107 protein-coding genes, 1 other RNA gene, 4 pseudogenes and 1 riboswitch (2 of these 113 running past the window's edge) are annotated in these 115,343 nt (G+C 38.8%); of the genes and pseudogenes, 33 read left to right on the forward strand and 79 right to left on the reverse strand.

The genetic code is table 11. From position 1 onward, the window contains the following. A protein-coding gene (locus N4627_RS04820) for an HAD-IIB family hydrolase (RefSeq protein ID WP_040531202.1) crosses the window boundary here: on the forward strand, positions 1-397 show its end. Its footprint begins 416 nt before the window's first position; the window shows 397 of its 813 coding nt (coding positions 417-813); its start codon lies beyond the left edge, outside the window; the stop codon is at positions 395-397. A gap of 97 nt (positions 398-494) precedes the next feature. Here N4627_RS04820 and N4627_RS04825 read toward each other — a convergent pair whose 3' ends face one another. Continuing rightward, positions 495-1,019: a nucleoside 2-deoxyribosyltransferase gene (locus N4627_RS04825; RefSeq protein ID WP_260963945.1), complete on the reverse strand. Its 525-nt coding sequence runs from the start codon at positions 1,017-1,019 to the stop codon at positions 495-497. 80 nt (positions 1,020-1,099) lie between these two features. Here N4627_RS04825 and N4627_RS04830 point away from each other — a divergent pair, with 80 nt between their 5' ends. Continuing rightward, positions 1,100-2,521 (forward strand): DHA2 family efflux MFS transporter permease subunit, encoded by a 1,422-nt coding sequence (locus N4627_RS04830; RefSeq protein WP_098045092.1) that lies wholly within the window; start codon positions 1,100-1,102, stop codon positions 2,519-2,521. A gap of 273 nt (positions 2,522-2,794) precedes the next feature. Here N4627_RS04830 and N4627_RS04835 read toward each other — a convergent pair whose 3' ends face one another. The 4 genes from N4627_RS04835 to N4627_RS04850 form a co-directional block, all read right to left on the reverse strand. Continuing rightward, on the reverse strand, positions 2,795-2,959 hold the full coding sequence (locus N4627_RS04835) for a hypothetical protein (RefSeq protein WP_003717120.1): 165 nt from the start codon (positions 2,957-2,959) through the stop codon (positions 2,795-2,797). 17 nt (positions 2,960-2,976) lie between these two features. Next, on the reverse strand, positions 2,977-3,822 hold the full coding sequence (locus tag N4627_RS04840) for an alpha/beta hydrolase (RefSeq protein WP_124031331.1): 846 nt from the start codon (positions 3,820-3,822) through the stop codon (positions 2,977-2,979). A 21-nt stretch (positions 3,823-3,843) separates the two neighbouring features. Continuing rightward, the gene (locus N4627_RS04845) at positions 3,844-6,159 is read right to left on the reverse strand and encodes an ATP-binding protein (RefSeq protein ID WP_390893924.1); all 2,316 of its coding nucleotides are present in this window, start codon (positions 6,157-6,159) and stop codon (positions 3,844-3,846) included. A gap of 119 nt (positions 6,160-6,278) precedes the next feature. Beyond that, positions 6,279-8,054, reverse strand: a complete 1,776-nt coding sequence (locus tag N4627_RS04850) for an oleate hydratase (RefSeq protein ID WP_124031333.1) — start codon at positions 8,052-8,054, stop codon at positions 6,279-6,281. Between the two features lie 181 nt (positions 8,055-8,235). Between N4627_RS04850 and N4627_RS04855 the strand changes: the two genes are divergently transcribed. Further along, positions 8,236-9,066: a DNA/RNA non-specific endonuclease gene (locus N4627_RS04855; RefSeq protein WP_098045088.1), complete on the forward strand. Its 831-nt coding sequence runs from the start codon at positions 8,236-8,238 to the stop codon at positions 9,064-9,066. Positions 9,067-9,125: 59 nt separating this feature from the next. Here N4627_RS04855 and N4627_RS04860 read toward each other — a convergent pair whose 3' ends face one another. From N4627_RS04860 to N4627_RS04870, 3 genes are all read right to left on the reverse strand, one after another. Further along, positions 9,126-10,505: an amino acid permease gene (locus tag N4627_RS04860; protein ID WP_040531214.1), complete on the reverse strand. Its 1,380-nt coding sequence runs from the start codon at positions 10,503-10,505 to the stop codon at positions 9,126-9,128. Positions 10,506-10,795: 290 nt separating this feature from the next. Then, on the reverse strand, positions 10,796-12,310 hold the full coding sequence (locus N4627_RS04865) for a hypothetical protein (protein ID WP_124031334.1): 1,515 nt from the start codon (positions 12,308-12,310) through the stop codon (positions 10,796-10,798). 76 nt (positions 12,311-12,386) lie between these two features. Next, positions 12,387-14,162 (reverse strand): 1-deoxy-D-xylulose-5-phosphate synthase, encoded by a 1,776-nt coding sequence (locus tag N4627_RS04870; RefSeq protein WP_260963955.1) that lies wholly within the window; start codon positions 14,160-14,162, stop codon positions 12,387-12,389. Positions 14,163-14,325: 163 nt separating this feature from the next. On the opposite strand from N4627_RS04870, the gene N4627_RS04875 reads away from it, so the two are divergent. Beyond that, positions 14,326-15,591 carry a DUF2075 domain-containing protein gene (locus tag N4627_RS04875; RefSeq protein WP_390893925.1) on the forward strand — a complete coding sequence of 422 codons (1,266 nt, stop codon included), beginning with the start codon at positions 14,326-14,328 and terminating at the stop codon, positions 15,589-15,591. Positions 15,592-15,607: 16 nt separating this feature from the next. After that, positions 15,608-16,300 (forward strand): TVP38/TMEM64 family protein, encoded by a 693-nt coding sequence (locus tag N4627_RS04880; protein ID WP_098045085.1) that lies wholly within the window; start codon positions 15,608-15,610, stop codon positions 16,298-16,300. 45 nt (positions 16,301-16,345) lie between these two features. Here the strand turns inward: N4627_RS04880 and N4627_RS04885 are convergent, their stop codons facing one another. Genes N4627_RS04885 through N4627_RS04895 form a run of 3 tightly spaced genes read right to left on the reverse strand, consistent with a single transcriptional unit; the run spans position 16,346 to position 19,609 of the window. Beyond that, positions 16,346-18,871, reverse strand: coding sequence for an excinuclease ABC subunit UvrA (locus tag N4627_RS04885; RefSeq protein WP_260963958.1), 2,526 nt, complete (start codon positions 18,869-18,871; stop codon positions 16,346-16,348). A gap of 25 nt (positions 18,872-18,896) precedes the next feature. After that, positions 18,897-19,235: a CrcB family protein gene (locus tag N4627_RS04890; RefSeq protein ID WP_003717131.1), complete on the reverse strand. Its 339-nt coding sequence runs from the start codon at positions 19,233-19,235 to the stop codon at positions 18,897-18,899. Next, on the reverse strand, positions 19,232-19,609 hold the full coding sequence (locus N4627_RS04895; protein WP_098045083.1) for a fluoride efflux transporter FluC: 378 nt from the start codon (positions 19,607-19,609) through the stop codon (positions 19,232-19,234). Before N4627_RS04895 ends, N4627_RS04890 begins: the two co-directional genes overlap by 4 nt. A gap of 103 nt (positions 19,610-19,712) precedes the next feature. On the opposite strand from N4627_RS04895, the gene N4627_RS04900 reads away from it, so the two are divergent. Next, positions 19,713-20,105 (forward strand): VOC family protein, encoded by a 393-nt coding sequence (locus tag N4627_RS04900; RefSeq protein WP_098045082.1) that lies wholly within the window; start codon positions 19,713-19,715, stop codon positions 20,103-20,105. A 101-nt stretch (positions 20,106-20,206) separates the two neighbouring features. On the opposite strand, the gene N4627_RS04905 is transcribed toward N4627_RS04900, so the two are convergent. The 3 genes from N4627_RS04905 to N4627_RS04915 are packed head-to-tail and all read right to left on the reverse strand — an operon-like array spanning position 20,207 to position 23,363. Next, the gene (locus N4627_RS04905) at positions 20,207-21,154 is read right to left on the reverse strand and encodes a YdcF family protein (RefSeq protein WP_003717134.1); all 948 of its coding nucleotides are present in this window, start codon (positions 21,152-21,154) and stop codon (positions 20,207-20,209) included. After that, positions 21,151-22,917: an ABC1 kinase family protein gene (locus tag N4627_RS04910; protein ID WP_098045079.1), complete on the reverse strand. Its 1,767-nt coding sequence runs from the start codon at positions 22,915-22,917 to the stop codon at positions 21,151-21,153. Before N4627_RS04910 ends, N4627_RS04905 begins: the two co-directional genes overlap by 4 nt. 14 nt (positions 22,918-22,931) lie before the next feature. Continuing rightward, positions 22,932-23,363, reverse strand: a complete 432-nt coding sequence (locus N4627_RS04915; protein ID WP_003717136.1) for a CopY/TcrY family copper transport repressor — start codon at positions 23,361-23,363, stop codon at positions 22,932-22,934. Positions 23,364-23,511: 148 nt separating this feature from the next. On the opposite strand from N4627_RS04915, the gene N4627_RS04920 reads away from it, so the two are divergent. Then, complete coding sequence (locus N4627_RS04920; protein ID WP_191336958.1) at positions 23,512-24,879, forward strand: DHA2 family efflux MFS transporter permease subunit; 1,368 nt, start codon at positions 23,512-23,514, stop codon at positions 24,877-24,879. A gap of 75 nt (positions 24,880-24,954) precedes the next feature. Here the strand turns inward: N4627_RS04920 and N4627_RS04925 are convergent, their stop codons facing one another. The 3 genes from N4627_RS04925 to N4627_RS04935 form a co-directional block, all read right to left on the reverse strand. Then, positions 24,955-25,293, reverse strand: a complete 339-nt coding sequence (locus tag N4627_RS04925; protein ID WP_098045077.1) for a branched-chain amino acid transporter permease — start codon at positions 25,291-25,293, stop codon at positions 24,955-24,957. Between the two features lie 3 nt (positions 25,294-25,296). Further along, positions 25,297-25,992: an AzlC family ABC transporter permease gene (locus tag N4627_RS04930; RefSeq protein ID WP_003717139.1), complete on the reverse strand. Its 696-nt coding sequence runs from the start codon at positions 25,990-25,992 to the stop codon at positions 25,297-25,299. Positions 25,993-26,148: 156 nt separating this feature from the next. Next, positions 26,149-26,676, reverse strand: a complete 528-nt coding sequence (locus N4627_RS04935; RefSeq protein WP_003717140.1) for a GNAT family N-acetyltransferase — start codon at positions 26,674-26,676, stop codon at positions 26,149-26,151. Between the two features lie 176 nt (positions 26,677-26,852). Here N4627_RS04935 and N4627_RS04940 point away from each other — a divergent pair, with 176 nt between their 5' ends. Beyond that, complete coding sequence (locus N4627_RS04940) at positions 26,853-27,494, forward strand: endonuclease III domain-containing protein (protein WP_098045076.1); 642 nt, start codon at positions 26,853-26,855, stop codon at positions 27,492-27,494. On the opposite strand, the gene N4627_RS04945 is transcribed toward N4627_RS04940, so the two are convergent. Then, a complete protein-coding gene (locus tag N4627_RS04945) occupies positions 27,483-28,310 on the reverse strand; it encodes a glycosyltransferase family 8 protein (protein ID WP_003717142.1) in 828 nt (275 codons plus the stop codon). The genes N4627_RS04940 and N4627_RS04945 overlap by 12 nt on opposite strands. A 70-nt stretch (positions 28,311-28,380) precedes the next feature. Here N4627_RS04945 and N4627_RS04950 point away from each other — a divergent pair, with 70 nt between their 5' ends. Continuing rightward, on the forward strand, positions 28,381-29,037 hold the full coding sequence (locus N4627_RS04950; RefSeq protein WP_003717143.1) for an HD domain-containing protein: 657 nt from the start codon (positions 28,381-28,383) through the stop codon (positions 29,035-29,037). Positions 29,038-29,081: 44 nt separating this feature from the next. On the opposite strand, the gene N4627_RS04955 is transcribed toward N4627_RS04950, so the two are convergent. Together N4627_RS04955 and N4627_RS04960 are read right to left on the reverse strand one after the other, a co-directional pair. Next, entirely contained in the window at positions 29,082-29,711 is a 630-nt protein-coding gene (locus N4627_RS04955) for a hypothetical protein (RefSeq protein WP_003717144.1), read from the reverse strand. After that, a complete protein-coding gene (locus tag N4627_RS04960) occupies positions 29,708-30,586 on the reverse strand; it encodes a DegV family protein (RefSeq protein ID WP_098045075.1) in 879 nt (292 codons plus the stop codon). The genes N4627_RS04955 and N4627_RS04960 overlap by 4 nt, the downstream gene beginning before the upstream one ends. A 213-nt stretch (positions 30,587-30,799) precedes the next feature. On the opposite strand from N4627_RS04960, the gene N4627_RS04965 reads away from it, so the two are divergent. Further along, a complete protein-coding gene (locus N4627_RS04965) occupies positions 30,800-32,488 on the forward strand; it encodes an Rqc2 family fibronectin-binding protein (protein ID WP_098045074.1) in 1,689 nt (562 codons plus the stop codon). A 65-nt stretch (positions 32,489-32,553) separates the two neighbouring features. Here the strand turns inward: N4627_RS04965 and N4627_RS04970 are convergent, their stop codons facing one another. From N4627_RS04970 to N4627_RS04990, 5 genes are all read right to left on the reverse strand, one after another. Continuing rightward, the gene (locus N4627_RS04970) at positions 32,554-35,043 is read right to left on the reverse strand and encodes an ATP-binding protein (protein WP_003717147.1); all 2,490 of its coding nucleotides are present in this window, start codon (positions 35,041-35,043) and stop codon (positions 32,554-32,556) included. Further along, positions 35,043-36,125, reverse strand: coding sequence for a carbamoyl phosphate synthase small subunit (locus N4627_RS04975; RefSeq protein ID WP_003717148.1), 1,083 nt, complete (start codon positions 36,123-36,125; stop codon positions 35,043-35,045). The genes N4627_RS04970 and N4627_RS04975 overlap by 1 nt, the downstream gene beginning before the upstream one ends. A 131-nt stretch (positions 36,126-36,256) precedes the next feature. Then, the gene (locus N4627_RS04980) at positions 36,257-37,174 is read right to left on the reverse strand and encodes an RluA family pseudouridine synthase (protein ID WP_260963974.1); all 918 of its coding nucleotides are present in this window, start codon (positions 37,172-37,174) and stop codon (positions 36,257-36,259) included. Continuing rightward, positions 37,171-37,623 carry a signal peptidase II gene (gene lspA, locus N4627_RS04985; RefSeq protein ID WP_124031343.1) on the reverse strand — a complete coding sequence of 151 codons (453 nt, stop codon included), beginning with the start codon at positions 37,621-37,623 and terminating at the stop codon, positions 37,171-37,173. The genes N4627_RS04980 and lspA overlap by 4 nt, the downstream gene beginning before the upstream one ends. Then, positions 37,620-38,021 (reverse strand): EbsA family protein, encoded by a 402-nt coding sequence (locus N4627_RS04990; protein WP_040531235.1) that lies wholly within the window; start codon positions 38,019-38,021, stop codon positions 37,620-37,622. The genes lspA and N4627_RS04990 overlap by 4 nt, the downstream gene beginning before the upstream one ends. 39 nt (positions 38,022-38,060) lie before the next feature. Between N4627_RS04990 and N4627_RS04995 the strand changes: the two genes are divergently transcribed. Beyond that, positions 38,061-38,450, forward strand: a complete 390-nt coding sequence (locus N4627_RS04995) for a ribonuclease HI family protein (protein ID WP_124031344.1) — start codon at positions 38,061-38,063, stop codon at positions 38,448-38,450. A gap of 120 nt (positions 38,451-38,570) precedes the next feature. Further along, positions 38,571-41,105 (forward strand): M1 family metallopeptidase, encoded by a 2,535-nt coding sequence (locus N4627_RS05000; protein WP_260963978.1) that lies wholly within the window; start codon positions 38,571-38,573, stop codon positions 41,103-41,105. A 67-nt stretch (positions 41,106-41,172) separates the two neighbouring features. Here the strand turns inward: N4627_RS05000 and asd are convergent, their stop codons facing one another. From asd to lysA, 7 genes are read right to left on the reverse strand one after another with little or no spacing between them, the layout of a single operon-like run. Then, on the reverse strand, positions 41,173-42,270 hold the full coding sequence (gene asd / locus N4627_RS05005) for an aspartate-semialdehyde dehydrogenase (RefSeq protein ID WP_040531239.1): 1,098 nt from the start codon (positions 42,268-42,270) through the stop codon (positions 41,173-41,175). An 18-nt stretch (positions 42,271-42,288) separates the two neighbouring features. Then, positions 42,289-43,473 carry an aminotransferase class I/II-fold pyridoxal phosphate-dependent enzyme gene (locus tag N4627_RS05010; RefSeq protein ID WP_260963979.1) on the reverse strand — a complete coding sequence of 395 codons (1,185 nt, stop codon included), beginning with the start codon at positions 43,471-43,473 and terminating at the stop codon, positions 42,289-42,291. A 12-nt stretch (positions 43,474-43,485) separates the two neighbouring features. Continuing rightward, positions 43,486-44,265: a 4-hydroxy-tetrahydrodipicolinate reductase gene (gene dapB, locus N4627_RS05015; protein WP_003717156.1), complete on the reverse strand. Its 780-nt coding sequence runs from the start codon at positions 44,263-44,265 to the stop codon at positions 43,486-43,488. Between the two features lie 19 nt (positions 44,266-44,284). Then, positions 44,285-45,202 (reverse strand): 4-hydroxy-tetrahydrodipicolinate synthase, encoded by a 918-nt coding sequence (gene dapA, locus N4627_RS05020; RefSeq protein ID WP_260963983.1) that lies wholly within the window; start codon positions 45,200-45,202, stop codon positions 44,285-44,287. 15 nt (positions 45,203-45,217) lie between these two features. Continuing rightward, positions 45,218-46,363 (reverse strand): N-acetyldiaminopimelate deacetylase, encoded by a 1,146-nt coding sequence (locus N4627_RS05025; RefSeq protein ID WP_124031349.1) that lies wholly within the window; start codon positions 46,361-46,363, stop codon positions 45,218-45,220. A 9-nt stretch (positions 46,364-46,372) separates the two neighbouring features. Next, positions 46,373-47,083 carry a 2,3,4,5-tetrahydropyridine-2,6-dicarboxylate N-acetyltransferase gene (dapD, locus tag N4627_RS05030; RefSeq protein WP_260963985.1) on the reverse strand — a complete coding sequence of 237 codons (711 nt, stop codon included), beginning with the start codon at positions 47,081-47,083 and terminating at the stop codon, positions 46,373-46,375. A 36-nt stretch (positions 47,084-47,119) separates the two neighbouring features. Next, positions 47,120-48,430 (reverse strand): diaminopimelate decarboxylase, encoded by a 1,311-nt coding sequence (gene lysA / locus N4627_RS05035; protein ID WP_260963987.1) that lies wholly within the window; start codon positions 48,428-48,430, stop codon positions 47,120-47,122. Between the two features lie 90 nt (positions 48,431-48,520). Beyond that, a riboswitch (Lysine riboswitch) is annotated at positions 48,521-48,700 on the reverse strand. Between the two features lie 199 nt (positions 48,701-48,899). Here lysA and N4627_RS05040 point away from each other — a divergent pair. From N4627_RS05040 to N4627_RS05075, 8 genes and pseudogenes are all read left to right on the forward strand, one after another. Next, complete coding sequence (locus N4627_RS05040) at positions 48,900-50,207, forward strand: NCS2 family permease (RefSeq protein ID WP_390893926.1); 1,308 nt, start codon at positions 48,900-48,902, stop codon at positions 50,205-50,207. Positions 50,208-50,634: 427 nt separating this feature from the next. Then, positions 50,635-51,999, forward strand: a complete 1,365-nt coding sequence (locus N4627_RS05045) for an aspartate kinase (RefSeq protein ID WP_040531245.1) — start codon at positions 50,635-50,637, stop codon at positions 51,997-51,999. Positions 52,000-52,009: 10 nt separating this feature from the next. Continuing rightward, complete coding sequence (gene dapF / locus N4627_RS05050) at positions 52,010-52,999, forward strand: diaminopimelate epimerase (RefSeq protein ID WP_098045060.1); 990 nt, start codon at positions 52,010-52,012, stop codon at positions 52,997-52,999. A 197-nt stretch (positions 53,000-53,196) separates the two neighbouring features. Continuing rightward, the gene (locus tag N4627_RS05055; protein WP_260963993.1) at positions 53,197-54,312 is read left to right on the forward strand and encodes a tyrosine-type recombinase/integrase; all 1,116 of its coding nucleotides are present in this window, start codon (positions 53,197-53,199) and stop codon (positions 54,310-54,312) included. 99 nt (positions 54,313-54,411) lie between these two features. After that, the gene (locus N4627_RS05060) at positions 54,412-55,779 is read left to right on the forward strand and encodes a KxYKxGKxW signal peptide domain-containing protein (protein ID WP_260963994.1); all 1,368 of its coding nucleotides are present in this window, start codon (positions 54,412-54,414) and stop codon (positions 55,777-55,779) included. Positions 55,780-55,896: 117 nt separating this feature from the next. Then, positions 55,897-56,163, forward strand: a complete 267-nt coding sequence (locus N4627_RS05065; protein WP_260963997.1) for a hypothetical protein — start codon at positions 55,897-55,899, stop codon at positions 56,161-56,163. Beyond that, on the forward strand, positions 56,147-56,419 hold the full coding sequence (locus N4627_RS05070) for an LPXTG cell wall anchor domain-containing protein (RefSeq protein WP_260963999.1): 273 nt from the start codon (positions 56,147-56,149) through the stop codon (positions 56,417-56,419). Before N4627_RS05065 ends, N4627_RS05070 begins: the two co-directional genes overlap by 17 nt. A 229-nt stretch (positions 56,420-56,648) precedes the next feature. After that, positions 56,649-57,917: pseudogene (locus N4627_RS05075) on the forward strand (glycosyltransferase). A 60-nt stretch (positions 57,918-57,977) separates the two neighbouring features. Here the strand turns inward: N4627_RS05075 and N4627_RS05080 are convergent. The 16 genes from N4627_RS05080 to N4627_RS05155 form a co-directional block, all read right to left on the reverse strand. Beyond that, on the reverse strand, positions 57,978-58,325 hold the full coding sequence (locus tag N4627_RS05080; protein ID WP_098045284.1) for a hypothetical protein: 348 nt from the start codon (positions 58,323-58,325) through the stop codon (positions 57,978-57,980). Between the two features lie 164 nt (positions 58,326-58,489). After that, positions 58,490-60,289 (reverse strand): KxYKxGKxW signal peptide domain-containing protein, encoded by a 1,800-nt coding sequence (locus tag N4627_RS05085; protein ID WP_260964002.1) that lies wholly within the window; start codon positions 60,287-60,289, stop codon positions 58,490-58,492. 187 nt (positions 60,290-60,476) lie between these two features. Further along, positions 60,477-61,610 (reverse strand): THUMP domain-containing class I SAM-dependent RNA methyltransferase, encoded by a 1,134-nt coding sequence (locus N4627_RS05090; protein ID WP_260964003.1) that lies wholly within the window; start codon positions 61,608-61,610, stop codon positions 60,477-60,479. A 117-nt stretch (positions 61,611-61,727) separates the two neighbouring features. Beyond that, on the reverse strand, positions 61,728-63,122 hold the full coding sequence (locus N4627_RS05095) for a lipopolysaccharide biosynthesis protein (RefSeq protein ID WP_158227471.1): 1,395 nt from the start codon (positions 63,120-63,122) through the stop codon (positions 61,728-61,730). Continuing rightward, positions 63,115-64,203, reverse strand: coding sequence for a polysaccharide pyruvyl transferase family protein (locus tag N4627_RS05100; protein ID WP_260964006.1), 1,089 nt, complete (start codon positions 64,201-64,203; stop codon positions 63,115-63,117). The genes N4627_RS05095 and N4627_RS05100 overlap by 8 nt, the downstream gene beginning before the upstream one ends. Before the next feature lie 10 nt (positions 64,204-64,213). After that, positions 64,214-65,203 carry a glycosyltransferase family 2 protein gene (locus N4627_RS05105; RefSeq protein ID WP_098045280.1) on the reverse strand — a complete coding sequence of 330 codons (990 nt, stop codon included), beginning with the start codon at positions 65,201-65,203 and terminating at the stop codon, positions 64,214-64,216. Continuing rightward, positions 65,176-65,904 (reverse strand): glycosyltransferase family 32 protein, encoded by a 729-nt coding sequence (locus N4627_RS05110; RefSeq protein ID WP_098045279.1) that lies wholly within the window; start codon positions 65,902-65,904, stop codon positions 65,176-65,178. Before N4627_RS05110 ends, N4627_RS05105 begins: the two co-directional genes overlap by 28 nt. Then, a complete protein-coding gene (locus tag N4627_RS05115; RefSeq protein WP_098045278.1) occupies positions 65,901-66,779 on the reverse strand; it encodes a glycosyltransferase family 2 protein in 879 nt (292 codons plus the stop codon). The genes N4627_RS05110 and N4627_RS05115 overlap by 4 nt, the downstream gene beginning before the upstream one ends. Further along, the gene (locus tag N4627_RS05120; RefSeq protein WP_098045277.1) at positions 66,772-68,016 is read right to left on the reverse strand and encodes an O-antigen polymerase; all 1,245 of its coding nucleotides are present in this window, start codon (positions 68,014-68,016) and stop codon (positions 66,772-66,774) included. Before N4627_RS05120 ends, N4627_RS05115 begins: the two co-directional genes overlap by 8 nt. A gap of 15 nt (positions 68,017-68,031) precedes the next feature. Continuing rightward, positions 68,032-68,838, reverse strand: coding sequence for a glycosyltransferase (locus N4627_RS05125; RefSeq protein ID WP_098045291.1), 807 nt, complete (start codon positions 68,836-68,838; stop codon positions 68,032-68,034). A gap of 66 nt (positions 68,839-68,904) precedes the next feature. Beyond that, the gene (locus tag N4627_RS05130) at positions 68,905-69,588 is read right to left on the reverse strand and encodes a YveK family protein (protein ID WP_260964009.1); all 684 of its coding nucleotides are present in this window, start codon (positions 69,586-69,588) and stop codon (positions 68,905-68,907) included. Positions 69,589-69,759: 171 nt separating this feature from the next. Beyond that, entirely contained in the window at positions 69,760-71,853 is a 2,094-nt protein-coding gene (locus N4627_RS05135) for a KxYKxGKxW signal peptide domain-containing protein (RefSeq protein WP_260964011.1), read from the reverse strand. Positions 71,854-72,194: 341 nt separating this feature from the next. Then, positions 72,195-73,013, reverse strand: coding sequence for an aldo/keto reductase (locus N4627_RS05140; RefSeq protein ID WP_260964013.1), 819 nt, complete (start codon positions 73,011-73,013; stop codon positions 72,195-72,197). 145 nt (positions 73,014-73,158) lie between these two features. Beyond that, positions 73,159-73,533, reverse strand: an RNA gene (gene rnpB / locus N4627_RS05145) — RNase P RNA component class B. A gap of 14 nt (positions 73,534-73,547) precedes the next feature. Then, a complete protein-coding gene (gene gpsB, locus N4627_RS05150) occupies positions 73,548-73,910 on the reverse strand; it encodes a cell division regulator GpsB (RefSeq protein WP_191336754.1) in 363 nt (120 codons plus the stop codon). A gap of 97 nt (positions 73,911-74,007) precedes the next feature. Then, entirely contained in the window at positions 74,008-74,589 is a 582-nt protein-coding gene (locus N4627_RS05155; protein ID WP_098045273.1) for a DUF1273 domain-containing protein, read from the reverse strand. 344 nt (positions 74,590-74,933) lie between these two features. Here N4627_RS05155 and recU point away from each other — a divergent pair, with 344 nt between their 5' ends. Together recU and N4627_RS05165 are read left to right on the forward strand one after the other, a co-directional pair. Next, positions 74,934-75,545, forward strand: a complete 612-nt coding sequence (recU, locus tag N4627_RS05160; RefSeq protein WP_040531299.1) for a Holliday junction resolvase RecU — start codon at positions 74,934-74,936, stop codon at positions 75,543-75,545. A 12-nt stretch (positions 75,546-75,557) separates the two neighbouring features. After that, a complete protein-coding gene (locus N4627_RS05165) occupies positions 75,558-77,813 on the forward strand; it encodes a penicillin-binding protein (RefSeq protein ID WP_260964017.1) in 2,256 nt (751 codons plus the stop codon). Between the two features lie 63 nt (positions 77,814-77,876). Here the strand turns inward: N4627_RS05165 and N4627_RS05170 are convergent, their stop codons facing one another. The 3 genes and pseudogenes from N4627_RS05170 to N4627_RS05180 all read right to left on the reverse strand — a co-directional run bounded on the left by N4627_RS05170 (position 77,877) and on the right by N4627_RS05180 (position 81,240). Beyond that, a complete protein-coding gene (locus N4627_RS05170; protein WP_260964019.1) occupies positions 77,877-78,620 on the reverse strand; it encodes an SDR family NAD(P)-dependent oxidoreductase in 744 nt (247 codons plus the stop codon). A gap of 173 nt (positions 78,621-78,793) precedes the next feature. Next, positions 78,794-79,710 (reverse strand): annotated as a pseudogene (locus N4627_RS05175) (GH25 family lysozyme). Between the two features lie 42 nt (positions 79,711-79,752). Next, positions 79,753-81,240 (reverse strand): amidase, encoded by a 1,488-nt coding sequence (locus N4627_RS05180; RefSeq protein ID WP_098045269.1) that lies wholly within the window; start codon positions 81,238-81,240, stop codon positions 79,753-79,755. Between the two features lie 129 nt (positions 81,241-81,369). On the opposite strand from N4627_RS05180, the gene N4627_RS05185 reads away from it, so the two are divergent. The 3 genes from N4627_RS05185 (at position 81,370) to N4627_RS05195 (ending at position 83,939) form a co-directional block, all read left to right on the forward strand. Further along, positions 81,370-82,047, forward strand: a complete 678-nt coding sequence (locus N4627_RS05185; RefSeq protein WP_260964021.1) for an amino acid ABC transporter permease — start codon at positions 81,370-81,372, stop codon at positions 82,045-82,047. A gap of 128 nt (positions 82,048-82,175) precedes the next feature. After that, entirely contained in the window at positions 82,176-83,024 is an 849-nt protein-coding gene (locus tag N4627_RS05190) for a transporter substrate-binding domain-containing protein (RefSeq protein WP_003717175.1), read from the forward strand. A 12-nt stretch (positions 83,025-83,036) separates the two neighbouring features. Beyond that, positions 83,037-83,939 carry a LysR family transcriptional regulator gene (locus N4627_RS05195; RefSeq protein ID WP_260964024.1) on the forward strand — a complete coding sequence of 301 codons (903 nt, stop codon included), beginning with the start codon at positions 83,037-83,039 and terminating at the stop codon, positions 83,937-83,939. 48 nt (positions 83,940-83,987) lie between these two features. On the opposite strand, the gene N4627_RS05200 is transcribed toward N4627_RS05195, so the two are convergent. Further along, positions 83,988-85,205, reverse strand: a complete 1,218-nt coding sequence (locus N4627_RS05200) for an oxidoreductase (protein ID WP_225415989.1) — start codon at positions 85,203-85,205, stop codon at positions 83,988-83,990. A 187-nt stretch (positions 85,206-85,392) separates the two neighbouring features. On the opposite strand from N4627_RS05200, the gene N4627_RS05205 reads away from it, so the two are divergent. Beyond that, on the forward strand, positions 85,393-86,040 hold the full coding sequence (locus N4627_RS05205; protein WP_240411235.1) for a sunset domain-containing protein: 648 nt from the start codon (positions 85,393-85,395) through the stop codon (positions 86,038-86,040). Between the two features lie 46 nt (positions 86,041-86,086). Here N4627_RS05205 and N4627_RS05210 read toward each other — a convergent pair whose 3' ends face one another. Genes N4627_RS05210 through N4627_RS05225 form a run of 4 tightly spaced genes read right to left on the reverse strand, consistent with a single transcriptional unit; the run spans position 86,087 to position 88,671 of the window. Continuing rightward, positions 86,087-86,482, reverse strand: coding sequence for a type II toxin-antitoxin system HicB family antitoxin (locus N4627_RS05210; RefSeq protein WP_240411236.1), 396 nt, complete (start codon positions 86,480-86,482; stop codon positions 86,087-86,089). Positions 86,483-86,515: 33 nt separating this feature from the next. Continuing rightward, entirely contained in the window at positions 86,516-87,367 is an 852-nt protein-coding gene (rfbD, locus tag N4627_RS05215; RefSeq protein WP_003717181.1) for a dTDP-4-dehydrorhamnose reductase, read from the reverse strand. Between the two features lie 27 nt (positions 87,368-87,394). Then, entirely contained in the window at positions 87,395-88,186 is a 792-nt protein-coding gene (locus tag N4627_RS05220; RefSeq protein ID WP_260964034.1) for a DUF1828 domain-containing protein, read from the reverse strand. A gap of 5 nt (positions 88,187-88,191) precedes the next feature. Beyond that, the gene (locus N4627_RS05225) at positions 88,192-88,671 is read right to left on the reverse strand and encodes a DUF6978 family protein (RefSeq protein WP_233186041.1); all 480 of its coding nucleotides are present in this window, start codon (positions 88,669-88,671) and stop codon (positions 88,192-88,194) included. 128 nt (positions 88,672-88,799) lie between these two features. Between N4627_RS05225 and N4627_RS05230 the strand changes: the two genes are divergently transcribed. Further along, positions 88,800-89,237 (forward strand): OsmC family protein, encoded by a 438-nt coding sequence (locus N4627_RS05230; RefSeq protein ID WP_260964038.1) that lies wholly within the window; start codon positions 88,800-88,802, stop codon positions 89,235-89,237. A 2-nt stretch (positions 89,238-89,239) separates the two neighbouring features. Further along, on the forward strand, positions 89,240-90,253 hold the full coding sequence (locus tag N4627_RS05235) for a lipoate--protein ligase (protein WP_260964040.1): 1,014 nt from the start codon (positions 89,240-89,242) through the stop codon (positions 90,251-90,253). A 165-nt stretch (positions 90,254-90,418) separates the two neighbouring features. Here the strand turns inward: N4627_RS05235 and N4627_RS05240 are convergent, their stop codons facing one another. The 3 genes and pseudogenes from N4627_RS05240 to N4627_RS05250 all read right to left on the reverse strand — a co-directional run bounded on the left by N4627_RS05240 (position 90,419) and on the right by N4627_RS05250 (position 93,071). Further along, on the reverse strand, positions 90,419-91,399 hold the full coding sequence (locus N4627_RS05240) for an Abi family protein (protein ID WP_260964042.1): 981 nt from the start codon (positions 91,397-91,399) through the stop codon (positions 90,419-90,421). Between the two features lie 229 nt (positions 91,400-91,628). Further along, positions 91,629-91,904 (reverse strand): annotated as a pseudogene (locus N4627_RS05245) (SDR family oxidoreductase); the annotation flags it as partial. 48 nt (positions 91,905-91,952) lie between these two features. After that, positions 91,953-93,071: an NAD(P)-dependent alcohol dehydrogenase gene (locus tag N4627_RS05250; protein ID WP_260965077.1), complete on the reverse strand. Its 1,119-nt coding sequence runs from the start codon at positions 93,069-93,071 to the stop codon at positions 91,953-91,955. 259 nt (positions 93,072-93,330) lie between these two features. Between N4627_RS05250 and N4627_RS05255 the strand changes: the two genes are divergently transcribed. From N4627_RS05255 to istB, 3 genes are read left to right on the forward strand one after another with little or no spacing between them, the layout of a single operon-like run. Beyond that, a complete protein-coding gene (locus N4627_RS05255) occupies positions 93,331-93,765 on the forward strand; it encodes a hypothetical protein (RefSeq protein WP_260964044.1) in 435 nt (144 codons plus the stop codon). 4 nt (positions 93,766-93,769) lie between these two features. After that, a complete protein-coding gene (locus N4627_RS05260; protein WP_260964046.1) occupies positions 93,770-94,585 on the forward strand; it encodes a hypothetical protein in 816 nt (271 codons plus the stop codon). Between the two features lie 9 nt (positions 94,586-94,594). Further along, positions 94,595-95,326: an IS21-like element helper ATPase IstB gene (gene istB / locus N4627_RS05265; protein WP_260964048.1), complete on the forward strand. Its 732-nt coding sequence runs from the start codon at positions 94,595-94,597 to the stop codon at positions 95,324-95,326. Here istB and N4627_RS05270 read toward each other — a convergent pair. From N4627_RS05270 to N4627_RS05360, 19 genes are all read right to left on the reverse strand, one after another. Continuing rightward, positions 95,315-95,704 (reverse strand): hypothetical protein, encoded by a 390-nt coding sequence (locus tag N4627_RS05270; protein WP_260964050.1) that lies wholly within the window; start codon positions 95,702-95,704, stop codon positions 95,315-95,317. The two genes, istB and N4627_RS05270, sit on opposite strands and share 12 nt — an antisense overlap. 346 nt (positions 95,705-96,050) lie before the next feature. After that, entirely contained in the window at positions 96,051-96,995 is a 945-nt protein-coding gene (locus tag N4627_RS05275) for a DUF3644 domain-containing protein (RefSeq protein WP_260964052.1), read from the reverse strand. Between the two features lie 146 nt (positions 96,996-97,141). Beyond that, positions 97,142-98,185, reverse strand: a complete 1,044-nt coding sequence (gene rfbB, locus N4627_RS05280) for a dTDP-glucose 4,6-dehydratase (protein WP_260964054.1) — start codon at positions 98,183-98,185, stop codon at positions 97,142-97,144. 14 nt (positions 98,186-98,199) lie between these two features. Beyond that, the gene (rfbC, locus tag N4627_RS05285) at positions 98,200-98,781 is read right to left on the reverse strand and encodes a dTDP-4-dehydrorhamnose 3,5-epimerase (protein ID WP_260964056.1); all 582 of its coding nucleotides are present in this window, start codon (positions 98,779-98,781) and stop codon (positions 98,200-98,202) included. 17 nt (positions 98,782-98,798) lie between these two features. Then, positions 98,799-99,668, reverse strand: coding sequence for a glucose-1-phosphate thymidylyltransferase RfbA (gene rfbA / locus N4627_RS05290; protein ID WP_260964057.1), 870 nt, complete (start codon positions 99,666-99,668; stop codon positions 98,799-98,801). Positions 99,669-99,727: 59 nt separating this feature from the next. Further along, on the reverse strand, positions 99,728-101,179 hold the full coding sequence (locus tag N4627_RS05295; protein WP_260965078.1) for a flippase: 1,452 nt from the start codon (positions 101,177-101,179) through the stop codon (positions 99,728-99,730). Positions 101,180-101,220: 41 nt separating this feature from the next. Further along, positions 101,221-102,189, reverse strand: coding sequence for a glycosyltransferase family 92 protein (locus N4627_RS05300; protein WP_260964059.1), 969 nt, complete (start codon positions 102,187-102,189; stop codon positions 101,221-101,223). A gap of 1 nt (position 102,190) precedes the next feature. Beyond that, positions 102,191-103,489: a capsular biosynthesis protein CpsS gene (locus N4627_RS05305; protein ID WP_260964062.1), complete on the reverse strand. Its 1,299-nt coding sequence runs from the start codon at positions 103,487-103,489 to the stop codon at positions 102,191-102,193. A 10-nt stretch (positions 103,490-103,499) separates the two neighbouring features. Then, entirely contained in the window at positions 103,500-104,690 is a 1,191-nt protein-coding gene (locus N4627_RS05310; RefSeq protein WP_260964064.1) for a glycosyltransferase family 4 protein, read from the reverse strand. 7 nt (positions 104,691-104,697) lie between these two features. Continuing rightward, a complete protein-coding gene (locus tag N4627_RS05315) occupies positions 104,698-105,552 on the reverse strand; it encodes a glycosyltransferase family 2 protein (RefSeq protein WP_260964066.1) in 855 nt (284 codons plus the stop codon). Between the two features lie 27 nt (positions 105,553-105,579). After that, positions 105,580-106,497 carry a glycosyltransferase gene (locus N4627_RS05320; protein WP_260964067.1) on the reverse strand — a complete coding sequence of 306 codons (918 nt, stop codon included), beginning with the start codon at positions 106,495-106,497 and terminating at the stop codon, positions 105,580-105,582. A gap of 5 nt (positions 106,498-106,502) precedes the next feature. Then, the gene (locus N4627_RS05325) at positions 106,503-107,660 is read right to left on the reverse strand and encodes a glycosyltransferase (RefSeq protein WP_260964068.1); all 1,158 of its coding nucleotides are present in this window, start codon (positions 107,658-107,660) and stop codon (positions 106,503-106,505) included. Between the two features lie 22 nt (positions 107,661-107,682). Beyond that, complete coding sequence (locus N4627_RS05330) at positions 107,683-108,342, reverse strand: sugar transferase (RefSeq protein ID WP_260964070.1); 660 nt, start codon at positions 108,340-108,342, stop codon at positions 107,683-107,685. A gap of 47 nt (positions 108,343-108,389) precedes the next feature. Beyond that, positions 108,390-109,163: a tyrosine-protein phosphatase gene (locus N4627_RS05335; RefSeq protein ID WP_260964072.1), complete on the reverse strand. Its 774-nt coding sequence runs from the start codon at positions 109,161-109,163 to the stop codon at positions 108,390-108,392. 13 nt (positions 109,164-109,176) lie between these two features. Then, positions 109,177-109,938, reverse strand: a complete 762-nt coding sequence (locus tag N4627_RS05340; RefSeq protein WP_260964073.1) for a CpsD/CapB family tyrosine-protein kinase — start codon at positions 109,936-109,938, stop codon at positions 109,177-109,179. A gap of 13 nt (positions 109,939-109,951) precedes the next feature. Then, positions 109,952-110,833: a YveK family protein gene (locus N4627_RS05345; protein ID WP_260964075.1), complete on the reverse strand. Its 882-nt coding sequence runs from the start codon at positions 110,831-110,833 to the stop codon at positions 109,952-109,954. Positions 110,834-110,908: 75 nt separating this feature from the next. Beyond that, a complete protein-coding gene (locus N4627_RS05350; RefSeq protein WP_260964078.1) occupies positions 110,909-111,904 on the reverse strand; it encodes an LCP family protein in 996 nt (331 codons plus the stop codon). A gap of 385 nt (positions 111,905-112,289) precedes the next feature. Then, positions 112,290-112,694, reverse strand: a complete 405-nt coding sequence (locus N4627_RS05355; RefSeq protein ID WP_260964080.1) for a transcriptional regulator — start codon at positions 112,692-112,694, stop codon at positions 112,290-112,292. A 100-nt stretch (positions 112,695-112,794) separates the two neighbouring features. Further along, complete coding sequence (locus tag N4627_RS05360; protein ID WP_260964082.1) at positions 112,795-113,514, reverse strand: hypothetical protein; 720 nt, start codon at positions 113,512-113,514, stop codon at positions 112,795-112,797. Positions 113,515-113,730: 216 nt separating this feature from the next. Here N4627_RS05360 and N4627_RS05365 point away from each other — a divergent pair, with 216 nt between their 5' ends. Together N4627_RS05365 and N4627_RS05370 are read left to right on the forward strand one after the other, a co-directional pair. After that, a complete protein-coding gene (locus N4627_RS05365; protein WP_260964084.1) occupies positions 113,731-114,303 on the forward strand; it encodes a sigma-70 family RNA polymerase sigma factor in 573 nt (190 codons plus the stop codon). 18 nt (positions 114,304-114,321) lie between these two features. Beyond that, positions 114,322-114,564: a hypothetical protein gene (locus N4627_RS05370; RefSeq protein ID WP_003717473.1), complete on the forward strand. Its 243-nt coding sequence runs from the start codon at positions 114,322-114,324 to the stop codon at positions 114,562-114,564. Between the two features lie 242 nt (positions 114,565-114,806). Here N4627_RS05370 and tnpC read toward each other — a convergent pair. After that, positions 114,807-115,343 (reverse strand): annotated as a pseudogene (gene tnpC, locus N4627_RS05375) (IS66 family transposase); its annotated part runs 888 nt beyond the window's last position; the annotation flags it as partial.

Genomic DNA, 115,343 nt, shown 5'->3' on the forward strand with positions numbered 1-115,343 from the left:
GGTTAACGAACCGATATATAACGTTAACCTGAATTGGTTTAAAAGTCATCCACAATTATCAGCAATTGAAAGAGTAATTCAATCCATCAACAACGCTTTCCCTAAAATGGTCCAGGCTACTTATAGCGGTGCCTGTGGAATCGATATTTTACCATATGGGGTGAACAAGGCAGCTGGACTAAAAGAACTGATTAGTCATTTTCCTGGTAGAAGTCTTGCTGACGTGATTGCATTTGGCGATACTAGCAATGATCTTGAAATGATCCAAGAAAGTGGTACCGGCTTCGCAATGAAAAACGCTACCCCTGACTTAAAGCGAGTTGCTGACCAGATTACTCAACGTGATAACAATCATGATGGTTTACTTTATGAAATTGAGAATCAATTCTTACGTTAACAATTGAAAATATATTATGTAAACTTAAAAAATAAAAAACAGTGTCTCACCAATTCTTATATCGTGGACACTGTTTTTTTAGTCTTGGCTCGTTAAATTAGTAAACAGCCCCATCATAGAAGTTAAAGGCTGGTTTGTTAAAATCAAAAGACGCTAATTCAGACATTTTAATGAATCGGTCAGCAATTCCCCAACTCATCAGGTTAATCGGCTTTCCCCAATCTTCATCTGGAATAACAACCAGGATGTGCTTACCAAGTGCGGAAGCCATCCCCAGTTCAACACCCATTCCGACATCTTCTTCTTTAGGAATATAAACAGCTAATAATAAATCACTGGTTGAAACACCAACTCGGTCACCATTATAGGTGGCTGTTGCCCATTCACGGTCCTCTAACAACTCAGGATGTTCATCAACCCTAAGCCCCTTATATTGATGCTCTAATGGAACATATGAATTTTCTACATCAACCGTTGGATTTTCCTTAATTGCTTCCATTGCATCCTTATAAGCCTTATTTTGATTATCTGTAAACCAACCGGCGCAGAAGTAAACAGTCTTTGTCTTTTGACCCACGAAATTTCCTCCTCTAATTAAAACAATCAGATCATATTTTAGCATATGAATGAAAAAAGTGCTTACGAAAAAATTTTAAATCTGGTAGACTAATCAATCGTTGAGTAAAGGAGTGAAGATATATAATGGATAATACTCAAAATAATACTGCACGAAAGCAGCTTTCGCATCCTAAACTAGCAATGGTAGCGATGCTATTAGGGGCTTTTGTGGGGATGCTAAGTGAAACCTCACTTAATATTGCACTCCCCAAGTTAATGTTGTCCTTACGTGTAAATATGGCAACAATTCAGTGGTTAGTTACTGGATATATGCTTGTTATTGGAATTATTCTTCCCTTATCAAGCCTAATTTCAAAATGGTTTACAACTCGTCAGATCATTATCTTTGGTTTAGCGAGCTTTATTATCGGAGCGGTTATCTCTGCTTGTGCAAATAATTTCCCGGGAGTGCTAATTGGCCGAATGGTACAGGGGATTGGAACTGGTTTGATTCTCCCGTTAATGTTTGCCGTAGCAATGCAAATCTTTCCGCCCCAAAAACTTGGTGCTGTTCTAGGAATTTGTGCATTAGTGATTATGTTTGCACCAGCAATTGGTCCAACACTTACCGGACTAATTCTTGCTAAACTCTCCTGGCGTTGGATCTTCTGGTTATTTATTCCTTTCTTAGCCTTAGCGTTAATTTTCGCGATGACTTCATTAGAGAACGTCAATAACATTACAAAGCCACACGTTGATTGGCTTTCCATTATTGAATCCGCAATTGGCTTCTCCGGTTTAGTTATTGGCGCTAGTCTTTCTAGTCGTGATGGCTGGTTATCAGTCCCTGTTCTCTCAGCACTAATAGTCGGGGTAGTTGTTCTAGGATTCTATGTTCACCGCCAACTCCACTTAACGGAACCGATTCTTAATTTAAGGTTATTTAAGATTCCTGCCTTTAGAACAGGAGCTTTATTAGTGATGCTCGATTTCGGGATCATCCTTTCTGCAATGTACTTATTACCAAATTACCTGCAAAATGGTTTGTTAATTCCGGTCGCTCTTACTGGTATGATTATGCTTCCTGGGGGAGTGATTAATGCCGTTACATCTGCCCTTGCCGGACGACTTTACGATAATATCGGTGCTAGGAAACCAGTAATGTTTGGCTTAGTTATTGCGTTAATCGGAGCCATTATGTTCGCTTGCACCTCGGAACATTCATCAGTTGGCTATATCATTGCGGCTCATGTCATTCTAATGATTGGTTGTCCCCTTGCAATGTCTCCTGCACAAACTAGTTCGCTAAATTCCCTAAATGGCCTCGAATCTGCAGACGGAAGTACAATTCTCAATACTCTCCAGCAAATTGTTGGCGCATTGGCAACCGCATTTGCGACTAGTTTCCTCGAACTTGGTCAAAAAAATATTAATGGTACTGCAGCCGTTAAATTTACTAATGGGTTCCATTATGGAATTTACTTTACACTTGTCTTGGTCATAATTGCCCTAATCCTTTCTTTTAGGCTTCAAGATCGGGCTAAGGAAACGCAAGATATTAACTAGTAGCTATCAGTTGCAATTTCTTAGCAAAATGCTGATAATAATACCAACCACCTATTAACTATAAGGAGTTGGTATTATTGTTACCTTCATTGCCTGTTGGTATCGGTGAAGTCCATGCAATGCATGAGCTGTTCAAATTAAACCCGCGTTTGGCAATTATTGTCTTACTACTATTAATATGCTTGGCATTTTACCTAAAAAATAAGTAAAAATAAAAACAGAGCTTTGCTATTCTGTCCCCTAACTAAGAGAAAGAAGTAGCAATGCTCTGTTTTATTTTGTCATTACGTCTTTAAGGCCAATTTTTACCAATTCTTTAGCCGCTGCAGAAACCGTTAATGATTGCTTTTCTGCATATTGTTTAACTAGTTGATAAACCGCTAAATCTTCTGGACCGCACCAAATGATTCCGGTCACTTGACCATGCTCTTTTTGCATTAAATCACGTCCTTATATTAATCTTTCCCCCATAGCATCTGGCCAACTCGTTGTAAAATTATTTTTCGGTCATGAAGCTGAAAATGGTTAGTTTTCGGAACAACTACTTGCTGATAACGGATCTCTGGATGAATTTTAACAAGTGATTGAAGCATTTCAGATTGGATCCATGGGACTTCCTCGTCGTTCCCACCCATTATATTAAGAATCTTAACGGTAGAATTAGGACGCCACTTCCTCATTTGGCACCCTAACTGCCGGAAATTACGATCCTTTGATTTACGGTTTAAATTAGGAACAAATTTAACTTTAACCCCAAAGCTTTCCTCAACCGGTACGCCGAGAAAAACAACTTTGCGGAGTTGAATATCTTTTTGCAGTTGTTTTGAACCCATATAGGCATGAATAAATTCAGTTCCCCCATAGGAGTGAGCAATCACATTCATTCGTTTAATGTGGTAACGATCATGAAGAAGTTGGAGTACTCTAGTTAGTTGGTGAACCTGAGGATGGTAGGAAGCATTATAATTCCAATTATATAGCACTTGAATAAGGGAATTTTTCTGCTGATGGAAATCGCCACCAGTCTTAACAGTTCCAGTTGGCGAAACCCAAACTGTCATTACCTTTTGCGCATAATTATGTTTTTCAAAGTATCGGGTCATTCGACGATAAGTGGTTGTATTGCCTCCCCAGCCGGGAATCATTACTGTTGGCGTTTCACTATAACGAATAGTTGATCGCTCGTTGCTAGTTCGTAATGAATGATTAGGTAACGGCAAAAGTACGATAAATTGAATAACTAATACTAGTATTAATAAAATACTAATAATTGCAGCAAAGCTCTTTACTAGCCGTCGCATTCATTATCATCTCGGTTCGTTTTAACCAAACAAACGGGCCCAGAACCCTTTCTTCTTTGGCTTTTCTTCTTCAACAGTAGCAGTTGACTGCTCATCATTATTCACAACCGTGGTTTCTTTCTCGTAAGGATTATGTTCACCAATCCAACGGAAGAATTCCGGAGCCTTGATTTCAACAAACTTCCCCCGTTTACCATTAATTCCGTCTACGCATAGTTCGATCGGCAAAGCATTCCGGTATTTTTCAATACTATCAGCCGTAAACCCGTTAAACGTGTTCAGCTTTGAAATATCGAATAGTAAACTATCATCCCCCTGACGATACTGGAAATCATCTTGCTGGGTCAGGTAAAGTTTAGCCCACCGATTTCGCGAACTTTCCTTAAAGTCATCACAGATTGTCTCGGAGAAGTAATCGGGCAATGGAAGATTAGCCATTTCATAATAGTTCTTAAATAACTGCCTAGTTATAGCAAGAAAATCGAGTCTTCCCGTAGCTGAATTGAAGTCTCGCCATGGTGTTTCATCATCTTCAAGAAGGTTAGCCATCCGCATTACAAAATCCTTAAAAAGCGTGTTATTCAACGTCTTTCGAACATTAAAGATATACTGGTTAGCTGCTCCTTTTTGTGATTCATCAATGACCTTATCAATTTGCAGGTAATAAGTACGCCGAGCGGTTTCCCGAAGCATGGTAAAGCCTGAGTCATAATTAGTTGTTCCAATTAATGGAGCAATTGGGTGGGGATGGTTTACAAGTTCATTCATAATGTCAACAATCAAGTGCCGACTATATTGATCTTGTTGGAAGAAGTATGGTTCAATTTCATCTAACAAAACCGGGTATGAACTACCGAGTTTCACATAATGTTCCATCGCTTCAACAGTCTTTGCCTTCTTTTGCGGGGTTTGGGACGGGTAAATTGTTCCAAAGTCAATTAATGAGCGATCGGTATTCCACGTAAGCTGATTAATAATCCGGAGAAGGGTTGACTTCCCTGAACCAGCTGTTGCCCCTAAAATTAAGAAATTAGGAACGTCATTTCCATCTTCTGGATTCAAACTAGTTTTAGAACGAATTTCCCATAAAAATGGTGCAGTAAAGCTATACAAAATTGCTTCAAAGAACCGTTTCCCATAATCAGCATCATAATCAACGACAAACTGCTGGTAACCTTTCATAACAGCATCAATACTCTTTAAACCGTCACGAATTTCAGAAATAGTCGCGATTTTGCCGAACGGAATTGGGTGTGTTCCTGTATCGTTAGGAACATAAAGGCCACTATTGTTATTTGCAATGTTCCGTTCCATTGGCCGATCATACAGGAAAGTTGTGTATTTTTTCTCGGCATCCCGTTGTTGTGGTGACATTCCACTGATCAAAGCATCCTGAACCTGCTTGGTAATTTTTTCTCGAGTCTTTAGTTTTGGCTTAGCAGCCCGAGGAGAGACCGCTTCTTTTTGTAAAGTATAGATCGTATCATGCTGCTTAACCTGCTTGGCAATTTTTTCCTTTGCTTGAGATCGATCCATGGTAATATCACGCATTGACTTTGTGATCATTTCAGGAACAAGATTATGGTCAATGTCATGCTGAAGATCATGCTTCAATAGATCCACCATGTCTGTTTCGGCGATCTTATCTGTCGTCTCATTATCAAGGATAACCGGTCCCTTGACTGACTTCTTACCGCTATCCTGATCCTTTTTTCCCTCTTCAACCTGCTTTTGAGCTGCTTTTACCAAATTTGAAGTAAAGAAAGGCTTCAAGACTGGCCTTAAATCCTTCTTAAAATGGTCAGCAAGGTTTTGGTATAAGCGGACATCATTATCAAATACCAATACTTCTTCAAATTGATTTCGGTGAGCATCAAATGAAGCCTCATCTAAATCCACACTTCCAAGAATCACACGGGTATCATGAGTGGTTGAATTGCTTAACAAGTAAAACTTAGAATGAATAACCTGAGTTGGCGCGATTGATACGCGAAAAAGATTATTGAGGACATTGGTTTGATTATCACTTGTTAGCGCTGAAAAGAGTTTGGCAGCTTCTTTATTAGCTGAACTAAGGAGAGCGTTGGTAAGTGCAACCTTCGTTACCATCTCATCAGCACTTAATTCACTTGTTGAATGAGAGCTTAACGCCACATCAATACTGATAAACTTACTAAGGTACTTATTAATAAAGTCAGCAGTAATCTCCCCAGTTACCGCAATTAATTGATCGTATTTTTGTGAATCAAATAATTGGTGGATCTTTAACGGTGGTGTTTCTTGACCATCAAAAACAATATGAATTTTTCTTATATCAGCAGTTTCTGTCATGACCATAATCCTTTACTATCAATAAATATATTAGTTTTATTTTCGACTATTTAATCCCTTTTTGCAAGTGGTTCCCCGATAAGCTATATAAAAAAGGAGCCGGAAATTTCCAGCTTCTTTCATCTTTATAGTAAGTGCTGTTGCTCCATTAATTCACCAATCCACGTTCCCTGGAGCTTCTTTAATAGCGGCTTTTCAACAATCTTTGGAATTGGCAAATCCATGTCCTTTAACGGTTTCTTATCGTTCATGTAATACATTGCCCGCATTAGTTCCCGAAGATCATAAATGGAGTTGAAGACTTCTGGGACACCACGGTCAACATCTAATAGAGTGTAAACAGCTTCCATTGCAGTCCGTACGGAGTATTCCGTGGTAAATACGGTATCACGACTAGGTGACTCGGCAAAGTTACCAATGAATGCCAGGTTAGCAGAACCCTCCGGAACAACATCTGGACGGTCGCCCTTAACCCGTGGCATGAAGTAACTAGTGACGAATGGCATATATACCGGAACAGTATTAATTGAACTTTCCTTAGCCAAATCATCAATTAATGCTTCAGGAACCCCAAGATGGTATAGCCATTCCTTGGTAATCTCCTCACCGGTACAATCAACGATCCGTTTCTTAATATAGTTACCCTTTGTATTAGAGTACAGGCCATAAATCCAAACAATGGTTTCGTTTTCCTTTTGTTTCTTGAAGTGTGGTTGACGGTGAATCGTCCAGGAAAGCATCCAATTAGAGTCCGTAACCGTAATGATCCCACCAGTATTAACTTTGCCATCATGGAGATCCCGTTTAGTTAACCGTTCAATATACGGTTCAACTTGCGGATTCTTAACGGTTGCGGTAGCGGAAATGAACCAACTTCTTCCCGGAAGATTCTTACAAAAGACGTCAGGATGACCAAAATCAGCTGACTGTCGAGCTAGATTTTCCCATAATTTCCAACTGCCACCAAGTGCTTGTGTTGGTCGAGCTGCCTGATGGTGACTTCCGTAGGTAGAACTTTCCGTAATTGAACCATTTGTGACGAAGACTAGATCATCATCCGTTAATTCAATGACTTTATCTTTACCCGCTTGAGTTAATAAGATCCGCTTAGCGTGCTTTTGATGACCCTGAGTATCAACAATAACGTTCTTTACCTGGGTATCATATTCAATCTTGACATGATGATCTTTCAGGTAGGCTAATAGCGGCTTGGTCATTGATTCATATTGGTTATACTTATTAAATTTCAGTGCAGTGAAGTCCGGTAAACCATCAATATGGTGAATAAACCGCATCATGTAACGACGCATTTCGGCTAAGGAGTGCCACCGTTCAAACGCAAACATTGTTGACCAATAAACCCAGAAGTTGCTTTCAAAGAAATCATCAGAGAAGTATTCGCCAATGGTCTCCCTTCCCAGCTTTTCCTCAGGAGTCATAATAAGCTTAGTCAACTCTTTAATTGCCTTCTTACTTAGGCCATATTTACCGTCCGACGGAACTTCATTCCCCCGGTTATAGGTTAAACGACAGTTAGAGCTGTTTGGATCTTCCTTATCCAACCAGTAATATTCATCAAGGTAGGAAGCACCTGGAATTTCAAGTGATGGGATTGAACGGTACATGTCCCACATACACTCGAAGTGGTTCTCCATTTCCCGTCCCCCACGAGTAACAAAACCAATTCCAGGACGATCTTCACCATCAAGTGAACCACCGGCAACTGGTAATTCCTCTAAAATATGAATATTCTCACCCGGCATTTGAGCATCACGAATTAAAAACACGGCTGCTGATAAGCCAGCTAACCCACCACCAATAATGTAGGCGTGTTTCTTATCGACGCCAGCAGGCTTCTTTGGCCGAGCAAAGGCCTCATAATTCCCGTTTGAATAATACATTTTGACGACTCCCTTCTCAGTAAACAAGTGCATCATAACTACCTTAATTTTAGTGAAAGCGGTTGAAAGTGTCAATTTTATTAAGCAAAATGAACTTATAAATTAATTCTAAATAATCATTCCAAACGTATGTTCAAACTAGTAAAATAGATATTGAAATCATGAGAAATGGAGTAAATTTATGAAATTTAGAAAACGACTCTATCACCTTTTATTTGCTCTTGTTGGTTTATTAATAGTTACTGGAGTTATCCAGCAGCCTAAGCTAACGAGTGCTTCATTAAACCATATTAGTAAAATTGCATACTGGAAGAAAACTAGTCACAGCTATCAAAAAACATTGCCACCAACTCAGGAACAGGCTAGTTCAGTTTTGACTCCGGCTGTTCGCCAACAACTTGGTACTGCAATTACTTGGAATAAAGCTGGTGCATTTATTATTAATAATAACCAAACTAATCTTAACGCTAAGATTGCAAGTGCTCCCTATGCTGTAAATCATCTTGACCGCCAAGGAAGAGCCTGGCAAGGTGATGCCTGGTTAAACAGAACAACTCGTCAATATAAAAATCGAACTGCTACTGGGAATGGTGCTACGAATTGGCGACCAGCTGGTTTTCTTCAGGCTCATAATCTTAAGGGTGGGTACAATCACGCATACGATCGGGGACACCTTCTTGGTTATGCGCTAGTTGGCGGTATTCATGGATTTGATGCATCCGAATCAAATCCATCTAATATTGCCACGCAAACTGCCTGGGCAAATGAAGCACGAAATAAAAATTCAACAGGACAAAACTACTATGAAGGTCTGGTCCGAAAAGCACTAGATCAAAATAAACAAGTTCGCTACCGGGTCACAAATATTTATGACGGTAATAATATTGTTCCGGCTGGTGCTCACATCGAAGCTAAATCTAGCGATGGCTCTTTAGAATATAATGTTTTCGTGCCAAATGTCCAAAGAAATATTACGATTAACTATTCAACTGGCGCAGTAAAGCAAAATTAAAAGGCAGCTTTGTAAATCCTGTTTAAGGGGACTTACAAAAGCTGCCTTAATTAATCTTTTTACTTTTCTTTTCCTTCGTGCACTCGAACACGGTAGATAATACTCATGATGATCAGGAAGATAACACCAACTGATACTGAAACCCGAGTGTCGGGGTTAAAGAACATGAAGAGGAGAATAACCGTTAGAGCGATCAGACTAAAGTAGTTGTAAGCCGGATAAAGCGGCATCTTAAATGGGTGATCCTTAAGTTGTTCAGGATGTTCTTTTCTGAAGTGAAGCTCAGACAAGAGAATGATAAACCATGGTACCATACCCGGAAGAACACTAGAACTATATACAATAACGAAAATATTTTGAGCAGCAGAACTAAAGATTGACATTAATTCATTAACAACAAAGCCAAGGAAGATCCAGAAAGAAATCGTGAGGATTGCGACATTAGGAACAACCCGTTTAGAAAGCTTACTAAAGAACTTTGGTACTTCCCCATCAACAGAAAGCTTGAACAGCATCCGACTAGCACTGTAAATACCAGAGTTAGCACCAGAAAGAGCTGCCGTTAAAACAACAAAGTTAATGATTCCGGCTGCCCCAGTGATCCCAACTTTCGTAAAGGTTTCAACGAATGGTGAACCAACTGACTTCAATTGATTCCATGGGTAAATAGAAACAATTACGAAAATTGCACCGATATAGAAGATTAAAATCCGCCAGATAACAGACTTAACTGATTTTACAATCGCATGCCGCGGTGATTCAGCTTCACCAGCAGTGATCCCTAATAACTCAATTCCCTGGTAAGAACCTGCAATTACTGATAGTGAGAACATAAAGCCCATAAAGCCACCAGTGAAGAAACCACCGTGGGACCACAGATTAGAGATTCCAACTGGATGCCAGTTATTACCCAACCCAAGAACGATAACCAATAAGCCTAGGATGATCATGGCAATAATCGTGACAACCTTAATCATCGCAAACCAGAATTCCAGTCGGCCATATGCTTTTGCTGATGCTAGGTTTGCTAACGTCAAAATAATAATCATTATTAATCCAGAAATCCAGTCTGGAAGGTTTGGCCACCAATAATTTAGGTATTGACTCATTGCGATAATGTCAGAGATCCCAACAATAATAAATTGGAAGACGTTACTCCACTTCGTTAAATATCCAGCAACTGGATGAATATACTTTGAACCGTAATCCGCAAAGGAACCAGTTCCTGGACTAATATAAATTAATTCTCCAAGAGCCCGCATAACACCATAAAGAACTAAGCCAACAAAGGCATATGCCAGCAGAACGGAAGGACCAGTCCACTTAATAGTGGAAGTAGCACCCATGAAAAGACCACTACCGATTGTTCCACCAATCGCAATCATTTCCATCTGTCCAGGCGTCATCGTCCGATTTAGTTTTGCTTTATTTTCACTCATGTCTAACTCCTCATTTCCTTCAACTAAAAAAGCTACCCAAAAAGTTCCTCTCAACCAGGTTCAAATCATTTGATAGGCGGTTGAGTAACTTCTGGATAGCTGTTAACTTACAGAATTTATTAAATATTAAAGGTACTCAACCACGGTAGTTGTTGTTGTGGTTGAGGTGGAGGTTAGACGTTGAATAATTGCTTTTTGACTTGACATAATTAATTCCTCCAATTCATTTCTTTCAATGCCATTAGAATACTATTAGAAAATTAAAAATGCAAGTCTTTTTTAATATTTTTTTATTCTTTCCTTCGTTGCTTCCAGAAAAGCATTGTAATAATGGTAACTAGTCCAGTGATTACTAACCCAACAAATGTTGTTCGATTATCTGTCTGGTTCCCGGTTTGTGGCAGACTTGTTTTTTGTCGTTTATCCTTATTCTTGCTACTGCCTAATTCTCTTAAAGAAGCTGAATCTTGATCAAGAATTTTTTGAATATCCGCATCTCTCATTGACGTTTCTTCATTGTCAGATTGCTGGTTGCGAGGTGTTTGGACATCATGTTGCGTCGATTCTGCCACTTGCTGGTTATCAGTTTCCGGTTTGGCTTCTGTTGTTTGGGTTTCTTGTTCTTTCTGGGATTCTGAATTAGGACGCAGAACTGCTTCTGTCTGGGTTTCTTTGGCTACCTTATTAGCATTATTTTTACTTTCATGTTTAGCATGATTAGGGCGATGGTCATCCCCCATTAAGGCAACTTGTGACACCGGATCAACCTTTTCCTCAATTCTACTCTGGTTCGGTTGTTTTTCATCCACTAACTCTGTTTGGGTAGCATGATCATTTTTTTGCACTTCATTAGTTTGACTTTCTTGCTGTTCAACGTTAACTTCCTCAGTTTGAGTATCACTGGTACTAATTTCATGGTTATCCGTTTGGCTTTCAGTATCTTTTCCCAACTGCTTACTTTGAGTCTCTTCATCCTTACTGCTTGGAGGAGCTGTCTGCTGTCCCTGATCTTGTTGTTGAGCTACGGTTGTTTGCGTTTCACTATCATTACTAGTTAGTAATTCCGTTTGGCTTCCAGTGGTTACCAACTTCTTTTCTTCTGGATGAGTGATTAGTTGTTCATTGTTTGTTGCTTCCTGATCGTCCTTTTTTCCTCCTGGTTGTTCGTTAAGCTTTTGAAGCGGCCGAATTACAAGTTTAAATGGTTCTTGTCTACTTTGGTATAGCTTAAGGCGCTTTGGCACTGACTCAGGAAAACAATATTCAAATCCCTTTGGTGCAGGAGGAACATCATACCATTGACCAACCTTAAGTGTCGTAGTATTCAAAACCTTTCCCGTAAATTTAAAGTTTTCATCATAGCCATAAAATGATGGTCGAGCTTCAACTAGCCGTTCCCGATCTGTAATCTTATATTGATGATATGTTACTGAAATGGTTTGATCAGAATCATCTGCTGATACTGGCTGTGCTTGCACCTGCAGAATACTTGGTTCAAAATCGTCATAATTTGGTGTAAAAAATGACGGCCAAATACTAGGTGCCTGTGGTTGCCAATTATTAGCAATCCTTTTAAAAGTGACCGTCTGCTTAACCGTCTGCATCCCCTTATAAGGATCATCAATTTTAATGATCCTCGTAATTTGACGAATCTCATTCTGATTGTCTAGCTGCTGGCTACTGGTGATTTGACTTGGTTTCTGACTTGCACCGTGACCAGTGCCAACCGAAACTGCCATTGTCATTAGAACTGTTGCGGAAGTAATCCCAACACATTGCTTAATAATTGATTTTTTATTACTCATTAAAAAATTCCTCCCAAATTGGCTTACATAATACCAATACGGAAGGAATCTCTTTTTGCACGAAAAAAATTTTATTTTAAAGGGCGTGAATAACCTTTTCAATGTCATCAACAATTTGATCTGGTGTTAAATGATACCACTCATAAAGGACTTCTAGTGGAACGTTATCAGCAAATTCACGAGGAGCACCGAAGTTCAAGACTTTCATTGCTTTAGGTCCATAATAACGAGAAATAGTCTCACCAAAGCCCCCGCTAACGTTACCATCTTCCAAGGTAACAACAACATCATGATTTTCTGAAAGGTGGTGCAGATAACTTTGATCAATTCCGGTTAAGGACTTCGGGTTAATCAAAGTTGCGTTAATATTTAACTTCTTTTGCAGTTGATCACAGACATCAAGTCCTAATTGCCAAAAGTCACCAACAGCCATAATAGCAACTTCACTACCTTCACGCGCTACGTCATAATGAATAACACTGTAATCATCCTGACTAACTTTTCCGTGAAGGAGTTTCTTTTCAGGTTCTCGAATTATCACTGGTTGTTCGGTTTGGCTAAGGGCCCACTTTAACATTGAAATCAATTCTTCAACGTTCGTTGGGGCAAGATATTCAATGTTTGGTAAGTTGGAAATCATTGAAATATCAAACGTTCCCTGGTGAGTAGCAGAATTCGTCGCAATTGTCCCACCTCTGACAATCATTACTACTGGTGCATCATTAAGAGCCATATCATGGATCAATTGATCGTATGCCCGTTGAAGGAACGTACTATTTTGAAAGACAACTGGGCGTGCACCAGCAGTTGCCATGGCGACTGCTGTGGTAATGGAGTCCTGTTCAGCAATGCCTACATCAAAATAGTGATCAGGATATTTAGCTTGGAACTTCTTGAGGTTAAAGACACCAGGAATAGCCGCATTTAGAGCAACTACCGGTACTCCGGCATCAATTTGATGACCTAACTCAGTCAAGATTGCGTCACTATAGTTTTCAGAGCTTTCCTGCTTCTTAACCTCACCAGTTTTAATATCAAATGGTGGCTGCCAGTGCCAATCCATCTTATCTTCAACGGCTGGCTTATATCCCTTACCCTTTAAGGTATTAACATGAAGGACAATTGGGTGATCAATATTCTTAACTTCCTTAAAGGCATCGATCATTGTTTGAAGGTCATTACCATCAGCAACATACTTATAGTCTAAGCCCATAAATTTGAAAATGTTATTCTCTGCCTTACCATTAGTATCACGTAATTCCTTCAACCCTTGATAAAGACCGCCCTGATCCTTATCGATTGCCATTTGATTATCGTTAACAACAATAATCAAATTAGAATGGAGCTTAGCCGCATTATTCAATCCTTCAAAGGCTAACCCACCGCTTAGCGAGCCATCACCAATTACGGCAACGATATTATCAGTGGAGTCAGGATGCATTAAATCACGTGCTTGTGCCAGGCCAACTGCCAAAGAAACGGATGTCGAAGTGTGTCCAATTTCAAAAAAGTCATGGACACTTTCTTCAGGAGAAGTATATCCAGAAATGTCCTCATAATGATCTGGATCCATAAAGCCAATCTTTCTACCGGTTAACATTTTATGCGGATAACATTGGTGAGAAACATCCCAAACAACCTTGTCGTGAGGAGAATCAAAAACATAATGATATGCAATCGTTGTTTCCATAATTCCAAGGTTTGGGCCAACGTGTCCCCCAATTGCTGCATCCCGCTCAAGAACCAGCTGACGCATTTCAGTTGCTAACTGCTTTAGCTGTTCAAGAGACATTGATTTAATATCAGCCGGTTCATTAACCCGGTTTAGAAGGTAATCTGGATGTCGATTCATCTGTGCCACCCTTTCTAATCGTTTGTTGCTTATTTAGATATTTAATATTTTTTTGTAAAGATAATTTAAAACATTTATTTTATTTTAACACTTTTTAAAGTTCACTACAGAAATTCGTCATTACTAAAATTGACGAATACCGCTTCCTCATTTAAAATTAAGCATGATTATTAAAAGAGGGATGAGTGTGTTGAACCAGCTTACCAATAAAGCTACCGAAAAACTATCGCCATTTAAAACCTTAACAACTGAGCAGGAAAAATTAGTTAATTCCATTACTGAATTTGCGGCAAAGCATTTAAAAAACGACTTTCCTGCAATCTATACGATTTATGGTGATGCCGGAACGGGAAAAAGTGTTGTTTTATCAAACCTCTTCGAACGATTCCAACTAGCAGCTCGTCAGGATCCAACTTCGCCATTTTTTAAAACTAAAAATTACTTTCTGGTTAATCATCCAGAAATTCTAAAAGTTTATCGCGAAATTGCCGGCCCAATTAAGGGACTTTATAAAAAAGACTTCACCCGCCCCACTTCGCTAATTAATCAGTTAGATAAGAAACAGCAAAATATTGATATTGCCGTAATTGACGAAGCTCATCTTCTATTATCGAAAGCTGATCACTACAATAATTTTTATCACGATAATCAGTTAGTCGAGATTATAAAACGGGCTAAAGTCGTTGTTTTGGTTTTCGATCAATATCAAGTTCTAAGAATGAAGAGTTTATGGACTTCTGAACGGCTTGAAAAAATCACTCACCAATACCCTCATAAAGAGTACCATCTCCATCATCAATTCAGGATGACCGCTAGTGATCAGCTGATCGACTGGTTTAATCACTTTACAGATCAATATGAACTTGCAGCAATTCCAAAGAATAGTCGTCAAAATTATGACTTTCGGATTTATGACGATGCGGAAAAAATGCGTCAGGCAATTGTTAAGCGAAATGATGAGGTTGGCCTTTCACGAATCTTATCGACTTCCGGATACCCTTCAACCCTTGACGGCGGTAAGCACTATATTAAAGAGGGACAATTCAGGTTACCCTGGGATCAATATAACTATACGGTCACTCCTTGGGCTGAACTCCCCCAAACAATTAATGAGGTTGGCTCGATTTATACCTGTCAAGGCTTTGATTTAAACTATACGGGAATTATCATTGGTCCGCCAATTAGTCAACTTCCCGGAACCAAGAAGCTGCAAATTAATCTCGATAAATATACCGATTCAGAAGCATTTAAAAAGCGCGATGATCTAACGGATCCGCAAGAAATTAAAGCTCTTGAAGAACGAATGATTATGAATTCTCTTAATGTTCTTTTTAAGCGGGGCGTGTATGGCACATACATTTACGCTCATGATCCGCTTTTGCGTAATTCGCTCGTTCAGCTCTTCAAAGATGCTGGCCTTAATTATTAAGAAAGTAGAGTACACAATGAAAAAAAAGACTCTTAACAAAAAATTGCTAATTGCCCTAGGAGTTCTCTTAGCAATTATTATTGTGATTTTTGTTTATCAAAACTATAAACCAGAAATTGATGTCCTAATCCACCCCGTACCACACGAAAAAGAAATTCTCCTTCACATGATTAGAGCCCACGGGATCGCTAATTCTCTACTTCTCCTTGGCTTAATCGCTGTCTTAAACTCTATTCCCGGCCTTTCAAATTCAGTTATTTGTATCCTTTCGGGACTTTGTTACGGCCCCTTCTTTGGCTTTATTATTAACTGGATGGGAAATGTTCTTGGAAACTGTATTGTAATGAGCTTGATCAGAAAAATTAATTTTTCAAAAAGGGTTAAACAACACAAACTAATTAAATCATTAATGCACCAAAAACATCCCCTTATTGGTCTGACAATTGGTTTTATGATCCCAGTTATTCCCAGTATCCTTGTTAATTACGCTGGTGCTCAGTTAAACGTCAACCGCCGACAATATATGGCAATGGTTCTGGTAGGAATGGCACCAACATCATTTCTCTATGCCTTTGGTGGGGATGCGATCTTCCGGGGTAGTCTCAAACGAATTATTAGTGCCGTCATTTGCATCCTAATCCTTATTGGTATCTACCTGATTGTAAAAAAGATCGATGACGAACATAAAAAACGGTTAGAAACTGAATAACTAAAACAACTCTCCAAGTCAGGGAATCCTCCTTGGAGAGTTGTTTTAATTTTGGAAATGGCTAACGAATTCTGCAAGATACTGAGTGGTTAAGCTCTTCGGGTTATGAATGAGGCTAGTTGGATGACCTTGGGCAACAATCCGTCCACCATTTCTACCCCCACGTGGTCCCAAATCAATTAAATAATCAGCGTTTACCATTAAGTTGACATCATGAGTAATGATAATAATCGTTGCTCCCCGATCAATTAACCGTTGCATTACCTGAAGCAAGACTTGGACGTCAAGGGGATGGAGACCAACCGATGGCTCATCGAAGACAAAAAGAGTTGTTTTTTGTTGACGATTCAAATGCTTAACGAGTTTCAACCGCTGAGCTTCTCCACCAGATAATGTTGGCGTACTTTCACCAAGATGAAGATAGCCAAGGCCGACCTCGTCAAGAAGCTTTAATTCACGCTGAATTTTCGGTATATCCTTAAAGATCGGAATTGCATGGCGAACATCGAGGTTTAACAAATCAACGATTGAATAATCATGCCACTTAATTTGTTGAATTTTCTTATTATACCGATCACCGTTACAAACGGGACAAACCTGCTGCATGTCCGGTAAGTATTGTATATCAAGGGTTACGATCCCTGTCCCACCACAGTTTGGACAAGCGCCCTGTTTATTATTGTAAGAGAAGTAACTTGCAGTCCAGTGCTTCTCCTTTGCAGCTGGTTGAGCCGCAAAAAGCCGCCGGAGATTATCCATGATACTTGTATACGTCGCAACTGTTGAACGGGTACTCTTTCCCACCGGAACAGCATCAACACTGACAACACTTTTGAGTGGAGTATCTAAGTTGTCGACCTGTTTGGGAAGTGGTTCCCCTTTCTCTTGAGCTTTTAAAGCCGGAACTAAGCTATCAAGAATTAGACTAGTTTTCCCCGCACCCGAAAATCCAGTGACTGCGGTAATTTGATTTGTTTGAATCGTGGCAGTAACATTTTTTAGGTTAAAGTAGTCACTAACTGTAAAATTAGTTTCAGAAGCTGCCCGTTTACTTGATGTTTTGCGAACTTTGATCCGGGCTTTACCGTTCAAAAATGGACCAATTAGTGAACTTTTCTTCCGCTTTAATTCAGCAGGAGTCCCCTGATCAATTACCTTTCCTCCTTCGGCACCAGAACCAGGACCAATCTCAATCACCCAATCTGCAGCACTAATAATATCAATATTATGGTCAACCACCACCAGTGAATTACCTTGTTCAACCAGTTCATGAAATACATGAAGGAGACCGTTAATGTTATCGGGATGGAGACCAATCGACGGTTCATCCAGAACATACAAAACGCCTGTTGTCTGTGTCCGTAATGTCCGGGATAATTGAATTCGCTGTAACTCACCAGTTGATAAGGTATTACCGTTCCGTGAAAGGGAAAGGTAATCTAAACCAAGCTCTAACAATGGGCGAAGATTGTCATCAAATTGCTTAAAGATTGCAGTTGCCATTTTACCCATGTTCGTTGGCAATTCGCTTAGAACCTTTTGCTTCCATTGTTCAAGTTCGCCAAGAGTTAAATCAGTGACTTCTGCAATGTTTTTTCCGCCAGCTAGTTGAGTTAGAAGTTCCGGTCGTAAGCGGGTCCCATGACAAACAGGACAAACAGATGAATGAAAGAATTCGTTAATTCGTTGCTGTGCACGAGCACTCTTGCTTGTCTTTGCCGACTCAAGAACTGCTTCATGAGCATTTTCATACAAGGCATTAAAATCATGAAAGACTCGACCAGTTCCCGAGACAAAATCCATCTTGTATTTCTTGCTTGGTCCATTCAAGACAAAGTTCTTTTCCTTAGGTGAAAGATCCTTATAGGGGACGTTAATTCGGACGCCAGCCTGCTCAGCAACTTGAGGCATAAAATTCCGACCAGGAAGGTGCCATGAAGCCACTGCACCTTCATCCAGCGTCAGATTCTCATCGCCAATTAGTTTTTCTTCGTCTAGTTCACGAACTCGGCCAGTTCCTTGGCATCGTTTGCAGGCCCCATCAGAATTAAAGGCAAAGTCTTCAGCGGAAAAGGCATTAAACTTCACGCCGCATTCAGTGCAGGTTAAAACGCCCATTTCGTCTCCAGACTTGCTCATCGCCTGTGCTATCTCAAGACTTGGCTTTAATCGGTGGCCATTTGGACAGACAGGTGAACCTAAGCGAGAAAAAATTAGTCGAATTACATTAAAGATCTCACTCATTGTTCCAACAGTTGCTCGCTCAGACGGAACTGCTGGACGTTGATGAAGTGCTAGTGCTGACGGGATGTGTTTAACGCTATCAACCTGTGCCTGGGCACCCAATTTGATCCGCCGTCGCGTATACGTAGATAAAGCTTCCAAGTACCGCCGGGAACCTTCTTCATACAGGATTCCCATTGCTAACGAGCTTTTCCCAGAACCAGATAAACCAGAAATTGCGACAAATTTATGTAGCGGAATATTAACGTTAATATTTTTCAAATTATGAACCCGACCACCCCGCACTTCAATTTCTGCAGGAATCGTTGATTGCACTGCCTTATTCAAAAGCTCTTCCCCTTTTCTTTAAAGCTTAAAGCTGCATTCCAAGCCAAGCAAGGCTAAGTCCACCAAGATATGATAAAGTGCCATAGATTATTAAACTGCGCCACTGATGCTCATTATACATTGCAATTAATTCAGTGTTTAACGTTGAAAAAGTTGTGTAGCCGCCTAAAAATCCGGTTTCCCAAAAAAGGATCGTAAACTGACTAGTGGGAAAGCGGTGAATTAATATTCCTAAACAAAACGCACCAGTAAGGTTAATGAGTAATGTTGCTCCTGGCCAGTCGACTTGCAATTGCTTCCACAAATAAGTAAATAGGTAACGAAGGAGGGCACCGCATGATGCACCAAAACCAACTAAAATCATTTATCTTCCTCCATTCTTACCAATAATTGCGCCAAAATAAAACCAATAATGGCTGCAAAGAACCCTCCTAGAAGACTAACCAGAAAGTAACCACTGCCAACCCAAAAATTGCTTTCACTAAGTTTTAAGACACTAGTAATAAATGACGAAAACGTTGTAAAGGCCCCAATCAATCCTGTTCCTAATCCTAAGTTCAACCAACCGGCTAAAAGATCCCGTTCAATTACATAATAGGTAAGAAACGATAACAAAAAGCACCCTACAAGATTAGCGATCAGGATCCCCCATTCACCTAAATTAAAACTGAATAGATAGCGAAAAATACCACCAAAGAAAGCGAAAGCAGCAACCGCAACCAAATTTTTTATTTTCATTTTTATCCTCCATTTCCACCAACTGATTTTACGCTTTGAATTCCTGTTTGCCAATCTAAAACGGAACATCGTATAATAATAGCCGAGAAAAGAGGAATCAGTTATGAAAATGCGAAGAATCGATCATATTGTATTGACCGTTAGCAATCTTGAAGAGTCCATGCGCTTTTACCATGAAGTCTTTGACATGCCAGTAATTGACCAGCAAAGTAATGATGATGTAATTACTCTCCGGTGTGGTCACCAGCTTATACGGCTGCAAAAGGTTGACCGACCAACTAAATTGGTGGCTAATCATCCAACCGTCGGATCAGCTGACCTTTGTTTAATTGCTGGAGATAAGGTCGACGATATTCTTCACCACTTTAATAGTTATTACGTCGATGTTGTTGAAGGGCCTGTAGAAAAGCAGGGTTCTGAAGGAGCAATGACTTCAATCTACGTTCATGATCCCGACAAGAACCTAATTGAAGTTTCGGTTTATGCAAATAAATAAAGAAAGCCTTGATTTAGACACTTAGACGCGGTAAGTTCGAAAGCATTAACAAATAAGTAGAGACCTGGAAAAATTTTGTCTTTCCAGGTCTCTACTTATTTTCATCCAAGCAACTCAGCAATAACCAGGATAACAAGCAGGATGGCTAACCAACTACGATAATGATCACGAATAATTCCTAAATAGTCTCGAACAACGGTTAAAGGCTGCAGCTTCCACGGAGTCTTGCTAGAAACAAGCGGCCAGGATAACTTCAGCTTTCGTAAATAATTAAAGGTTCTGAAGATGTGGAATGAGCTAGTTATAACGACAATTTTTTGCTTAGGATCAGCTTGCTTTTGCAATAACCTTTGGCAGTTGCGTAAATTATCCCAGGTATTCATCGCCTGCTCCTCTAAAATAATCCGGTCTTGAGGGATTCCGTGATTAATCAAATACTTTGCCATTGCTTGGGCTTCAGATAATTGCTCACCATGCAAAATACCACCAGTAACAATAATTGTAGCGTTATGATTTAACTTCCAGCAGGCAATGGCTTGTTGCAGTCGCGCTGTCAGAACAGGCGGCACTTTACCCTGACGCAGGCCAGCACCGAGGGCAATTAAATAATCAGCCTTAACAGGTCTTGAAAGGAGTTGTGCAGTAATAATTGCACCCCAGAAAATTACTAATCCAAGAGTGGTAATCCCATTAACTATTAGTGCAGTCAAAATTACCTGGTGGTTAAACCAGGTAAAATATCCTTGATACTTAAATAGTAGCGGTAAGCAGATAAATAGGTTTAAGAACATTAAGCCAAATGTCTTCTGATTATACTTAATCAGCTGCGCGTCTGTTGAAAAGTGACGAACCAAAATTGCCCTAATTGATTCCAGCCAGCTCAAGAGACTTGCAACTCCTAAGCTAACCGCAGTAAATGTTTTCGGGTAGCCAATTTGTCCGCCGATCAAAATTAATAGCAAGCCAGTCCAGCACAACGCCCACTCATTCTTTTTGGGTAACGGCCACCACAGGAGAATGATCAACAAAGAAAGAGTTAAAATAATCATTTCTTCCCGTACTCCTTTTTCTGCCGACGATATTTTCGGTAGCGACGAATCAATTCACTAACCGCCATTGTGACAATTATAATGATTGCTAACGAATAGCCAAAGACACCAAGGCGGTAGATGTGCGGATGGCCAGTACTGCCCTCTACTAACAACGATGAGCCAACAATAATTGCTGCTAAAATAATTGCAATAATTATCCGGTTAACAATCCGACTAAGCCACTTCATTAGATTTTCCTGGTCAGCGTAATGAAAATTAATTCGAGCATCCCCATCACTAATTGCATCAAAAAAGGTGTTCAGCTTCCCTGGCATTTGGGTAATATTCTTCACAGCACGATAACTTCCCCACAAGCTATTATCTAATTGAGTACGCAAATCAAAATGCTGCTTCAAGTACTGCTTACCAAATGGTCGGGCAACCTCCAACATTGAAAGTGAAGGATCAAGCTTAGCAATAATTGTTTCTAGGATCCCAAATGCCCGTACCAGCATCGTCACTTGGGAATGAATCTGGAGATTATTATTTTGACATAATTGAACGATCTGATAGAGCATCTTAGTGAAATTAATTTCAGCAAGGCCAGCATTCAAGTACGGCCGCAGGAATTTACCAAGTTCCCGATAGAATTTCTGCTCGTCAAGCGGTCCCACTTGCTCACACATTGGAATAATTGATTGACCGATCTCATGAATATCCTGTGAATTAACGGCCAATACTATTTTGGCAATTCCGTCCGCTGTTGCTGGCGAAATTCTTCCCATCATCCCAAAGTCAATCCAGATAACCCGGTATGGTGGAAGGCTCTTCTCTTGCTGATAGCTGATTTTAGTAGGGCCAATCTGCTTCTCTAATTTCTTTTCTACCTCAACCTGGTCCGTTTGAGCTTCATCCTGAGACAGGTGACGAATTAAGATATTCCCTGGATGCGGATCAGCCTGAAAGAAGTGATCGACAAAGACTTGCCTAAGGAAGTTCTTAACTAATACTTGGGCAATCTCATGGCGAACCTGTCGTTGCGCTTTTGCTTGTTCAGGGTTCGTACTTAATGAAGCGTTAGCCAGGTACTTAATACTCTTCCCCGGCATATATTCATTAACCAAAATTTTAGGGGCGCAGTATTTGAAGTAAACCTTAGGAACCCGAATAATTGACTGGCCATTATTAAGGCGGTAAAATTCAACCCCGTTTTTGGCTTCTTGAATTGTGTCAATTTCACTCCTTAGCGAGTCACTTAAAGCGTTGAAGATTTTTACGGGATCAACAACGGTAATCCCAGTTGGAACGTATTTCAGTAGTTCAACCGCCCGTTTTAAAAGCGCCAAATCTGTATCTACCAATTTAGTAACATCAGGATGCTGAATTTTAACAACTACCGACGTCCCATCCTTTAACTCAGCATGATGAACTTGACCGATCGAGGCTGAGGCAAATGGTTCTTGATCAAATGTCTTAAAAACTTCACTGATCTTTTTTCCAGTTTCCGTCTCAAAAGTCTTTTTAACACTTGCGAAGCTATCAGCCGGAACATCATCCTGAAGCTTTCGTAAGGCCTTTATATATTCTGGGCTTACCAGGTCTGCACGAGTAGAAAGGATTTGCCCCATTTTAATAAAGGTTGGGCCGAGTTCTTCTAATGCCTGACAAACTTCTTCCGGATTTTTTTGATGATAAAAATTGCTCAAAAAGTGATATTGACGCATTACCTGCATGATCCGCCGAAGACGTTTTCTTGGGGATGGTACTGTTTCTTCAGCCATTAATAAGATCCTCCTTACTCACAATCCATGGGCATCCCCGGAACACAGTTGCATTCAACCTTCTCTGGGGCATTTTTCTTCTTTTCAGCTAACAATTTTTGAAGTTGTTCAATATCCTTTCGACTAAGAACGGCATCATCTATTACATGGCTAAGCGTAGCACCAACATGCATCTCGCAAATGCTGTTAAACAAATGATCTGCGGCTTCGTTCATGGTAATCTGCTCCTTAATTAATGGGGAGTAGATAAAGCCACGGCCTTGACGGGTTGTCTTTAATGCTCCTTTTTCCACTAGACGCCGGAGCAATGTCTTAATTGTTGCGGGTTTCCAATCAACTTTTTGTTGAAGGATTTCAATTACTTGGGTACTAGTTGCTTTACTGAGGGTCCAGATAATTCGCATTACTTGCCATTCTGCTGGCGTAATATCTGTTTTTTCTTCCATGTCCTCACCTCAATTTAAAATCTACACCTGTCGATAAAAAGCGTCAAACAATTTCTGGTTTAATCCAAATACTTATTGTGACCTAGATCAAGATCTGCTAAACTACTGCATTAGTTATGCTAATTTTTCTAAAAAGGAGTCGATGTTCTTGAGCGACCAGCGAATTAGGCGTGCCCTAATTATAATGGTTTTTGGAACTTTCTTCGGGATTCTTTGTTCAACCTTAATGAATATTGCATTGCCAACATTTATGGACGTTTTTCATATTAGTGAAGCCCACGTTCAATGGGTAACGAACGGTTATATGTTAGTCAATGCGTTAATGATTCCGGTTAGTTCCTACCTTATTAAACGATTTTCATTTAAATGGCTATTTATCTTCTTTACGGGAATTTTTCTTTGCGGAACCTTAATCGGCGGGTTAGCGAATTCCTTTAACCTCCTAGTAATTGCTCGGATGATCCAAGCAATCGGTGCCGGAATGATGATGCCCCTTATCAATGTTCTTGCAATTCGTTATGCTCTCCCAGGGAAGAAGGGCCGAATAATGGGAATTATTGGTCTTGCATTTAACTGTGCACCAATCCTTGGACCCGCGGTATCAGGTTTTATGCTTGATTACCTCTCGTGGCGATACCTATTTATTTTGATTATCCCCTTTGCAGTGATTACATTACTTTTATCACTTTGGATGCTCCCTTATATTCCCCATAACGAATTTCCCCAATTTAACGGTTTAGGTTTTACGGTAATTACCCTCGGCTTATGGTCCTTATTAATGGGCCTTTCAAATGTTTCTAATTATCCGCTATTATCGTTTAATGTTGGTGGAATGGCAATTATTGGGCTAGTATTCATTGTTATTTTTTATCTCAATCAACGAAGAAGTACCCACCCATTGATTAACCTCAGTGTGTTTGAACATCGACAATTTCTCCTGGCAACCGTCATTAATATGCTAATTACCGCGACAATGTACGGCAACGCTATTTTGATTCCGTTGCTTGTTCAGATTGTTCTTGGAGAAAGTACCGTGATCTCCGCAATCGCTGTTCTTCCAGGGGCAATCCTTACAGGGCTATTGTCAACAACTAGCGGTCGATTCTATGATCGCTACCCTATTCAATGGCTTGTTGGTGCTGGACTACTAATTGATATTATCGGGACAACCGGACAGGCAATGATCGGTGCCCGGAGTTCAGTGGTTATCATTACGGTTTTTCAAACGGTACGCCAATTTGGACTAGTAACAATGTTAATTCCACTTCAGACACAGGCGCTTTCACTCTTACCCAACGAAATTGTTCCCGATGCGGTGGCCTGTTTTAATACCTTGCGACAAATTGCAGCAGCATTTGGGACTGCACTAATTGTCTCTGTTGTCGGGATCGTAAACCACCTTATCCATAACTCAACCTCCCATTTAGGAATCCAATCAGGGTTTGCTTTTTGCCTAGTTCTCCTCTTGATTTCTCTCATTCTCAGCAGGAAGCTTTATCACCAAATAAAAAGTTAGAATATAAAAATAAAGTCGGACAATGGATCGAAAATGATTCATTGCCCGGCTTTTTAACTAAATCAAGATTTCTTTTCAGAAAACAAAATTCACTAAAATAATGTAACTAATTGTCCCTACCAATAGCGACAAACACATGCTTCGTTTTCGTAAGTGGACGAGGATTGTAATAATACTAGCAATAATTTCTGGTAAGCCAAAGTTGCCACTAAGAAAGTGAACATTTCTAAAACAATAGACCACGAGCATCCCCATGATTGCTGGTGGGAGAAAATTCCCTAGTCCTTCAATAAAGGGACTCAATTCTTCTTTACCATTTCGCCGGCGGCCAAAAACAAGGAATGGAACGACTCGGGTAAAGAAGTTAGCAACTGCAGCGATCGCTATTGAAATCACTTGTTGAACAACTGTCATTTCTTAATCATCCCCCTTTGCATGACGCCTTGTTAAATAGTAATATTCCGCAACCAGCAAGAGTAAGGTAACAATCAAAAAGTACGTCTTGCCAACAGCCAGCAAGCTAATGATGGTAATTAAGACCCCACTAATGGAACTAACATGACTCTTTTCTTGTAAGAATTGATCCAATGCCAAAACAATGAATAGGGCCGTCATAACAAAATCAAGTCCCTTAACTTGGAGCTGGAAGACACTTCCCAAGAAGCCGCCTAAGAAGGCCCCAAGAACCCAATAACCCCAATCCAAGACCGTGATCCATGTATTAACCTTTACTTGACTCATTTCTTGTGGAACTTTTGTGTAGTGGTTAATAACAAAGGTCTCATCAGTTAGGCCAAAGATTAACAGCCACTTTCGCCATCCAGCATGTCGGTACTGTTTGAGCATTGATAGGGCATAGAATGACTGACGAAAACCGACCACCAAGGTAATTAAAAGGACGTTCAAGGGATTAAAATGTTGGACTAGCATATTGGCAATCACAAATTCAACTGATCCTCCATAAATCGTTAGCGCCATCAATGTCGGATACCAAAAAGAAAACCCCAGGTTGTGCATGTAAAGGCCGTACCCCAGACCCAGTGTCACATAACCAAACAGGACTGGCATCGACTTTCCCAATGCAAAGCGGAATTCACCATCCAGCTTTTTCATTACTTACTCCCCCTCGGAATAAAAAATCAATTGACTTTTATTTTAGCGAACGACCTTGATGCATACAAGAACTAAATTGTATGCATTACAGTGCGACCGCAAAAAAAGACATGATACCGATTAACCATCGGTACCATGCCCAAGATTACAATTTGTTTAATCCTTTTGTGTTACTAGTTCGTAAACGTAGGATTCTTCTTCAGGACGATATACACCGTGAAGTTCACCAACTTTAGTGAAGCCATTCTTGGTGATTAAGTGTTGCATGATTTCGTTGTTTTCATGGGTATCAATCCGAAGAGACTTAATATCCTTCCGATTTTCTTTGATATAATCAATCACACTTTCAAAAAGTCGTGAAGCGTAACCGTGACCGGCATGCTTTGAATGGATCGCAACCCGGTGAATAACTTGGTACTTATCAGTATCTACCAACCACTTGCCATCCAGAGCATCGTATGAGTGGTCTGGTGCATCCACAATGGCTAAGGCACCTACAGTTTGGTCATCGTCTGACTCAACTAGGTATGCCCAACCGTGCTGAATATCTTCCTTAATGTGTTCTTCGTTCGGGTAATCACCCTGCCATTGATCAATTCCCCGTTCTGCTAATTGGTTACGACCATCGCGAAGAATATCCATCACTGTATCCAAGTCTTCCATGGTAGCTTTGCGTAATTGCATTCGTATTACCTTCCCTTCTGATAAATTGAAATTTAATTTTCACAAATTAACAACCATACTAACTTACCATATTAACAATGACATGTGCAAGCCAAAAGTTTTGCTTCCCTTAATCCTACCGCAAAGCCCGGTTTAATGATAAATTAAGGGTATCATTACGAGGAGGAAAAGGAAGCATGAATCTTACCATTACGGAATTATATGAGAAAATGCACCAAAATATGGGAAATTCCGGTTGGTGGCCTGCTGAATCAAAAGCCGAAATCATCATTGGTGCAATCATGATTCAGAATACCAATTGGCGAAATGCCGATAAAGCTGTTGCTGGGTTTCGAAAGCAAACTAATTTTGATCTCAATAAAATTCGCCAACTAACTACTGAGGAATTACAAGCTCTCGTTCGACCAGCAGGATTTTATAAGAATAAAAGTCGAGCAGTTGCGGCTATTTTTACCTGGCTATTGCAATATGACAACGACTACCAACAAGTTTGCCAAGTTCTAGGCCCAAAATTACGACAAGAACTGCTCAAACTTCACGGAATTGGTGATGAAACCGCTGATGTCCTGCTCACCTATATTTTTGAACAGCCAACGTTTATCAGCGATAAATATGCCCGGGTATTGTTCACCCAACTAGGCGTTCCCAACCTTACTAATTACCAAAGTCTCGCAAAGCAAGTTAAACTGCCTGCTGACTTCACTAGTACAGCTGCTCAAGACTTTCATGGTTTAATTGACGAGTTTGGCAAAATCTATTTTCATCCACTGACAAAATTTCAAGAAAGTTTTCTTGCTGGTGATCAGCTAATTCTGTAAACTTGACTGAAGTTTTGCTGTCATGTGGAAATACTGCTTATATAGAGCCGTCAGTCTCCCTGAGTTTTTCGTTGGCAACCACGGCTTTTCACGACCACAGTAATGTAAAATCACCGTATTTTTGATTACCCAATCAAGGTCCCACTCGCCAAGCGAAATCGTTTCATAAATTTTTCCGTTGCGGGTATCAAAGTTATATAATTGGTCAGGAATTGTTTTGATCCGCTCACTATAGAGCGCATTTAATACATCCTGATCGGGAAGAAGCAAAATGTGGCGGCGAATGTAATCAAAAATTTGATCAGCATCAACCTCTTGACGCATCAAATCAAGATTCATTAAGAGCACCCCTGAGTTATAATAGCCATCTGCTCCGAAGTTCTGTAAACGAATCTTATTAATTACGTCAGTAGTATTCGTTAAGCTGGCATGGATTGCTGAAGCGAAAAGGTTATTGCCCAATGCAGTACTATATAAGGGTGAAAGGTCATTAATACAAAGTATGTCAGCATCCAGATAGAGGATTTTATGGAGATCCTGAGGAAGCATTTGGTGAGCTAGTAGTCGGTAATAAATCGTGGTTGGGTAGCGATCGGTTACCGGAGCATTTTCAAATAACGATTGCTTAACCATTACTGGATGGTACGCCATCTTTAAGTGCTTGCAAAAAGCAGCTAATTCCGCTTCCTTTGTCAGCCGATTTTTCTGCAAAACATAAATATTGAATTCCTGAGACTTGGTGTTTAAATGAATCGACAGTAAGACGGTTTCTAACTGTTGAACAAAATTATCATCAATCGCAAATAATAAGTTCATTATAAATTTCCTCCAAACACTACTAATTATATCAATTGTACTAACTAAAATACTTGAAAGGATTGATTTGATGAATCAAGAACAACAACTAGCGACAGTTAAGCAATTTACGGTTAATAAACTCGCCAATGATCGGACTGGTCACGGGATGGACCATATTAATCGAGTTGTGAAGAATGCCGCCCGGATTGCGATCGGTGAGGGTTATGATCCCTTCCTGCCCCAAGTAGCGGCCTATCTTCACGACACAGTAGACGAAAAGATTGTTGATAGTGTTACTGCTGCTCAAAATGAGGTCAAAGGATTTCTTCAAAAAATCGGAATGACCACCGAGCACGTGAACACCGTGATGGAAACAATTGATAACATCTCGTTTGCTCATACCCTAGAGGGACATCAGATTCAGCTTAGCAAAACAGCCCAGATTGTGCGAGACGCTGACTGGTTAGATGCAATTGGGGCAATTGGAATCACCCGTGCAATCTACTATGGTGGTGCTCATGGCGAAGTTATTTATGACCCGAAAATTAAGCCACGGAAAAAAATGAGCAAACAAGAATATCGTAATCTTGACGATGAGACAATCATTAACCATTTTGACGAAAAGCTTCTTGGGCTAAAAGACAAACTTTTTACGCCAACCGCACGCGCAATTGCTGAATATCGACAACAAGTAATGCTTGATTTTCTTCATGAATTTCATCAAGAATGGGACGCTAAAGCATAAAAACATCTCTGTAGTTAACACAATTGTTAATTACAGAGATGTTTTTATTTTTGCTTATCCTGATCTTTTTTCTTCTGATTATTACCCATATCAATAATTACCGAATCGTTTGAAGTATCGTGGTTTGTTGAATCAGGTAACAATTTTTTACCAAGATGTAACAATAGAATACTAAGTGGCGGAACTAATAATGCGTAGCAAAGGCCTGTTAATAAAGAAGTAGGCAATGCTAACCGGGCAATTTCAATCATCCCGTTGCTACTGCCAGTTAATCGCCAGCCGACAATTAAGTAGGCAAGTTCGAGCAGCACAAGAATGATCAATCCACTACTAATTCCAATAGTAATCATTTGTTGATGACGTAACTCTTGTGAAGTTGCTTGCTGCCACCTAACTACCCAGCCACTGAAAAGTGTGGCTAAAGCAGTTACCACCACGGTTAACCAATCGCTTTGGCTAAACCCTAATAAAATCAATTGGGAAGCAACAATTAATAACGCAGAATTCAACATTCCTAACAATGGAATCGTTGCGATTGCTAGTAGAGAAGTCACCGGAGCAATAATTGTTCCGCTAGGTAAGACGCCATGCAGGTTTAGCGGTGATAGCAGACAAATAGCTAATAGGATAATTAACCAAACAATAACGTGAAATAAACGAATTCTCTTCATCATGGCAAAGGCTTCTTTTCCGTATCTTGCAACCAAGCAAGAGCCAGTGCCCCCTGTCCCAAGTGAACACCAACGACCGGACCAAAGTAAGATAATTCAAATTTAATGTCAGGATGATCCGCTTGTAGCTTAGTTAGCCACTTCTCTCCTGCTTCCTTATCGTTAGCATGGAGAACAATTGCACGTACTGGATAATCCAGCTTTTCAATTGACTCGTTAAAAAGCTGTTCACACCGGGCCTTTGCCTTCTTCATTGACCGGACCTTTTCAAAAGCTTCGATATCATGATTAGGATTATCAAAAGAAAGCAATGGCTTAATCCTTAAAATTGATCCAACAAAGGCGGATGCGTTTGATAGTCGTCCCCCACGCACTAAGTTTTGCAAGTCATCAACAACAAAGACATCACGGAACGTATCTCGTAACTCAGTTAATTTCTTTACGATCTCGTCAACGTCTGCTCCTTGCTTAGCTAATTGTGAAGCTTCAATTGCAAGATACCCCATTAACTTAACCGTGATTCCAGAATCAAAGGGAACAATCTTAATCGTATCCTTCATTTGTTCTGAAAGCTGGGTAATATTGTTGAGAAATCCTGAAATAGTCTTTGTAAGGTGGATACTAATCACAGCATCATAGCCATCATCAACAAGTTTCTGGTAAAGCTCCATCATCTCGCCAATTGAGGGCTGAGACGTACTGGGGAAAGTACTAGCCGTCTTTAATTGATCATAAAATTCCTCGGTGGTGATATCAACACCTTCATGGTAAGTCTTACCATTGAGGATAAACGGGATTGGTACCACATGAATATTATTGGCTGCGATCTCTTCTTTAGAAAGATAGCAGGTACTGTCAGTTACAACAGCTATTTTCATTAATACTACCTCCATTGGAATGTTGTTATTAATGATTAAAGAATAATTGCATAGTAAAGGTATTCTAACAACATCGTAATAGATATAGAATACCACATCGCTGTACAGAAACCAATAATCCTAATCCTTTGAATTGTCTATTTGGCAAAACAAACGGTATAATAGTAATCGCTATAAAAAATCGTTTAATGAAATTAAAGGAGGAACTAACTAATGGCATTTGATGGTTTCTTTACCCATGCAGTCGTCCATGAATTAGATCAGACTCTGGCGACTGGACGAGTGGCCAAGGTTAACCAGCCTTACCCTGCAGAACTAATTATGACCATCCGCGCACACCGGCATAATTATTCTCTGCTTCTTTCAGCCAACCCGACATATCCGCGAATGCAAATTACGCAAATTGCCTACCAAAATCCAGCAGTTCCCAGCAATTTTGCAATGACTATGCGTAAATACCTTGAGGGAGCAATTTTAGAATCAATTGAACAGGTTGATAACGACCGGATTATTAAGATGAACTTTAAGACGCGGGATGAATTGGGAGATCAACAACGGCTTGTCCTCGTAATCGAAATAATGGCCCGTCATAGTAACGTTTCATTAGTTAACGAAAAAAATCATAAAATTATTGATACGATTAAACACGTGGGATCCGATCAAAACCGTGTCCGCCTGCTTCTTCCTGGCGCAACCTTTGTAATGCCGCCAAAGCAAGATAAAGTTAACCCGTACCTGCCTAATCAAATCTATACGGATCTAGTTCGTAAGGATCTCGATGAAAACGAACTAGCTAAACAACTTCAAGCACGTTATCAGGGATTGGGACGCCAATCTGCTCAAGAACTAGCACGCGAACTTCAAGCAAGTTCTGATTTACCAACGACTTATCACACTTTTTTAAAGCAGTTTGAAAATCCAGATCCCGTGATTTATGACGACAATAATGGAAAACGGCAATTTGCAGCATTTCTGCCAAGCAATATTAAAGAAGAACAGCTGACCCATTATGATACCCTTTCTGTAATGCTTGATGCTTTCTATGCCCAAAAAGCCGAACGGGATCGGTCTAAAGAGTTAGCTGGTCAGGTTCTTAAAGTACTTCATAACGAACTAAAGAAGGACCGCCGTAAAGTTAAGAAACTAAAGCAACAACTTGAGGATGCGGCAAAAGCAGATTATTACCGGATTCGTGGTGAAATCTTGACGACTTATTTAGGGAAGCTGACTGCGGGGATGACGGAAATTACCCTGCCAAACTTTTATGATGATAATAAGCCACTCAAGATCAAACTCGATCCAGAGCTCTCCCCTTCTCGCAATGCTCAAAAATACTTTACAAAGTATGACAAGTTAAAGACGTCGGTCGATTACGTTAAGGAGCAACTGAAACTAGCCAATGACGAAATTAACTACCTTGCAAATATCGAGAGTCAAATCGATCTTGCTTCACCAGCTGATATTCAGGAAATTCGCTTAGAGCTTCAGCAACAAGGTTACATTAAGCAAAAACGACAAAAAAGTAAGAAACGGCGAAAAGTTAGGGTAAGTAAGCCAGAAGAATTTCATACCAGCAACGGGACAACTGTTCTTGTTGGTAAAAATAACCTGCAAAACGATCGCCTTAGCTTTAAGATTGCCAACAAAAATGATATTTGGCTTCACGTTAAGGATATTCCTGGTTCACACGTTATCATTCGTGATAGTGATCCGGATGAACAAACCCTGCTTGAGGCTGCCCAACTCGCTGCCTACTTCTCAAAGGGACGGAATTCTGATAACGTCCCTGTTGATTACCTGCCCGCTAAGCGTCTCCATAAGCCAAATGGTGCTAAGCCCGGTTTTGTAACTTTTACCGGCCAGAAAACATTGTATGTCACGCCACATAAATTGAAAAATTAAACAAAACAGAGACTTGGAGTACGGTTAAGCCGTTTTTCCGAGTCTCTGTTTTTTGTAATTACTTACTAGTTCATAAATTGGATTTCTGCACCGATAATCTTATTTGGGCCAAGAATTCCTTGGGGCTTCATCCGGAGCGACTCAAAGGGAAAAGTTGCACGGTAGGTTACAGTTCCCTTTGGTTGCGTGATTTCAGTATCAGCAAGGTTAAAGTCCTGATCACTAACAATCTTCCCCAGAAGCGCTGGGAGGTTAATCCCTAGTGATTTTGAAAGGAATGCTACTTCTGGAAGACTAATTGATTGAACGGTTAGTGCCTTATATTCTAGTCCGTCTTGCTCAAAAATTACCTGATAAAAACCTGGATTCGACTGCTGCTCAACTACCTCACGAGCAGTAGCCTGCATTTTCTTTAGTTCCACATCATTGACTGCGGCTGGTAGCTGTAGATTAATCATCTCATAATCAAAATTAGTGGCAGATTGTAAAGCCGCGGTTGAAGCAAGAAACTTTTCATTTTCACCGTCCCAGAGATAATCAAGTGCTACCAACTGGTTAGAGCGTGGTTTCAAATTGCCTAAACGGTCATCTGGCAAGGTAATAACTTTGCTTTGCAAGTCGTATTTCTTTAACGTTTCTAAGAGATTAGTGTAGCTAGCAGGAATAAAAATTAACTGTGGTTGATCGATTTCAACAACCGAAAGAACATTCTCTGCTGATGCAGGCTCAATATACCGCTTATCAGCAATCAGCGTATTAAGGGTGACAGAACTGGGATTACAATTCATGATAATTGTATGAAACTTCTGCCGGTGAAGCTGCATCATCATGGAAGCAACAAAGAAGTCTCCGGCATTACTAAGTCCCAGTCGTAGCCCCCCTGTTCCGATAAATAAGGCACTTGGTTGAGGCAACGTTAATGCTTCATTTTCATCTTCATAGGCTGAATAGAACGTCTGGGTGTGCTGATCAAATTCACCAGCAGACGGTTCAACTTCCTTATACTTTACTGTAAGGTTATGGTCCTGCATCATTTGGTAAATCTGCTTAGGAGTTGTTTTCCAGAGCTTAGCAATTAGCTGGTTGCTTAACCCGTTATGCTTTGCCTTAGCCAAAACCGGCTCTTTCCCCGGATGTTCAACTAATTCGGTTATAAGCTCCTTCATTTTTGCTAGTTGATCAAAGTAGAAGGGATCAATCTTGGTCATTTCAACCAGTTCATAGGCGGTATAGCCCCGCTGCATTGCTTCCAAAAGAGAAAATAGCCGTTCAGCATGCGGATGGACCAGTCGATCCACCAACTCATCATCGGACAACTTTGCCTGTGATTGGATGTGGAAGTCAGTCGGTTCATGGTAACGTGACTCAATCGCCTTAAATAATGCTTCGGCTGGACTTCTACCAATACCGAAGACCGTTCCAACAGACTTCTTTTCAGTACCCAATAATTGCTTTTGCGCTTGTTCTGGACTAAATCCCCAAACTGGTACCCGTGCCGCAATATGATCCATTGCTGGCTCAATTAAGGCCGCATGTTTAGCGAATCCCGGTCCTAAGTCAATCTCACGCAAGGTTTTACCTAAATATAATTGGGAGCTCACCATCGCAACCGGGTAGCCAGTCGACTGGGCAACGAAGGAAACCATTCGGTCAAAGTATGGGCTGCTCTTAATGACATAAAAATTATCATTAACTGGATCCAAGGCAAATTGAACATGATTAACCCCAACAATTCGTAACTTCCGGGTAATTGCAAATGCAGTATCCCGCATATCTTGGATTTGCCGATCAAGAAGCGTCTGTGCTGGATTAAAGGCAATCGAATCACCAGCATGAATCCCAATTGGATCCATATCTTCGACCATCCCGAGCATCATCATTGTTCCGGATTGATCACGCTGAACAACCACTTCAATTTCCTTATAGCCACCAAGACTTTGCTGAACGTAAACCTGTTCTGCTCGCGATTGACTAAGACACTTGCTAACAGCAGCTGCTAACTCGCTTTGATCGTGGACGATCTGCCTGGTACTTGTAATCTTAGGTAAGACGGAGCGAATAATTACCGGATAACCAAGTCGCTGAGCTTCTTCTAGCGCATCAGGATAATTATTAACCGTGACGATCTTCTTCATCGGTGCACCCATTTGACGAAGAGTTCGTTCAAGCAACACTGGATTATTAACTTGGCGCACGGTTGCTTCCGGTACCCCGAGAAGTTCAATCTCCTTTTTTCGCAAGATTCCCTTTTCAAGTAATTCCTGTGTAAGAAGAAATGCTTGCCGATTACCTAATGTCGGCAGGATTGCCCGTGGTTGGTATTTTTCGATCAATTCGATCAGATGATTAACGGTTAATGGTCCAATTGATGAGTGATCGATCACGGAAGAATCATTCAGGCTATAAGAAAATGGGTTGTTGTCCGCTAAGATCGTGGTAACGCCAGCTCGACGAAGGTAGGTTGCTACCTGGTAAGTTGCGGAATCAACTTCATCCCCATGCTGAATATTATTCGGTCCAGCACCGATAATCAAAATTGATTTCTTATTTGTCACTACCGCCGTTCCTCCTTCCGCTTCATTGTATCAATAAACTCGTCAAACAAGCCATCTGTTTCATCCGGGCCTGGTGCGCCATCCGGGAAGAACTGGACAGAGAAGGCCGGAAACTGCCGGTGACGTAATCCCTGAACACTGCTATCAATCATATCAGTATACGTAACGAGTAATTTTGACCGGTCTACTGTACTCCAATCAACGGTATACCCTTCTGATTGGTTCGCATAAACGATGTGATCGGTAATAATTTCCTTAATTGGGTGGTTCATCCCGTGATGCTCAACACCAAGCGGAATTACTTGAGCACCATTAGCTAATGCAAATAATTCGTGACCAAGGCCAATTCCAAAGAGCGGTACTTGTTCCTGAACTTTTCGGATCATTTCGAGAACCGCTGATTTTACATAATGCGGATCGCCAGGGCCACTTGAAAGAACTACGCCGTCAGGATCAAGCCGTAAAATTTCGTCAGCAGTCGCATTATATGGCAGAACAGTGACGTTGCACTTTCGCCGACTCAACTCTCGAAGGATCCCGTTCTTTAATCCAAAATCGACTACAACCACGCTCATCCCAACTCCAGGATTAGGGTATGGCTTAGGTGTCGAAACCTGAGCTACTTGCTGGTTGGTCAAAACAGTCGCGTGCAGCTGATCAAAGGCATGGTCATCAGGAACCGGAACTATACTCCCTTTTAATGGTTTGCCAGCATCACGAAGCTTATGGGTAATTGCCCGAGTATCAATGTTAGTAATTCCGGGAATATTCATTTGTTTTAAATATTGATCCAGGGTTAATCGACGAATATTATCGGTTGCTACATTTGATAATGAGCGAACGATTACCCCTTTAATAGTGGGGACAATTGATTCATAAATGTTCCGTTGGATTCCGTAACCGCCAATATTGGGTTGGGTAAAGGTTACGATTTGGTTATCGTAAATCTGATTAGTAATAATTTCCTGGTAACCCGTCATGCTGGTATTAAAAACCACTTCGCCAAAGGTTACTGCTGGTGAGCCAAATCCATCTCCCTCAAAGATGGTTCCGTCTTCAAAAATTAGGTAGCGTGCTGCCATAGCGCTCACTCCTTTTTCAACGCATTTATTTCCTTAACCATTATATAAATGATCGGAAGCGTTTCAAAGAGCTATTAAATAAAAAAGCCTAGCAAATTTTAAAAATCGTCTGCTAAGCGTTCAATAATTCACTATGAAGGTCGATCCGTTTTTTCTAAATGATCAATCATTTTTTGAAAATACTCCGGTAGCGGTGACGTAAAAGTCATCTGCTTACCTGTCCGGGGGTGTTTAAACCCTAACAACCGTGCATGAAGGTATTGACCATTACCAGGAAGGGTCTTCCGTGGCCCATATAGTGGATCACCTGCTAGCGGGTGCCCAATATACTTCATGTGAACACGAATCTGGTGCGTCCGTCCGGTTTCTAACCGACAGCTAACTAGCGTATAATGCTGGAAACGTTCCAAAACTTTAAAATGGGTCACCGCATGACGACCATCCTCAACCACTGCCTGCTTTTTCCGATCCTTCTTTGATCTACCAAGTGGCGCGTCAATCGTCCCCCGCTCTTCTTTAATTACCCCATGAACTAGGGCAACGTATTCCCGCTCATTAGTCTTTGCCTTTAATTGCGCAGCCAATGACCGATGAGCAAGATCATTTTTAGCAATCATTAATAATCCAGAAGTATCTTTATCGATCCGATGAACAATTCCCGGACGAAATTCACCATTAATTGTAGATAAGGGCGAATGATATAGAAGAGCATTAACCAGGGTATGGTTGGGGTGACCAGGAGCCGGGTGTACTACCATTCCTTGTGGCTTATTAACGACAATCACGTCATCATCCTCATACACAATATCTAAAGGAATACTTTCTGGCTCTAAATCTATTTTTTGTGGTTTTTCAGGTTGAACAACGACCCTATCACCAACTGCAAGCTTATATTTGGGCTTAACTTTCTCACCATTTACGGTAACGTTACCGTCTTCAATCCATTTTTGCAATTGGGATCGCGAAATATCCGCCAAATGGTGGGCAAGTTCCTTATCAATTCGTCCAGTCATCGCTGAGTCAATTGTTAACTTCAACTCATCTGTCACTTTTCATCATCCTCACGAAGCACAATAATAATCAGCATAATTACCCCAATCGTTAGGCACATATCCGCAATATTAAACACCGGGAAATTAACTGGTAGGAATTCAAACATATCAACGACATAGCCCTGAAGCAAGCGGTCAATAAAATTGCCAACTGCCCCAGCCAGAATTAAACTCAGGCACAGTAAAATCGGGTGACGGTGACGAAACCGCCAAAAGCAATAGCCAATTCCTGCAATCACAACAACCGTTACAATACTGAAAAATAGTTGCTGCCCCTGAAACATACTCCAGGCAGCCCCATAGTTATGAAGGTTGGTTAAATCCATGACTCCGGGAATGAAGTGTTGACTGTGATTCAACGCAATATTAGTACTTACCCAAATCTTCAGCCATTGATCAAGGCAGATTAAAGCGAGGACCAATAAGAGGTAGCTAAAAAAGATCATCCCTGTTGTTCCCCCTTTAAGTTGTTCAATGCCAGTTTTAAGCGTCGAATAGCCTTATTGGAAAAGGCAAAGTTAAATACTTCCCCATTGACGGTCAAACTAACCGTATGCTTAGTGAAGCGTGGCTGACGAATATCAGCTAACGGGATTACTAAGTAGTCTTTTTGCAAAACTCTGCTAAAAACCATTTTACTTGGAGTAATTAGCACGGTTCGCCGAAAAATTCCCAAAAGCGTTACAATAATAAAAAGCAAAAAGAGAAGGGCCGTTACCCACTGAAAGTGAGTAATTTCAAGCCAAACCACTAGGCCAGCAATGAAAATCAAGAATGTCCAGCACCAGCTAATGATTGTCGTGGTAAGGTTGGGTTGATAAAAATAACGAGTTTCTTCTTCCATAAAGTAAAGTTTTCCTTTCAATTGGGGTGAATTAATTCTATGCTAAAAATTTATACGGATGCTGCAACTAAGGGTAATCCCGGACCAACAGGATTGGGAATCCTAATTATTAATCAACACCAGCAACACCAGCTCTCGCAGACTCTTGAATCTGCGACAAACCATGAAGGCGAGTTTGCAGCGGCGATTGCTGGTTTTCAGTACTTGGTTGACCATTATGACCATCAGGAAACAGTTTTATTCTATACCGATAGTCGGTTATTAAGCGATGCTATTGGTAAGAATTATACTAAACATTACCAATCACAATTAGAACAGTTAAATCAGCTTCTTAGTCAATTTACAACGGTGGTTACCCAGTGGATCAGCGAACGGGAGAATCATGGTGCCCATAATTTAGCCAATCAAGCTCTCCAACAACTTGAATGAAATCGCCCACTATTATAGCAAATTTTAAGTTAGAATGCTGTCTTATTCAGCTAAGAACCAAGTTACGGTATAATGGTAAAAGAACTTGTTAAAGCAGTTAAGTAAAGGACTGGTGAATTTATGTCAACAATTAAACGTCTTTATGAAAAATTTCAACCTTCCCATTATGATGTCTTTATTGATATCAATCGGGAAAAGAAAACTATCACTGGGAACACTACCATTACAGGAAATGCAAGTGACCGTCAAATTAGTGTTAACCAAAAATTCCTCACGATCTCAGCTGTTCAAATTGCCGGTGAAGATGTCCCCTTCACTGTGAATAACGATAATGAAACGGTAAATATTACCGTACCGGAAACCGGAGAAGTTACCCTAACAATTAATTACTCCGCCCCATTAACAGACACAATGATGGGTATTTATCCTTCATACTACAAGGTTGACGGTGAAAAGAAACAAATTATTGGAACTCAATTTGAAACTACCTTTGCTCGTCAAGCATTCCCTTGTGTTGATGAGCCTGAAGCTAAGGCTACTTTTAGTTTAGCAATTAAATTCGATGAACATCCGGGAGAAACAATTATCGCTAACATGCCAGAAGATCACGTTTCAGCTGGAGTACACTACTTCCAACAAACTGTTCGGATGTCCACCTACCTAGTTGCCTTTGCTTTTGGTGAACTTCAATCCAAGAAGACAACTACTGAGAGCGGTGTTGAGGTCGGTGTCTTTGCTACCAAGGCTCACCAACCAAAAGAACTGGACTTTGCCCTTGGAATTGCAAAGCAGGCAATTGAATTCTATGAAAAGTTCTACCAAACACCATACCCGCTGCCTCACTCATGGCAACTAGCGCTTCCTGACTTTTCCGCGGGAGCAATGGAAAACTGGGGCTTGGTAACATACCGGGAAGCATACCTCCTTCTCGATCCAGACAACACTTCATTAGATATGAAGCGCCTTGTTGCTACCGTTATTACTCACGAACTTGCTCACCAATGGTTTGGTGATCTGGTCACAATGAAGTGGTGGGATGATCTGTGGCTTAACGAAAGCTTTGCTAACATGATGGAGTACGTTGCAGTTGACGCAATTCATCCTGAATGGAAGATTTGGGAACTATTCCAAACTTCTGAAGCACCAATGGCTTTGCAACGTGACGCTACTGATGGTGTTCAACCAGTCCACGTTCAAGTTAACAATCCTGCTGAAATTGATGCCTTATTTGACGGTGCAATTGTCTATGCCAAGGGTGCGCGGATGCTCGTAATGGTTCGGGCATTAATTGGCGATGATGCTTTACGTGAAGGGTTGAAGAACTACTTTGAAGCTCATAAGTACCATAATGCAACTGGAGCGGATCTCTGGGATGCTCTTGGTAAAGCTGCCAACCTTGATATTGGTGCCATCATGAAGTCATGGCTTGAACAACCTGGTTACCCAGTTGTTGAGGCAAAAGTGGTTGATGGGCAGCTTCAATTGAGTCAGCAACAATTCTTTATTGGTGACGGTCATGATACTGGTCGCTTATGGCAAATTCCATTAAACGCTAACTACAAGGAAGCACCGCAAATTATGAAGGAAAAGGCCATTAGTCTTGGCAATTACCAGGAATTACGGCAGCAAAACGGCAAACCATTCAGACTCAATGTTGGTAATAATTCACACTTTATCGTTAAGTATGATCAAACCTTAATGAGCGATTTACTTGATCACCTTGATGAGTTAAATGCGATTGATCAGCGGCAACTTCTTCAAGATTTCCGTCTTCTCGCCGACGGTCAACAATTATCCTACGCGGCCATTATTCCGCTCCTGTCGCGGTTTGCTGATAGCCATTCAGAAATCGTCAATACCGCCCTCTATGCAATCGTGAATAAGCTAAAGCAATTCGTAACCCCTGACAGTGCCGAAGAAAAGGCACTCAAGAAGTTCGTTAACCAACTGAGCGCCAAACAAGTTAGTCGACTCGGTTGGGAACCGCGTGCTGGTGAATCAAATGACGATCAATTAACACGGCCAATCGTCTTGGGAGCTGCTCTCTATGCAGAAAATTCAGAAGCAGTTAAGGCTGCGCATGAAATCTTCACTAATAACCATCAGCATTTGGAAAAGCTCCCTGCCGACATTCGGCCACTAATATTACGCAATGAAGTTAAGCATTACGGAAGCAAGGATCTCTTCAATGGATTGCTTGAAGATTACCGGGAAACGACAGATGCTAGTTATAAGGGTGACTTAAACAGTGCGATCACTAGTACCCCGGATAATTCATTAATCACTGAACTAATTAGTGAATTTGAAAATGCGGATACGATTAAGCCACAGGATCTTCGTGGTTGGTACCGCAACGTTCTTGCAAATAATGCCGGTCAACAAGTTGCCTGGGATTGGATCCGTAATGATTGGGACTGGCTTGAAAAGACCGTTGGTGGTGATATGGAATTTGCAACCTACATCACTGTAACCGCAAACGTATTCCATACTCCAACCCGATTAACTGAATTCAAGCAGTTCTTTGAACCAAAGATTGATACTCCAGGATTAACGCGTGAAATCACCATGGATATTAGCGTAATCGAAAGTAAGGTTAAGCTGATTCAAGCTGAAAAGAATGCCGTAATTCAGGCACTTGAGTCGGTTAATCGTTAGTAAATAAGACCGTTTAAAAATGAAAAGCGATTCAGAACTTCTGAGTCGCTTTTTATTTTAAATATTATTAATCACGGGGTTCAAGGTAACCCTTAGCAGCCAGGAGTTCGGCAAGCTCAATTGCGCCACCAGCAGCTCCCCGGGCAGTGTTATGGGATAAACCAACAAACTTCCAATCAAAGATCTTGTCAGGACGAAGCCGACCGATCGAAATCCCCATGCCGTGTTCAAAGTTGACGTCATAACGGACTTGCGGACGGTCATCATCATTCAAGTATTGAATAAATTGACGTGGTGCACTTGGCAATTCTAACTCTTGTGGAACACCGCTGTATTCTTGTAATGCTTCTACCAATTCTTCCTTACTTGGATTTTGCTTAAAGTTAATAAAGGTAGCAACGGTATGCCCATAGAGTACGGGAACCCGTAAGCATTGACTCGTAATTACTGGAGATTGTGCTTTCACGATTTCTTTCTTTTCCGAATCAAGATGACCAAAGATCTTTAGTGGTTCATCTTCAGACTTAGCTTCTTCACCAGGAATATATGGGATAACGTTATTTTGAATTTCAGGAGCAGTCTCCAGAGTTTTTCCAGCACCGGAAATTGCTTGATAAGTACAAGCCAGTACCTGAGTTGGTTCAAACTTCTGCCAAGCAGCGATTGCAGGCGTATAGCTTTGAATTGAACAATTTGGCTTAACAGCAACAAATCCACGCTGGGTTCCTAACCGTTCTTGCTGAGCCTTAATGACTTCAATGTGGTCGGGATTAATTTCTGGAACAACCATCGGAACGTCGGGAGTCCAGCGGTGCGCACTGTTATTTGAAACCACTGGAATTTCGTGCTTAGCATACTCGTCTTCCAGCTTCCGGGTATCTGCCTTATCCAGGTTAATTGCTGAAAAAATAAAGTCAACTTGTGACGCAACCGCATCAACGTCTTCCGCATCAAGTACTGTCAAATCCTTAACTGCCTCTGGAATTGGCGTTTCCCCCATCTTCCAACGGCCATTGACAGCTTCACCATACGTTTTTCCAGCACTCCGCTTACTAGCAGCAACCGTTGTCACTTCGAACCAGGGATGGTTGGCAAGCAGGGTAACATAACGCTGACCAACCATTCCCGTTGCCCCGATAATACCCACTTTTAATTTTTCACTCATCATAAATTCCTTCTTACTTTAATTTAACTGTTCCATAAAGGATCCTAACCGGCTAATTACTGTTTCAATATCGTCGTCCGAAGCGGCATAGGAAAGACGAATGTATCCTTCACCACCAGGTCCAAATGCTTGACCAGGGATTACCCCAACCTTAGCTTCATGGGCTAACTGCCGAGCAAACTTGAAATCATCATTACCAAACGCTTCCGGAATCTTCGCAAAGATATAGAAAGCACCATCTGGCACCGCAATTTCAAAGCCCATCTTCTTCATTGCCCCTGCTAAGCGATCCCGACGCTTTTGATAATGCTGCTTAAATTCAACCGGATCAGCAGCACCATTAGTCAGGGCTTCAAGCGCTGCTGCCTGAGCGGTATCGTTCGGTGCAGTTACCATGAACGAATGCATCTTTGAAATTTGGTTAATTGCGTCTTGCGGAGCTGCCACATAGCCTAATCGCCAGCCCGTCATCGCATGGGATTTTGACAAGCCGCTAATGAGAATCGTCTGTTCAGGAAGGAGTGTTGCTAACGAGGTAAACGGTTGATCATAAATCAATTCACTATAAATCTCATCTACAACTGCTAGCAGGTGATGCTCCTTAATTACCTTTGCCAGCGAAACTAGTTCATCTCGGGAATAGCATCGCCCGGTAGGATTATTCGGGTAGTTAAGAATGATTGCTTTAACCTTGCTGCCCTCACGCTTTAGGATCTTTTCTAATCGTTCCGCAGTTAGCAAAAAGCCATCATTTGAAGTATCAACCTTGACTGGTATTGCTCCCGTAAGCGAAATACTCGGAAAGTAAAGGGAGAAGATTGGTGTCGGAATAATCACCTCATCCCCAGGATTTAGCAGGGCAAAGGTTGTTGCCGTAATCGCTTCAGTTGCCCCAACAGTTACGATGATCTCCTTTTCTGGATCATAGTGAACTGACCGGGTCTTCATTAGATAATCACTGATTGCTTTACGCAACGGTAATGTTCCCCGACTTGCTGAATAGTGAGAATCATTGTCATTAATGCTATCAATTGCTGCTTGCTTAACGTGTTTCGGAACATCAAAGTCTGGTTCGCCTAGAGTTAACTTAACAATTCCCGGAATCGCGGAAATTTCATCATCAAATGCCCGAATCTGTGCAGGAGGTAATTCAGCAACCCGCTGATTGACAACCTGTTCTAAGTGTTGATCTAATTTTGGCATTTCAAATTCCTCCTACAAGATCTTTTCAAGGCCAACGACAAGGTGATCTAAGTCACCTACCTTTTCTAGGGCAACCTTAACCCCACTCATAAAGGATTGTCGGTCAAATGAGTCCTGGCGAATTGTCAATGCTTCACCTGCACCACCAAAAAGGACCTGTTCATGAGCAATGTAGCCAGGAAGGCGGACAGAATGAATCTTAATTCCGTGGTAGTCACCACCACGAACACCAGCCAAGGACTCGGTTTCATCAGGATTGCTCTCGTGTGGTTCACGAACCTGATCAATTAATTTTGCTGTACTCAAGGCAGTCCCAGATGGCGCATCCTTTTTATCTGCATGGTGCATTTCGATCACTTCCACATCTGGGAAGTACTTGGCTGCCTCTTGAGCAAACTTCATTAAAAGAACCGCTGACATCCCGAAGTTTGGCGCAATTAGGCCACCAAGGTGCTTACTTTCACTCAGTTCAATCAATTCTTGTTCTTGCTCATCAGTCAACCCGGTCGTCCCAACAACTGGCAATAAGCCATTATTCAACGCATACTTTACGTTCTCGTAAACGGCATTTGGAACTGTAAAGTCAAGCCAAATATCCGCTACCGTCGGATCAACATCCGTTAATGAATTAAATACCTTCACATTCCCACTTAAATGGTATTGCTCACGGTCAGCAGCATCCAGATGCGGTGCTAAAACAGCAGTAATTTCCATATTTGCCATTGAGTTAACCAGTTCAACAGCCTTTTGCCCCATTGCACCGGTTGCCCCTGCAATTAATACGTTTGCCATTAGCTATCTTCCCTTCATTTTATAAGTCTAACGGAAGTGTCTTGTTTTCTAAGGAGTCAGCTGGTAAGTCGAGTGCTTGTTCGAGCTGAGTCTGCTCTTCCTTATTAAGGGAAAGAATTGGCAGACGGCAGTCACCAGCATTAAAGCCTTGGGCATTCAGAATGGCCTTGACTGGAGATGGGGATGGGAACATGAAGCATGCTGCCATCCGTGGAGTTAACCACCGCTGAAGCTTTCCGGCAAGCTTGTAATCGCCACGGTAAAGGGCATCGAACATTTGCCGCATTTCCTTAACGTAAAGGTGTGAAGCGACTGAAACAACCCCATTAGCGCCTAATACTCGTGAAGTCAATGCCTGGGCATCTTCACCGGTAAAGACAAGGAAATCATCCGCCTTATGTTCAATGATGTATTCCATATCTTCTAGTGGTGCACACTGCTTAATTCCAGCGATATTTGGGTGTTGGGAAAGTTCAACGACAGTTTCTGGAGCCATCTTTGAGCCGGTCCGTCCTGGAATATTGTAGATAATAATTGGCAAGTTCACGTTGTCTGCTACCGTCTTAAAGTGGGCAAGCATCCCCCGTTGGTTTGGCTTGTTGTAAGGTGGTACTACTACTAAAGCGTAGTCAATCCCGTTAATTTGGCCAACTTCATTAGTGAGGGCAATTGTTTCTTGAGGATTATTACTTCCTGTACCAGCGATTACAGGAACCCGACCATCAACGATTTCCCCAAACCGGGTATATAAAGCAATCTTCTCATCATGGGTTAGTTCCGGAGTTTCACCAGTAGTTCCACCGATGACAAAGCCGTTACAACCACGGTCAATCAATGAGTTGGTTAACTTTTCTAATGCGTTAAAGTCGATCTCGTTATCACTATTAAAGGGCGTTACAATCGCTGTTAATAAATCTGCATTTGCTAATGTTGTCATATTCTCTTCCTCCAATTATTCTGTCATCCGATATTCCAAGAAACCTGTAATTGCGTCAACACCGCGCTGAATGGCTTCTTCCTTTGGCTTTAAGGTTGCCGAATGCAATTGCGAATCATCATCGACTCCCAACCAAAACATCGTTCCCGGAAACTTTGCCAAAAGGAAGCCAAAGTCTTCTCCGGTCATTGCTGGTTCAGTCTCAATAAAGTTTACACTGGGCGTTGATTTCATGTATGAGATAAAACGCTTGGTCAATTCAGAATTATTCTCAACTGGCCAATAACCACCCTGGTTTAATTCCAAATTAACCGTCATATTATAACTTCGGCCGATTCCTTCACAAATATCTTTTAACCGCTGATCAATCGTTTCAATCATCTTTTGGGTTAGTCCGCGAATTGTCCCTTCAATTCGGGTATGACCAGCAATCACATTCCGAATCGTTCCGCCATCAATTTTTCCTAAAGTAACTACCCCGCTTTGAATTGGGTCAATACTCCGTGAAATTACCGTTTGCACCTGGCTGATCAACATTGCCGCCGCGACAATTGTATCATTAGCGTCTTGCGGGTAGGCAGCGTGACCACCCTTTCCGGTCAAGTCAATATTCACTTCAGTTGTCCCTGCAAATAGGGTTCCCATTCGACAACCAATTGCCCCAGCAGGCAAATCTGGATTATCGTGTAAGCCATAAAATTCGTCAGGACACCAGCGACCATGAAATAGCCCTAGTTCATATGATTGCTTACCACCACTCTCGCTTTCTTCCGCTGGTTGGAAGAAAAAGAGTAGGTTGTCCTTGGGCTGGTGTTCACTAAAGTAGGAAAGGACGCCTAAAGCCACAGTCATGTGAATATCATGTCCACAGGCGTGCATCACTCCCGGGTGCTGAGAAGAATATGGCAAACCAGTCTGTTCTTCTACCGGCAAAGCGTCAATATCCGTGCGATAGCCAATTGTCCGTTGCGGATCAAAGCCGTGAACTAACACCATCATTGAAGTTGGCAACTCATCCGGATTACGAATTTCTAAGAATTCTTGATCCATCGCCTTTACCGTTTCTAAAAGGAACTGGTGAGTTTCAGTTTCCTGAAGTGCTAATTCCGGAATCTGATGAAGATGACGACGAATCTTAATTAAATCACTTTCGCTTAACATTTTGCGCTCCTATAACTTCCGCAAGTCGTCTTCTAAGCCGGTCTTACTTTCAGTCTTGGCATCAACCTTTTTGACAAACTTAGCTGGAACCCCGGCAACCATTGTATGCGGCTCAACGTCATGGGTAACGATTGCTCCGGCAGCGACAACAGCACCTTCACCAACATGAACTCCTTCAATAACCACGGCATTAGCGCCGATTAACACGTTATCGTCAATCCGCACCGGTTGAGCTGATGCTGGTTCAACAACTCCAGCAAGAACGGTTCCCGCACCGATATGACAATGCTTGCCAACAATTGCTCGGCCACCAAGGATTGCCCCCATATCAATCATCGTGTCATCACCAATTTCAGCACCAATATTAATTGTTGCTCCCATCATAATAACGGCATTGTTCCCAATTAGAACCTTGTCACGAATGGTTGCTCCTGGTTCAATCCGGGCATTAATTCCCTTCAAATCAAGCAAGGGAACTGCAGAATTACGACAATCATTTTCAATATGGTAATCAGCAATCAAATCAGCGTTTTCTTTTAATAATGGTTCAACCACTGACCAATCACCGAAAATTACACCGGTATGATCGTCAACAAATGATTGCACTTCTTCTGGAAAGTTAATTTCACTTAAGTTTCCCTTTAAATAAACCTTTACGGGTGTTTTCTTCGGAGCATTGCCAATGTAGTTAATAATCGCTTGCGCATCTAATTCAGCCATTGTTGTTACCTCTCTCTTCCTATTATTTACTAGTCATTATTGTTGATATTTACGATCTAAGTGAACCAAGTCAGCTAAAGACTCCCGCTCAATCACAAGCTGAGCCTTGCCATCTTCTGCAAAGACAACTGCTGGCCGGGGATTACGGTTATAATTTGAAGCCATTGAATAACCATAAGCACCAGTATCAAGCATGGCAAGAACGTCACCTGGCTGAGTTTCCGGTAATCCTTGATCCTGGGCTAAAATATCACCAGATTCACAGTACTTTCCGGCAAGACGGACATGTTCCTTGATTGGTGCTTGCGGATTGCTTGCCAAAACGGTTTCGTATTCAGCTTGATAGAGTGCTGGACGAATATTGTCACCCATCCCCCCGTCAACCGTGACGTATGGTTTCAGACCCGGCACATCCTTGCGGGAACCAACTGTATAGAGGTTATATCCTGCTGGTCCAACAATTGACCGTCCTGGTTCAATCCAAATTGCCGGCATTGAGAGTCCTTTTTCAGCAGTTTCCTTTTTAATTGCCTTGATAATCGCATCGACGAACTCCTCAGGCTTAAGGGGATGATCGGCAGCAACATAACGAATTCCAAAGCCACCACCAACATTAATTACTTGTGCTTCATAGCCAAATGCGTCTCGCCAATGAGCGGCAACTTCAACTAACTTCTTTGCCACGCCTTCAAAGCCTGCTAATTCAAAGATTTGTGAACCAATATGAGCATGAAGGCCACGCATCTTCATCCGCGAATTAGCAAGAACCTTTTGCAATGCTTCATCTGCTTGACCAGATTGAAGGTCGAAGCCGAACTTGCTATCAACTTGCCCGGTTTGGATGTATTTATTTGTATGAGCTGAGATTCCGGGGGTGATTCTTAGCATTACGTCAACGGTTGCATCGCGTTCCTCAAGCACCGTGGCTAATAATTCAATCTCATGGAAATTATCAATCATGATCGTCCCCACATGGTGGTCAATCGCCATTTCCAGCTCTTCACGCGACTTATTATTACCATGGAAACTTACCCGTTCCATCGGGAAGTCAGCCTTAGTTGCTGTATAAAGCTCCCCAGCCGAAACGACATCAACGTGAGCCCCTTCGACAGCAGCAACCTGATACATTGCAATTGCGGCAAAGGCCTTACTTGCATAACTGACCGCATAGTCGACCTGATTAGCATCAAATACTCGCCGAAAGCTCCGAATTTGCTGTCGGATTTGGGAAACGTCGTAAACAACCAGTGGCGTTCCGTATTCCTGAGCTAGTTCAATTGAATCACAACCACCAATCATCAGGTGTCCCGCGTCATTCAATTGGTCAGCAGTAATTTGTTGGTTCATACTCATTCCTCCATTACTCATTCGGGGAAAACAAAGTGATAAAAAAATCCACTGTCTGCGCGAAGACAAACAGTGGATGCATTTTATCCGTTTTGTCGATAGCGCAACGTGGGCTGATATTGTCCCACGACAGTCCGTAACTTATTCAGCCACGCCCCAGTGCCTTAACCGTGCCAGGTTAAGTACTTCGGCGACCGCCCTGTTCATCAATTCTCATTGCTTGGCAGGCTAAAATTGATTACTGGTGTTGGCCGCGCCTCTTCGATTTATAAATATAATAAAGTTATTAGATTAGAATGTCAACGAAATCATTAAATTTTCTCATATTTATTTAATTAAATTTCATTAGTAATTGTATATTCCTTTCATATTTAGTCAATCTTCAAGTTTGGCAATCATTAGCCGGCATTCTGTGATATTCTAGTAGGAATAAGTTTTTAAATTTGTTTAAAGAAGAGGAGAATTGATCGTGTTAGAACGGATCTTTCATTTAAGCGATGCTCATACCACCGTCAAGGGCGAATTAATTGCTGCCCTGACGACTTTCGTGAGTTTGTCATATATTCTATTTGTTAACCCAAACATCCTGCATGCTGCGGGAATTAATAAGGGTGCTGCTTTTACGGTTACCGCAGTTGCAACGGCAATTGGTTGTTTCTTAATGGGACTAATTGCCAACTACCCAATTGCTTTAGCACCGACATTGGGTAGTGCTGCTTTCTTTACTTATAATGTAGTTATCGGAATGCACATTAACTGGCAAACAGCTTTAGCCAGTGTTCTCGTGGCCTCATTTCTGTTTATTTTAATTACAATCTTAAAATTGCGGGAAAAAGTGGTTGATGCGATTCCACAAGACATCAAATACGCGATCTCTGCCGGAATTGGGTTATTCATTGCCTTTATTGGTTTGCAAAACGGGAAATTAATCGTGAATAACTCATCATCCCTAGTTGGCCTAGGCTCATTTGGTAACCCCGATGTCTGGTTAACCCTATTTGGTTTAATCCTAACCGTAATTTTAATGGCTGCCCGAGTACCAGGGTCAATCTTTATTGGAATGATCATTACGGCTATCTTCGGGATGTGCATCGGTCAAATCCCACTACCTCATGGTATCGTCTCAACAGCACCAAGTATGGCACCGACATTTGGTCACGCCATCTTCCACTTAAAGGACATTAATACACCACAACTATTCATGGTTGTCCTCACCTTCCTGTTAGTTACCTTCTTCGATACTGCCGGAACACTGATTGGGATGACTCAGCAAGCCGGAATGGTTGATAAGAATGGTAAGATTCCCCGGATCGGCAAGGCCTTTCTCTCTGACTCCCTTGCCATGGTTGAAGGGGCAATCTGTGGTACCGCGCCACTAGGAACTTCCGTTGAATCCAGTGCCGGAATTGCTATGGGTGGTCGAACCGGATTAACCGCAGTCTTTGTCGGCATTTTATTCTTGATCTCCATGATCTTTAGCCCCCTGCTAGCAGTAATCCCAACAACCGTCACCGCACCAGCATTAATCATTGTTGGTGTCTTAATGGCAAATAACTTGAAGTATATTAATTGGGATCGCTTTGAAGTGGCCTTTCCTGCCTTCCTTGTTGTGGTCGGAATGCCATTAACCTACTCCATTTCCGATGGCCTAGCCCTTGGAATGATCGCTTACCCAATCACCATGATTGCTTCCAAACACCACAAAGACGTCTCCCCAATGATGTACGCCCTCTTCGTTATCTTTATTCTGTTCTTTGGAATAACGAATATGAAGTAGAAGGAAGTGCGAGCCGTGACGGATTAGCAACTGAGCACTAGGAAATCTCGGACGATGATTGGCAACAATCAAGGACGAGATCACTAGGCGGAAGTTGCGGTCACGGTAAGCACGTTATGACTAGGTTGATTTCAGCCTAGTCTTTTTTGATCTCTTTATGGGGTTAACGTTCTAATGCAACTGTGTCGAAATATGCTTCGTCCGAGTTTCTTCTACTGCTACATAGTCAAGATCGGTTCGCCCTAACCTTCCTCGAGCTAACGACCTCCACTTCCGATGATAAATCATCGTTCAGTGGAGAAATCGTTAGCCACCGGAAGGTTTTAACGGGCTCACACTCTATTTTTCTCTTGCATATTTATCAATCAATGTTAAAATTCGATTAAAAAGTTTGCGTGGGGTTCTCATGCAAGAAGGAGAATTGAGAATGAAAGTAGTTAAATTTGGTGGTAGTTCATTAGCTGATGGGGCCAGTTATGAACACGCAATTAAGATTATTACGAGTGATCCTGAACGGCGAGTAGTGGTTACTTCAGCCCCTGGGAAAAGAAATGCGGATGATATTAAGGTAACCGATCTCTTAATTAAATATGCACATGCAATTATTAAGAATGACGATCAGGAAGCCATGGTCGTTCGCAAAACTATTCTAGATCGCTACCAAGCAATCGCGGATTATTTTGATCTTCCAAGCGGGCAAATGCAACCGCTAGTTGAGCGACTCGCTAATTTACCTAATGGGAATTACCCTAATAATAATTACCTGCTGGCCGCTTTTAAGGCTCATGGTGAACGACTAAATGCCGAGTTAATGTCATTGGTTCTTAACCGCCTCGGCCATCCTGCCCGGTTTGTCACTCCCGAAGAAGTGGGCTTAAAGGTCGCTGGGACGCCAAATAATGCTACTGTGATTCCAGAAACTTATGCACGATTAGCCAACTTTTCTTTTAGCAAGCATGACATTATCGTTTTCCCTGGTTTTTACGGAATTACGCTTGCTGGTCATATTGCAACCTTCTCGCGGGGTGGTTCTGATATTACCGGAGCGATTCTTGCACGGGGACTACATGCTGAAATGTATGAGAATTTCACCGACGTTGATGCAATCTACTCCGCTAACCCAAATGTAGTTAAAGATCCTCAACCAATTGCAAAGATGACCTATCGCGAAATGCGGGAACTTTCCTATGCTGGTTTCTCTGTATTCCATGATGAAGCGTTAATTCCAGCAATCCAAGGAAATGTTCCAATCAACGTTAAAAATACTAATAACCCTGAAAAACCGGGTACACTGATTGTTCCTGACCACTCTTTCCAACCAACTGATATTATTACGGGAGTCGTTAGCGGAAAGCACTTTGCGGCCTTATACTTACATAAATACTTACTGAATAAAGAATCCGGATTCACTTTACGCATTCTTGAAATTCTCGCTCGCCATGATGTTTCATACGAACACATGCCTTCAGGGATTGACGATATTACAATTATTTTTGATAAGAAGGAACTCGATGATGAGCTAGTTGATATTATTTGCAACGAAATTCAGGAAGAAATCAATCCTGATCGTTTAGAATGGATTGATAACTACGCAATTACAATGGTAGTTGGCGAAGGGATGCGTAATCGGACCGGTGTTATCAATGACATCTTGAATCCCCTTGCCGAAAAGCATATCGCTGTACCAATGATTAACATGGGGGCTTCCCGAATTGCGATTATGATTGGGACATATAACCAAGACGCAGATGCTGCAGTTCGTGCAATTTACCACCGCTTTTTTGTTAACTAGGAGGAAATTTATGACTGAATTATTAAAAGTTCATGGTTCTCAGAATTGTTTCTTTATTCTGGACCAAACCAAACTCCAACGAGAATTAACCGATGATGAGTTAGTTGCCCTTGCCCAGCAAATTACTAGCAAGGAGCATGGCCTCCTGGGTGGCGCTGACGGTGTTTTAGTGGTTAATCGGCCTGTCCGTGAAGGAGCCACCGCTCAAATGCGAGTAATTAACGCTGACGGCAGTGAAGCATCCATGTGCGGTAATGGACTGCGAACCGTTGCCCGTTATGTCGCTGAACGTGACAACCTAGAAGATTTTAAGGTTGATACAATGGATGCCAGTCTAAGAGTCAGGAAGCAACCCGACTTAGCTTCTGGTGTGCCTGCATTTGCCGTTGAGATTTCACCTGTTCGTTTTAATAAGGAAGCCTTACCCTATGATCACTTAGGTCATGATCGTTTGTTAAATACCCTTGTTCCAGAACTTCTCCCTGGCTACCGCTTTTCAGGCATTGCTGTCCCTAACCCACACTTGATCTCATTTGTCGATGAAAATGGCTTCAAGGAACTGGGACCGCTGGGTGAATGGCTTAATGGTGAAAATCCTTACTTCTCGGATGGGGTAAACGTTAACTTCGGTCATATTCTTGGGCCAAATAAGATTTTTGTAAAGACTTATGAACGTGGTGTGGGCTTTACAAATGCATGTGGTACGGGAATGTCTGCTACTTCCTTAGCATTTGCCCTCATTCATCCTGAATTAGCTAGTTTTGGTAAGCCGATTACCGTTTTCAACCCGGGAGGAATGGTCCGGACAATTCTTCATCATGAAAATCACCGTTACTGGATTGAGCTGATTGGTAATGCAACATTTACCCATCGTATTGCGGTTTCTGAAGAGTCCTTACATAGTGCAACAATTACGGATCAAAATTCTAAAGTAGTCCCTACTGGCGAACAAGAAAACTATCTTAAATTCATTAACAACTTGGATAAACCAGAATTTTAAATAATTATCCATTTAGGGCTTGCGATACTATCAAGTAGGCACTATAATAAAGATATTATAAAAAGTTCTGGGATCCAGTAATTTTACAGTTCTAGAAAAAGGAGACGTGATGTTTGGTCACGTCTCTTTTTTATTTTACAAACTGTTTACTCCCTATCCACAATAGAAAGTAATCTTAAAATGAAAGGAACTTAACTATGTGGATAGAAAAGCGTTCAGCTAAAAGTTTTAAATTTGTCGAACAATATAAGGATCCGCTTACAAACAAATTTCATCGAGTTAGTGTCACATTCTCACGTAATACCACCCATACCCGAAAAGAAGCCAATCGTGTTTTGACAAAGAAAATTCATTCTCGGTTACGCCACTATGGTATTGTAAGCATTAAATCAGACATAACATTAGGCGAGCTTACCATAGAATGGCTACAACAATTAAAAAGAAAAGTTAAGTTTAATACATTCCAGAACAATAAAAGTCGAACCAAAGGAATTATTTCATTTTTTGGAAACGATGCTCTAATTCAAAAAATTTCACCATCACTTCTTTCAAATTACATTGACTTTCTCATTCAAGTTAAAAATTATCATAATTCAACTATTAGGAAGTTTAAGGGAACATTGAATTCTTTATTCAAATACGCTATCAAGCACCAATACCTAGCACAAAATCCGCTAAACTATGTTGATATTGACTATCAAAGCCCTGAATATATAGAACGACCTGAAGAAAAATTTTTAGATGATTACGAGTTAGAAGAAGTTCTTAACTACATGTATAAACGCTCCCCACATTATGGACATTTTTGTGAATTCCTATATTTAACCGGTCTTCGCTATGGAGAAGCCGCTGCACTAATCCCTGCAAATATTCAAACGGACAGTTCGGGAAGACCATTTGCAATAATTAGCGGGAAAATTGTCAACGGGAAAAGGCAATCTTCCCCTAAAACAGCTAACAGCTGGCGGAATGTTTCCCTTACCGAAAGAGCATTAAGAATCTGTGAAGAAGAAAGTAAATACCGTTCAAAAAAAGTTAACTTTATTTTTTCATCAGAACGGGGAAATTACCTCGGAAATACTGTACTAAATCTTTGGTTAAGGCAGGCAAAAAAGGATTTAAATATCCATAAGCAGCTTACACTCCATACTTTCCGCCATACCCATATTTCTAAACTGGCAGAATTAGGCGTTCCACTATACCTTATTCAAGCTCGTGTTGGTCATAAAAATGCTGAAACTACTAATAATATCTATCTTCATGTGACACGAAAAGCTGAACACTTGTTAGACCAGAAATTAAAGTATCTTTAACTCCCCTTTTATCCCCCTATTATTATCTTAATCTTAATTGCCCCTAGAGCTATTAGGATCTTACCCTCTCTTTGTTTATTCAAAGGGAGGATTACTATTATGGAAAACCGTAATAATGCTTTACATTACAAGATGTACAAGTCTGGTAAGAGCATCGTTTATGCTGGACTTGCTACTACTGCCGCTTTGGCAGGGTTAGTATTAGCTAACACTAATGCTACTGCTGTTCACGCTGATACTGCTGCTCCAGCTTCAGCTGCCATTACTTCAAATGTTGCTAGTTCTGCTGTTGCTAACTCATCTGCTGCTACTTCAGCAGAAATTGCTAGTCAAGAAGCTGTTGTTAACTCTGCTAGTGCTAATGTTGCACAACAACAAAATGTTGTTAATGCCGCTAGTGATGCACTTCAATCAGCAACTAACTTGAACTCCAATTCAGCTGCTGTTGCTTCTGCGGCTTCTGCTTACAGTGCTGCTAATAGTGACTACTATGCTGCACGTCATGCACAAGCTGTTGCACATAAGGCTGCTAATGCTGCTTCAGATTCAGCTGCTGTTGTAAGTGGTGTTAATACTGCTGACCTTACAGCTTGGTGGAACCAAAGTGGTCAATCAGACTACAATAGAGCAATGAACGCTAAGAGCAATGCACAAGCTAACTTGGATGAAGCACAAGCTCAAAGTGATTCTGTTGTTAACGCTTGGAACCAAGCATCTGATGCTGTTGTTGCTGCTGAAAAGGCTGGCCTTAAGTCTGACAGCAATGAAATGAAGGCATTAAATGCTCAAAAGAGTCTAGCATGGAACAACATGCAAACTGTTCAAAATGCAATTGCTTCTGCTCGGAAGCAAGTTAAGGCTGCTGATAGCATTCTTAATTCAGAAAAAGATGGCATTTCCTTAAACGAAGCTAAGGCAATTATGGATCAACTTCCAGCATTAAAGAAGGCTGCTCAAGAAGCTGAACAAGCTTACAAGGATGCTGTTCAGGCTACAAAGGATGCTGGTGATATCGCCAATGCTAAGTTTGACGCCTGGACCGCTGCTCGGAAGGCTAATAACTTACCATACGGTACTGATGACCCTGTTTACCAAAGCTTAAGCGATGCTGCATCAAGCGCTGCTGCCCAAATTTCCCGTGATGAAGCTGGAATGAAGGCATTACCAACTGCTGATGGTACTAAGCTTAGCCAAGCTGAAGAATGGGCTAAGGAAGCACAAACTAAGCTTGATCACACTAACTCAGAACTTCCAACATTTGAAAGCAATGTCAAGTTCTTCCAAACTAAGTTTGATGAAGCAAATAAGACTCTTGAAGAAGCTAAGGCTAACTATGCTAAGAATCCTACAGATCTTAATAAGCGATTAGTTGATAATGCTAATGGCTTAGTTGGTACTATCAATGGCCAATTAGTAGCTGCTCAAGCTAAGCTTACTGGTGCTCAAAAGGCACAAAAGCAACAATAAGAACAAGTTGACTACTGGACTAACCAAGTTAAGGACAGTGCTCGTTACGCAGAATTTGTAAACGAAATTAACACTGACAAGGCAATCGTTCAAAAGTTCAATGATGCAAAGGCTAACATGAAGAATGCTGCCGCTTCAGCTGAAAAGGTTGCTCCTCTCAAGGCTGCTTATGATGAAGCACTTCAAACCTTGAAGGCTTACCAAAACCAATTAGCTGCTGCACAAGCTAAGTTAGCTTCAATGAAGGGTGAAACTCCAACTCCTGAACCTGATCAACCAACTAAGCCAGATGACACTACCAAGCCTGGCGACACCACTAAGCCAAGTGAAGGCAGTGACAAGACTGAAACTACCACTCCTGACAAGAATGGTGTTGCTTCTTGACTTCACTGGTGTAAAGGACGATAAGTACTACCTAAACGGCAAGCAAGTAACTAAGGCTGCTTACGATGCCCATTTTGTTGCACAATCACTTGATGTTGTTAAGGCATCAACTAAGGGTGCTAGTTCAGCTGCTACTGCTAACGATTCCAAGTCATTGCCACAAACTGGTAACGAAAATGCTTCCGCTGTTGTAGCATTGGGTGCCGTTTCTGCAATGTTTGGTCTTGGCCTTGCTGCTAAGAAGCGTGAATTCTAATTACCTCCTTTTAGAAGATAACTAGAACTAACTTTATTTGTTCGTACTAATAAGAGAGAGCCTCAAGCATTTATTGCCTGGGGCTTTTCTTTTATAATCCCTTATTAAATTATCAAAAAATGAAAATACAGTTAATCTTGATTTCTATATTAGCCGTTGTCCTAACGATCCTTATCACATTACTGGTAATTTCAATATTAGTTTTATGGTTTATTAAGAACCGAAAGAAGTGAGTGTAATCATATCATTAGTAATCATTATCTTGGGTGGTTTTTCAGCTATTCGAATAATTTTAGGTTTATTACTAGCAAATATCCATCAAATCATCTATCTTACAAAAGCAAATAAAGAAAAATATGCACCATTAGTATCAGTAATAATACCAGCATATAACGAGGAAAAAACGATTATGGCCTGTGTCTCTTCTGCACTGAAGCAAACATACCTAAATCGACAAATAATAGTTGTTAATGATGGTTCTGATGATGCTACTAAAGCTATTTTGGATAGTATTGACAAAAAAGTATATTCTAGTAATTCTATTGATCAGTTATTTGAAGATAGTATTCCTTATAAAGAACGGTTTATAATTGTTAATTAACCAAATAGTGGAAAAAGCATTGCATTAAATAATGGAATTAAAAATTATGCTAAGGGTGAATTGATAACTGTCTTGGATGCTGATTCTGAGCTAAGGCCAAATTTTTTAGCTAACATGGTTAAACACTTCCAAAGCACGAATGTTGTTGCGGTTGCAGCAAATGTAAGAATAAAACGGGCTCTCAATCTGATTGAACTGGTTCAGTATATAAAGTATTTAGTTGGTTACCAGCTAAAATCATCAGAACAAGTGCTTAATTTAGAGTATATTATTGGTGGGATAGGATCTACTTTCCGGCGTACTATTATGGAGGCAGTAAACCTTTACGATACCGTCACGGAAGATATTGATTTAACAATGAAACTCTTAAGGAAGTTTGGTAATACATCATATAAATTTTGTTACGCTTTCGATTGTGTTGTATCCACACCAGCGGTTCATAATTTTAGACAACTTATTAGGCAAAGGTATCGGTGGAAATTTGGACGGTTTAGAGCACTCATCAAACACCATAAATTAATTTTTAACAAGGAAGTTAATATTTACAGCATCACCTTAAGTTGGTGGAAATTACCTAAAGTTTTTTTCGAAGAATTTTTACTTCTGATAGAACCATTTATTTTAATTTGGATGTCTATTATTATTCTTACTCACTTAGATTTTTCAATCATATTTTCTATTTTGATTATCTATTTTATCTTTACGATCGACACGATTATTGTTGAAAACATCTCTACAAAAATTAAATTAGAATTGACCCTAGTCTCTCCATTTACATACCTATTTTTATATATCATTAACATTGTTGATTTTATTTGTTTAGTACGTTGTATAGCTAATTTCAAGGAAATCTTGTTGGAAAAGGGCCACAGCAAATGGACTCATGTGGAACGTTAAGTAAAAAATGGCATATCATCATCGATTAATCCTGTGATGATATACCATTTTTAAAAACGATTATTTGTTTTTCTTTAATGTTTTGCGATATTCAGCACGTGTCATCGGTTTATCTTCATCATTAGCTGGTTTGGTTGAAGTAAATGAAACTTTGACATGCTCTTCTTGGTAACTGTCTTTAACAGCTGGTTGATGACTAGATGGTTTAGAAGCTGAAGGGACTACTGGGTGGCTAGTTATACTATCAGCAATCTCTAAAGTCTGCTTAGCAGTATTATAGTTGCCTTCAATAACCTTTCGCAACTCCTTATTTGGATGGGGATCGTTATCGATTCTTGCCAATTCATTTTTAGAATTTTCCATAATTCTTTTTGATGAATTAATGATCTCTTGTAAATTACGCTCCATATATCTTACTCCTAAATATTAGTGCTATCTAAATAATTATATCCCAACTTTACTATTTGTATACAAGCATAAGAAAAGCCTCAAGCAGAGAATTCAGTGCTCGAGGCTTTTCCTTATTAGTGCGAAAAAGTAAAGTCAGTTCTAGTTATCTTGGGAGGAGGTAATTAGAATTCACGCTTCTTAGCAGCAAGGCCAAGACCAAACATTGCAGAAACAGCACCTAATGCTACAACAGCGGAAGCATTTTCGTTACCAGTTTGTGGCAATGCAGCAGCCTTAGTATCATTGTTATTACTGTTCTTAACAGCAACCTTTTCAGGAACTAAACCATTGTTAACAGCATGGCTACTACTATTATTTACATTTGAACCATCATTGTTAGTAATGATGTTATCACCGTTAGTACTGTTTGAACCACTGTTATTGTTATCTGAACCGTTGTTAGCATTTTGGTTCCAATCAATGTTCTTAAGCAAGTTATTTGCTTGTTCAAGAAGTTGTGAAGCCTTAGCAGCGTTAGCAGCAGCTTCGTTAACAACCTTTTGGGCAGCCTCAACGTTTGCTTGAGCATCCTTTAAGTTTTGGTTAGCATTGTTGAAAATTTCTTCACGTGCATTCTTAGAATCAGTAGCCTTCTTACTTGCTTGAGAATATGCGCTATAAGCAGATTGTTCCTGTTCATCATTCCACTCACTTGGATTATTGATGTTTTCCTGCTTAGCATCCATGTAAGCGTTGAAGGCCTTGGCGGCAGACGCACTATCAGTATTAGCACTATCAGCTGCATTCTTGTATTGGTAGAGTGGGTCGTTTTGCGCACTGGTCAAACTAGTCTTAGCATTAGATTCTTCATTACTTGCGTTATCAAATACAGTTTGTGCACTTGAAGCAGCATTTGATGCAGCGTTGTAATTGTTAATAGCATTAACGTTTGCTTCGTGGGCAGCATTTAAAGCTGTATTTGCACTAGCAAGAGCAGAATTTGCATCTTCAAGCTTTGCCCCTGCATTATTAGCGTTATTTTGAGCTTCAGTATATGCACTAGCAGCACTCTTAGCATTTTCCAAGCCGTTATGAGCAGCAGTTACATTATTCTTTGCTTGGTCGGCTGCACCTTGAGCACCCTTAACAAGCTGTTCAGCTTTTTCTAGCGCACTCTTAGCATCATTGTAACTCTTAATAGCAGCAACATTGGCTTCATGAGCATCATTTAAAGCTTTGTTAGCATTAGCTAAAGTATTCTTAGCTACTTTAAGCTTTTCGCCAGCAGCATTAGCGGCAGATTGTGCATCAGTAGCAGCCTTCTTAGCAGCAACTAAGGCATCAGAAGCTGTATTAAAACTTTGTCCCGCCTCATTTGCTTTCTTTTGAGCGGCCATAGCAGCAGATTGTGCATCAGTAGCGGCTTGTTTAGCAGTAGTGTAATCTTCAGCAGCCTTGTTAGCGTTCTTGGAAGCGGCGTCTGCAGCACTCTTAGCAGCTTCGTAAGCAGTTGCGGCACTCTTAGCATTAGCAGACGCACTAGTTAACGTTGTTTGTACATTACTTAAGTTTTGTGAAGCAGTAGCAGTGTTATCAGTAATTCCCTTAGCTTGGCTGGTTAATTGAGCAGCTTCTGAAGTAGCAGCCTTTGATTCAGTTGTTGTACTTGAAGTAGGTGCAGTAATATCTGCATCACTCTTAACAGCAGCAGAGTTTAAAGCAATTGCGCTGTAATTAGCTGTGTTAGCACTAGCAACAGTTGAGTTTGCGTCAGAAACAGCGTCTGAAGTAACAGCAGAACTAGCAATATTTGAAGTAATGGCAGCTGAAGCTGGAGCAACAGTATCAGCGTGAACAGCAGTAGCATTAGTGTTAGCTAATACTAAACCTGCCAAAGCGGCAGTAGTAGCAAGTCCAGAATAAACGATGCTCTTACCAGACTTGTACATCTTGTAATGTAAAGCATTATTACGGTTTTCCATAATAATAATCCTCCCTTTGAATAGACAAAGAGAGGATTTATTGATATATAGCTGTTTGTAGGTGATCCTAGGGGGAATTAGCTCAATATTATCAATTACTATTTAATCAAGTAACGTAAGCTATTTGCTTAAAAATTTGTCGAAAATAATCCCCCTAAAGTCCCCCTGGAAGGATTATTTTACTAATTTACCGCTTTTTCTTTCCCCAATATTGGAAAAGATCGGTTCTTAATGCACCGTTGTAGAGTTTTCGCTTCTTGGTTGCTGGGGCACCATAGTATTTTTCAAATTCTAGGTCTGCCGTTAAGATATACTTACTCCAGGTTGTCATTGGTCGGTAAATTTTTCCCATTTGCCGATAAAGCTCATGGACAGTTTCTTTATCACTGAGCCGTTCACCATAAGGAGGGTTAGCAACAATAACACCGTTGATCTTATCAGTATGCCAATCCTTAACTGCTAATTGTTTGAAAGTGATGTCGTGGGTTAGCCCAGCTGCTCGACAGTTCTCTTGAGCAATATCAATCATATTCTGATCAATATCATAACCATGAATATCCAATTCAACATCATAATCTGCTTTACTATCTGCCTCATCACGAACGTCATCAGCTAAACCGTCTGGGACCAAGTTAGTCCACTGTTCACAAACAAAGGAACGATTGATCCCTGGGGCAATGTTGTGACCATATAGTGCTGCTTCAATTGGAATAGTTCCCGAACCACATACTGGATCGACAAATGGGTTGTCAGGAAACCAGTGAGCGAGCATTACAAGGGCAGCTGCCATATTTTCCTTTAATGGTGCACCACCTTTTGCTTTTCGGTAGCCACGCTTAAATAAACTATCACCAGTAGTATCAAGCGTTAACATTACATGATCCTTATTAATAGCTACTTCTAACGGGTAGAGAGCGCCAGTTTCCGGAAGACGTGTTCGACGGTGATAAACGTCACTCAATCGACGAACAATCGCCTTCTTAACAATCGCTTGGACTGAAGGAACGTTATGTAATTGCGAATGATGGCTCTTACCTTCTACCGGGAATTGGGCATCAACTGGTAGTAAGCTTTCCCAAGGCAAGGCTTCGGTTCGGTCAAAAAGTTCTTCAAATGTTTTGGCTTCAAATTCGCCAACAATAATTTTGACCCGATCGGCTGTTCGTAGCCAAATGTTTGTATTTAAAATATCTTTAATTGTCCCAATATAACGTACTCGACCGTTTTCTACTCGGGTATCGTAACCAAGATTTCGTAATTCTTTACCAACCAGTGCTTCAATTCCAGAAGCAGCGGTGGCTATTAGTTGATATTCTTGCAAGGTAAGAACTCCTTAAAATTAATGCTTACTTTCTATTATATTTAATTCATTAAGAAAAAGGAACCCAGTTAATATAAGGTCCCTTCTCTTAAACAGATAATTTTATCCAATGAATAGCTAGCTAATTTTAGACTTAATAATACTAATCACTCTTTTAAAATTAGGATCAATAACAGCGATTATCAAAAGAGAAATTAATCCTGATGATATTGGCAAAATATTATTCTTAGACAGGAAATTTGCAAGGAGAACTATTATAAATAGAATATGTAAAAGAATAAATTGACCTAACTTAATTGATATTTTATTGGCTTTAATAATATCCTTAAATCGGAAAAAACTTACTAAAGCAAATGAGAAAATATTTGCTATAGCTGCTCCATAAATGCCAATAAACGGAATTATAACTATGCTCAAAACAATATTTACAATTGCTCCAATAACAGTCGTGTACATGATCGGTACCGTCTTTTTAGTTGCTGTATAAATTGTCCCCAAGAAACTAGCAGCATTACTATAAATAATAGATAGCAATAGAAATGGCGCCACCTGCCATCCGATAAAGTAAGCTGGGCTAACTAATAAATGAAAAATTGGTTTTAAAAAAGTTAAAATTCCAATTGCAATTACAAAGACTGCAGTTGTAAATACCTGAAATACGTTTGTTATAAACCTTTTACCGTGTTCACTATCATATTCTTCTACAACTGATATTTGCCAAGATTGAAGAAAAATAGTCATTAATGTACTTAGTATATTGGGAATCTTACTTGCCATCGCATAAATACCATTAGCACTTGCGCCAATAAATAGTAGAATAAACATTCTATCTGATGCAGAGTTTAACCACCATGCAAGTAAATTAGGAACAAGCGGGGTACTATATTTCAGCATTACTTTTAATTTTTGCCAACTATAGCTTCTAAAATCTAACTCATTCCAAAAATGGCAGGCAAACATAATATAAATAACTGCAAATAACATCCCGCTGCCCATGGATAGGAGGTAACCATCCATCTTCCAATTAAGAAAATATAATAGGGCAAAGTTTAGCAATCCCATTGCAATACTATTAATTATTCCTGCAATTGCAAACTCTTTAATTTTATTAACCGCTCTAGCGTAATTTGAAATTAAAGAGAAGAATAATGAAGCAACTAACACATATTCAGCGTACATAATTGGGTATGTATGAATTGATAATTGAAGCAATATTGCAATTATAAAAGAAATAACGGTAATTGCTAATGAAAATAAGATGCTTGTATTAAAAGTTACCTTATTATTATCAGTTTTATCAAGAGCATACCGAAATACCGCATCGAAAATATCTACCGAAAGGATCGGCAAAATTAAACTGATTACTGTAGTTAAAAAGTCTACTTTACCGTATTCGCTAGTAGTTAACGTATATGAATATAATGGAATCATTATAAACTGCATTAATTTACTACCAAGATTACCAATAGCAAAAATTACAGAATTTCCCATTAATCTTTTGTATTTATTCATTAGTCTCACCATATTCGAAAAAGCGATCTAAAAATTTAAATTGTTGTTGTGCCTCTTGAACAATACTGTCAATCTGATTATTAACTGCAAAACTAAGCTTAAAATTATCTAAATCAATCTGGCTGATATTAATAAATGGTTGTGCTGGGAAAAGATCACTAATCACGTTGTTAATTTTCTTACTATAACTAAGAACGAAGGTTGGCTTCCCCATCAACCATCCCAAGATCATCGAATGGTAGCGTGTAGCAATAATTTTATCGGCACCATTTATTTTTTTCAGTGATTCGTTAATATTTGTATGATTAAAAACTTCGATCTGTGAGATATTGTTAAACATTTTTTTAATTTTCTTAGCCGCAATTAAATCACCTTCGGCCTCGCAGAAAGACATTAAAACTACTTGTTCCTGCTTATTAAGTAAATCTGTAATAATATTGGCAATTAATTGATAGTACTTTTCACTTGTTTCATGATCAAAGCGCGATTCAGGATTAATGATAGATATTAAAGTATACTTACCCAAAACTGGCGGTTCTTTAACATTGAGATTAAACACTAGATCAGGAGCATAATCAACATTCGGTAGATCGGAAAACAGTTTGTAGGAGTTACGATCACGTAATGATATTCCTGTCATCTTAGCAAAAAGTTCATGATATTTTTGAACTTGCCCTTCAGAAAAGTAAGGGCCAAAATTACTGCCAATAACAAAATACGGAAGTCCAGATAATACGATTTTGTTTCGCAACCAATACTTAGTTCCGATTCCTTCTTGAGGAAGAATAAATAATGAACCACCAAGTTCACAATACAAGTCAAATTGGTTAAGAATACCAATTTCAAATTTTGATAATAATTTCTCGGTGCTTATATCCAATTTTTGATATAGCTTGTTCTTTAATTTTATTCTGAATGGAATTCTAACCTTCTTAATATTAGGGATACCATTAAAACTTTGGAAAGCCTTCGAGCCAGAAATAATAAAAAAATTATGCGAAGGATAGCGCTCACTTAGAATTTTAAGAAATAAATCATCACCTAAATTTGAATTCCAATAACCGGAAGTAAGAATATTCATTAATTGTCTCCTATAAAATTTCAGTGGTTGTTTTTCCTTTTTTTAGACGCTGCTTCAGATAATTATATATTCGTGCAAAAATGACCGCCGAACTAATTCCGCTTGTATTAACCAACTTAATAGTAAGCCGCTCTATTGGCCGATTTAACTTCTCATTCCATTTTGGTTTAATGGACAGTTCATTAATTGAATTGCACCATTTCTGATAACCAAGGCGGGGATTCTTTATCAAAGCAAAATAACGATAAATCAATTGATATAAATATAAACTTGCAATCTTAGAAATCAACACTTGATTTTCTTTCAATAAAGATTGGATCTGTTTAATGAAATAAATATGATTATCTAATAACTTGGGATCAAAGCTATGAGTAACTGAAGAAGAACGTCCTTGATAAAGATAAATTCCTTGTTGAATAATTCTGATTTTATGAGCTAATAGAATTGCTTGTGCATTAAATAAAACGTCTTCTGAATTAGTCAAATGCTCATCAAAAAGTAATTCATTAGTAATAAGATAGGAACGCTTAAATAGCTTTGAAACACTACCACCATAAAAGGCCGGGAAATTGGGTTTGTCAGAGCCAAAATCAAACATACTGGCAATTAAACAATATTTTCCCTCTTTAGATTCACATACCATATTTTTGAAGGTGCATCGTTTCGAAAAACTAATAACATCTTCGTCATAATTAAATTGTGGCAGACTACCAATCAATTGATCATCCGCATCACAAAACATAACATACTTTCCTTTTGCTTGATGGATACCAATATTTCTTGCATAGCATACCCCATGGTGTGATAATGCCAGGATTCGGAGATTATCATCAATGCCATTAATAACATCAACTGTATTATCGGAAGAACCGTCATCTACAATGATGATTTCATAACTGTGATCAGTAAGAAATTTTTTTGCTGCAGCAATTGTTTGTAGTATTGTTTTTTCAGAATTGTAGGTAGGAATCACTAGTGAAATATCTTTTTCTTTGACCATCTTACATACACTCCAAGAATTGGAATTAAATACATTAATTCATGAATTAGATAATAAAGCGAACCATTATGCTTCTTTGTCCATGAAGGATTTTTTTGGTAATGATGAACCGTAATGCTCTCTTGTCTTATTTTACCGCCACCCCAATAGTGAAGCGGGGCAAAAAGGCGAGGAGAAAAGGCGATCCTATTCTCCCCTAATAAGTTATTCTTTTTGTCATTTTTTAATCCATACTTTTGGAGAACGTTAGAAACAACATGAACAGTTGAATTGGTATTCAATTTATTCACGTTAAATTTTAACTTTGAATAGTTATCAAGGATTTCTTTTAGTATTGGATCATTCTTTTCAGAGCCAAAGATCAATCCACTATTTACTTGTCCAACGTCTTCCTTAGCCCAGAATTGTCGGTAATTCAAGAGACTTGTTAAAGGCTTCCTTACTTCAACATCAGTATCAAGGTAGACTCCGCCGTATCTATTAACTGCCCATATACGTGCAACGTCACTTACAAATGCCATTTTATTTAATGAATATGCTTCTTGAACGAAAGAAAACTGGTTAATATCAAAATTGGTTTCGTTAATTTCTAAAATCTCAAAATCTGGATTATATTTTACCCATGATTCTTTATATTTCTGGAATTCTTTGGGCAATTTCTGTTTTCCAAACCAGCAATATATTATTCTTTTCGGGATCATTTTAAATTCTCCTTCAGAAAAGCAACATTTTTTCTGTATCTTGATGAACGCTTTCTATCTACAAATCTAAAAATTTTTCCCTTAATAAAATAAGAATAGTAAAGAGCTTTGATATTTCCTGACAGATTAAATTTCCTGGCAAAAATACAAAACGAATTTAATAATTTAATACTCTTTGAATGACCTGTTTGATGTTCTGAGGTTCCACCAATATGTATTATCTGTTTTGAAGGATCAAAAACAACTTTGTAATTTTTTAGATGGTACTTATAACACAAATCCATATCTTCTGCGTAAAGAAAATAATCTTCACTAAAGCCACCAACAGCATTAAATTTATCTAAACTCGTAAAAAAGAATGCACCGATTAACCAGTCAACTTGGATCTTCTTATCATGTCGGGAGTTCTCGGGAGATAAGATGACTCTCAATTTTTGAGGCATTATTTTTCCCAGATTGAACTGCTCTACAATAATTGATAATGGCCGTTGAAATTTAAAAATTGATGGTTGTAAACTACCATCATGATTCAGTATTTTGACACCGATTAAACCGGTATCAGCATGATATTCATTTTCTAAATAACTTACTAAAGGGCTTACTAAAACACAATCAGGATTAATGAAAGTCACATATTTAGTCATGGCTTTTTTTACCCCAATGTTATTAGCTTTAGCAAAGCCCACATTGGAATTAAGCGATAGCAATTTTGTCTGGGGAGAATTGTATTTTAATATCATTTCCTGAGTTTTATCAGAAGAGTTATTATCAATAATAATCATTTTTGATTCTGGTTCATATTTTTCAATAGATTTAATTAACGGAATAATTTGCTTCTGATTATTCCACGTTACTATCACAAAAGTATTATTCATAATAGCCTCCTAATAAATCAGCATTGATTTCTTCATTTCGTGAATATAAATCAATAAGAAACATAAAAACGATATTTGTTATTACTTCAAGATTTCCTAAATAGAACGAGAAAAAGCTCAGTGCCAACGTTTGGAATAAGGTAAAAGAAAAAAACATCAATGTTAAATTTATTGAATTTTTATTATATAAAACACCACTAACAAATCCGATCAACATGAATGTTTCTAGCGCTATTAGTGGACCAAAATCATAATATAATAAGCCTAATCCAGAATAGGTACTAAATTGAGGAACAATTAAAGAAGCGTTCGCATTAATTAATGCTTGCTTTGATAAATCACTCACTGAAGGATTAAGAACAGCAATAATTTGATAGATCCCCTTAAAGCTTAAAGTACCTAGTCCTATACCACTAAGTCTTGAATTTACTAGAGAGTTTAAATTATCTATATTAGATGACATATAGATAAGCGGATCATATAAAAAATAATAATTACTAGGGAGCCTAAATCCTGTAATATTTATTCTGGCAATTTTTAATGCATTTAGATTTTGGATATTTTTCTTATAGGTAATCGAAACAATTAGAAAAATAGCAACTACCACTAATAAAAGAGTAATAAGTTTTGATAGACTTATTTGCTCACCCCAATAAAAGCAAAGCATTAGCATTATTGCAAAAATTGTCATTTTATTTCCCCGTGTAAAAACAACAAATAACAAAATTAACAATTGTATATAAATATATTTATTTAAATGATGTTTCCTGTAATTATAAAGAATAAATAATCCTAGGAAAAAGCAGGGATAAATTAGTAAGTATAGTAATTCTCCACCATTTGAAAGGTAATATTGAGATCTCACACTACCGCTAAATAATGGTGGTAATCCTAATTTAATTATCGTAACTGCATAAGCAAGAATAACTACCACAAATAAGATATTAAACGAATACAATAACCGTGAATAACTATACCTAATAGGTGTAAAATTAATCGGCATTGCTTTACCAATTGCAAACGCTAAGCTAGTTACGATTAAAAAAGAAAAGATAAAAAGATAACATTTTCTTGACAAGCTAGGATATACAGAAAAAATATTAGTTACACAAATTCCAAGTGAAAATAACCAGGTTCCCCATAATAAAGACAGTGGATTGGTAAGGTTAAATTTGACTCCTGCTACTGATAGTGCAAATAACAGGAAAACTAAAACAAAAGCAATTATTAATATCATAAATATTCTCCGTAATTAGTACTCCCGTTTATGGATAACTTTTCGATAGATTAATTTTCTTGTTCTTCCCGAAACTAAAATATTGAATATTTTAATGTTCAATCCTAACAAGCAACTAATAGGATTAGCTAAATGATGTCGATACATATAAGCCTGTAATTTAAAAACATACTTAATATTACCGAGATCACCTCGACGTTGATATAAACTATCGTCAACCCGCATATGAACCAAAACATTAGAAAGATTCTTCACAAGGTATCCTTTTGCGATCATTCGACACCACAAATAATAATCTTCAAATGTTCCAAATTTTTGATATCCACCCGCAGCAATTAATTTATTTTTATTAATTAGTACTGTTGGATGATTAAATGGGCATCGCCACTTTAAATACTTTTTGATTTGTCTTGTTGTTTCTGGTACTTTGCGAAAGCCAATAATGTTATCAGGGCTATTCTTAAATTCGTCAATCTGACCACCAACCACTGCAATATCAGGATCATGCTTAATTACGTTCAGTTGAAGTTCAAACCGGTTATCTACGCAGATATCATCAGTATCCATCCGCATAATCCAGTCAGTTGTAACATACTTTGTACCCTGACGGAGTGCTTCTCCCAGGCCTTGATTAACTGGCAAACTAATTATTTTAAATTGCCCATCAAATTTCTTTGAATGCTTCTCAATGATTTTTGACAGCTCACTGCCTATTGGGCCATCTTTTACTAAAATAATCTCATTAGGTGTTAGAGTTTGCGCTTCAATACTGCTTATTGATTGGTCTAAATATTCAGGACATTCTTTTTTGTATACCGACATCAATACAGAAAAAGGAATCTTATTTACTATTTTCACAAGTATTTCACCCACATTAATTCTTCATGGTTATCTAATAACGTGTTTTCCTACTGTTGAATCCTTATTAGAGTTTGTTTCTCTCAGCCAGTAACCAAAGACAATGTATATAAAGCCTAAAAATAATCCTAAAATTGCTCCCGCAATGGTATACGTTTTAATATTAGGAAAGGATGGCTGATCTGGTTCTACAGCTTTTGAAACAACAGTAATATTATTAGCGTTCATTAACTTTTTAGATTGCTTGATAAAAGTTTTAGTTAACAAGTTCGCAACTAATGCTGATTGTTTAGGACTTGAATCAGTTACGGACACAGTAAAAATTTGTGAATTCTGTTTATTTGTAATAGAGACTTCTTTTTGTAAATGACCAACCGTTAATTCGCTGTTCTGGCTACTATTAATCTCAGATACAACCTTACTTAAGACTGCACGACTCACGATTAAATCTTTATATGTATTAATCATTTGTACATCAGCTTGTTGATTTGTATATGCTTGTTGGCTATTACTGTTATTATCGTTTGAATTTGATTTTTTCTGATGGACTAAAATTTGCGTATTAGAAGTATATTTAGGAATTAAAGCATACTTAGCCACAGAAAAGCCCACCATTCCTGCAAAAATCGTTAAGCATATTAAAAGTAAAATATGATTACGACATAACAAAACTGTTTTTCTTAAATCCAACTTTCCTTCTATCTTCTTTTGCAAAAAAGACAGCACCTTTCTCTATAAAAATTAAGGTAAGCACATACTAGTCAGATACTAAATCAATGGCTTACATTATTTATCCTAAAAGAAAAAGGATCCCAATTACGGAATCCTTTATTTATTAGTACGAACAAATAAAGTTAGTTCTAGTTATCTTCTAAAAGGAGGTAATTAGAATTCACGCTTCTTAGCAGCAAGGCCAAGACCAAACATTGCAGAAACAGCACCCAATGCTACAACAGCTGAAGCATTTTCGTTACCAGTTTGTGGCAATGACTTGGAATCGTTAGCAGTAGCAGCAGCACTAGCACCCTTAACTGATGCCTTAGTAGCAGCAAGTGAAGCTACAGCCTTGTTAGCAGCGGCAACACCATTACCAGAAACGGCAGTACCATGGTTACCGTTTACAGTAGCGGAACCATTACCGTTGTTGGTGTTAGCAGAACCATTACCGCTGTTAGTGTTACCACCGTTGTTATCAGTGCTTCCACCATTGTTGTTGCCACCGTTGTTATCGGTGCTTCCACCATTGTTGTTACCACCGTTGTTATCAGTGTTGCCACCATTGTTGTTGCCGTTAGTTAAGTCGTTAAGAGTCTTAACAGCTTGATCGTAAGCCTTTTGAGCAGCAGCTTGGTTAGCCTTAGCAGCAGCTAAAGCATTAGCAGCAGCATCCATTGAAGCTAATGGCTTTTGAGCGTTGTCATAGTTAGCCTTAACAGTTTCGTAGTTCTTTTGAGCAGCAGTTGCCTTAGCAGCAGCGGCATTGTACTCATCTAATAAGGTTTGAAGACGACCGTTGTTAAGAGCAAGTTGAGCTGCCATAACCTTTTGTGACTTAGCAATTTCATCATTTGCATGAGCAATTACTGCGTCAAGGTTACCAAGAGTACCTTGAGCATCATCAAGAGCTTGTTGAGCTTCAGCAACTTGCTTCTTAGCAGTAGCGTATTCAGCAGTACCTGCAGTTGCAGAAGCTAATGCAGCATTAGCACTCTTAAGTTGAGCTTCAGCATCACTTACAGCAGTAACAGCAGCTGGACGAGCAGCACTAGCACTGTTAAGAGCCTTTTGGTTGTTTACAACTGAGTCAGATGCAGCGTAGTAACGTGGGCCAGCAACATTTTGGTGAGTCTTAGCCAATGCAGCTGCTGCTGCGTCTGAAGCAGCATTTGCTTCAGATTCAGCATTAGCAACATCAGTTTGAGTAGGAACACCGTATGTTACACGATCGTTGTCAAGCTTGCTCCATGCACTCTTAAGAGCAGCATTAGCATTAGCACGGTTAGTAGCAGCGGTTTCAACATTCAAGATAGCAGCGTTTAATGCAGCCTTAGCAGCAGCTACCTTATCAAGCATCTTTTGACCTTGGGCAGCTTGTTCAGCTAAGCCCTTAGCATCAAGACGGTAGAAGTTGAATTGCTTTTGGTAAGTACCCTTATCAGTTAATGCAGCACTGTGAGCCTTGTTAGCATCAGCAAGTGAAGCATTCAAACTGTCCATACCAGCCCAAAGTTGCTTGTAAACATTAAGTTGACCTTGAAGACTTGCAGGAACCTTTTGAGTACCTTCGATCATAGCGTCAGTACCACCAGCTTGAAGGAACTTGTCGTAAACATTTTGAATCCGATCACTTTGAGCGTTGATTTGATCCTTAATGTTTTGAACAGTTGCCAAAGTAGAAGCAACAGCTGAAGTAGCAGAAGCTAATTGTGCTGAAGCAGAAGCAGCGTTGTCTGATTGAGAAGCAGCAAGTGCGCTCTTAGCAGCAACGGCTGAAGCAGTAACACCAGCGTTAGCAGCGTTATCACTTGCTTCATTGTAAGCTTGTTGAGCAGCAGTACGGTCTAAGCGAGCCTTTTGGTCAGCCTTAACAGCATTGCTTAAGTTATCTTGTGCATCAGAAACAGCAACCTTGTCTTGAGCAACAACTGCTACACCAGAGTTGGTCTTTGCAGCTGCATCAAAGTTTGATTGAGCAGTGCTGGTAGCAGCAGTAGCATCACTTAAAGCAGTACTCTTAGCATTAACGTTTGCTTGAGCAGCAGCAATTTCAGCTGAAGTTGCACTAGTAGCAGTAGAAGCAGCTGAAGAAGTAGTAGCAGTTTGTTCAGTAGCTGGAGCAGTAGCAGCGTGAACAGCAGTAGCATTAGTATTAGCTAATACTAAACCTGCCAAAGCGGCAGTAGTAGCAAGTCCAGAATAAACGATGCTCTTACCAGACTTGTACATCTTGTAATGTAAAGCATTATTACGGTTTTCCATAATAATAATCCTCCCTTTGAATAAACATATAAAAAGTACTAATTGGATCCAATAATTACTTTGAATCATCATTACTATATTAGACTTGTGACAAAATTTCAACTATTTTTAACAAATTCTTCTCGTTTTCGTAACAAAACGATAAAGCAATTCACATATTTATAAGAAATTGTCCATTAAGTGAGTTGAAGCCTTTTTTGTAGTGATAAGTTAAAAATAGTGATTTTTACGCATTAATCCTTGTCCTTAAAGGATTCTTAGTTGATCAATTAGAAGAGCTCTTTTGCCCCCCACACTTTCAAAATCACCATTTCGCTTATCCATCTATTAGTGAAATTTTTTTAGTAATTATTTTCTTGCATTGCAGCTAGCCAGCCATCAATTGACTTTTTAGCATCAAGGTCACGGAGCTTTGCCATTTCTTCACCGTTAAGTTCAAAATCAAAAATATCAATATTTTCTTCCATATGTTTAGTATTTAACGATTTAGGAATTACAACAATTCCACATTGATTTAAGTAGCGTAAGGTAACTTGGGCTGGTGTCTTCTGATACTTGTCCCCGATTTCCTTCAAAACAGGAATATCTAAAAAGCCAGGGTTTGCTTCTCCTAGAGGTGCATATGATTCATGAACAATGTTATTTGCGGTTAAATAATTATGCATCCGCTGTTGCTGCCAAAGAATATGAGTCTCAATTTGGTCGACAACTGGTTTGATTGATGAATGATCAACAATCTCTTGGACTTGTGGTTCATTGAAGTTGCTTAAGCCAATTGCACGGATCTTGCCTTCCTGATATGCATCTTCTAATGCTCGGTATGTTTCTAGGTCATTCCCCATCGGCCAGTGGATTAACACAAGATCAAAGTAATCCTGGTTGAAGTCGAGCAATGAATTATCTAATCCTTTTTTAGTTTCTGCATAGCCACTTGTTTGGACCTTAGTTGTTACAAAAAGCTTCTCACGATCAAGGCCGCTTTCTTTGATTGCTTCGCGAACACCCTCTTCATTACCATAATACTGTGCTGTGTCAATCATCCTGTAACCCAGGCGAAGTGCCTTAGCAACATTTAATAAGGTTGTGTTAGGAGTAATTTGATATGTCCCAAAACCAATCATTGGCATTTCGAGGCCATTATTAAGTTTTACTGTTTTCATTTAGGTCATCTCCTCACCTATATTATATTATTTCTTTATTGAGATTGTTATTTTGAATATTAGTTAAAGTAAATATCTGCTTATTGTTAACGCAGAATTTAAAAATAAAAAAGCCCGGGCGAACCCGGACCACCTGAATGCAAGAATCTGTAGGCCATGTTTTGTCGTAGTATAACTATCAGGTAAAAGTTATACCGAGGTAATCATCTATCTCAGAGCATTAAGCTCTCCCCTGGAATCACTTCAATTCGTTATCCAAAGCTCCCCTACCGTAGTTTGGGTTTACCGCTTGAGGGGTTTACCGCGTTCCACCAATAAAGTTTCCCTTATTGTATCGTCACTGTGGCACTTTTCAGGAATACTCGGACATAGTAAAACCGTAGTCGTTTCTTCCGCCGTTACCGATTAAATCGGTACCCCGCCTTATTTTTTCAGCGAGCACAAACACTACAGACATCGCAGTCTGTGCGAGCATGGACCTTCCTAACATAACATCAGTTATGCTCAATTACCCAAGACTTGCATCTGAAATTATTAAAGTAAGTGTGAGTCGTTCTCTTGACCGTTAGCTCCCATTTGAGAACCAAAGACACGCCGTTCCAAATTAGATAACCGCTTCAGGATATCCATGTTAGTAGCGTTAGAAACTGGTTGAGAAGCAGCTCCATTATTCATTGATGAACCAACTTCAACTTGACGGTTAAGTTCATCAACCTTAGCACGAAGTCGTTCATTTTCACTATTTAAACGATCAACTTCCTTGTTAAAGGTGTCATAATCTTTGATAACATCGTCCAAGAAGGAATCAACATCAGCTTCATCGTAGCCTTTTCCGATGTTCCGTTCTTTAAATTGCTTATGCAAAATATCTTGTGGAGTAAATTTAATGTTATCCAATTTATACACCTCAATTGCTAAACTTCAAAAGTACATTAATTATCATACCTAACTCATCCCGCAAATTCAAGCAATTTTGTCCGATATTCACGAAAACCTAGAATTTATCTGCTTCTCCCGCTTCCCGTTGACGTTCTTGCCATTCAATGGCTGCTTCCTGAAGTTCATCAAAGTCGATTAAGCGATAAGAATAATCATGGTTAGCTTGATACTTTTGAATTGCCTGGTAACCATACTTTTCCTTTCCTTCATGGTCTGGATCGTAAAGTAAGAGCGCCTCATCGGTATGAGTTAACATGAACTGCTGAAAGGCACGAAGCTGTTGCGGTGACTGATATGGATGATCGCTGACACTCGCACTGAAATCAACAGCTGATTGAAGGTTAGCTAATTTAGCCTGATTATTCTCGTTCCATTGTTGGCCAAACTCGGTAAAGGGCATCATCATTGAAACCTTCAACTGCGGATAATCATCCTTTAGTTTCAACGCTACCTCAATTGACCATTGCTCAGTTCCCAACTGAGGACCAGTAATCAACCAAAATTCTTCATCACTCTCTTCTAGTCGTGCTTTTAGTTCACGAGAAAGGACATCTTTAATCACAGCAGCCTTTGGATCATCATCCTTAAAGACATTTAATTCGTAGCTACGATAACCCGTGATCCATAATCGACGCATTTAATCGCCACCTTTTTCTACTATTATGTAGGTAAAGTTATTTTTAGAGGAAGTGTTCGCTAGGAACTTTCCTACTGCAACATAGTCGAAACGTGTTTGATGTGACCGCAACTTCCGCCTAGCGTTCTAGGCAACATAGTCGAAACGTGCTTCGCCCAAGTTTCCTAGAGCTAGCAACCTCCTTCCTAGGCGCAAGTCGCCTTCGTCAGGAGAAATTGCTAGCTTTCCGGAAACTCTTTGGGACGAAGACACTTTGCTGGCTCGCACTCTAAATTTAATCATTCTGTATCAATCATCTTGATGTATCTCTGGTATAATACTTCTAGTTAGGAGAGTGATCAATGGTGAATATTCACTATCCCAATGGTCAGCAGCCGAAGCGGGAATATAATCCGCAACGAGATTTGCCGACCCCCCATCAATCAATTTACGCAAAACGGGGAATGTCACTGGAAGATGAAATTAATCATAGCAACCAGTATTATTTAGCAAACCACATTGCTGTGATTCATAAGAAGCCAACGCCAATCCAGCTAGTAAAGGTTGATTACCCGAAGCGGAGTGCTGCTGTTATTAAGGAAGCATACTTTCGTCGACCATCAACGACCGACTATAACGGTGTCTACAAGGGCTACTATATTGACTTTGACGCGAAGGAAACGCGGAATAAGCGATCGTTCCCGTTAAAGAATTTTCATCCCCACCAAATTCGCCACATGCGTGAATGTATCAAACAGGGTGGGATCTGTTTTGCATTTATCAAATTTACCGAACTAGATCTTATTTATTTACTACCAGCTACCAACCTGTTTGAATTCTGGGATCAGCAATCCGGTGGTCGGAAATCAATTCCGCTTGCTTCAATTGAGAAGTGCGGCTATCAAATTGGTTACCGGCTCAATCCACGTCTTCCATACTTGGAAGCGGTCGACCGAATTATTGCTAATACAAAGTAAAAGGAGAATATCATGTCGAATAACGATGAACCACGACGCGAAGTTCAGTATCGTGCCGATGGTAGTTACGATGATGGCGGAAAGAAGCCATTATTAAAGCGCATCCTCCTCTGGATAGCAGGGGCGATTGTCCTCTTGTTTGTGGCTGGATGTGCACTATTTTTCTACTACGCTTCAAGCGCCCCGAAGATTAGTCAACGGGAACTATCAAGTCAGAACACAACGATTATCTATGATGCTAATAATAAGGTGATTTCTCGTCTTGGTGCCCAAAAACGTGATTATGCTAAGGATTCGCAAATTCCTGACACTTTGAAGCACGCAGTAGTCGCAATCGAAGACCGGCGCTTCTATAAGCACCACGGAGTTGATGTTCGGCGAATCTTCGGTGCAGCGATCAATAATGTGATTGGTCGTTCAGACGGAATGCAAGGTGGGAGTACCTTAACCCAACAACTGGTTAAATTATCAGTCTTCTCAACTGCTCAATCTGACCGGACATTTAAGCGGAAAGCCCAGGAAGCCTGGTTAGCCCTAAACGTTGAACGGCACTTCAGTAAGGATCAAATTCTTAAGTATTACATCAACAAGGTTTACATGGGTAATGGAGTCTACGGAATGCGAACCGCCGCTCAATACTACTATGGTAAAGAGTTGAAAGACTTGGACCTTTCTCAATTAGCATTGCTTGCCGGAATGCCCCAATCACCAACCAACTACAACCCGCTAGCTTCAAATACTAAGTACGCGACAGCACGGCGGAATGAAGTTTTGAACGCAATGGTTCGGGCTGGCTACATCACTAAGTCAGCTGCTCAAAGTGCTGCTAGTGAAAGTGTTACTGATGGCCTTGACCCCGATCATGGTGACGTTGAATCAAGCGAGACTAACGTTAAGGAAAAGATCGTTGATCCATACGTCAAGGAAGTTCTTGCCCAATTGCAAGCAGAAGGATACAATCCAAACACTGACGGCTTGCTAGTCCACACTAACATGGATCTTGGCGCTCAAAAGAAGCTCTACAACGCTGCTAATAGCGAAGTATCTTTCCAAAGCGACCAAATGCAAGCTGGTGCAGCGGTTACCGATCCGCATAACGGTCAAGTAATCGCCATGCTTGGTGGTCGGCATTCTAATGTCATTTATGGTCTTAACCGGGCCGTTCAGGAAAACCGGAGTTCTGGTTCTACTGCTAAGCCACTAATGGATTACGGTCCAGCGATTGAATATCTTCAATGGCCAACCTTCAAGACCGTTTCCGATACGAAGTTCTACTGGCCAGGAACAAATAAGGTTCTTCACGACTTTGATAACAAGTACAAGGGGAACATGACGATGCGTTCCGCACTGGTAGAATCACGAAACGTTCCTGCTATCCGGACATTGCAAGAAGTTGGGATTAAACGAGCAACAACCTTCTTGGGTGGCTTAGGAATTTCACAAAAGGATTCTTATACCCTCCAAAACGGGATTGCCCTCTACATCTCCCCACTTCAAATGTCAGCCGCCTATGCAGCCTTCGCTAACGGTGGGACGTACTACAAGCCATACTACATTAGTTCAATTACTACCATGGATGGTAAGACTAAGACTTATTCTCCTCACGGTAAGCGAGCAATGAGCAAGGCAACTGCATACATGATGACTGATATGTTAAAAGGCGTCTTCACTAACTCTGCTTCTACCGGGACTTCTGCTTACTTAAGCGGTGTTCACCAAGCTGGGAAGACCGGGACAACCGACTTCCCTAACCGGAACCAATCAGGAGTAATGGATTCCTGGATGGCTGGTTACACCAAGAACTACTCAATCGGAATTTGGACTGGTTTTGATCACCCAATGAATGGTGGTGCAATTTCTAGTCAATATGAACGAACTGCGGTCCTCCTTTACAAGAGCATCATGCAGTACCTCGACGAACAAAACCACGCTTCTAACTGGAAGATGCCTGATACTGTTGAAGCTGTTCGGGTAAATGGTAAACGCCAACTCGTAATCAAAGATTCCAAGTGGGCCTTAATGTATGGTGCTTGGGATGGCGGTGATGACGACAATGAATCATCACACTCTGGTTCTAATTCGAGTTCCAGTTCTTCTTCCGGTAGTCGGAGTGAATCAATTTCTGAAAGTCGTTCCATTGAAAGTATCTTAAATGGTGGCTCAAAGAATGAAAGCAATTCATCTTCAACTACGCAAAGTAGCAGTGCAAGTTCTGCCTCATCCACTAGTCCAACACCACCAGCTCCTAACGCTGGCAATGGTCAATAATTATTAGCATAAAAAGCTAAAGGAATACCTAACGTTTGTCTGCCAGACGTCAGGTATTCCTTTTTACTTTGCCGTTAACCCGCCATCAACAATAAACTCAGAGCCGGTAGAATAATCAGCTTCATCTGAGGCAAGAAAGGCAACCATTTGCGAAACATCCTCAGGTTTAGCGATCCGCTGCAACGGGATTGTCTTTGCGAATGCCTTAACCTCATCACTATTATCATTTTGCTTAATCATTGGTGTTTCAACAACTCCAGGATGAACTGAGTTGACACGAATGTTATACGGTGCTAATTCAAGGGCGGCAGCTTTGGTCATCCCCCGAACAGCAAATTTAGTGTCAGTATAACCGATTGCACCGCCAACTAAGCCATCAATTGATGAAATGTTAACGATACTTCCCGATTTCTGGTTCTTCATTACTTCGCCAACGTACTTAATTCCAATAAAGGTTGAAAGTTGATTAATTTTAACAATCTTCAAATAATCATCAACGCTATAATCAAAGATTGACTTAGTGATACTAATCCCCGTATTGTTGACTAACACATCAATCTTGCCAAACTTAGCTAACGTTTCCTTGACTACCCTTTGCCAATCCTGTTCACTTGAAACGTCTTGTTTAACAAACAACGCCTTTTCACCAGTTGGGTCAAGTTCATTCGCTAAAGCTTCACCCTTTTCAGCATTAATGTCAGTAATAACAACCTTAGCACCATCCTGGAAAAAGAGCCGGGCATGGCTTGCACCCATTCCCTGTGATGCACCAGTAATGATTGCTACTTTACCATCTAATTTGCCCATATTCATTTCCTCCATTCCAAAATACTGAGCATCTTTATAACTTTAATTATAAAGATTGCGCTTACATCGAGCAAATAATCAGCTCTTTAAGGACTCTTTATCTTGATTTAATACAGAAAATGCCTCATAATCATTAGCAAACTTTCTAACGACTGTGAGACATCATAATTTCATTATTCACTAAATGTTCCGTATGCTTCATTCGTAACGGCATTGCGACACGGCAAGTAACCATATTGACCATTACTACGTGGTTGACGGATCCAAACCTCACCATCATGACATGACCAGGCATCGTAGTCAATCACTGAACCTGCTGGTAACTCTGCAATTGCAGTTGAGGTCGTAAAGCACCCCAGCGCAAAGTTAATGGCCGATTACTCGTGAACCGTCCAACTTCACGGTGCCAAGTATCACCAAGATTATCAGTCCAAGTCTCGTCACTAGATATACTGCTACCGGAAGGATCTCCAGAGATTACTGGTTGTGAACTTACCTGACCAGTAGGATTAGCTAACCGCTGCCAACCATCCCGATCCACTGTAGCAATCGAGCGATCCTCGTCATCCCCCGCAAATTGCCATAACGTATATACCGACCATGGTGCAGTATTAACCTGCATATCCGGTACCTGCCAAGAGTGCCAGTTCATTGATGGATACTTAGCAACCCAAAGGCCACAATCATTAGCGCAGTTAGCAACCTGCCAAATTGCCGATTCTTGGACATAGATTAGTGGCCAGACATTTGTTTGCCGATGCACCTCATCAACAAACCTTCGGACCCAATTTACATTACCCCAGGCTGCATTCTGGTATTGTTCCCAATCAATTGCTAAAACCGCTTCGCCAATCTTCCCCTGAATATGATTGAGGAAATATGTTGCCTCCGCGACCGGATCATTGCCACCCGCATAATGATAAAGTCCTAGTAAACGACCGTTAGTTTTCGCTAGGGAATATTGATATTCATATTTGGGATTAACATAGCCTGTTCCCTGAGAGACCTTCACGATTGTCCCCTGAGCATGGGGATCAGTTACTATCCAATCCGCACTTCCGGAAAAAACATCTGTAAAATATAGTGCCATCTACCCTCACTTCTTCCTTATTAGATAACTTCATTATACCTTTTATAAGAAAAGGGTTGGCTGAAGCATTTTGAATTGATGATGGTCTTCAAAAAATTTAGCCATTTGGAGAAGTAAACTTTCATTTCCTTTTCGGGCAATAAACTGTATTCCTAGTGGTGTTCCATTAGCGCAAACATGGGTTGGTAAGCTAATTGCCGGTTCACCGGTCATATTCGCCTGTTCGGTAAATGGTGTATAAGTCAACGCTGGAAGCCATTGATCATAAATCAACTGGCGCTGTTCTTCCGGTGATAGTTCTGTAATATTTTCCATCCGCTTACGATCGGTTGCCATAATTAAGTCATGATCAATTCGGGGAGCTGGTTGAGCATTCGTTGGCGTAAGGAATAAGGGATACTGATCGTGTAGCTGATCATGAATATAGCTTGCTTGATCCCATTGACTCAATGCTTCACTGTATTGGGCTGCCGAAACATTTTCACCGGTTTTCCAAAGAGCATACGTCAATAATTCCATATCATCCCGGCTAGCCGGCCGCCCAAGATACTGTTCGATTCCATCAAACATTGCCGCGGTTTCACCAGCATTCATCGTGTAATAACTATTCATTAGTGCTCTACCATCAACTGAATCAGTAAATTCAGTACATTTAAATCCTTGATCACTCAGAAAAGTCACCGCGTCCAATACCGCTTGCTTTGCTTCGTCACTAACTGGAGTACCAACCGGCGATTCAACCGTATAACCAATTTCGACGGTTTTCATTGGTTGCCGCAAAGCGTGACTAAATCCAGAGGTAAACTTTGGTACTTGAAAAACAGCTGCTGATTGAACAGTTTGTAACTGATCTAATAACCGTGCAGAATCTTCAACTGATCGTGTCAGAGCAAAGTTAATCGAGGCTCCCTGCCAAGATCGCCAATCACTCGGTCCGGTTGGTACACGGCCACGAGTAGGCTTCAACCCAATTAACCCTGACCAGCTAGAGGGAATCCGGATCGAACCGCCACCATCATTTCCAGCAGCCAACGGAACCCAGCCAGCAGCCACTGCAGCCGCTGATCCACCGGAAGAACCGCCAGGAGTAACCGCAGTATTCCACGGATTCCGGGCCGGGCCAAAGAGCTTTGCGTCAGTGATATTCTTCCAACCAAACTCGGGGAAATTAGTCTGGCCAATAATAATGAAACCCGCTTGTTGCAAGGCCTGAACAAAGTTATTAGTCGCTTGGGCAACATTATTTTGAAATAACTTATTTCCGTTAGTATCCGGTTCACCCGCTAACTGTTGTCCTAATCCCTTAATCAGAATGGGAACCCCTAAAAACGGTTGTCCGTGATCAGTTAATTGACGAGCCTCATTTAAGGCCGACTTCTCACGCAGGTGAATCACTGCATTTAGTTGCGGGTTCTCCGCTTTGGCTTTTTCAATTGCAGCACTTACTAATTCAAAACTACTGACTTTCTTAGATCTAACTAAATCAGCTAATTGGTAAGCTGGTTTTCTTAATAAAGAATCAATATCCATCTATTTTCTTCTTTCTGATAATCACAGTTACAAATAGGCATTTATATTATAAATCGTCCATTAATCATTGTAAAAGCGTTTTCAAGATAATATACTTTAAGCTAATACCTTAATTTGGAGATGGTTTGATTGAATTGGGAACACTTTTTTAACATTCCCGGCTTTTTTGATGCGCCACTAGCATGGCAGTCACTACCAACTATTCTTAGTGGCTTACCCTTATCAATTATCCTATTGGCAATTTGTTTTGTTACTTCTAACGTTGTTGGTATTTTAATAATGCTGATGCGAATTAGTAAATCCCGCTTTCTCAGCGGGATTGCTCGCTTCTATATTTCATTTTTCCGTGGTGTTCCGATGCTGGTCGTGCTTTTCCTAACTTACTTTGGATTGAACATGGCTGCCCTGCCCGCAGCAATTCTTTCTTTTACTGTTGTCCCGAGTGCCTTCCTCGCCGAGTATTACCGGTCTGCTCTCAAGGGCGTTAGTCAAACCCAGTACGATTCTGCTAAAGCCCTAGGAATGTCTTACCGAATTATGATGACTTACATTATTTTGCCCCAAGCATTTCGGATCGTCCTCCCATCACTGGGGAATGTTCTACTCGACATGTTTAAAAGCACTTCTCTTGCAGCAATGATTACCGTTTCTGAAATGTTCATGAAAGCAAAAGTTGTTGCTGGAGTTAATCAGGATTACATGACCATTTATATTGAAATTGCCATTATCTACTGGATTGTTTGCTGTGTTCTTAGTTGGGGCGAGCAACGGGTTGAAAATCATTTACAACTTTATGTTAATGAATGATCATACTTAATAATGTTTAGCATTATGGACCGGTTACGCAAATTTGATTGAATTATCTAAGTAATCGGAATATAATTGAAGCGTTTTCACGTCACTATCAGAATAAATTACAGGAAGAAGTCTCCTACATGAAGAAAAAATTTTTGACCATTCTATCAGTAGTTGTTTTAACAATTATTGGGTTGTCTGCTTGTGGAAAGAAGAGTGCCGCAGACAAAGATACCTGGACCGTTGCTACGTCAGGAACACTCTACCCCACTTCCTATCATGATCCGAAGACTAAGAAGTTGACTGGTTATGATGTTGAGGTTATTCGTGCGGTTGCTAAGGGACTCCATAAGAAGGTCAAGTTTAAGGAATACGATGTTGATGGGATGTTAACCGCGGTCAAGACCGGAAAAGCAGATATGGCAGCGGATGACTTTGCCATTTCACCTGCCCGCCAAAAGAATTATCTGATGTCATCCCCAATCAAGCACTCTTTCAATAGTTTGATTGTTCGGCAAAGTGATAACTCTGGAATCAACAATTGGAAAGACATTAAAGGAAAGAAGTCTGCCGGTGAAGCTGGAACCAACTACCAACGATTAGCACAACAACTAGGCGCCAAGTTAGTCAACTACGACAACGTTTCTAATGATGTCTACATGAAGGGTGTTGCCAGTGGGAAGACTGACTTTATTATGAATGATTACTATCTTCAAAAGTTAGCCCTCAAAGCACAACCGAATAGCGGGCTTAAGATCAAGCAGGGGATGTACTTTACCACTAACGAAGACGGTAAAGGTGAAGGAATCGTCTTTAACAAGAATGACCAAAAGCTGCAAAAGCAATTTAACGATGAATTAGCTAAGTTAAAGAAGAACGGCACGCTATCTAAAATTGCGAAGAAGTACTACGGTGCCGATGTTACTAAGAAGCCACATGTTCACATCGACCGCCACTTTACGATTCAGAGTAAGTATAAGGGTGATTAGAGAGGTCACCTCATGAATTATGAGCAACTTTTATACGTTACTGAGCTTGCTAACCACCAAACGCTTCAAGAAACAGCGGATTTCCTTCATATTTCTAAGTCGGGATTAAGCCAATCAATCTCTCAATTAGAATCTGAGTTGGGAGTCCAATTATTTAAGCGTAGCCATCAGGGAACGGTTTTGACTTCTAAAGGGCAAGAGTTGTTGCCATATATCAAAAGCATGATGTCAGCTAACATGAATTTAATCCAACAAGCTGGCAGATTAGGTAAAATTCAAAGCATCCATACGATTAAATTAGCTTATGCGAATACATTCCTAAAGCCAATGTTAACGGAATTTCTGAAACTGTATAACGGAAATGCTACCCTAGTGATTAAGCGTAAATCTAGTTCAGAAATTATCGAGCAAGTGCGCCATAAAGAATTAGACGCTGGCTTTATTGCCATTGATAGCAAACACCAAGAGCAACTAAATGGACTTAACTTCATTAAAGTTCATGATGGCCATATCAGTTTAATTACCAGTGACAGGAATCCATTATTAAAGCTAGAGAAGATTACCAAGCAAGACTTAGTTAAGCAAAAGTTTGCTCTATTCAATGACCCTTACAATGATCAGTTATTTGAACATCTTCAATTTATTTGTGGGCCACTTGAAACGATTGCTCGGTTAGATGATAGTTGGGCAATGTATACCGTTATAAATCAACTAGATGCTGTATGCTTAGCACGTGATTGGCAAGCCAGACATTCTACAGACAAACGGTTTACTACTCTTCCTAAAATCAACCTCAGTAATATCATTAACGATCGCTTCTCTCTTGGTTGGGTCATTAATCCAGATACTCATTTAGACCAATTCACTAAATTACTATTACAAAATATCAATAATGAACTTACAAAAAAGGACTAACTAGTAACTACAATTAAGTTATCGGTTAGTCCCTTAACTTTTATTAGATTATTTTTCGAAATGATCGAGGTTAAAAGATGAGCTAGTGCCATTTTTCAGCACATCTTTATTTAATGAACCAGTTTGATGAAGTGAGTAAATCGTTTCTCTTCCTGGAAGATGTGGTTCCATCTGCGGATCAGAAAAGAGATTAATCAATCCTGGCGTCAAATGTGACTTTTTTACCTGTTCAGGAGAAATTTTCCGAATAATCTCATCCCCGCGTCCTTCTTCAATTTTTAAACCAATTGCTGGGTCGATTAACGTTGCCCGTGCCATTGCTACCAAGTCAGTTAATTTCAATGCGTCTTGGGCATCCTTTTCTGACATAACATTACCAACAATAATTTCTTTTACTTTATCACCAATTGCTGGCCGGAATAGTTCAGCAAAAGTTGAGCTTGAATCTTGTGGCTTAGCATTATATTGAGGAAGCGAAAGATGAATATAGTCCAAATCATAATTATCAGTGATTGCTTTAATTAATTGAGTTGATTCATGCCAAGTATAACCAACCGTTTGGTGAATCTCTTCTGGACTAATTCGATAACCAACAATAAAATCTTTAGGCGCATACTGTTTTACAACATCCATCACTTCTTTAACAACTGCTAATGGGAAGTTCATTCGCTTTTCGAGACTACCACCCCATTTATCTGTCCGGTGGTTAGAAAATGCTGAGAAGAATTGTTGAATTAAATAATGGTTAGCGCCATGAATTTCAACCCCATCAAAGCCACAGTCAATTGCTCGCTTGGTCGCTGCTCCAAAGTCCTTTACCACTTGTTCTACTTCTTCACTAGTCAATTCATGAAGCGGGTAATCAATCCATGGGAAGTCCATTTGACTAGGAACTTCAACTGTTCGCCCAAGTTTAGGCGCATAATTTGCTTCCCGACCTGAATGGACTAGTTGTAAGATTGCTTTATTTCCATCCTTCTTTAATGCCTTAGCAACTTTTGTCATCCCTGGCTTAAAACGATCATCATAAATTGCTAATTGCTCACGGTTATCTGCCCAGCTACGTGATGGTCCCCCATTTTTCCGAACCGAGGTATACTCAACAATCACCATTCCTGCAGATTGTGAACGAGCACCATAATAATCCAGGGTATCTTGGGAAACGGCTTCGTTATCACCACTATTGGTTAGCATCGGCGCTTGAACAAGACGATTATTAATTGTTGCGCCATGGCGAAATGTAATGTGGTCAGTTAATTGTTTCATAATAGTTCCTCCATTCATTTTCTTTCTACATGTTCAATGTATCACGAGAGATCAGTGAAAGAAATTAGTTGTTTTGGAACATGAGGTTTAGGAAAAGTGAACTTTCAAATTCACCTTATTATTTATCCTAAAATATGATAATCTGTTATAGACAAGCGTAGAAATAACCAAGGAGGAGTATTTCTATATGAAAAGATTTATAGCGGTTTTGAGCGGAGTATTTGCTGGATTATGTTTATTCGTTACACCTACTTTAGCTAGTAGAACGCAGCTTACCGTTAATATTCCAGATGGTCATAATGCACAAGTGACAAATCAAAGCATTAAAATTGACTCGGAAAATGACGGAAGTGTCACTTTCACAGGTAAGGCTGAAAAAGATGCGGTTATCACTATCGAAAAACATAATGGTAATAAGCATCATTATAAGGTTAAACCTGATGATAATGGGAATTTTACCAAAAAGATAAATCTAGCTACCTCAACTAAAAAATGTAAATTTATTGTCTCAGCTAAATCTACTGAGGAAAGTCTGAGTAATAAAGAAGTCTTTGTAGTAAAAAATACTGCTTATGTTAAACCGGTTCCCAAAAATGATGATAGTAGCGCATCAAGTGAGGAACCAAACAACATAATATCATCATCAAGTTCATCCATTGAAAACAATGGAGACATGAAGACTGATGAAGCTAACGGATTAATAGTTGGCAATTCTCGTTCAAAGATTTACCATACACCAGATCAACAAGGTTATCATATGAATTCCGCCAATGCGGTTTACTTCAATTCTGAAGCTGAAGCACAAGCCGCCGGTTACCGAAAATCATTAAGATGAGTAAAAAAGAAGTTAGGGGTTATCCTTAACTTCTTTTTTACTCATCTTATGCTTCCTTCATTTCCCTTAGCGCATTTGTTGTAACTTGAGAAACGTTGATATTATTCTCTTTCGCCCAGTTATTTAATTCTTCTGGGAGTGAAATATTCCGGCGCACGGTTTTACCATACTGGTTAAGCCACTTTGCCATATTTACTGTAACCCACATAACTGAATCGTCTTTACCAAGCTTCCACTTTCTTGGATCTTGTACTTCTGGATAGTCCGCCATATCACTAATCATCGTTGCTATAGCATCCTCAGCATGAAGAACAGCTTCCTGCATAGTTTTACCATCCGTAACCATCCCCTTAATATTGGGAGAAGAGATCCCATAATAGTGACCTGCCTCGTCATTACATTCTGTTAGAATCACTGGATAAATTAAAATTTTTTCTTTCATAATTAGTAGTTAATATGCCATCTTCACGATTATTTACTTTTCTTCACTTACCTCATCCATAAATCTTCCCAACGCCTCTTGCCACGTTGGCACTTCAAATCCAGTTGCCTTGACTTTATCCAAACTCATGATTGAATGCCGAGGACGATAAGCCTTTTGTGGATATTCTGCTGAAGTAACGGGACTAACTTCAACTTTTTCGTTTTTTAAAATCTCTCGAGCAAATTCATACCAAGTACAAGAACCATCATTTGACAATTGGTAAGTACCATATGGAATTTGGTGTTCAACCGCATACAACATAAATTCAGCCAGAGTCCGCGTCCATGTAGGTCGACCAACTTGATCATCAACTACTGTTAAATGATCATGAGTCTTGGCTAGACGGAGCATCGTGTAGACAAAGTTCTTTCCGTATTCACCAAAGACCCAGGAAGTCCGAATAATGTAATACCGATCCATGATTGATTTAACTGCTTCTTCACCGGTTAATTTAGCCTTACCATACTCATTTTTCGGATTTGTTGACGCATCGACCTGGTACTCGCCTTCGTTAGTGCCGTCAAAAACATAGTCAGTACTAATATAGACCATCGTTGCACCAATTGATTGCGCAGCCGTGGCAACATTTTTGGTTCCGTCCTCATTGACTTGCCAATTAAGATTCTTAGCTTCATCTTCTGCCTTGTCAACAGCGGTATAAGCAGCACAATGAAAAACAACTGCTGGTTTTAATTCTGCAAACTTAGCCTTAACTTGGTTTTGGTCGGTAATATCTAATTCTTTTGAACCACAAGCATCGTAAGCAATTTTCTTTTCATCTAACAAGTGACATAATTCGGTACCCAGTTGACCGTGAGCGCCGGTGATTAAGATTTTTGACATTTAATAACTCCCCCTAAATAATAATTTTTATTCATTTACTAACACTTGATTATCTTTCATAATTTCATCAAATCCTGAAACTTCAGCGATTTGATTCTCCAGTCCCTCAAGTGCGGTGTTGATGGTTTGCTTTTTCAATTTAGTTTTATGAGTAAAGTCATTTAATATGTAGTAAAACTTTGCATTGCTTCGGACCGGCGATGTAACTCTGACGTCAAAATTAAACGCTTTAGCATAATTTAAATCATTAGGTCGAGCAGATGTTTTTACTAAACGTTCTATCCCCGATTTAGTAGGAATTGAAAAGTCAAAATGAGATGAAATCCCGTCACCATTAGCAATTTCAACGTTGGGCGTGTAGAGAACCTCCTGCTTCAATAAGAAGTCTTCAACAACATCATTAAATGCTTCTTTAACATTCCCCTTACTTAAATAGGAAATATCATTAATTCGCATAATTGCTTGCAATAATCGATTTTTGGCTACCGCAAAATTATCTAGCGAGGTTCTAATTAACAAGGCTTCATCTTCCCTAGTAATACCAAAATCATTCAAAGCATTTGTATAAATCCGCCAAACAACTTTAGAACGGTGATCAAGATGGATGCCGACATCTTCTAGATTTGCAATAGTGTAACCAAAGTCAGATACTTCTACCCTGTCTTTCGACAAAAAGCGAGCATATAAATTGATATTATCAAAATTAGTATCAATAAAAGGTGTACTAATTGATACGTAACCATCTTCTATATTCTTGAATATTAGGTCGTCTTTTAACCATTTATAATAATTATTTTCTAATAATGAAGCATTACTCAAATTTTTCACCTCCCATTATTGGTTATATGGGTATAACTAATAAATTCATCTAGTGCATCTTTAATCTTTTTTATATTCTTAAATTCATCAATACTACCAATAGGAATAACGTTCTTAGAAATATATTTACCAGCTGGCGAGTTAAAATGAGCATGTGATCCTAATATTACAAACTCACTGTTAGTACCATAATTATTCACATGACGCAAATCATCCCCAAAATCCAGTCGAATTAAATGTATCCTATTTTCAAGAAACATAAGACCTACTGAGAATTTAGTAGCAATCGGTGTTGAATGAATTTGGAAACGATATACTATCCCTCGCTTGTTATCTCTTACTGAACAACGATAGGTATGTGAAGTTAAAATCAATGTTTGATGTATCTGATTAATGATATCCTGATATTCCATAATGTTTGTTGGATTTTTCTCAGCATTAATCAGCACTCTTACTTCGTTTTCGTTAAGGTTGTTTAAATCCATAATTCAAATCTAATACTCTCTAAAATACTTGTATTTAAATTATACATTAACTAATGCATCCTAGCTCATTTAAGTTAATTCAAATATGCACTATAATTAAGTAAGCGGATTCAAAGGAGGCAATTTAAATGACTGAAAAGATCCTGTACCAAACAGTGGTAGAAAACGATGCCGGAATTAATGGACATGCAAAGGTAATCCAAGGCGGCGATTTAGACGTTTTAACTAGCAATCCGGTTCACGATAATCCCGGCACTAATCCAGAACAGTTAATTGGCCTTGCCCTGGCAACCTGTCTTAATGCCACAATCGAAGCTGAGGAAAAGCGTCGTGGGTTAGCTCATCAAAGTGTCGTTCGGGTTGGCATTAAAATGGGATTTGATAATCCTGGATTTCAATTTTGGCTAGATGCACAGGTAAGGATTCCGCAAGTTGAGCATGATGAAGCAGTAACAATTCTTAAGAAAGCAGAGACTCGTTGCCCTGTCGCTAAACTTCTTCAGGATAGCGACAACGTTTCTGTTCACCTGGTTGACCATTTTAATTTTAACGAAAAAGAGGACTAAAAATGAAATATCTTGTAACTGATAGCCGTGATATTCGATATAACTTAGCACTTGAAACTTATCTAATGGAACATGCTAACTTAGATGAGCCGATTCTTTACTTCTACATCAATTCACCATGCATTATTCTTGGTCGTTACCAGGATGCCTACGAAGAAATTAGCCAAGAATATGTCGATCAACATAACATTATCGTGACCCGGCGAACTTCTGGCGGTGGCGCAGTTTATGATGATCTTGGGAATGTCAGCTTTAGTTTCATTACTAAGGATGATGGTGATTCAATTGGCAATTTCCATAAATTTACCGATCCAGTTATCGCTGCACTCCATAAGCTAGGCGCAACTGAAGCGAAGATGACGGGGCGGAATGATTTGCAAATTAACGGCAAGAAGTTTTCGGGGAATGCCATGAAAACCGAGAAAGGTCGAATGTTCTCTCACGGTACCTTGATGTATGATGTTGATCTCAGCGTGATTGGTAAGGCCCTGAATGTTCCAGCAGATAAAATTGCTTCTAAGGGAATCAAGTCCGTCCATAGTCGGGTAACTAACCTAAAGCCCTTCTTTAAACCTGAATTTCAGAACTTAACAATTGAAGAATTCCGTGATACCCTGGCGAAAACAATTCTAGGCGTTGAAGATTTAAACGATGCTAGGGAGTACGAGCTCGATGCAAAAACGAAGCGCGATGTTGAAGAACTCAATCAATCAGTTTTCAGCAACTGGGATTGGATTTATGGTCAATCGCCAAAGGCTGCAATCCAACACCGGAAGCACTTTCCCCAAGGAACAGTTGATTTCCGACTAACGATTAAAGATGGTCGAATTGCCACGTTAACAACCTATGGCGATTTCTTCGGCCAGAAACCAATTGAAGAGTTTGAAAAGCAATTAATTGGCACCCGTTATGAACGAACTGCTGTCAAGAATGTGTTAGATAACATTGAATTAAGTAATTACTTTGGGAAGATTTCGGAAACTGATATTTTAGACCTATTATTAAGACAAGAATAAGAGAAGCCCCGATACCAGATTGTTAGTGAGATGGTATCGGGGCTTGATTCATTTTGAAATTTAAAATAACAAAACCCCAGACGTATCCGGGGCTTCAGATGCAGGCACCTATTAAAGCCCTACACCTTAATACATATTTGAATATACATTATATCTACTTTTTTGTCAATTTATGTATTCCTTTAATTTATTTAGCTTCAATTTGAAACGCTCACCAATAATTAGATTATACACAGAATAAGGTAATGGCTCTTTATTATGAGCAATTTCTTCAGTTGATTTATATAGGATGTTTACTGAATTTTCAAAATCGGTAATATAAGAATTCAACTCACTCCTACTATTACCGCTCTCTTTCAGAAAAATCATTAAAAGAGCTAAATAATCGAACAGAATATAAAAATTCGTTTCAGCTTCCAAGTGTAATTTATTCTTCACTGTTGCTTTCAAATTTTGTGCAACATTTTGAGCTTTTCTAAATCGACAATCAAAAATTATATGATTATGTGCAACAGCATTTCTGAGATCTTTAATCAAGAAAATTGACTGTTCTAAAATTTTTACATTCTCATCATACTGTGAATTATAGAGGTTTAAGAAATCCGCTACTTTTTCCTTATCTTCTCTATTCAAGCAAGCAACATAATTCCCAACATTACCAAGACTAATTACTTCAAAAAGAGCCCAAAGAGGAACAGATTTATTTTCTTCTATGTAATGCTTAATAACAATATTATTAGAAGCATAGGCGTAAGCTATCTCACTATCAAAGTCTTTCTTTAATCTTAGCCTTTTATTAATACTCTTAGTTCTTCTACGTCCTCTTTGTGAACGATAAAAAGTTAATTTTTGCCTATATACATTATCAAAAGATGGATCAATTCCTAATACTGAATAATTCACTATTAAATTCTTAATAATGGTTTCAAATTTCATTGTTATCGGGTAAAAGATGGCCTTCATTTGCTGATCAAAATTAGCGATAGCAACGATCTGTTCAAAATTATGAATTCCAATGAACGGATGAGCAACATCTTTATTAAATTTATAACCTTTATATCCATGATAATAACCAATATTTACAAGTCTTTTCTTGTCTTCAGAGCCTCTTATCTCTATGTTATGGCTATTCCGAATATGCCTCATTAAACTATCAAATGATTTACCTCTTTTTTCATAATATTTTCCTCACTAATAATTACTTACATTAATTTTACCATTATTAGCAGCAATTATGCGAACATATGTTTAAAATATAAGGCTTAAAAGCCCAGAATTGTGGCAATCGACCGTAATTCTGGGTTTTCAAGTCTTAGATAAAAAATATATCTTATATTACAATAACAAAGCACCAACACATTAAAATAACTGAAAATCATTTCTGCAAAATATCATGAATATTCTTCTGCGGGATAAAGGAATTTGTACTCCAACCACCATCAATTACTAAATCCGCACCAGTCATAAACTTAGATTCGTCAGATGCTAAGTAAACAAACGCATATCCAATATCATCGGCTTCATCTGCATATGGTGGTAAATTAATCTTTCCTTTATGCAATTCTCCCATGGCAGCTCGTGATTCAATACCTGACTCTTTGACCATCCCCGTAAAGATTGGTCCAGGATTAATATTGTTAACGCGAATATGGTACTGAGCAAACCATTATGCTGCATGACGCGTCATTGCATCAATGCCTTAATCAAATAAAATAACCGGTTTAATAATTTTTCCAGATTCAAAATCAGCAAATGCTTGCTTAACATCACTAAACTTATAAAAACTCATTAATTTATCAAGCGGAAATTTACCCTTTTTATAGTAACTAACCAATTTATTAATGAATAATTGTGGAATTGCGTCTCCTTCGATCAATCCAATTATTTGCTTAGAATCTCCCATAATATCCATTCCGGATAGATTTAACGGGCCAGCAATACCAATAATATAAAGTTTTCCAGCCGTTGTAAGAGAAGCCAATTGTTCCTTGATTAACGGTGCGTAACCAGTAGTATCAACTGCATATTCAGGACCCTTAGGCACTATTTCTCTAATTGTTGAAACAATGTCATCAGTATTATTAGTATTGATAACATCAGTTGCACCTAATTCTTTAGCCATCTTCAATTTAGAATCATTACGATCAAGTACAATTAAGTGCTCCGGATTATAAAGATTAGCAGCCATTACAGCAGCAAGTCCAACACCACCAGCTCCAGCAATAATAATTGAAGAACCAAACTCTGGCTTTACACCGTTAATTATTGTCCCAGAGCCGGTCAAAAAGCCACAACCAAGAGGTGCTAAATATTTAAGTTCAATATTTGGATCCACCTTAACAACATTGTGTTCATCAGCAACAATATAATTAGATAAGGAAGATTGTCCGAAGAAAGTACTCAAGTCTCTCCCGTCTTTAAAGTGTAGACGATGAGTACCATCATAATTTTTCCCACCAAAACATAGTTCATTAAGATGCTCACATTGTGCGGGATGACCACTTAAGCAGTGTGAACAATGACCGCAGTAACTAAAGGAGACAACTACATGATCTCCTGGTTTAATCGTTGTAATATTATCTCCAACTTGCTCAACTATTCCTGAGCCTTCGTGACCTAATGCAACTGGATAAGGAGACATCCCCATATCTCGTCCAGCAATATCAGTATGACAAATACCAGTGGCAACCGTTTTTATTAACACTTCATTAGCTTTAGGACTATCAAGTACCACGTCTTTCACTTCAACAGGCGCACCTTTTTTCTCTACTACTACTGATTGTATATTGCAAAATAGAAGTACACAATTATGCAACATAATAATACATAGTTGTGTAATGAAAAAGGCCATTGTCTAACAGCCCACTTTCCTCTAAAGTTAGTTTTGCGACATCAAAACTTTGGAGGTAGAAAGGTATGTTAGCAATGACCGATATTAATACTATCAGGAATTTAAGAAATAATCACGATCAGTCTATTGAATCAATTCGAAAGTCTTTAAATATTAATTGGCGAACAGCAAAAAGTACGCTGATAAAGACTTTGTCCCTAAGATTAAACTCCATAAAAGATCCGGTATGATGTATGAAGAGAAATGGGGAGATATTGTTAGCCTTTGGCTAACTGAAGACTTTAAATTACCAAGGAAGAAACGTCGAACAAATAAACAGTTTTTTAATGACCTAATTGAATCAGGATTTCCAGGATCATACAGAACCGTTTGTAATTTTGTACAAGAATGGAAGGCAACACATACTGACAAAGGAGAAGTAAAAGATTTAGGATATGAAAGACTAGAACATCCTGCAGGTGAAGCGCAATTAGACTTTGGCACGATGGAAGTCGAAAAAGACGGATCCTTTGTAGATATTAAAATATTAGTAATGACCTTCCCCTTCAGTAACCGTGCTTTTGGTATTGCATTACCAGCAGAAAATCAAGAATGCTTATTTAGAAGGAATCAAACAGATTTTAAAGCAAATAAATGGAGTACCTACCGTTATACGAATTGATAATATGTCTACTGCAGTTGTTCGTAGTAAAACCAGATATGAAAAAGCTCGTTTAACAAAGGAATTCCAATCGTTTGCTTTGCATTATGGATTTAAGGTTCAAACATGTAATCCACGAAGTGGATATGAGAAAGGAAGTGTTGAAAATAAAGTTGGTTATGTTAGATACAACTTTTTTTCAACCAGCCCTAAGCTAATTAGTTTTGAAAATTTGAATCAACGACTAGCCGATAAACTAAAAAAAGATTCGCAACGAGTACACTATGAAAAGAAGAAAAAGATTAGTGACCTATGGCAAGAAGAACAAACATCATTTTTGAAATTGCCTGATATAGATTATCCAGTTTTTAAGCAATTTGAAGTTAAACCAAACCGGTATAACGAAGTAACGATTGATAAAACCAGGATACATATTCCAATGGCTAAAACAATGCTTTCATTAACCTGCGTTCTTACCGCAACCAGTTATACAATTTATGATCTAAATGGCGAAATTGTTAATAAAGGGCGACGCCCTTACCTAACTAAGAAACGCGCTATTGAGTGGTCAAACGTTTTTATTACTTGGAAGAGGAAGCCACGGTCAATGACCTATTCTAGATACTGGAAATACCTTCCCAAACGAATTGCTTACTATCTTTCAACAGAAGACTGGCGGTTACAAACCGACCGAATAGACGAACTAATAACACTCTTAAGCACTCATCCATTGAAAGAGATCAATGAACGGTTTTACGAGCTAGTCGGGATTTCACCAACTTCGGAAGAGCTCAGTGTCAATATGAAAAGTTACGATCAACTAGCAAGAGACAGAAAGTAGGTCACTTAATTGAATAATCAAGAACTAGCCAAAGCATGTACAGAATTGCGATTATCAAATATGGCTAATATAGCAAAGTTAAATCAATTCCCTGAAGATGATAAATCGGCATGGCTTTTAGGCCTACTTAAAAAGGAAATTGAGATTAGGTACGATAAGAAGATTACCAGGCTTTATAACCAAGCAAAATTTCCAAAACGAAAAACCTTAAACGATTATATTTGGCGTGAACAAATCAATTTTTCGACACCAGATTCTAAGCAACAATTACTGAATTTAAGCTTTATTGATAAAAACGAAAACGCCGTTTTCGTTGGTACACCTGGAACAGGTAAAACTCACTTAGCAACTGCATTAGGAGTTAAAGCAATCGAAAACGGCATTAATGTAAAATTCTGGCGGGTAGCAGAACTAGTAGATCAGTTGGAACAAGAATGGAAAAATCTCTCAATAGAACGTTTCAAAAAGAAATGCCACAAGTATCAGCTGATCATATTAGATGAAATGGGATATGTACCATTCAGTAAAATAGGATCAGAATTATTATTTCAACTCATAAGTGACTGGTATGAAACTAAGAGTATTATTATCACGAGCAACTTGGAATTTAGTCAGTGGAATAAGGTATTTATTGATCCAAGATTAACAGCAGCATTAGTAGATCGGCTGATTCACCATGCGCATATTGTTAGTTTTACTGGAGAAAGCTATCGATTAAAGAATGCATTATCAAATAACTAAATAAAATAAGAAGTGGGCTGCAAGACTATGTAAAAAGTCATTGCATTTCTCTGCACTTTTTACTTGCAAAATACATAAATTAAATTGTGTTCTTAAATAACCTGCTACTTCCTCATCAGTTAATAAACTTTTCTCTTTTACTTTTTCCATAAAAAACGCTAAATTTTGATAACTAGTAAATTGTTTAAAATAGGGATCCTTTTTACATAAAGAATCAAACGATGCTTCTTCTGTAGCTAAAATATGTGAACTAAATGATAAAGAAATATTTTTAGTTAGCTCATTAAATTCCTTTTCTTGGTTGAACACTTCATCAATATTAGCCGAAGCATAATGGTAGGCTAAATCCTCATTATCAACAGTAACTAATTGAATCATGATTTAGTAACCTCCCCGTTTAAGTATAACTTTTCGCTGTAGCTCATGTTCAGAATGTAAACTATTATTTTGCATTTCATCTTCTATATTCCAAATTTGCAATTTCTATGAAAAAGTTTTTTTATAAAATAACAAAGATATCGTATCATTAATATTTGCTTTGACAAGCAATACAAACAAGTTCATAATACTTATATAAGATAACTCGTGAAGGATGAACACTGGGTTCCATAATGGGGTAGGCTATGAGCTGAGCAGTCCTACGTGCCTGGGGTTATCTCTTTTTTATTTTCTCAACAATTCTTGCGGGATCTTGTTTAATTTGATTCACAATAAATTCCGAGGCCTATTGGGAATAAGTATATTCAATTAAATTCCCTATTTTATGTGCATACGAATATCTTTTATCTCGTTTAATATTATAATATGAAATAAATTGACTTAATACATACCCATTGAAAGATTTATTCAGACTTTCGCCATTTTTTGTAGTGTAACTAAAAGGGATCTTTTGTTTTTTTAAACGATTATCAATATCTCTAACTAAATTTTTAAAACTAAATTTAAATATATCAGCGGGATCCTTTAGCTCTTTCACTATTGCTATATCATTTTCTGCATCTTTATTAATCTTTACCGAAAAATTAGCTTTATTTTGATCCTTAGTTATTACAAGCTCATGTCTAACAGTAATAGCAAACTTATTTGAGTCTTCTATTTTTTTAGTAACATCAATATCATTTTTAGTAAAGATCAATTTTTGGGCAATTTCATCGGGATATTTAGCTTTTATTTGTTCATTTGATAGCTCTTTAATATTAGTGGTAAGAGTTAGCGATGATCTATTTAGATAATTCGATACATCTCTATTATGAAACCGCAGTAGTTCATTAACATAATTTACAACACAAGATTGAAAGACAGGAGCAAATATTGCTTCATAATCCTCTGTAATAAAATGTGTACTTGTATTCCGTAAATTAATTATTTTTTCTAAATTAATACGTAAAGGCTGTCTTTTATCTGTATAAACTAAGTAAACAACTTTTAATAAGTCATACGTCCTATCTGGCTGATCCTTATAGTAAATAGATTGTCCACGTTTTAACAATAGCGCTTTCAACATTAACTCCCATGCGTTACAGATAAAGAAGCTAAAACCTTCAGTACGATAATTAATAGTCGGTTTATTAAATACTTCTAATCCCATTAAAAACGCTTCAATACTTTTATCAACCAATCTATTTCGTAATTTACTATTACATTCCTTTATCGTTATAGTTCTTTTCATTTTTACACCTTGCCAAGTCCAACTAATAAAATTATTACACTCTCCTTATTTTAACCTATTAACAAGGTGATTTAAACGTATGTTCGTGTGAAATATCAATATAAAAATCGTAAATTATCAGTAAAAGATAATCTACGACTTCTTCATTACTGTCCATTCTTCGCGTACTTGGCTTCCACAGCTGCCTTTTCGTCTTTCCACCAATCTTCATGTTGAGTGTACCAATCAATGGTATGTTGTAAGCCCTTCTTGAAGTCAGTGAATTCTGGTTCCCAACCAAGTTCAGTTTCTAGCTTAGTGGCGTCAATAGCATAGCGTAAGTCATGACCTGGACGATCCTTAACATGATCGTAGGCATCCTTTGGTTGACCCATTAATTCAAGGATCATTTCCAGAACTTCTTTATTGTTCTTTTCCCCGTTAGCCCCGATTAAGTAGGTTTCACCAATCTTACCTTTGGTTAAAATATCCCAAACGGCGCGAGAATGATCGTTAGTATGGATCCAATCACGGACGTTCTTACCGGAACCGTAAAGCTTTGGCCGGATCCCGCTTAAGATATTAGTAATCTGCCGCGGAATAAACTTCTCAATGTGTTGGTAAGGGCCATAGTTGTTGGAACAATTGGAAATCGTGGCCCGTAAACCAAAAGAGCGTACCCAAGCCCGAACTAATAAGTCGGAACTAGCCTTAGATGAGGAATAAGGACTAGATGGCCGGTATGGTGAATCCGGAGTAAACTTTTCCCCCTTACCTTCACCATGACCGGGTAAGTCTTCCCGGAGTGGCAAGTCACCATAAACTTCATCGGTAGAAATATGGTGGTAACGCACGTCATACTTTCGACAAGCTTGAATTAGGGTAAAGGTCCCTTCAATGTTGGTCTTGATAAATGGCGTAGGGTCAATCAGGGAATTGTCATTGTGACTTTCAGCCGCATAGTGAACCACGGCATCCGCTTGACTGACTAACTTATCAACCAAGTCCTTATCACAAATATCACCAACGACTAATTCAACCTTGTCCTTTGGCAGACCGGCAATATTAGCTGGATTACCAGCGTAGGTCAACTTATCTAAAACGGTGATGTGTTCAACTTCTGGGTGATGGTTAACCAGGTAATGAACAAAATTAGAACCAATAAAGCCACAACCACCGGTAACAATAATATTCTTAAATGCTTTTTCCATTAGTCAAACCTCGCTTAGATTTCACCGTAAACAAACGGGTTGTTCTTCTCAAATTCGGTAAAGGTTGGTTGAGCAGCATCCTTCTCGGAAGTGATCGCCTTATTGAATTCAATTGGCCAGTCAATGTTTAGTTCGGGAGTCTTGAAGGAGAAGCCACCATCAGCTTCGGCGTCATAGTAGTTATCCACTTTGTAGCAGAAGTTAACGTTATCGGTCAAAGTCAAGAAGCCATGGGCAAAACCACGGGGAACCAACAATTGACGGTGATTACTGGCAGAAAGAATGTAACCTTCCCATTGCTTGTAAGTTGGTGAACCCTTCCGCACATCAACGATCACATCCAGAACAGCACCGGTAACGACCCGGATTAACTTAGTTTGGGCGGCCTTACCGCGTTGGAAGTGAAGGCCCCGGAGAACTCCGGCCCGGCTAGATAAGGATTGGTTATCCTGGATAAAGTTAAAATCAATTCCGGCTTCCTTAAAGTCCCGATCAGAGTAAGTTTCCTCAAAGAAACCGCGGTTATCACCAAAAACCTTTGGCGTAATAATCTTAACATCTTGTAGTTTCGTATTCTTAACGGTTAATTGTCCCATATAACTTCTGCACCTTCCTAATCTTGTTCAGCCAACCGTAAGAGGTATTGGCCGTAATCATTCTTCTTTAACGGTTGAGCTAGCTTAACTAACTGGTCCTGATCAATGTAGCCCATCCGGTAAGCAATTTCTTCAAGACAGGCCACTTTCAGGTTTTGGCGACGTTCAATTGTCGCAATGAAGTTAGCGGCTTCAAGCATTGAATCATGGGTTCCAGTATCTAACCAGGCATAGCCCCGACCCATTAGCTTAACATCAAGCTTGCCCTGTTCCAGGTAAACCTTATTAACATCAGTAATTTCAAGTTCACCCCGAGCGGATGGTTTGATGTTCTTGGCAATATCAACCACGTTATTATCATAGAAGTATAGGCCGGTTACCGCATAGTTACTCTTTGGATGAGCCGGTTTCTCTTCAATTGACAAAGCGTGCATGTGATCATCAAAGTCAACCACCCCGAAACGTTCAGGATCATTAACATGGTAACCGAAGACGGTCGCCCCATCGGTTTTCTTAGCAGCAGATTGCACTAATTCAGATAAACCGGCACCATAGTAAATATTATCCCCGAGAATCAAGCAGACACTATCATCGCCAATAAAGTCTTCACCTAAAATAAAGGCTTCCGCCAAGCCATTCGGGTGTTTTTGAACCTTGTAGGTAAAGTTCAGGCCTAAAGCTGAACCATCACCTAACAGCTCTTTAAATAATGGCATATATTCTGGCGTTGAAATCACCAGAATATCCCGAATACCCGCCAACATCAACGTTGACAGTGGGTAATAGACCATTGGCTTGTCATAAACCGGAATCAATTGCTTTGAAATACCCTTTGTGATCGGGTATAGTCGTGTGCCGGAGCCACCGGCAAGAATGATACCTTTCATACTTTACAGCTCCTTTACTATAATTTTAAATTATTTTGTTTTTAGTAATAGTATATTAATCAAAAAATTTTCTTGTTTTTTAATATATTTATAACAACTTTATTTCTTAAAACAATCAAAATCACTATATATACAACTACTGATAAGAAAATTGAAATAAATAATTTAACTATTAATGTGACACATAACATATTAATAATTTGACAAACTATTATTACACCTATACAGCCAATAATAGCAGATATGATATTCTTCAAAAAATCTTTTGTTATCAACATTGGTAAAACTACTCTTTTTGAAAAATAAAGGTTCATACTCATACATAATAACTCCGCTAACACAGTTGTAATAGCGGCACCATTTTCTGAAAGCATTGGAATCATTATAAAATTTAGTAATATATTGATACCTGCTCCACATATTGCACTTATAAGTGTCTTCATTTCTTTTTTTAATGGAATTAAAATGCACTCTACAAAAATAGTATTAATTGTTCCAAAAAAAAGAGCAAGGCTTAAAATTCTCAATGAAGTTTCGGATCTCAAATATTGATTACCTGCAATAAATATGACAATTAATCTACTAGTCATAAATAATCCTGTAGTTGCAGCTGGTAAAAGTATAATCATAAAATTTATTAATTTATTTAACAATTCTTTATATTCTTCCATTCTATTTTTACCAGCTAGCACTGATAATCTTGGAATCAGGACAGCCATACCTGCAGAAACAATTGGTCCAATCATTCCATATATTTTAGAAGATATACTATAAATTCCTACAACATAATTTGTTTTAAATAAACCTAACATTGTCATATCAGCATTAACGTATATCGTAACAGCCATCATAGTTCCAAATATAATGAAGATTGGAATTAAATATTGAATCCAATTAAATCTCCAATAAATTCTAAGATCACAAAATTTATTCAAATGAACAAAATTTAATATATATGACCCACTATTAGCAAATACTGATACTGCAACATATTGCAGATAATTATCACGATTCCTTACAAAGGACAAAAGTAAAACAATTGATATTATTTTAAATGAAATGTTTCGTATGGTTATATATCTATATTCTTCGTAAATAGTATATATCCAATCTGTACCTAGAGTAGTTAAAAAAATTTGAATACTAAAAATTAAAATTGCAGACTTATAGCTTCTTAAACTTTGAAAAAATAAAAGACTAATAAAAAGTAGAATATAAGAAAGAAACGTTGAACACAAATTAATAGTAAAGACTTTACTAGCAAAATCACTAAATTCATTGCGATCTTCTCTATATTTTGCCCCTTCCCGAACTGCAAATCTGCTAATGCCTAAACCAGCAATTAATATGAAATAACTAATTATAGAATTAGAAAAACTATATTTCCCAATTCCATCCACCGATAATGTTCTGGACACATATGGAAAAGTAATAAGTGGGAAAATTAAGTTCAGTAAGGTCTGTAAGCTATTAAAAAATGCATTTATACTTAAAGACTTCTTTTTAATGATTTTTCACCCTTCAACACATTTCTAATTTCTGTAATCATACCCTATTTTTTCATAATTAATTTCAATTTAATTAGATATTTATTAATACTATCATCTCGCTTAGTACAAAGCATTTCGTGCCTAAAAAAATACGATTTCTTAGGATGTTGATTTTCTTTATACCAAACATCCCCTTTGATTGCCTTAATATTAAAATATTCATTATAACTTTTAGTAAAATAATGATTTATTTGAATAGGAAAATCTTTATTCTTTACCTTCTCAAATCCATGTTGAGAAATAAAGCCGAAACAATTAACCGGAGGCAGTGCAATCTTATGCCATACACCCCAGAAATTATGATGTAGAACTGACATCTTTTTAGAATTAAGATTTACATCAAAGCTTGTATTGTAGAAACATTTTCCTACTTCGTCGTATTTTGGCCAAGAAATTCTAAAATCATTAACTACCAGCCCATTTATGTCTCTATCTATAATTCCTGATGTACCAAATACCTTCCAGTATATTTTTACTGCAGGGTATTTTTTGAATCTATTTAAAAAATCAATAATATTATTATCTTTTACTGGTACTACAAATTCATCAATATCTATAAATCCTATCCATTCTGCCTCTTTTCTATATTTATTTATGCAATCCTGGTAAGCTTTTTTCTGTGCATGTTGTTTAGGGAAATCAATTAAAGTAACTTTATTAGAATTTATATATGGTTGCAAAACATCTTGAAAATTATCTGAAGAATTATTGTTATATAAATAAAAGTGTTCAACACCAATAATTCGGTGATATTCTATCCACTCCTTTAAATACGGCGCCTCATTTTTGAAAATAGCGCATATAGTAACTTTATATTTCCTACTTAATCTTTTTTTCCTCACCAAGCAAAAACAAATGTTATAGAATACGTTCTCAATGCCAGTAATACAATATTTTGCAAAATATAATATTCCTTTCTTCCTAGGATGATCGTATATAAAATATTTATTCTCTAATACTTTCTTTGACATTTTATAAAATTCTTTCCTTTTTTATAAACTTAGGCTTTTTTTCAAATAAACAAAGGATAATAATCATTATTACTAGAATTTTTAAAATATTATCATAATAATATATTTCTAGTAAGCAGATTAGCGATGTTCCTAACAATTTACATAAAGTATTACAATTATCGAAAAACTTAGCAATCAGTAAAGTAAATAATATAGAGAGCCAAATTCCAACAATTCCAAAATTTGATACAAATTCTGGATAGTAGGATGGTGGCATTCGTAATGGTGCATCAAAGTATGAACTATATCCTAAAACACCAGAAGTAAAATACGATATATAAGGTAAGGGTTTTGAATACCATATGCTTCTTGGAATAAAATAAAACAAATCAAATAATATAGATTGTCCAGGGTAGTCTAAAATATGAAACTGCGAAGGATTTAACGCAACGTATATTGCAAATTTCATGTGCATTGCTCTAAAAAAGTACTCATTTATAACATAGTACCAATCGTTATTTAATAAAATTTTCCCAGTTGCATATGAGTAATATACAAAATAGACTGCTACTAAAAAAATACATATAGAATACCAAGCAATAATTTTCTTTACCCTTTTTCTCTTTATAATGTCTATTATTAAACATAAACCAATGGTAATCATTATAAATGTTCTTTTATGGTTTACAATTAGTATAAGAATTAGATAAAAAGAGATAAAAATGTTCCCAATCATCTCATTATCTTCATTCCACTTTAAAACACAAACCGCTAAAATCAATCCATACATTAAATTATTCATAATTAATGTATTATAAGTTTGTATAGAAGGATCAATACTTTTAAATATACTTCCAAACACTCCAAAATAATATGAAGGATCAGGAGATAGAAGGACTGCAATAACTGTTACAAGCGGTAATAAATAACTAAAGCATACTAAAACATTTCTATATTCATCTAAATTAATATTTTTAGGTAAAATATTAATTGGATTTTTTAGTATATTTATTTCTTCTTTTTCTAAATTATCCTTAAAAGATAACTTGTTAATATTCCAAAAAAAAGCAGCTTGAGCAGAAATTACAAAAACATTAAATAATATTGTTGTCATTCTATCATTCATTGCCACTTCAAACGCTCTGTACGAGGTTTGAGGATTGCCCAAAAACAACTCAAGGATAATTGGCAAAACCATCGCAAAATCAAAAACTATTATAATCGGTATCAGTGTATGAAATTTATTGATACAAATGCAAGTCCTAACTAAGACAAACAAAGAAATTATTATACTTAAAAGTCTTAAAATTAAAATCATATGCCGCTCCCTATTGGCCATTTGTATTATATAAATTCAATATAAAGGAAATATAATTAGAGAAGGAATTTTCACCACTATTTTTTAACAAGTTATCTTTTATTCTATTGTAATTATTACTAGAAAAAATATACTCAATTGCTTTTGTAAATTGTTCAGGAGTTGCCTCCTCAGTCAAGAATCCGGTCATCTTATCTTTAACTACTTCTCTAACCCCTCCTGATGAAATAGCACCAATAACAGGAAGGTTGAATAGGGAAGCTTCAAAAATAGTTGAGGGTAATGTATCAGCTCTAGAAGTTAAAAGTAAAATAGATGACAGTCTATAAGCAGCTGATAATTCTTTTGTGTCCAATTCACCTAAATACAAAAAATTATTAGTATCTTTAATGTATTCTTGCATTGTATTATAATAATTTTCTTTTCTACCAGCCCAGATAAAAAAATATTGTGGTAGCTTTTTAGCGGTTTTTATAAATATGTCAATTCCCTTTCTTCTGCTTGTATTGCCAACACCTATAATAATATTTTTATTTTTTAACATTGGATATTTAGTTATTAATTTACTACTTTCATCATACAGTACCTGTGTATTAGGTTTTTTAAAATAGATTCCTTGCTTTTTAACATAAATCTTATTCTTTGGAAACAGATTTACATAACTCAATACCTCTTTTTTAGCTGATAAAGTTGGAAAAATAATTTTATCAGAGTACAAGATCATTTGCCTAACGGCACTTTCTAAACCTAACTGTCTTATAACTACTGGCAATTCATGTATCTCAGAAATAATCTGATAGTCTAATTCATGTGCAATTTTTACATATTCTCCAACCGCAGATGTTACCATTAAGGCCTTATTATATCCGTATTCATGCTCTAACTTCTTCAATGTATTTCTAAAGTTTGCTTTAGAAAAGACAATTTGTGTAGGAGCAATCATGGAATACTCTCTATTTAATTCCCCAAATTGAAAAGTAATAATATAAATATTTTCTCCTCTTCTTTTTAATTCTTCAGCTGTATGTAACAACAAAAGGCTTGCACCTAATCTATTTGACTCATGAATAACCAAAACAATTCCATCTTGTTTAACCCTTCCAGAGTTAAACTTTAAAAACTTATAATCTGACGGATACCTAATAATGTTTTTTATTCTTCCTACTATTCTTTTAACCCCAATTAATATTTGATCGAGCATAAGAAAATTACTCCCATTTCTTTTCTATTTCTATTCTTGTCCCGTCCACAGCACCCTTTATAATTTTTTTCACTTTTATTTTTTTCCCTTTTTCAAAACATAATACGAGCAATGCTTGCTTTATATCCTGTAGATATGCTCTCAACATTAATCCTACCCTATGACTTTTTCTTGCCATATATACCGTATTTCTAGAAATATAATATTTTCTAAACGCATTATGATTCTTAACTAATATCTCACCAAAAGGGGTTTTGTGTACCTTAATATGACCAAGTTCATGTTTTAAACAAACTGTATTTACTCTCAAGATCTTATAGTTTTTTCTTCTTAGGCGTATACAAAAATCAAAATCAACACAATCTATAAACATTGATTCATCAAATCCATTTATGCTTTCCCACGCTTCAAGTTTTACTAAGGATGCAGATGTAATACATTTATCGACTTCATTAGTCTCTTTGTTTGCACGTTTCTGTAAAATTTTGTTAGAGTTTATATCTTTTATCAATGGTGTATAAATTCCAACATTAGGTTTAAAATGAACTTTATACTGATTTATCAAATTAGATGGAGAAATTGAATCCTGATCAAGAGTTAATATATATTTAGAATTCAAAAATTCTTTAGCATAAGAAAATATTTTGTTTAACGCAGTAGCTATACCTACATTACTATTGTTCCTCAACACAACTAATTTTGGATACTTATCTAATAATAGCTTTTTTATTTGATTATAGTTACTTGAACCATTATCAAATATAATAATATGATCCACCTGATTATTTATAGCTTCTAAATTTCTTTTTAATCTATTAATATCTGGATTAAATAAAACAATCCCTGCATCAATATCAATCATTTTTCACCACAATCTACTTTTATTAAATTAAAAATTACCTATCATTACTTTAATAATTGATTCTATGTTACATAGAACACTTCCACAATTTATCAATCTAATTAACTTTAATTTTGAATATAAGCTCTTTTTATAATTAACTACTATTTTAAAATAGTCGCTTACTTCTGGCTTTAATTTTCTTCTATCTTTTTCATGCACCAAAATAGTCTTGGCAAAATTTAATCTAGTATTTCTCATAAAAAAAACAATTTTATATTCAACTTTAAGCCTTTTAAAAATTCCGTTACCACCACTAGTAACACTATTCTCATATCTGATATGTTCTATATAACTATTATGATCTAAGTAAACGAAACCGAAGCAGTATCCTATAGCTGCTAAAAAGAAATCATGATCAGGTGCTTCATAATATAACATTTCCAAATTTGCATATTCATTTGAAAGCAATGCTAATTCTTTGGAGAAAACAAAGGTACATCCAGCAAATCTATTTCTAGAAAATAATGAATATATATTGTTAGGAACTCTTGATATATCATGCTTATCTAAAAAAAGACCCTTTTCATTATAAATATCAAGGCTGGAAATATATAATTTATTTTTGTTATCATTTTCATCCAAAATTTTTACGGCTTCAACTAATTTATTTTCTTTCCAAATATCATCCTGATCAGAAAAAGCACAGTAATCGATATCTTTTTTTACCATATTTAATAATGACAAAAAGCTTTTTCTGTAACCAATATTTTTTCCATAGTGAATTTCAACATTTTGATATTTTTCATCCAGTTTTTTTAATATTAATAGAGTTGAATGTTCTGAGCCATCATCCCTAATAGTTAAATATACGTTAACGCCTTTTTGGTCTAATATGGTATTTACTTGTTTTACTATATTAGTTCCGCCATTATATGTGGACATAAGCACCTGTACCTTTTTCATAGAAATTACCCTAAATCAAATTCTTTCATATAAATTTTTTTCATACATTCATCAACATTACAAGATCCAAACTTTTTTATGTACGAAATGGAATATATTCTGGGAGTTGTTTCCCTAACACTACTAATTAATTTCACTAAATTCTTAACATTAGAAGGATTGTCCATCAACAAACCCGTCTCAGGTACTCTTATGTAATCCTTCATTCCAGTTCTACCATTTCCAATTATATAGGTTTTATGTGCAATTCCGTCCAGTCCACCTAACCCCAATCCTTCTCTTTTTGAGATAAAGATATTTAGGTCCGATGCAAAATACAAACCATCAAGGTTACGCACATAGCCTAATAAACTAACTTGCTTTTCCAAGTGATACTTATGAATTAATGAAACAAGTTCATCCTTCAAATTACCAATCCCAGCAATAACATACTTAATATGCGGATCATTTAGTTCATGAATTGCTTTAATCACTGTTGCATGATTTTTCCGCTTACTTAATTCTCCTACTGAAATTATAAAGAAATCATCATCTTTTACATTGAACTTCTTACGAACATCTTCTCTTAGTTTTCTTCTTCTAGATTCTGAAATATTACTTACTCGTTGCAAATCAATTCCAACACCCGGAATATAGTATCTATGCTTAACAGGTAAAACTCTAGAAACAGAATAATCATCTTGGTTAATAGTAATTAAGGCATCTGTCCAATGAGCGTAAAACCATTCAATTGGGAAAAAAATGAACCAATCTCTTAATGGTCCACCTTTGAAGAACTGCAATCCATGTGCCGTATAAATAACTTTGACATTCATTTTATGTCCAGCTCGACGCGCAATTATACCACCTAAAGGCGAATGCGCATGAATTCCAGTAATATTGTTCTCTTTAATCACATTACATACTTGCTGTAAAGCTTTTTTATTTGCTCGATGCGTCCCTATTCCCCGCATAAAGTCTATTTGGTGGTAAGTAACGTTCATAGAATTAAGTTTTGAGATGAGTTGTTTACTAATATCTTTTGTAATAGTGCCCGGATTTTTAAAATTTGTACCTACATGAACTTCTGCTCCCAATGACTGGAGTATTTTTATATTATGAATATTAAACTGTTCAATCATTGAAGCAGTTGTAGCTAAAATTAGTATTCTTTGCTTACTCAATTACACTCACCCATATAGTTAGTTACTTCTTCTTTCCTTCTCTTACCCCACGACTTCTTACAACATCTGACACCGTCTTCAAAATAATTGACGCGTCTAACAATAAACTCACATTCAATGCATACTTGCCGTCATAAGAAGCCTTGTTTTCATCAGTTACTTGGTCACGACCGTGGACTTGCGCTAAGCCGGTGATTCCAGGCAAAATTTTATTTGCTCCATACTCATTCCGCAATTTCAACACATACTTTTCCTTTGGAATTAGCGGTCGTGGACCAACGATACTCATATCACCTTTTAGAACGTTAAACAACTGTGGTAACTCGTCCATACTGGTTTTCCGAAGAATTTTACCTACTGAAGTAATATACATCTCAGGATTTTCAAAATTCTCCGTTGCTATTTGGTGAGGGGCATCATCCCTCATTGAACGAAACTTGAGAATCGTAAATGGTACATTATTAATTCCAATTCGTTCTTGCTTGAACAGCACTTTCTCATGAGGAGAATCGACTTTGATCCAAAGTGCGATAATCATCATTGGAATTGCCAAAATAATAATAGCAATCAGGCTAAAGAAGATATCAAAGCCTCGTTTAAAGAAATCGCGATACCATTTAAATGATTGCTCAACTTCATTCTCATTATCGTTATCTTTTTCACTAGATACTTGCATCTGCATTATTCACTCCTCCCCATCTTTATTTGCTTAGTAACCTCAACTACCTCTTACCACCACAAGAAATGCTTCTTTTTCTTCAGCGGCTGCACTTCATTTACAGGAACATTCTCCCCATTAATAATTGCTCGGGCATTGTCACCATACCGTTTAGCTAAATCTGGGCTAAATTCTTGGCTTAACTTATCAAACGCTTGCCGCATCTCGTACTTCCGCCCTGGTAAATCATGGGCATCGGAAGCAAACAGGTAACCCTGGCCATTAGCAATCAGTTTTCGGCTAAAATCCTCAACCTTCTTACCAAATGTTCCAACGTAAGAACTGGCGGTAATCTGCGATAAACATCCTTTCTCCAACATTTGGTACAACAAGTCCGGCTGTTCCATGATCTTGGTATTCCGTTCGGGATGAACGATCACTGGAATGATTCCCCGCTGCTGAAGTTCAAAGATCATCTGATTAGTGTAATGTGGCACATCATCATCCGGAAATTCTAACATTAAGTAACGGTTATCCTCATCCGCAAACAGGATGTCATCGTGGTCCAAGGCATCAATTAACTGTCCATTGATCCGCACTTCCTGTCCCGGAAAAACAGTTAAGGGAATTTGATGTGCCTTTAGCTGTTCCCGAAACTCGTTCGTCAACTTAATCACGTCTTGTTTATGGTTCACGTAACGACCATTCATATGGTGAGGCGTCAATAAAGCATGGGTCACCCCATTTTCGACTGCTTCACTAGCGAGCCGCAATGAAATTTCCATATTCTTGGAACCATCATCAATCCCCGGAAGAAGGTGACAATGCAAATCAACCATTACCATAACTAATCAGTCCTTACTTATTATCTGATGAATACCCGTATCCATAACCGTAACCATATCCATAGCCGTAACCGTAAGCTGAGTCGCCATTCCGACCAACATCATTCATTACGTAGCCTAAGATATTAGCATGGGCCAGCTTCAATAGTTCAACTGACCGCTTAAGTGCAGCCTTTTCTGTTTGACCTATCTTCACAACTAACACAACGCCATCAAGGTGACTAACTAATGCTTGAGTATCTGAAACGGCCAAAATTGGCGGAACATCAAGGATTACCACATCATAATTCTGTTCAACACTAGCAATCAATGCCTGCATCCGTTGAGAATTCAACAATTCAGCAGGGTTTGGCGGAATTGGCCCAGAAGTTAAAATTGATAAGTTATCAATTTCAGTTTCCTTAATCATATTCGTAATGTCCATTTCAAGAGCGTCACTAGTCAAAATAGTGGTTAATCCTTCACGATTTGAAATATTAAAAGTCTGGTGAAGTGTTGGTCGACGGAGATCGGCATCAATTAATAACACTCGTTTCCCGGCATTCGCCCAAACAACCGCAATATTATCGGTGACAGTTGACTTCCCTTCACTAATGTTGACAGAAGTGAAGGCCAAGGTCTTGATTGGGTGATCAATTCCCATAAAACTAATGTTTGTCCGAATCGTCCGGAATTGTTCAGAAATAACACTCTTAGGATCCTTGACAGTAATTAACTTTGCCCCATAGCGGATTGTTTCATTACTAACGTTCGTTTTCTTCTTAAATAAACTCATCTAGGTAACCTCCTTAAACCCGCCGGTGGTGATCATCCGAGCGACTATTACCGATTCCATCTTGGTCAGCCCGCATTTGAATATGGCCAACTGCACCAAGGTTGGTTAAACCAAGCTCATTAGTCAAGAAATCGTCACTCTTCACTGTGGTATCGGTTAATTCCTTAATTAGGACATAGGCAAAACTCAGCAAAAGTCCTAATACAGCTCCGGCTAAGGTAAAGAGCTTCTTGTTAGGGAATGAAGGTGCTTTAGGTGTATTTGCCCGTGAAATAATCGTTACGTTGTTAACTGACATAATGTGCTTAATTTGTTGCTTAAAGACAGAAGCAACCGTGTTAGCAATCGCGGCTGATTCTTCAGCGTTATTCGTCTTGGCGTTCAAGGTGAAGACCTGAGAATTTTGCTGAGTCTGAACTGAAATAGCCTTCTTTAATTGAGCGGTTGTAACGTGGTAGGACTTACCATTTGTCCGTTCCACCACTGCTGGTTTAGCTGAGCGAACCAAGACCCGACGTCCATTGGCATTTCGTTCATAAACGGCCTTCTTAGCTGGAGTAATAACCCGAACTGGATTTTCCAACTGCTTACTGGCCTTGGAAAGGATCACTTGGTTAGTGATGATGTCCTTATAGGTGTTGATCACCTGGATATCAGCTTGTTGGTTATTGTATGCTTGACCATCAGCGTTATCGTGCTTCTGGTTAACCAAAATTTGGGTTGAAGCTGTATATTGTGGGGTAATGACAAACTCAGCAACCACAAACCCAACAATCCCCATAATCACTGTCCAAAGGATAAACAGTTTGGCGTGTTCGCGACAAATTTCCATTAACCGATGTAAGTCAATTTGGTTTTCCCGACTTGCATTTTCGGTAGAACTATTAGTATTCACTTTTGATTCTCCTGTTGTTTAGATTTTTTATTCATTAATAAGGTAGAGTTCTTTGCTGACTCACACTCTCATTCATTACTCCAATGATTTTTGAAGTAGATTAGTTATCCGTTGCCGTTCATCATGGTTAACCACTTGGAAGGAAGTCCCGCCTTCGTTATCGTTGTCCCCTTCGGCATGATCTTGAACGATGTGGTCACGAGCACTGGAATAGTGCTGAGCGAGTTGCATCATGTCGTGCATGGTTAAATCTGTTTGGGAACTGTTGGCAATTGAATGGAGAAAGCTCCGGTTCAAAACGGTCTTGTATGAAACAGACTTCTTCAAGAGGGCCGCGATGATCAACCGTTGCCGTTGCTGACGACCATAATCACCATTTGGATCCTCATGCCGCATCCGACTAAATGCGAGGGCTGCTTCTCCATTTAAGTGGTACTTCTTACCCTTTTGGAAGGAATGCCCCTCATAGCTAAAGGTTAATGGTGAAACCACATCAACACCGCCAACCTTATTAATGGCTTTTTCTAGGCCATTCATGTTAACTAACAGGTAAAAGTCAATTGGAACGTTGAATTCCTTTTGTACCGTGTTAATTGATTCCTTAACACCGCCGTAAGTATAAGCAGCGTTAATCTTTGATGGTGAATATTCAGGATACCCGGGCAAGTCAACCTTCATATCACGTGGCAAACTAACCACAGTCGTTGTCTTTGTCTTCGGGTTAAGGGTCATGATCATCATGGTATCTGTCCGACCCTTTTCAGTTCGCCCAAACTCACCAGTATCGGTTCCCATTAACAGGATTGATACTGGTTTCTTTTGTGCTAGTACTTTTTGTGCATTTCTCTTGGTATTTGCTCCTGAAGTACTATACATATCTCCAGTAGTAACGCTGAGGTTGTGGTAAGCAACCCCTGCGAAAATCAGCAGGATCGCAACTAACACGCCAAAAATTGACCAAAAGATCTTCCATCCCCGTCGCATATGATGATGACGATGGTGGCGATGATGATGTTTGTGATGATGGTGCTTCTCTACGCTATTCTTTGAAGACCAATCATTTTCCGCCATACTCTTATCTCCCAACTAGTAATTTATTTAATTTTCTATAAACTTTGACTTTTGCATCTTACCACTTTCATTTAGCTAATTAAAGGCATTCTAACAATAGATTAGAAGTTCATCAAAAATCATTTATCAGGGAAAGACAATTAGAAGCAATCCCTTCCCCCCTCCAACTTAAAATAACGCTCACATCCCTTGCCAGGATTGAGATTACCGAATCATTTAAGTAGGCAATCATAATTTATTTCACTGAAAAACTCATCATATTAGTCAACTGAGCTCATTTTAAATTTAGCAAAATTTTATCGACCTTTAACTTATTTTCCCACTAAAAAAGCATCCCCCACCATCCAGTGCGGAATGCTCCGGTCCCCTATGAGACAACTTTTTATTAGATATTCATGTACTTGCGCACAACACCATCACGGAACTTAACTAACTCCTTTAAGTTAGCCACCCGTTCTGGTTCGACGATTAACTCTGGATTAACCTCTTCCTGATCATCCATTTGCTGGCGACCCCAAACGCTTAACGAAATCAGCATATTCCGCAAGTCGTCGCCATCACTCGTCAAAGTCCATTTCTCCTGATCATCTTTAATTGGGTTTACAACACCATTTTGTCGTAACTTTTGCAATGCGAGTTCAATGTCGGCATCCGAACTCTCAATTAAAGTAGATAACTCGTCTTCATTGAAAGGTCGAAATCCTAACCAAAAGACAAGCCCAGCCTGATCAGAATCAGCGAGAATTTTCTTTGCATATTCAAAACCACTTTGTTTAGAATTACTCATCATAATAACACTTCCATGTCCTATTCGCTTTGAAAATATCCCTCTTCAGTCAAATTTTAACAGATTATCAGACAAATTGTTAGTGTTGTGTACATAAACAGCTTCAATATCGGGCAAGAATTCTTCGCAATTGCTTATAGAAGTCCGCAGTAAAGTCTTCCCCATAACACCGGTCCGCAGTCTGGCCAACTACTTTTAAAATTTGGTCCATGAAAACTCTTTCATATTGTTTCCGGTGCAGGAACTGTTCATGGTCGGTTGTCTCACAAGTAAAGCGGCCGACCTCATTGTTGCCAATGCCAAAACTATTACAAAGATTCTTCACCGATTCGAGCTGGATCTTGCCGACTTCATGGGCCTGATGAAGCAATCGTTCAAAGGTCTTCATACATGTCCCCACTGCTACCGTAATTAGTTTTTGGCTACAGCACTTGAAAGTAATTAAAACACCATTATTCTCCTGATTACGCTGATAATGATCAACGTGGTGGGCCATATAATAGGCAACCCAGCAGTTTCCCCGACCGCACGTTGGCACCAATTCGTAATGCCCAGCGATAATTCCCATCGTCTGCCCTTTAACGATACTATACAGCGTCTGCATCTCGATCTGGTGGACTCCAGCAAACTCCCCAAAATTCCGCAGAACTTCCTGTAGTCGTTGCTCCAATATCAGCTCTTCACCATCAATCGTCAAGATATACGTCCTCTTCCGATCGTATGGTGTCATTAACAATACATTATCCCATCGCGGCTGAAAGACCGTAGTAACTGAATAATTCTTAAGATCGCCTAGTCGTGAAATATCAATGATTTCATCCATGTAGGTACCCTCCCTTTCAAATTTCAAAAATGAACAAACCGCCGGCAAAGATTGCTCAATAATTAACGAATAATACAATATGCGATTATGCAACCGTTGTCAATGATTTTTTGAACTGGATTATTGTTTTTCTATCATTCGCTCAGTCAGCGGCTTCTTGTTAAGTTAAGGCTACTCAAGAGCTCTTGGGAATACTCTCACAAAGGATGTTTCCAAATGACAAATCAAAAATTAATTGACGGTCTCGTTTACTTATCGACAAACAAGCGAATTAATCTCGTTCACAGTGTTCTTAAGCAGCTTCATATTTCACCGACTCATGACTGCTATGACGACTTCTTCCAAGAAGGCTGTCTCATTTTCAGTCACGCCTACACTCGTTTTCCTGACGATCCTAATAATCCAGAAAATGAACGCCGACTGATGAACTTTGCCTACAAGCGAATCTACTGGCGATTGCTGGATCAATTACGTCATCAATTCTGGGAAAAGGAACACCGGCTTGGCTCAATCAATGATGAATCACTGGACGAACATACTCTCAACCACTTCACTGCAGATCCCAATAGCCAACACAGTTTTGTCCACCGCGAAAACAACGACTTCTTCACCCAACTGAAAGCACACTGTTCACCAAACGAAAAACGCTACCTCCATGCAGTTTTACTTCTCGATCTCAAAGATAGTGAGATTGCTGAAAAGTACCATGTTTCTCGTCAAGCGGTTTATTCCTGGAAACGAGGAGTAATTAGGAAAGCCCGTGCGCTCGATTACCCGATTAGTTTATAATAAAAGCGAGGTGATAGCGTGAATCGTCATCAAACAAGCAATCAGGATCAGTGGTTCCACTCTCGCTATGACGGTGAAGACCGGGATGATGGTTGCCCAAATGAACTCAGCATCAAGCCAAGTCAGGAAGATGCCAGCCGACTAGAGATTCTTCTTACCAATGTCGGCTTCAAGGAAGAAACTTACGACAACACCTTCTCCCTTACAAGAGAAGATGCCCGACTACTTCAGGACTTCCTACAAAAATGGCTGAATAATTAGCAAAAAAGCGGGACTGTGACATAAGTACTTTTACCAAGTTTAAATACGAACAGCGCGGTACGCAAATGGGTTCCAGTGTCCGGTATAACCGAACTCTGGAACCCTATTTGCGCTCGCGGGGGCGTGAAAACGAAGTCATAAATGACTTCTGTCACGCTTCCGCGTAAGCAGTCAATAACGATACGTATTGAAAATAAATGAAAGGGCGTGAGCCGCGGCTTTTTGCGGTTCACGCCCTTTCTCTAGTTATGACATACTTGTTGCACTTCTTCTGCCCACGGTAAAAAAGCCTCAATGTCGCTCCTTTTCTGGTTGGGTAGTCGATCAAACAGGTATTTGAAATACTTATATACATTTAGTTTATTAATTTTTGCTGTTGCCACTAACGTGTAATAAATCGTATTGGCTTCAGCTCCACGAACGCTTTTAGCAAACAAGCAGTTCTTACGAACCAAGGTTGTAAAACGGATCTCTCCTTCTAGCGAGTTATTGCTTAGGGGGATTTGTCCATTTTCAAAAATCCGATATACTCTTGTCCGAAGCTTTAAGGCATTCTTGATGGCTGCACACAGCCGGCCCTGTGGTGAAGTGATACTTCCCAAGTACTGGTAAAACCTATCAAGCAACGGCTTCACATGAGTAATTCTTTGCTGCCGCTTTTCCTTTTCAGTTTGATATACTAATTCGTTTTCCTTATGGAAAACGGCCCCGAGTAGTTTTACCGCATGGAGAGCTTTCGAATACTTTAATTGCTTCTTACTCAGTAATTTAGTGATTCG

It is taken from the genome of Limosilactobacillus vaginalis (assembly GCF_025311515.1).
Taxonomy (GTDB): Bacteria; Bacillota; Bacilli; order Lactobacillales; family Lactobacillaceae; genus Limosilactobacillus; species Limosilactobacillus vaginalis.

Excerpts from the sequence above, each read along its gene's own strand:
- N4627_RS05320 (WP_260964067.1), bottom strand. The coding sequence starts at position 106,497 with ATGAAAAAGGTACAGGTGCTTATGTCCACATATAATGGCGGAACTAAT.
- N4627_RS05105 (WP_098045280.1), bottom strand. The coding sequence starts at position 65,203 with ATGGTCAAAGAAAAAGATATTTCACTAGTGATTCCTACCTACAATTCT.
- N4627_RS05010 (WP_260963979.1), bottom strand. The coding sequence starts at position 43,473 with ATGCCAAAATTAGATCAACACTTAGAACAGGTTGTCAATCAGCGGGTT.
- N4627_RS05025 (WP_124031349.1), bottom strand. The coding sequence starts at position 46,363 with ATGTTAAGCGAAAGTGATTTAATTAAGATTCGTCGTCATCTTCATCAG.
- N4627_RS04865 (WP_124031334.1), bottom strand. The coding sequence starts at position 12,310 with ATGAGTAATAAAAAATCAATTATTAAGCAATGTGTTGGGATTACTTCC.
- N4627_RS05195 (WP_260964024.1), top strand. The coding sequence starts at position 83,037 with ATGAATTATGAGCAACTTTTATACGTTACTGAGCTTGCTAACCACCAA.
- N4627_RS05225 (WP_233186041.1), bottom strand. The coding sequence starts at position 88,671 with ATGGATTTAAACAACCTTAACGAAAACGAAGTAAGAGTGCTGATTAAT.
- N4627_RS04905 (WP_003717134.1), bottom strand. The coding sequence starts at position 21,154 with ATGATTATTTTAACTCTTTCTTTGTTGATCATTCTCCTGTGGTGGCCG.
- N4627_RS05360 (WP_260964082.1), bottom strand. The coding sequence starts at position 113,514 with ATGGATGAAATCATTGATATTTCACGACTAGGCGATCTTAAGAATTAT.
- N4627_RS05355 (WP_260964080.1), bottom strand. The coding sequence starts at position 112,694 with ATGATGAGTAATTCTAAACAAAGTGGTTTTGAATATGCAAAGAAAATT.
- N4627_RS05330 (WP_260964070.1), bottom strand. The coding sequence starts at position 108,342 with ATGCAGATGCAAGTATCTAGTGAAAAAGATAACGATAATGAGAATGAA.
- lspA (WP_124031343.1), bottom strand. The coding sequence starts at position 37,623 with ATGATCTTTTTTAGCTACCTCTTATTGGTCCTCGCTTTAATCTGCCTT.
- dapA (WP_260963983.1), bottom strand. The coding sequence starts at position 45,202 with ATGACAACATTAGCAAATGCAGATTTATTAACAGCGATTGTAACGCCC.
- N4627_RS04915 (WP_003717136.1), bottom strand. The coding sequence starts at position 23,363 with ATGGAAGAAAAAACAGATATTACGCCAGCAGAATGGCAAGTAATGCGA.
- N4627_RS05125 (WP_098045291.1), bottom strand. The coding sequence starts at position 68,838 with ATGTCGGTATACAAAAAAGAATGTCCTGAATATTTAGACCAATCAATA.
- N4627_RS05100 (WP_260964006.1), bottom strand. The coding sequence starts at position 64,203 with ATGAATATTCTTACTTCCGGTTATTGGAATTCAAATTTAGGTGATGAT.
- N4627_RS04975 (WP_003717148.1), bottom strand. The coding sequence starts at position 36,125 with ATGGCAGCACGCTACCTAATTTTTGAAGACGGAACCATCTTTGAGGGA.
- N4627_RS04830 (WP_098045092.1), top strand. The coding sequence starts at position 1,100 with ATGGATAATACTCAAAATAATACTGCACGAAAGCAGCTTTCGCATCCT.
- N4627_RS04825 (WP_260963945.1), bottom strand. The coding sequence starts at position 1,019 with ATGCTAAAATATGATCTGATTGTTTTAATTAGAGGAGGAAATTTCGTG.
- N4627_RS05140 (WP_260964013.1), bottom strand. The coding sequence starts at position 73,013 with ATGAAAACAGTAAAACTTAATAATGGCCTCGAAATGCCAATGATTGGT.
- N4627_RS04890 (WP_003717131.1), bottom strand. The coding sequence starts at position 19,235 with ATGATTTTAGTTGGTTTTGGTGCATCATGCGGTGCCCTCCTTCGTTAC.
- N4627_RS04835 (WP_003717120.1), bottom strand. The coding sequence starts at position 2,959 with ATGCAAAAAGAGCATGGTCAAGTGACCGGAATCATTTGGTGCGGTCCA.
- N4627_RS05170 (WP_260964019.1), bottom strand. The coding sequence starts at position 78,620 with ATGGGCAAATTAGATGGTAAAGTAGCAATCATTACTGGTGCATCACAG.
- N4627_RS04880 (WP_098045085.1), top strand. The coding sequence starts at position 15,608 with ATGAAAAAAAAGACTCTTAACAAAAAATTGCTAATTGCCCTAGGAGTT.
- N4627_RS05210 (WP_240411236.1), bottom strand. The coding sequence starts at position 86,482 with ATGAAAGAAAAAATTTTAATTTATCCAGTGATTCTAACAGAATGTAAT.
- N4627_RS05305 (WP_260964062.1), bottom strand. The coding sequence starts at position 103,489 with ATGATTTTAATTTTAAGACTTTTAAGTATAATAATTTCTTTGTTTGTC.
- N4627_RS04945 (WP_003717142.1), bottom strand. The coding sequence starts at position 28,310 with ATGAACTTATTATTTGCGATTGATGATAATTTTGTTCAACAGTTAGAA.
- dapD (WP_260963985.1), bottom strand. The coding sequence starts at position 47,083 with ATGGCTGAATTAGATGCGCAAGCGATTATTAACTACATTGGCAATGCT.
- N4627_RS05180 (WP_098045269.1), bottom strand. The coding sequence starts at position 81,240 with ATGGATATTGATTCTTTATTAAGAAAACCAGCTTACCAATTAGCTGAT.
- rfbA (WP_260964057.1), bottom strand. The coding sequence starts at position 99,668 with ATGAAAGGTATCATTCTTGCCGGTGGCTCCGGCACACGACTATACCCG.
- N4627_RS04875 (WP_390893925.1), top strand. The coding sequence starts at position 14,326 with ATGATTATTAAAAGAGGGATGAGTGTGTTGAACCAGCTTACCAATAAA.
- N4627_RS04900 (WP_098045082.1), top strand. The coding sequence starts at position 19,713 with ATGAAAATGCGAAGAATCGATCATATTGTATTGACCGTTAGCAATCTT.
- N4627_RS04965 (WP_098045074.1), top strand. The coding sequence starts at position 30,800 with ATGGCATTTGATGGTTTCTTTACCCATGCAGTCGTCCATGAATTAGAT.
- N4627_RS05060 (WP_260963994.1), top strand. The coding sequence starts at position 54,412 with ATGGAAAACCGTAATAATGCTTTACATTACAAGATGTACAAGTCTGGT.
- N4627_RS05095 (WP_158227471.1), bottom strand. The coding sequence starts at position 63,122 with ATGAATAAATACAAAAGATTAATGGGAAATTCTGTAATTTTTGCTATT.
- N4627_RS05065 (WP_260963997.1), top strand. The coding sequence starts at position 55,897 with ATGAAGAATGCTGCCGCTTCAGCTGAAAAGGTTGCTCCTCTCAAGGCT.
- N4627_RS05255 (WP_260964044.1), top strand. The coding sequence starts at position 93,331 with ATGATGTATGAAGAGAAATGGGGAGATATTGTTAGCCTTTGGCTAACT.
- N4627_RS04950 (WP_003717143.1), top strand. The coding sequence starts at position 28,381 with ATGAATCAAGAACAACAACTAGCGACAGTTAAGCAATTTACGGTTAAT.
- rfbB (WP_260964054.1), bottom strand. The coding sequence starts at position 98,185 with ATGGAAAAAGCATTTAAGAATATTATTGTTACCGGTGGTTGTGGCTTT.
- N4627_RS04910 (WP_098045079.1), bottom strand. The coding sequence starts at position 22,917 with ATGGCTGAAGAAACAGTACCATCCCCAAGAAAACGTCTTCGGCGGATC.
- N4627_RS05120 (WP_098045277.1), bottom strand. The coding sequence starts at position 68,016 with ATGATATTAATAATTGCTTTTGTTTTAGTTTTCCTGTTATTTGCACTA.
- N4627_RS05080 (WP_098045284.1), bottom strand. The coding sequence starts at position 58,325 with ATGGAGCGTAATTTACAAGAGATCATTAATTCATCAAAAAGAATTATG.
- N4627_RS05235 (WP_260964040.1), top strand. The coding sequence starts at position 89,240 with ATGAAATATCTTGTAACTGATAGCCGTGATATTCGATATAACTTAGCA.
- N4627_RS05310 (WP_260964064.1), bottom strand. The coding sequence starts at position 104,690 with ATGCTCGATCAAATATTAATTGGGGTTAAAAGAATAGTAGGAAGAATA.
- N4627_RS04895 (WP_098045083.1), bottom strand. The coding sequence starts at position 19,609 with ATGAAAATAAAAAATTTGGTTGCGGTTGCTGCTTTCGCTTTCTTTGGT.
- N4627_RS04845 (WP_390893924.1), bottom strand. The coding sequence starts at position 6,159 with ATGGTCATGACAGAAACTGCTGATATAAGAAAAATTCATATTGTTTTT.
- N4627_RS05085 (WP_260964002.1), bottom strand. The coding sequence starts at position 60,289 with ATGGAAAACCGTAATAATGCTTTACATTACAAGATGTACAAGTCTGGT.
- N4627_RS04955 (WP_003717144.1), bottom strand. The coding sequence starts at position 29,711 with ATGATGAAGAGAATTCGTTTATTTCACGTTATTGTTTGGTTAATTATC.
- N4627_RS05110 (WP_098045279.1), bottom strand. The coding sequence starts at position 65,904 with ATGATCCCGAAAAGAATAATATATTGCTGGTTTGGAAAACAGAAATTG.
- N4627_RS05250 (WP_260965077.1), bottom strand. The coding sequence starts at position 93,071 with ATGTTGCATAATTGTGTACTTCTATTTTGCAATATACAATCAGTAGTA.
- N4627_RS04850 (WP_124031333.1), bottom strand. The coding sequence starts at position 8,054 with ATGTATTATTCAAACGGGAATTATGAGGCCTTTGCTCGGCCAAAGAAG.
- N4627_RS05000 (WP_260963978.1), top strand. The coding sequence starts at position 38,571 with ATGTCAACAATTAAACGTCTTTATGAAAAATTTCAACCTTCCCATTAT.
- dapF (WP_098045060.1), top strand. The coding sequence starts at position 52,010 with ATGACTGAATTATTAAAAGTTCATGGTTCTCAGAATTGTTTCTTTATT.
- N4627_RS04935 (WP_003717140.1), bottom strand. The coding sequence starts at position 26,676 with ATGCAATTACGCAAAGCTACCATGGAAGACTTGGATACAGTGATGGAT.
- N4627_RS05365 (WP_260964084.1), top strand. The coding sequence starts at position 113,731 with ATGACAAATCAAAAATTAATTGACGGTCTCGTTTACTTATCGACAAAC.
- N4627_RS04960 (WP_098045075.1), bottom strand. The coding sequence starts at position 30,586 with ATGAAAATAGCTGTTGTAACTGACAGTACCTGCTATCTTTCTAAAGAA.
- N4627_RS04860 (WP_040531214.1), bottom strand. The coding sequence starts at position 10,505 with ATGAGTGAAAATAAAGCAAAACTAAATCGGACGATGACGCCTGGACAG.
- N4627_RS04990 (WP_040531235.1), bottom strand. The coding sequence starts at position 38,021 with ATGGAAGAAGAAACTCGTTATTTTTATCAACCCAACCTTACCACGACA.
- N4627_RS04925 (WP_098045077.1), bottom strand. The coding sequence starts at position 25,293 with ATGACAGTTGTTCAACAAGTGATTTCAATAGCGATCGCTGCAGTTGCT.
- N4627_RS05200 (WP_225415989.1), bottom strand. The coding sequence starts at position 85,205 with ATGAAACAATTAACTGACCACATTACATTTCGCCATGGCGCAACAATT.
- N4627_RS05260 (WP_260964046.1), top strand. The coding sequence starts at position 93,770 with ATGTCTACTGCAGTTGTTCGTAGTAAAACCAGATATGAAAAAGCTCGT.
- N4627_RS05190 (WP_003717175.1), top strand. The coding sequence starts at position 82,176 with ATGAAGAAAAAATTTTTGACCATTCTATCAGTAGTTGTTTTAACAATT.
- N4627_RS05315 (WP_260964066.1), bottom strand. The coding sequence starts at position 105,552 with ATGATTGATATTGATGCAGGGATTGTTTTATTTAATCCAGATATTAAT.
- N4627_RS05205 (WP_240411235.1), top strand. The coding sequence starts at position 85,393 with ATGAAAAGATTTATAGCGGTTTTGAGCGGAGTATTTGCTGGATTATGT.
- N4627_RS04940 (WP_098045076.1), top strand. The coding sequence starts at position 26,853 with ATGAATCTTACCATTACGGAATTATATGAGAAAATGCACCAAAATATG.
- N4627_RS05240 (WP_260964042.1), bottom strand. The coding sequence starts at position 91,399 with ATGAGGCATATTCGGAATAGCCATAACATAGAGATAAGAGGCTCTGAA.
- N4627_RS05155 (WP_098045273.1), bottom strand. The coding sequence starts at position 74,589 with ATGCGTCGATTATGGATCACGGGTTATCGTAGCTACGAATTAAATGTC.
- N4627_RS05055 (WP_260963993.1), top strand. The coding sequence starts at position 53,197 with ATGTGGATAGAAAAGCGTTCAGCTAAAAGTTTTAAATTTGTCGAACAA.
- N4627_RS05350 (WP_260964078.1), bottom strand. The coding sequence starts at position 111,904 with ATGGCGGAAAATGATTGGTCTTCAAAGAATAGCGTAGAGAAGCACCAT.
- N4627_RS05275 (WP_260964052.1), bottom strand. The coding sequence starts at position 96,995 with ATGAAAAGAACTATAACGATAAAGGAATGTAATAGTAAATTACGAAAT.
- N4627_RS04840 (WP_124031331.1), bottom strand. The coding sequence starts at position 3,822 with ATGCGACGGCTAGTAAAGAGCTTTGCTGCAATTATTAGTATTTTATTA.
- N4627_RS04870 (WP_260963955.1), bottom strand. The coding sequence starts at position 14,162 with ATGAATCGACATCCAGATTACCTTCTAAACCGGGTTAATGAACCGGCT.
- N4627_RS05045 (WP_040531245.1), top strand. The coding sequence starts at position 50,635 with ATGAAAGTAGTTAAATTTGGTGGTAGTTCATTAGCTGATGGGGCCAGT.
- N4627_RS05230 (WP_260964038.1), top strand. The coding sequence starts at position 88,800 with ATGACTGAAAAGATCCTGTACCAAACAGTGGTAGAAAACGATGCCGGA.
- N4627_RS05135 (WP_260964011.1), bottom strand. The coding sequence starts at position 71,853 with ATGGAAAACCGTAATAATGCTTTACATTACAAGATGTACAAGTCTGGT.
- lysA (WP_260963987.1), bottom strand. The coding sequence starts at position 48,430 with ATGAACCAACAAATTACTGCTGACCAATTGAATGACGCGGGACACCTG.
- N4627_RS05270 (WP_260964050.1), bottom strand. The coding sequence starts at position 95,704 with ATGATTCAATTAGTTACTGTTGATAATGAGGATTTAGCCTACCATTAT.
- N4627_RS04995 (WP_124031344.1), top strand. The coding sequence starts at position 38,061 with ATGCTAAAAATTTATACGGATGCTGCAACTAAGGGTAATCCCGGACCA.
- dapB (WP_003717156.1), bottom strand. The coding sequence starts at position 44,265 with ATGGCAAACGTATTAATTGCAGGGGCAACCGGTGCAATGGGGCAAAAG.
- N4627_RS05165 (WP_260964017.1), top strand. The coding sequence starts at position 75,558 with ATGTCGAATAACGATGAACCACGACGCGAAGTTCAGTATCGTGCCGAT.
- rfbD (WP_003717181.1), bottom strand. The coding sequence starts at position 87,367 with ATGTCAAAAATCTTAATCACCGGCGCTCACGGTCAACTGGGTACCGAA.
- rfbC (WP_260964056.1), bottom strand. The coding sequence starts at position 98,781 with ATGGGACAATTAACCGTTAAGAATACGAAACTACAAGATGTTAAGATT.
- N4627_RS05340 (WP_260964073.1), bottom strand. The coding sequence starts at position 109,938 with ATGAGTTTATTTAAGAAGAAAACGAACGTTAGTAATGAAACAATCCGC.
- N4627_RS05300 (WP_260964059.1), bottom strand. The coding sequence starts at position 102,189 with ATGTCAAAGAAAGTATTAGAGAATAAATATTTTATATACGATCATCCT.
- N4627_RS04855 (WP_098045088.1), top strand. The coding sequence starts at position 8,236 with ATGAAATTTAGAAAACGACTCTATCACCTTTTATTTGCTCTTGTTGGT.
- N4627_RS05070 (WP_260963999.1), top strand. The coding sequence starts at position 56,147 with ATGGTGTTGCTTCTTGACTTCACTGGTGTAAAGGACGATAAGTACTAC.
- N4627_RS05115 (WP_098045278.1), bottom strand. The coding sequence starts at position 66,779 with ATGAATAATACTTTTGTGATAGTAACGTGGAATAATCAGAAGCAAATT.
- asd (WP_040531239.1), bottom strand. The coding sequence starts at position 42,270 with ATGAGTGAAAAATTAAAAGTGGGTATTATCGGGGCAACGGGAATGGTT.
- N4627_RS04930 (WP_003717139.1), bottom strand. The coding sequence starts at position 25,992 with ATGAAAAAGCTGGATGGTGAATTCCGCTTTGCATTGGGAAAGTCGATG.
- N4627_RS05335 (WP_260964072.1), bottom strand. The coding sequence starts at position 109,163 with ATGGTAATGGTTGATTTGCATTGTCACCTTCTTCCGGGGATTGATGAT.